The organism is Leifsonia sp. Root1293, from assembly GCF_001425325.1.
Lineage (GTDB): Bacteria > Actinomycetota > Actinomycetes > Actinomycetales > Microbacteriaceae > Orlajensenia.
Genome location: NZ_LMEH01000001.1, coordinates 2,156,758 through 2,268,571 on the forward strand (window position 1 = coordinate 2,156,758; position 111,814 = coordinate 2,268,571).

Consider the following 111,814-nt stretch of genomic DNA (forward strand, 5'->3'; position numbering starts at 1 on the left):
ACCGGGCCGGCGTTCCTCCGGGTGATGGGTTGACAGCGACCCGTTCCGACGGTGGGACCGTGCGAGTGTCGACCCACGACGGCACGGGCACCGTGAACACTCCCCGCACCCCGCCGAGCCAGTGGTGCAGGAGAAGCGAGATCAGGATGGCGACGACGGTGAGGGCGATCGGCATCACGGCGGCGAGCGGAGTCGGTACCTGCAGATCGGTGGCGACGATGAGAGACGCGAGCGCGACCATCGGGAACGTGTGCACGAGATAGATCGGAAGGGTCTTGGTTCCGAGGTGGCGAACGAAGTCGAGGGCGCGGATCCGGGAGATCAGCACCGCCACGGTGATGCCGACTCCGACGGCGATGATGCTCAGCGCGAAGAGGACGAACGGCGCCCGGATGAGGCCAGCCTTCACCACGACGGCGAGGACGCCGCCGTAGACCACGATCACGGCCACGGCGTGCCACCACCGCGTTCTCGGAGCGACCGCGCGCACCCACGAACCGATCTGCAGGGCGAACAGGAAGAAGAACAGGTAGCGCCCCATCTTGTCCCAGGCACTGCCCGTGTGGAGGAATCCGGAGCCGAACAGGACCGACACGATCGCCGCCAGCACGAGCGGCAGCCAGCGCGGCCACGAGCGCGTCAACCAGGCGATGGTGAAGAACAGCGGCAGCGCGTAGATGAACCAGAGATTGGCGTTCGGAACGATGAAGAGGTTCACGATCCCCCACCAGTGATTCTCGTCGGAGACATCCGTGATGGGCGGGAGGACGATGGCGAACAGATGCTGGGCGGCACTCCACACCACGTAGAGGTAGAGGAGGAGCACCAGGCGTCGACGGAAGAGACCGCGGTACGTGAGGGTGAGCGCTCGCGCCCCGACGATGCCGGACATGAAGAAGAAGAGCGGCATCCGGAAGGTGTCCAGAAGCGGGTTGAGAGTGGTCAAGGGTCCGACGACACCAGCGAGCCCGAGGTACATCGTGCTGTGGAAGAGGACGACGAGGGTGATCGCGATTCCCTTGGCGACATCGATCCACGGCTCACGATTCACTGCAGCGAGCGCGGTCGGCTCTGACGCTGGAGTCGGGATGTGGTCGGTCACTCGGGTGTGCCTCTCGCCGGAAAGCCCGGGAGACGTCACCGGTCAGCCGAGTGGTCTCAGGATAGGGCCGGCCTGCTCAGTCGGCAAGGGTGCTCGGACCCGCCTCCTTCGGGTCAGCTGTGCTTCGGATAGGCGTCAGGAAGCGGGGCAGGGTGAAGACGCCCGGAACCTCGCGCAGCAGCCTGTGCACGCCGAGGGCGAACGCTGTCGACAGTGCTGTGAGCACCACCGGCATGGCGACGGCGACAGGGGTCGGGACGTCGACGCCTGTCGCGACCAGCAGCGCTCCGACGGCGAGCAGCGGGAAGGCGTGCACGACGTAGATCGGCAGAGTGCGGGTGCCGAGGAAGCGCACGACGTCGAAGACCGGGATCCGGCTCATGACGACGGCCACGGCGATGCCGACGGCGACCGCGAGCAGGCTCAGGCCGAACAGAACGAGCGGAATGCCGCGGATGCCGCTGGCGAAGGTGAGCCCGGTGAGTGCGAGGTAGACCGCGCCGAGCACCGCGGCATGCCACCAGCGGACGCTCGGGGCCACGCGGCGAACCCTGCCCCCGATGCGCAGCGCGAGGAGGAAGAAGAAGAGGTATCGGCCCATCTTGTCCCAGGCGGTGTCGGACTCCAGGATGCCCGAGCTGAAGAGCACGGACACGACTCCGGCCAGTGCCAGCGGCACGACGGCCGGCCACGAGCGGGTGAGCCAGGCGATGGTGAAGAACACCGGCAGGGCGTAGAGGAACCAGAGGTTCTCGTTCGGAACGACGGCGAGGGTCAGGAAGCTCCAGAGCGGGCTCGGCTCCGGTTCGAGCGACGTGGGCGGAAGCACTGCCAGGAAGATCTGCTGCAACGCGACCCAGAGCACGTAGAGGTAGATGAGCAGCGCCAGGCGGCGGTGGAACAGCGCCCTGTACCCGAGGGCGAGCGCCCGGGCACCGAGCACGCCCGACATGAAGAAGAAGAGAGGCATCCGGAACGTCTCGAGCATCGGGTTCGCGCGAGCGCCCGGCACGTCGACGCCGGCGAGACCCAGGTACATCGTCGCGTGGTAGAGCACCACGAGGACGATGGCGATGCCCTTGGCCGTGTCGATCCACCGCTCACGTACGACGGGCGCGAGGACGACCGCTCCAGCACTGCCCGTCCCCGTTCGGGTGTCCTCATTCGCGCTCATCCCTGCAGGCTAGGCCGCTCCGAGGATCTGGCGGGGAAACGTCACCTGACGTTTACACGCACGAAGCGCGGGGTCACCCGGCGAAGCGGTCCGTCGCCTCGATGAGGGCATCGCGGATGCCGGGCTCGTCGAACGCGTGACCGGCATCCGGGATCATCCGGAACTCGGCCTGCGGCCAGGCCCTGTGCAGGTCCCATGCCGTCATCGGCGGAGTGCACACGTCGTAGCGGCCCTGCACGATGACGGCGGGGATGTCGTGCAGCTTCACGGCGTCGCGGATGAGCTGCCCCTCGTCCCACCAGCCGCCGTTCATGAAGTAGTGGTTCTCGATGCGCGCGAAGGCCACCGCGTAGTCGGGTTCGGTGAATCGGGCGATGGTCTCCTCCTGCGGGAGGAGCGTGATGGTTGAAGACTCCCAGCGGGACCAGGCGATCGCCGCCGGACGGTGCACCGCGGGATCCGGGTCGGCCAGAAGCCGGCTGTACGCGGCGATCAGGTGGCTGCGCTCGGCCTCGGGCACAGGGGCGATGAAGCCCTCCCACAGGTCGGGGAACAGCGCCGCCGCCCCGCCCTCGTAGAACCAGTCGAGCTCGATGCGGCGCAGAGTGAAGATGCCGCGCAGGATGATCTCGGTGACCCGTTCCGGGTGGGTCTCGGCGTAGGCCAGTGCGAGCGAGCTGCCCCAGGACCCGCCGAGCACCTGCCAGCGCTCGATGCCGAGGTGCTCACGCAGCTTCTCGATATCGGCGACGAGGTGCCAGGTGGTGTTGGTGCTGAGGTCGGCATCCGGCGCACTCACGTGCGGGGTGCTCCTTCCGCAACCGCGCTGGTCGAGCAGAACGATGCGGTACTTCGCGGGGTCGAAGAGACGGCGTTGCGTCGGGCTCGTGCCACCGCCCGGGCCGCCGTGCAGGAACACCACGGGCTTGCCGTCCGGGTTGCCGGACGTCTCCCAGTACATCTGCTGTCCGTCACCGACGTCGAGCATGCCGGAGTCGTACGGTTCGATCTCGGGGTAGAAGTCGCGCATCAGATCACCATATCCGCGTGGGCACTCCACCGGCACCCGGCGTAGGGTCGAGGAATGGCGAACTCCCTGGCGACAGTCACCATCACCGGCGCAGGCGGACAGATCGGCTACGCCCTGCTGTTCCGCATAGCCTCCGGCCAACTGCTCGGACCGGACACCGCCGTTCGGCTGCGTCTGCTCGAGATCCCCCAGGGGCTGCGCTCGGCCGAGGGCGCAGCGCTCGAACTGCAGGACTCCGCGTTCCCCCTGCTGCAGTCCGTCGACGTCACGGATGATGCCGCCAGCGCCTTCGACGGAGCCAATGTCGCGCTCCTCGTGGGGTCTCGGCCCCGCGGACCCGGGATGGAACGCGGCGACCTGCTGGCGGCCAACGGCGCCATCTTCGCCCCGCAGGGTGCGGCCATCAATTCCGGCGCCGCCGACGACATCCGCGTCGTCGTGGTCGGCAACCCGGCGAACACCAACGCCTTCATCGCCAGCGCCCACGCGCCCGATGTGCCGCGTGAGCGCTTCACTGCCCTGACGAGGCTCGACCACAACCGAGCGTTGGGTCAGCTCTCCGAGGCGCTGCACGCCCCTGTGTCGCAACTGCGGGACGTCAGCATCTGGGGCAACCACTCGGCCACGCAGTTCCCCGACATCGCCCATGCGACGGCCGGTGGTCGACCGGTCGTGGAACTGCTCGAGGAGCAGTTGGGCGCGGATGCCGCTCGCGAGTGGATCCGCGACGTGTTCATCCCCCGGGTCGCGAAACGCGGCGCCGAGATCATCGAGGTGCGTGGTTCGTCATCCGTCGCCTCGGCTGCCAACGCCGCCATCGATCACGTGCACGACTGGGTGACCGGGACGACGCACGGGTGGACGTCGGCAGCCCTGCCCTCCGACGGCTCCTACGGCGTGCCAGAGGGCATCGTCTCGTCCTTCCCGGTCGAGTCCGTCGACGGGCAGTGGCGGATCGTTCAGGGACTGGAGCTGGATTCCTTCGCCCGCGAGCGCATCGACGCCTCGGTGGCCGAACTCGTCGAGGAGCGCGAGGCCGTGAGGACGCTCGGGCTCCTGGGCTGAGGCGGCGCGGAGTCTCAGCGCGTCGTTTCGATCGTTACGCTGGAGCCATGGCCCAGAGACCAGCACAGCGCCCAGCCCCGGAACCCGAGCGCGCCTCGCGACGCTCCCAGGTGATCATCGGCGTGATCGTCGGGCTCATCGTTGGCCTCGTGATCAGCCTGATCAGCGGGTTCTGGCTCTGGCTCGCCGCCGGCGCCGCCGTCGGCCTGGCGTTCGGTTCCTTCATCAAGCCGCCGGTGAAATAGGGCGGGCAGCGGTCGCTGAGGCCCGGCCGCAGGCTGCGGCCGAAGCGTGGTACGGCCGGGCACTTCGAACGCGGACTCCGTCCGGTTCTCAGCGAGCGGTCTATGAGGCGTGATGCCCTAGCGCTTCTTGGCCTTCAGCGTCTTCTCGTCGACCGGCGCATTGCCGGAGGCCCGGAGATCCGCGTAATACGCGCGAGCCTCGTCCTGGCGCTCCTGCTCGGCACCGCTCGCGATCGATGCGCGCAGGTGCTCCGGCTTGTAGCCGAAGGCGTCGACGAGGTCGAGGGCATGCGGACGCAATCGCGAGATGAGGCGGTCGACGTACGCCGTCACGGCCTGCGCCCGCTTCGCCGAGAGGCGGCCGTTGATGAGGTACCAGGCCAGGTGCTTCTCGATCAGGCCCAGGCCGAAGAGATCGCGCAGCCAGGTCAGCACCTCATGGGTACCGGCATCCGTGGTCTTCTCGAGAGCACGGGTGAACGCCTCCCACTGGAGGAGTTCGGCGTGGGCTCGCGCGGCCTCGATCAGCTCGTTCTGCTGTGAGTTGAACAGGTCGGCTGCGGCCTTCTTGCCGAGCTTGCGGCTGTCGCGGAGACGTCCGCCCACTTCGGCGATCATCGTCTCGACGCGGTCCGTGAGGAGCTCACGCTGGGTCACGGGGTTCCGGAGGCCGGACACCGAGCGTGCGGTCGATCCGAAGTCTGCGACGGTCTGCGCCAGTCGGCGGAGTCCGGTGCCGTGGTAGGCCCTGTCGACGCCCTGTTCGACCACGTAGCGCGCCATGGCTCCGGCATCCGCCGATGCGAACTTCTTCGAGTAGTCGGTGAGCAGGCGCTTCGCGACGAGCTGCAGCAGCACGTTGTTGTCGCCCTCGAATGTGACGTAGACGTCGAGGTCGGCTCGAAGGCCCACGAATCGGTTCTCCGCGAGGAATCCGGAACCGCCGCACGCCTCCCGCGCCTCCTGGATGGTGTCGAGAGCCGCCCACGTCGACAGCGGCTTCAGCGCCGCAGCGAGGGTCTCGAGGTCCTGCCGGTCGTCGTCGGTGTCGGCCTTGCCGCTGAAGACGGAGTCGAACTTCACCAGGAACTCGTCGTGGGCGAACGTCTGGGCGTACGTCGTCGCGATGCGCGGGATGAGACGGCGCTGGTGGCGCTGGTAGTCGAGCAGCACTTCCTCGTCGGTGTCGCTCGCGGCGTTGAACTGGCGGCGCTGGGTGGCGTAGGTCACCGCGATCTTCAGGGCCATGGCCGAGGCCTGCGTTGCGGCACCGTCGAGGGAGACGCGCCCCTGCACCAGGGTTCCGAGCATGGTGAAGAAGCGACGGCCGGGGCTGGCGATCGGGCTCGTGTAGGTGCCGTCCTCCGCGACGTCGCCGTAGCGGTTGAGCAGGTTGGTGCGGGGTACGCGCACGTTGGTGAAGTGCAGGCGCCCGTTGTCGATGCCGTTCAGGCCGCCCTTGAGACCGTCGTCCTCGCCGCCGATCCCCTTGAGGAAGCCGCCCTTCGCGTTGCGGATCGGCACGTAGAACGCGTGCACGCCGTGGTTGACGCCCTTCGTGATGAGCTGGGCGAAGACGACGGCGGCCGTTCCGTGCTTGGCGGCGTTGCCCAGGTAGTCCTTCCACGCACCGCGGAACGGGGTGTTGATGACGAACTGCTGCTTCTTCTCGTCGTAGGTGGCTGTCGTGCCGATGGACGCGACATCCGATCCGTGTCCGGTCTCGGTCATGGCGAAGGCGCCGGGCACCTTCAGGGTCATCGTGTCGGGGAGGAAGGTGAGGTGGTGGTACTCGGTGCCGAGGTGCAGGATCGCGGCCGAGAACAGTCCCCACTGCACTCCCGACTTGATCTGCAGACTCGGATCGGCGGTGACCAGCTCCTCGAAGCCGGCGATGTTGCCGCCGTGGTCGTCCATGCCACCGACGGCCGCCGGGAAGGCGCGGTGCACGCCCCCGTGCTCGACGAGGAGCTTGAGCTGGCCCATGACCCGCTCGCGGTGCTCGTCCATCGACTGGCCGTCGATGCGCTGCATCTCGGGACGGGCGGTGAGCTCGCGGGACGCGAGGCGCACGTCGGCCCACGTGCCGAGCAGCTGTCGGCCGAGCTTCTCGAGATCGATGCGCGGAGCGCCGGGCTGCCCGGGCACCGTGATCGGGCCGGTGTCGACCGTCGGGCGGATCACCTCGTCGACGTTCTCGGTGTCGGTCGGGCGAACGGCAGTGTCAACCATCGGGGTCCTCACATCTCGCAGTAGGGGTGTGTCCCCACGGTACGAGCGCGATTCGACCAGGCGAAACTCTGCGTGGCTGCGCCACAATCGGGAACCGGATGCTGGCGTGCGATGTTGGCGGCATCCGACAAAGACGGCCGTCGCCACGGGAGAAAGACCACAAGGGCCGACCCCCGAGCTTGAGGTGCGCTGGAGTCAGCGTCGGAAGAACGCCCCGGCGCGTCCTGTCCAGAGCAGCAGGATGATGACGAGGGCGATGAAGGCCGTGACCAGGGCTCCGAGGAACTGCGACGGCGCAGCGATCATGACGAAGAGGGCCGCGGCGAGCGTGATGACCTCGAAGGCCGTCACCACCACTCTGGCGCCGTTGCTTCCGCGCAGCAGCCCACGGGCGATCACGATGATGATGATTCCGACGAGGATGTAGACGATGGCCGACGTGATGAGCGGTCCGCTGCCGCCGAAGTCGAGGACGAGCGCCGCGTCGTTCTGGTTGAACAGCAGGATGACGCCGAGGATGATGTCGAGGACACCCTGGATCCACGCCAGGACTGCGATGAAGGTGACTCCTCCGGGGCGACTGACGGTCAGGCTCATGGGGCTCCTCAGGTGGGTGGTGACCTTCAGGTTAGTGGCGTCAGCTGTCGTCGCGGAAGTATGCGTTGGCCGGCCTCGTGTACAGCAGGACGATGACGACGACGGACGCCAGGATGCCGAGCCAGGAGCCGAAGAACGCCGCTGGGAGCAGAAGCGCCGGAACAAGCGAGGCCAGGATCGAGACGCCGTGGGCGCCCGTCGCGACGATGCGCGCCGTGTTCTTGGCGCTGAGCACCCCGCCGCCGGCGAAGAACAGGATGGCTCCGAAGAGCAGGGCGACGATGGCGGCCGTGAACAGCTGGACCGCTCCCCCGAACTCGAGCACCACGACGTTCACGCCGGACTGTGCGAGCAGGACCACGCCGATCACGATGTCGATGACGCCGGCGAGCCAGGTGAGGGCACCGGCGATGCTCACCACGACGGGTCTGCGGTAGGCCATGCTCGAAGCATAGCCACGGCCCACCGCAGCCCGTCGGCTAGGCGCTGCGCTGGTAGGCGCGGAACGCCCGGGTGGCGATCCAGGTGAGCACGACGGTGAAGACCGCCAGCATGCCGAGGTTCGTCCACGCGCTCGACCAGTCCGGGTTCGCCTGGAGCGCCTCTCGGCCGGCGACGACCGCCCATTCGAACGGATTCCAGGCCGCGGCATCCGCGACCCAGTCCGCCGACAGACTGGTGTCCATCAGGGCGGAACTCAGGAACATCAGCGGGATGGTGATGAGCTGCGACAGTCCGATGAGCACGGTCTGGTTGCGAGCGAGCAGCGCTGCCGCGTTCGACAGCGCCGAGAACGACGCCGTGAGCAGCATCGCCGCCACCACCATGATCAGGATGCCGCCGATGCCCCCGGCGAAGCGTGCACCGCAGAGCCAGGCGACGCCCAGCACGATGAGCGTCTGCACCACCGTGAGGATGGCCTGGTAGACGAGCGTGGCCGTCATCAGTGCTCCGCGGTTCGTCGGAGAGGTGAGCAGGCGATCCATGACGCCGCGGTCCATGTCCTCGATGTAGCTCGTGCCAGCCCACGCGCTGCCGAACAGCGCCATCATCATGACGATGCCCGGCGTGAGGAACTCGAGATAGCTCGAGCCGCCGGAGAAGCCCGGGATGTCGACGACGCTCATGAAGAGCTGCCCGAAGAGCAGGAGCCAGATGAGCGGCTGCACGACGTTCATGACGAGGAAGGCCGGGATGCGCACTGCCGCGCGCAGGTGCCGCAGCGTGAGGTATCCGGTGTGGGAGAAGAAGCCGGCGCCGGCGGGCCGGGCGTAGCTCGCCGGCCGGGTCGGCTGCGCGGGGGCGGTCAGGGTGCTCATGATGCACTCCTCTCGAGGTTCGTTGCGGCATCCGTCGCCCGCCGAGCGAAGCTGTCCTGCGCAGCGGCGAAGGAGTGACCGGTGTTGGCGAGGTAGACGTCGTCGAGGCTGGGCCTGGCGACTGTGGCCGAGGCGACCCCGAGGCCCTCGGCATCGAGCACAGCGAGGGCGAGCGGGAGCGCCGCCCCGCCGTCGTCGGCGCGGGCGCGCACGATGCGACCGGCCTCGACGCTCACCTCGCGCAACTCGGGGACGCGGGCGATGGCGGCGAGCGCGTCGGTCAGCGCATCGCTGTCGCGCAACTCCAGCACGACGGCGTCGCCGCGGAGACCGCTCTTCAACTGCTCGGGCGTGCCTTCGGTGACGATGCGGCCGTGATCGACGATGGCGAGTCGGTCGGCCAGGCGGTCGGCCTCCTCGAGGTAGTGCGTCGTGAGCAGGACGGTCATGCGATCGCTGCGCGACATCCGTTCGATCTCGGCCCACATCTCCGCACGCGCCTCGGGGTCGAGCCCGGTCGTCGGCTCGTCGAGGAAGAGCACCTCCGGCGAGTGCATGAGACCGATGGCCACATCGAGCTTGCGGGCCATTCCGCCGGAGTAGGTCTTGACCTGGCGCCCAGCCGCAGCAGTGAGGTTGAAGCGGTCGAGCAGCTCGTCGGCACGCACGCGAGCCGCCGATGTGCCCATGCCCTGCAGTTGACCGGCGAGCACGAGGTTCTCGAGGCCGGTGTCCATGGGATCCGACACCTGCTTCTGGGCGACGAAACCGATGGCCCGTCGCACCTGCTCCGGATGCCGCCGCACGTCGATCCCCGCGACGAAGGCGTCACCGGAGTCGGGGTGCGAGAGCGTCGAGAGGATCTTGACGGTGGTCGACTTGCCAGCGCCGTTCGGTCCGAGCAGTCCGAAGACGGTGCCGGCCTCCGCTCGGAACGTGAGCCCGTCGAGGGCTCGGAGTGCGGACTTTCCGCGCCCCTGCGAATAGGTCTTGACGAGGTCGACGGCTTCCAGTGCCGACCCCGGTGTTGCTGCAGTCATGCTGCGCTCCTCAGGTTCTCGATGGTGGTCGAGTCGTCTCAGGGCGCGCCGGTATTCTGGCAGCGCGCACTGAGCTGGTTCATGTCGGCTTCACGCCGTTCGACTCTGTTGCGAGGCGGTTCGGATGTTCCAGCATCCGGACCGCCGTTCCTTCTGATCAGGCCATGGGCCGCTCCAGCGCTGACACGGCTCAGCCCTTCCTGGACCCGAACAGCATCTGGGCCAGCACGAGCATCATGACGACGAAGCCGGCGAGCAGGGCCAGCCACGACCACAGCCAGCCGATCGTGAAGCCGAGCACGATGAATGCCGCGAAGGCGACGATCCAGATGACGGCGGTGTAGATGCCGAAGCGGGCGGCTGACTCCGGCTCCTCCTCGAAGCGGTTGCCCACACTCATCTCGCGCTGCGCCTGGCGCAGCCAGGCCTTGTGGCGATTGGTCTGCGTGGCGCCGAGGAACGAGAACAGCACGATGCCGGCCACGAGGATGACAGCCGCGATCGCGATGCCCCAGAGCTCGATCGCACCGAGGGCTATGAGGGCACCGAGGCCGAGGCCGGCGACGGTCAGGATGGTGGCGAGCGCGTAGCCGGCTCCCCGCCGCCCCGGCATCGGATGATTAGTGGTCGTCTCCTGCACCAGCGAGTCGCCCACGATCCAGCCCGCGGCGACGGCCCCGACGCCGATCATCAGGATCGTGACGCCGAGCGGCAGGGCGAGAACACCCGCCGCGGCCAGACCGGCCACGACCAGGGCCGCCAGGGCGACGAGCGAGGCGATGACGACGCGTACGACGAAGGCCGGCTTCGGGCGAACCCGAGCCGAGAGGTAGGCGGCGTTCTGGTTCCACGGGTTCGTCTGACGAGGCGGAGTCACGCTCGCGACCGGTGCACTGGTCGTCGCCCCAGCGGAATCGACGGTATCGGCCGCGCTCGGGTCTGCGATGAGGGCCCGCACGTCGCCGAGTTCGTCGATGGCCTGGCGAGCCGCATCCGTCGTGCTGCGTCCGGATGCCTCGAGGTCGGCGACGCGCGCGATGAGGTTCGCGCGCACCTCCTCCTTCAGGTCCTGGGCGTCGGGAGTCATGTCGACGCCGGCGAAGGCCTCGTCGAGCAGTCTGTGGATGTCCCCACCTGAGCGGCGGAACGTGTTGTCAGTCATTCTTCGTGTCCTTCACGTCGAGAAGCGAGTCGATGACGCGGCGGGTGGCGACCCAGGCCGCGACGTTGCCGTGGAAGATCGCCCGGCCGGCGTCGGTGATGCGGTAGTACTTGCGACGACCGCCCTGGGTCTCGTCGCCCCAGTACGACTCGACCAGGCCGTCCTTCTCGAGTCGGCGGTACGTGGCGTACAGGGTCGCCTCCTTGATCTCGTGCTCACCGCCGGTCGCGTCGCGGATGGCCTTGAAGATCTCGAATCCGTAGCTGTCGCCACGGCGAAGGAGACCGAGCACGATCGTGTCGGTGTGGCCGCGCAACAGGTCGGCGGCGAAGGCGTTGTTCTCGCCCGCTTGGCCCTGTGCGGCATCAATTGCTTTCATCACGTTGAGTACTGTATCACACACAGTACTTGATCGGAGAGTGCGATTGTCGGCATCGGGCACGAGGTGGCGCGGTAGCGTACGGGGATGGACCAGCCAGTCATCTCAGTGCGGCCGGCGACGATCGCCGATGCCGATGCCGTGTGGCCGATGGCGCGAGACTTCGCAACCACGTTCCGGCCCGACGAGGACGCCTACCGCGCGACCTTCCCGCTGTTGCTTCAGGATCCGGATGCGCTGCTCATCGTCGCCGAGGCCGAGGGACGGGTCGTCGGGTACCTGCTCGCGGATGCCCACCGCACGTTCCTGGCGAACGGGCCCGTCGCGTGGGTCGAGGAGGTGAAGGTGACGATGCGGCGATCGGGTGTCGGGTCGGCGTTGATGGCCGCGGCGGAGGACTGGGCTCGCGACGTCGTGGGCGCTCCGTACCTGGCGCTGGCGAGCCGACGGGCCAGCGACTTCTATGCGGCCCTCGGCTATGAGGAGTCGGCCGTGTTCTGGCGGAAGATGCTGCCTGGTCCGCCGGTCGAGTAGCCCGCGACGAAGGAGCCGGCATATCGAGACCACGCCCGTCGCTGCGAGCGATCTCGATACGCGTCCTGCTGCGCTCGGGCGCTACTCGATCATCGAGCGCTCGTGACGACGGCGATGAGGCCGTCGCCATAGGCCTCGAGTTTCTTCTCCCCGATGCCCGAGATGCCGTCGAGGTCGCCTATCGATTGTGGTCGAGCCTGTGCGACGGCGCGCAGGGTGGCATCGCCGAAGACGATGTAGGCGGGAACGCCCTGCTCCTTCGCCTGAGCGGCACGCCAGGCGCGCAGTGCCTCGAACAGTTCGATGTCGGCCGGGCTGAGGTCGGCCAGGGCCGCCGACGACTTCGCCGAGCGACCGGATGACCGGCTGGCGGAGCGCTCGGGCTCGGTGCGGAGGGCGACGGTGCGGGCACCCGAGAGCACATCGGCCGAGGCATCCGTCAGCGCGAGGGTTCCGTACTCGCCGACAGCGGCCAGCAGGCCCTGCGCGAGGAGCTGTCTGGCGACTCCGCGCCACTGCTGGTCGCTCAGGTCGGCGCCGATGCCCCAGGTGGCGAGGCGTTCGTGGCCCCACTGCTCCGTACGCGGCGTGGACTTGCCGCGGAGGATGTCGACGATCTGACCGGCGCCGAAGGACTGGTTGCGCTCCCGCTTCAGCCGGACGATGGTCGACAGCAGCTTCTGCGCCGGAACAGTGCCGTCCCACGAGACCGGAGGGTTGAGGCAGGTGTCGCAGTTGCCGCAGGGGGTGCTCGGCTGGCCGAAGTAGCTCAGCAGGTTCACCCGACGGCACTCGACGGTCTCGCACAGGGCGAGCATGGCGTCGAGGTGAGCGGACTGGCGCCGCCGATGTGCCATGTCGCCGGGCGACTGGTCGATCATGCGGCGCTGCTGCACGACGTCCTGCAGGCCGTAGGCGAGCCAGGCCGTCGACGGCTCGCCGTCACGCCCGGCGCGACCCGTCTCCTGGTAGTAGCCCTCCACAGACTTGGGCAGGTCGATGTGGGCGACGAAGCGCACGTCGGGCTTGTCGATGCCCATGCCGAACGCGATGGTGGCGACGACGATCACGCCCTCCTCGCGCAGGAAGCGCGACTGGGTGCGCATGCGCAGGCCGGCGTCGAGACCGGCGTGGTAGGCCAGGGCGTTCAGGCCGTTGGCGCGGAGGAACTCGGCCGTCTTCTCCGTGGTCGCTCGTGAGAGCGCGTAGACGATGCCGGCGTCGTTCGGGTGCTCGGTCCGGATGAAGTCGAGCAGCTGCTTGCGGGGCTCGTTCTTCGACACGATGCGGTACTGGATGTTGGGCCGGTCGAAGCTCGAGACGAAGTGCCTGGCGCTCTCGAGATGCAGCCTGTCGGCGATCTCGCGGTGCGTGGCCTCGGTGGCCGTAGCCGTGAGCGCGATGCGGGGAACGTCGGGCCAGCGCTCGGCGAGATCGCCGAGCGAGAGGTAGTCGGGTCGGAAGTCGTGACCCCACTGCGAGACGCAGTGAGCCTCGTCGATGGCGAAGAGGGCGATGCTGCCCCGCTCGAGGAAGCGCTTGGACGCCTCGTTGTTCAGCCGCTCGGGAGCGATGTAGAGGAGGTCGAGCTCGCCCTCGACGTAGGCCCGCTCGACGCGGGCGCGCTCCCCTGAATCCTGCGTGGAATTGAGGTAGGCGGCTCGCACGCCGACGGCGAGGAGGGCGTCGACCTGATCGTGCATCAGGGCGATGAGCGGCGAGACGACGATGCCCGTGCCCTCGCGCAGCAGGGCGGGGATCTGGTAGCAGAGGCTCTTGCCTCCACCCGTGGGCATGAGGACGATGGCGTCGCCGCCTGCAGCGACCTGGTCGATGATCTCGCCCTGTTCGCCCCGGAACGACTCGTAGCCGAACACCGTGTGCAGGGCCTCGGCGGCCGTCGAGAAGCGGGGCGGGGCAGCGCGGGCGACCAGGGTCGCGGTAGGTGCGGATGCCGCCGGTCGGCCGAACGACGCGGCCCGGGTGAGCTCGGCATCCGTCGGCGGAAGCCAGCCGTCCTCAGGTGGCGCCCAGTCGTCGATGGGCGGCGGAGCGTCGTCGAACGGGAACCCGTCGAAGCCCTCGTCGGGGTCGGGGATCTGGTTCCGTTCGGCGTTCCAACTCATCCCGGAGATTCTATGCGCCGGGGCTGACGGTGACGGCTGGGAGCGGGTGGGCTGGGGATGGTGCGCCGGTCGCCCCAGCGCCGGTCGAGTAGCCCGCGAGTGAAGCGAGCAGGCGTATCGAGACCACTCTCACGGCACTCGGGAAGCGCCGGGGTGGGAGTGATCTCGATACGTGTCCGACTTCGTCGGGCACTACTCGATCAGCGGTAGGGAGCCGTCGGGCATTACTCGATCAGCGGTGGGGAGCCGTCGGGCACTACTCGATCAGCGGTGGGGAGCCGTCGGGCACTACTCGATCAGCGGTGGGAGCCGTCGGGCACTACTCGATCAGCGGTGGGGAGCCGTCGGGCACCACTCGATCAGCGGTGGGATCAGCGGGCGCCCGGGTCCTCCTTCGGGGCCGTCGCCTCGTAGGCCTCGGCGTCCGACGGGGCATCGGGGTTGCGGCGGCGGAGCACCAGGAGCGTGACGACGACGGCGAGTACCACGACCGCGAGGGCGCCGGCGATCCAGAGCAGGTCGCCGAGCGATGAGGCTGGCGTGGCAGAGGCATCCGTCGACGGATCGTCCGATCCGTCGTCGCTCCCGGCAGCCGGCGCCTCGGCCGACGCGGTCGGACAGGTCGGCGCGCTCGAGCTGCCGTCGGCCAGCTCCGTGCCGGCGGCGGGCGCCCATTCGAACTCGTACTCGCCCGACACCGGATGCCCGTCGGTCGAAACGACCTGCCAGGTCACGGTGTAGGTGCCCGGTTGACCGAGCTGCGCGTCGGTCTCGATGGTGGCGTCGACGATCCTGGAGCATCCGTCGCCGTAGAACCTCGGATCCGATGCCGGACCCGAGACCTGGATCGCGGAGCCGTTGCCGAAGGAGAGCAGATTGTCGTTCGTCGTGAGCGAGACCGTGCCCGGCTGCTCGGTGACGGTGCTGTTCTCGGGTGGGGTGGAGCTGACGGGGTAGTTGTGCGCCGAGGCCGGCCCGGCCACGCCGAGCACGGAGGCCGCGAGAACCGCGACCCCCGCACCGACGAGGCCGAGCCGGCGACGAAGTCGTGTGCGCATGTCCGCTACTTCCCTGCCGGTGTGCGGCGACGCGACACCACGGCGATCACCACGGCGACGGCTCCCACGGCGAGGCCCAGCAGGCCGAGCACACGGGCGAGCACGTCGACCTCGGCCGCATCCGTCGTCGCATCGTCGTGGTGGTCGTCGGCCTCTGCGGCGGCACCGCTGTGGCCGTGTTCGTCGCCGGTCGCCGCGGTCACGGCGATGGCGGGCGCCGGATGCTCGGGCTCGGCCTCACCGTCGACGGTCTTCTCGTTCCACAGCGTCGAGCCGACCTCGCAGGTCTGTATGACGGGGAACTCGAGCGTGTCTCCGGCTGCATCCTCGGGGAGCTGCAGCGAGAGGGCGAACGTGTCGCGGTAGCCGTCGGCGAGCGGCGTTTTGGCCGTGTAGACGACCTGGCCGACCCGTTCGGTGATCTCGTTGCCGTGGGCGTCCGTCACCGGCGGGTCGAGCGTGATGGTGCTCTTCTCGACGGTCCAGCCCGGGTTGACCGTCGGGGTGACCGACGGGATCGACTCGGGGATGTCGATGGCGATGGCCGTCGTCGGCGATCCGTCGCAGCCGTGGGGCACCGCGAAGGTGAGCACCGTGTAGGACCCGGCGGCCGTGGTGTCGGGGGTGACGCCCACGTGCGCGCTGGCGGCGAGCGGCGAGGCGAGGGCGAGGAGGATGCCGGCGCCGAGAGCCGAGGCTGCGATGGCGGTCGTGCGGGTGGTGGTCTTCATGATCGTTGGTCGTCCTTGGGTCGATGGCACCGTGGACGCGCGTCGGCGTCTGGAGAGGTGTTCGGTGCCGAGAGGGGATTGGTTCGAAAGAGCAGCGCTACGCGAGGCGGAGCGCGGTCGAACGGGGCGGCCCTCGATGCCGCATCGACGAGAGAACGACCAGCAGGTCGCGCGGGAGGAGGACGAGAGCTCGGGCGGACAGCCGGATCTCGACGACCGGAACCAGCCGAGGAGCGCCCGCGACGAGCACGGCGATGAGGCGCCCGGCGGCACGCAGGATCGCCAGCATCGCCCGCTCTCCGCTGTGCAGGGCGGCGATGGTGATCACGGCCGCGAACACGTGTGCGACGATCATCCCCGTGCCGCCGTGGGAGAGGTGACCTGCCTGGCCCATCGCCTCGATCGAACCGCCCGACTCGATCTGGTTCAGCAGGTGAACAGAGGCATCGTGGTGCGCCGCCGGGTTCGTCGTGACCTGGAGCGAGCTGCCACTCACGGCGAACAGGCCGTGGAACGCGAGCTGGCTGAGCACCACGGATGCCGCCAGCCGAGCGAGTGAGACCGTGCGCCCGGCGAGCGCGACGCACACCATGGCAGCGAAGGCGAAGGCTATGACAGTGCCGACACCGAACGGCACCTGGGCGCCTGCGCCGCCGCCGATCGAGTGCGAGAGGCCGGCGAGCAGGGTGGCCGCAGCAGCCGCGGTCAGCCCGCGCGCAGTCCGGGCACCCCGCTGGCTCATACCCTCGAGTCTACGAGGGCCGACGGATGTCGGCAGTACGGCGAACCCCCGGGCACCGCGGCATCGTCGCGCTGCCGAATCTGCGGCGCGCCAGTGAGATCTCAAGCGCGCCGCTGGGAAACGGCCGCGCGGCGTGGCGATGCGACGGCGCAACGGATGCGGCCCCCCGCCGTGATGGCGAGGGGCCGCATCCGTTCAGCAGATCGAGATCCGCCGCCGGGCGTCGACTACCAGAGCAGCACCGGGAAGGTGTTGCTCGTGGAACCCGTCACCGTGTCGGAGCCGGCGTAGACCGACTTCAGCAGGTGCAGACCGGCCTTCAGCTTCGGCAGGGTGATCGTCTTCCTGCCCTTGTCGCCCTCGGTGAGCGTGATGGTCGTGAGCAGCTTCTTGCCGTCGTAGACCTTCACGTCGCCGGTGATGACGGTGCCCTTCGGCGCCGACACCACCACCGTGTACTTCAGCGCCGAGTTGTGGCTGCCGAGGATGGTGTTGGCGTAGGCGAACGTCGAGCTCTTCACCGCGGGCACGGGTGCCGTGATGGTGATCGGCACGGCGATCGACGTTCCCGTCGACGGCACCGCGATCGTGAGCTGCTGGGCGCCCGACAGGCCGGCCGGAATGGTGAAGGTCACCGATGCGCGACCCACCTCATCCGTCGTGTCGACGATCGTCGGGTCGATGGCCGAGGAGCCGACGACCGTTCCACCGATCGAGAGCTCGACCGTCGAGGCCGCAGGCTCACCGGCGCTGAACGCGAGCGACGAAAGGTCGGCGGTGACCGACTCCCCCGGGGCGTAGGCAGCACCACTGGCCGGAGCCGTGAGCTTCAGACCGACAGCGCGCTGGGCGAGGTCGGGCGACACGGGCGAGTTGGCCGCCATGTAGTCGACCATCGACTCGAGGTCGACCTTGCCGGAGTCCGCCTTCTGCGTTCCCTGCGCCAGAGTGAAGAAGTTGTCTCCACCGGAGGCCAGGAACGAGTTGACGACGACACGGATGCTGTCGCCGGCGGCGACGGGCTCACCGTTCAGCAGGATGTTGGTGATGTGCGAACCGACAGGCGCCGTCGGGTCCTCGGTGTAGGCGAGGGACTTCGACACGCCGAGCTTGAGGAAGGGTCGGCTGGCCGTGGCCGGCTGCCACTGCTGCTCGAGCACCTCCTTGAGCTGCGCCCCGCTGAGGGTGAGCGTCACCAGGGTGTTGGCGAACGGCTGGACGACGGCCGCCTCCTTGTAGGTGAGGTTGCCTGCGGGATCCGCCGGCCCGCTGGACGCGTACTTCATGTCCGTGCGGAGCCCGCCTGGGTTCATCAGGGCGACCTGGATGTCAGCGGCGTCGCGCTGAGCGCTCCAGAGCTGCACGTCGGCGACGAAGTTGCCGAGCGTCGACTCTCCCCCGCGGTTCTCAGCACCGGTGCTCTGCTTGGCACGGTTGAAGTCGGCCGTGATGTCGCCGAGCTTGACTGCACCCAGCTCGTTGGCCTTGGCCACGGCGTCGGCGACGATCGGCGTGACCGTCGGGTCATCCGCGTAGTTCGGCGTGTACGTCGTGACGTTGCCGGTCACGACCTTGGTCTTGACGTCGTAGGTGTTGTTCACCATCGACAGCAGTTCCTTGGTCTGCGGGTTCACCTCGATGTCCATGACGCTGAACTTCTCGCCGTACTGACCAGACGAGATGACGGGACGACCGTCGATCACGTGGTTGTACGCGAGGTGGGTGTGACCGGAGACGATCGCATCGACGTCGGAGTCGACGCCCGTCACGATCTTGCCGAACGCGGAGGCCGGGTCGGTGGCAGACGCCACATCGGGCGTCGCCGCACCTTCGTGGACGAGGAGGACCACGACATCCGCCTCACCGTTCGCCGGGTCGCCGTCGCGCAGTTCGTCGGCGACGGTGTTGACCGACTCCGTCACGTCGCGCACGTCGAGCTGGGCGATGCCGGCCGGGCTCACGAGCGATGGCAGCTCGTTCGTCACGGCTCCGACGAAGCCGATGGTCACACCGTCGAACTCCTCCGTGTAGTAGGCGGGAAGGGCGCGCTCGTCCGTGCCCTTCTTGTAGATGTTCGCTCCGAGGTACTCCCACTTCGCCCGCGGGATGATGCGGTCGGTGAGGTCTGCGAAGCCCTTGTCGAACTCGTGGTTGCCCACGGCGCTGACCTCGAGACCGGCCGCGTTCAGGGCGTCGATCGTCGGGTTGTCCTGCTGGATGAAGGACGTGAACGTCGAGGCACCGACCATGTCTCCCGCCGCAGCGAAAACGGTGTTCGGGTTCTCGGCCCGCACCTGCTTCACGGCCGTCGACAGTGCGGCGATGCCGCCGGCAGCCGAACCCGACTCGTTCTCGATGCGACCGTGGAAGTCGTTGACCGTCACGAGGTCGATCGCGACAGGGGCCACCTCGTTCGAGACACCGACGACGATGGGGTCGTGGTCGCTCGAGCGCCAGGGTGTTCCGGACTCGGTGGCGGCGAACGCGTAGCCGCGGTCGCTCCACTCGGGCGAGTTGATGTTCCAGACTCCGACGCCGGTGACGGTCGACGAGACCGACGGGCTGGCGAGCACGTGGTCGAGGCTGCCGAGCTCGCCGTTGAAGGAATAGGTGTACTGGCCGGCGGCATCCGTCGGCACCAGGTCGGTCCAGCCGGCGTCGGTGAAGACGTCGATCGGGTCCTCCTGGGCGTAGGAGTTGAAGTCGCCGATGAGGAAGACGTCTCCGCTGCCCGAAGTCTGCTTCAGGGTGTCGGTGAAGGCGAGGGTGGCCTGGGCCTGCTTGACGCGGTCCTCGTTGAACCAGCCCTGTCCGTCGGCCGGCTCGCCGGTCGAACCCGACGGGGCGGACTTCGACTTCAGGTGGTTGGCGACGACGGTGACCGTCTTGCCGTCGAAGCTGAACGTCTGGGCGATCGGCTCACGGGCGTTGCCCCAGATGCTCTCATCGATCGGCACGGTCTGGCTGGCACCTTCGGGGGTGACCGCAGCGGCCTTGTAGATGATCGCGGTGGTGATGAAGTCGGTGACATCCGCCGTGAGCGTGTCGGGAGTGGGCACGAAGCTCCACACCTCGCTGCCGGCGGCCTCATTGAGGGCGTCGACCAGGTTGCCGAGTGCCTCGTCCTTCGGGTCGCCGAGCTTCACCGAGTTCTCGATCTCCTCGAGCGAGACGATGTCGGCGTCGAGGCCGTTGATGGCCGCGACGATCTTCGACTGCTGAATGGCGAACTGCTCGGCCGTGGCCGCACCACGGGCGCTCGAGTTCTCGCTCGTGAGGGTCGTGAAGTAGTTGAAGACGTTGAACGACGCGAGGCGCACGTCGCCGCCGACGGCGGGCGGAGCCTCGGGGCGCGGGTTGGTCGCCTGGAACGTCGGCTTGGCCTCGGCCGGGCTCGCGTCCGTGATCGGGACAGCGGGCTGCAGGCGCCAGTCGTCGAAGCCGAAGCTCAGCACGTAGGGCTGCGCCGGGAAGTCGACGACATCGCCGTTCCGCACCACAGTGTCGGTCGTGTAGTACGGCTGACCGCCGATGTGCGCGACGTTGGACACCTGGATGCTGTAGCCGTCGTCGAGCAGCAGACGGTTGGCCTTGTTCGCCGCGGCGATGGCTGCGGCATCCGGGCCCGACTGCTTCTGCTCGGTTGCCGCCACCAGCGGCGCCTCTCCTGCGGACAGCCACAGGGTGCCGAAGTTGTAGAGCTGGTGGCTGGAGGCGACCTTGTAGGTGCCCGTCGGCTCGACGAGCATGCCCTCGAGGCTCTCCCGGTCGGCACCGCGCAGGGTGTCGGGCAGCGGGGTGGCCGTTGGGACGCCGACGCCGGGCGTCACGACCGTGACGGCTCCGGCAGCGGATGCGGTGAGCTGGGTGAGTCCGTTGAACTCGCGCACGGTTCCGGTGGCCTGCACCAGGTCGCCGATGGCGAGGGTGGGCTTCTGGCTGCCGAGGAAGACGAACAGCCCCTCCGAGGCTCCGGGGATGGAACCGCCGCTGCCGGCCGTCTGGATGTAGATGCCGTTGTAGCCGCCGGTGCGCTCGTCTGCTGTGACGACGCCCTGCACGACATAGCTGTTGCCGTCGTCGGCGAACGGGCTCGCCGTGCCCGTGCCCTGGATGGCGGCGATCGTGGTGTCGACGGTGGCCGCGAAGGCCGGGGTAGCGCCGAAGGAGGCGAACCCGAGGGTGGCGACCGTGACGGCGGCGAGCGCCGACAGCCGGCGGCGATGGGATCGGACTGGCTGGACTTCAGGCGGCGTGTTCGCTGCCGCCTCTGCGCTGGAGCGCTCGATCGTGGACACGGGCTTCCCTTCGGATGAAACGGATGTGGTGCACAGGGTTGCTCTCGAGCGCGGATTCGGCCGCGGCGCCGAGAAACTGGTGACCCCTCCCGCATGTACCCCGACTCGGGGCGCACTCGTTCAGGGGTCATCCGCAGACTATGGGCTGCCTGTGACAGTGCCAAGAGTCGTGAGGGAAATGTCATCTGCTCTTAAGTTGGTCGCCACAGCGCCGCGCGCGAATGCTGGCCCGTGTGCTGAACGCGCGGCGCCGACAGCCGCACCCTAGGCTGGTCGCCTATGGTCACGGTGATCCTCGGGGTGTCAGGCGCCCTCATCTTCGGCTCGGCCGACTTCCTCGGGGGCCTCGCGGCCAAACGCATGAGCGCCCTGCTGACGACGGCCATCGCTGCGCTCACCGGACTGGTGCTGCTCGTGATCCTGCTTCCCGTGCTCGGGGGCGAGTGGTCGGCCGACGCTGTGTTCTGGGGCGCCCTCTCCGGCGTCTCGGGGGCCATCGCCATCTCCCTGCTCTACGCCTGCCTCGCGATCGGCCCGATGAGCATCCTGTCGCCGCTGACCGCTGTCGTCTCCGCGATCGTTCCGCTCACGGTCGCCCTCGCCGGCGGCGAGACCCTCGCCCCGCTCGGGTACTGGGCGATCGGGCTCGCCCTCATCGCCGTGGTGATGGTGGGCTTCGTGCCGGAGAAGGGGGCCGTGCGTCCGTCGCTCAAGGGCATCCTCATGGCCGTCGGTTCCGGCGCCGCCATCGGAGCGTTCCTGGTGCTCATCGATCTGAGCCCCGACGACAGCGGCCTCGTGCCTCTCGTGCTGAATCGCGCCGTCAACGCGGCCATCATGTTCAGCGTCGTCGGCCTCCTGTTCGTGATCGGAGTGCGCCGCCGCCGCCACTCACGCCACGAGGCGGCGAGCCTGACCGGCATGGGAACCGAAGGCGACGATCGCACCCGCGCGGAGGCGGCGGCATCCGCTGGCCGGAGCATGCTGCGCACGGGCATCATGCTGGCGGTGGCGTGCGGCGTGATCGACGCCATCGCGAACACCCTGCTGCTGCTCGGTATCCGCCTGGGCGATCTCAGCGTGATGAGCGTGCTGACGGCGCTCTACCCTGCCGGAACGATCCTGCTGGCAGCGATCGTGCTGCGCGAGCGCATCGCCCCGGTGCAGTGGATCGGGCTGGCGCTGGCACTCACGGCCGCCGGGATGCTCGCATTGGCCTGAACCCGCGAGCGGCTCGCGCCGCCGTCATTCGGTGGACTTGGGCGCCTTGCGGGGACGCTTGCCCTCGGTCGACGACGGCGAGAACAGCACGCCGAACGCGATGCCGATGCCGATGCCGATGAGCGCGCCGGCCACGACGCTGTCGAGCGAGTAGCCGATCGCCACGCCGAGCACGCCACCGACGACGAGGCCCAGAGGCCAGGCGACCAGCGCACTCATGTGCTTGCGGCCCGCGCGGCCGGGCAGGCGCGGCTCCGGGGTGTTCTCAGCCATGCAGACAATCTACCCGCGGCTTCCGGATGCCGTGGACCACGGCGAGCGGTCAGTCGAACCGCAGCGGCTCTCACCCCGCCGGGCGGTCGGTGGGGCGGTCGGCCGGGCGCAGCGTCGGTCGGAACACCTGTGTCGGCTGTCCCCCGCTGAGGAGTTCGACGAGGAACTCGAGCAGGCGGAACGGAAGCAGCGCGACGAGCTGCACGATGAGGAGCGGGGCGATGACGGCGCTCCCGTAGGAGAGCACGGCTGTCATCGGCCAGTTCCGACCCCAGAGGAACGACGCCGCGAAGGGAAGCAGGAGTACCGGAAGCCACGCGGGGTGCACGGTGATCGCCAGCACGATGCCCGCGGCGATGACGGCGAGCGACAGCAGGATCTGCAGGAGGAGGAGGAGACCGAACGGCCGGGCGTGCCGCAGGTAGCGCTCCGCCGACACCCACCCCCACATGAGCCAGGCGCGCAGCAGCGGCACGCGTTGCTCGCGCAGGCCCACGAGGAAGATGCGGTCGTCCTCCCGGCGCTGCTCGAGCGCCGCTCGCGGATCGCCGCCGTCACCGATGACCGCCGCGACCTCTGAGCGATGGTCGTGCACGATGGCCGGAGCCGACTGGCGACCGTAGGAGGCGATGAAGCTCCAGAGCAGCGGCGGCACCGAGGCGAGGTCGGTGCTGTTCTGCCGGGTGGGATGCGGTTCGGGCGCGTGGGCAGGCGCCCACACGACGCCGTCTGTGCCCGGCTCCCTGTAGCCGATGCCCCGACGCAGCTGGAACAGGTATCCGGCTGGCGGCACCTGGCCGATTTCGATGGAGGCCAGCGGCTCGCCGTCCTCGGTGATGAACGGCATCCGTTCCCCCTTCGCGGTGTGAGTCCATCCTGCCGCGTGGGACTGTCACCGCCGAAGAACCGGTGCGGGCAAGTGGAAGGGCCCCGCGCGCTCGCGGGGCCCCTCATGCCATCCGCACAAGAGGTCGTCGGGTCGACCACAGATGACATCGCATGCCGAGCGTCTCCCCGGCATGAGGAGTGGTTCGAAGCCGACGGACGATCGGTTTGGATGGATCCTGGACGCAGGTCAATCGGGGATCGGGACCGCGGTGCCGCTCACGGTGATGCCGCCCGTCATCGGGATGTCGACGGCGAGCACACTGGGTCGGCCGACATGGCGCCCCTGGTGAACCGTCACCCGTGACGGCGGCTCGACCAGGCCGAGCTCACGGAGGTAGCCGCCCAGCGACGCCGCGGCCGAGCCCGTGGCCGGGTCCTCTGTGATGCGTCCGACCGGGAAGATGTTACGGGCCTCGAACTCCGTCGGGCCGATCGCTCGCAGCATGGTGATGGTTCCCGCCCAGCCCTCGACGTCCATGAGCGAGCGCGCGACGACAGGCGAGAAGGTGAAGGAGTCGAAGACATCCGCGTCGGCGACGACGACGATCGGATGCCGGTTGCCGGCGAAGGAGACGCGCGGCGGGTATCGCTCGTCGAGCTGCGACTCGCTGAGCGACGTCATGGCGAGGATCTGGCTGAGCGCGGAGGCGCCGAGGGGCTCGACGGTGGGATCGACGCTGGTGAAGGCGGCGGTGATGCCGGCGGCGACTCCGGCATCCGTCGACGGCGTGCCCGCGGCATCCGTCACGATCGGGATCTCGCCGACCGGAGTGCGGAAGTGGATCTCCCCGGCTCCGTCGCGCTCGGCGATCGCGACCGCCGTTGCGATGGTCGCGTGACCGCAGAAGGGCACCTCGGCGATCGGGCTGAAGTAGCGGATCACGTGGACGCCGCCGTCGACCCCTGTCACGAAGGCGGTCTCGGCGTAGTCGACCTCGGCCGCGATGCGCTGCATCTCGGCGTCGGTCATCCCGCCGGCGTCGAGCACGACGCCGGCGGGATTGCCGCCCCGTGGGTCGGCGGTGAAGGCGGCGTAGCGGAGGATCTGCGGGGACTCGGTCACACCGCCATTCTCGCGCCTCGCGGAGTGGCTACTCGGCGGAGTCCTCAGCGAACCGCCCTCGGTACTCGACCGGGATGAGCGGCCTCTCGGCGCGCACCCGCAGCTCCTGCACGGCCCAGCTGTTGCCATCGGGATCGCTGAAGCCGAAGAAGGTTCCACCGTCGCGCTCGTCGAACACGGTGAGCTCGCTGGCGTCCACCCCGCGTTCGATGAGCTCCTCCCGTGCTGTGGCGGCATCCGGCACCACCAACTGCAGACCCTTGAGGGTGCCCGGTTCCATCTGGTTCTGTGAGGGCAGGGTGCCGATCACGATCGAGCAGCCCGAGCCGCGCGGCGTGAACTGCACGATGCGCGCCTCGCCCATGTCGGTGTCGTGGTCGAGGTCGAATCCGACCTTGTCGCGGTAGAACTCGATCGATCGTGCGATGTCGGAGACGGGCACGATCACAACTTCCAGGGTCCAGTCCATGATCTTCTTTCTTCCTTCCGTTGGCTGGAAAGCGAGGAGTTTCTCGCCCGGGCGGCCCCGGGAGCACCGGAATCGCCGCAAGGACGAGGAAACTCCTCGCTTTCCAGAGGTTGTCAGCCGAGCAGCTCTTCCAGGCGCTCGTAGCCCTCGCGCATACCGGTCTCCATGCCCGAGGCCACCATGCCGTCGCGAGCCTCCTGGGTGGGGTAGACGGAGTGGCCCTCGAGACGGGTTCGGCCGTTGCCGAGGTCGATGAAGCGCATCGCGTCGAGCGCGACCACGTCGGGGAACCCCTCGAACTCGAAGGTCTGCACGGCGAACTCGTTCTCGCGCACGACGTGGAAGACGCCGTTGAAGCCGTACTTCTCGTCGCCGCGGCCGTGGATGTAGCGGTAGCGGCCTCCGGTGCGGAAGTCGTACTCCTCGATCTCCATCTCGAGATCGCGCGGTCCGAGCCACTGCGCCACGAGCGCCGGGTCGCGGTGGGCGTTGAAGACCGCCTCGACGGGGTAGTCGAACTCGCGGACGAAGTCCACGTACTGAACGCCTTCCGGGGCGGTGACGGTGAGTGCATTGGTGGTGGTGCTCATTGTTCCTTCTCCTTGATGGTGTCGACGGATGCGGGTCTCGATGCATCCGATGCGCCCATCGCTCCGAGCACAGCGTCGAGACTGCGGAACTGCTGCTCGTGGATGAGCCTGTATCGGTCGATCCAGCTGGTCATGCGTTCGAGCTCGACGGCGTTCAGGTGAACGGGCCGGCGCTGCGCATCACGCGTTCGCGTGACCAGCCCCGCCTGCTCCAGCACCTGGATGTGCTTCGAGACCGCCTGCTTGGAGATCTCGAACGGCTCCGCGAGTTCATTGACCGTGGCCGAGCCCCGACTGAGGCGGGCGATGATCCGCCGACGGATGGGATCGGCCAGGGCCATGAATGCCCGGTCGAGCCGTTCGTCCGACTTCGGATCCACGATCATTATCAACCTTCTGCTTGATCAACCATTTGATTGATTAAAGATAACGCCGACGCGGCCCGGTGTCAACACCCATCCCTCGAGTCGCCCGGATTCGTCGCTCTGGCCCCACGCGGAGGGCTCGGAGCCGACGAAGATGGGCGACTCGATGGGATGGGGGCGGGCGGGCGGCGGGGTGGGGGCGGAGCGCCGAGGGCGGGCGGGGCGCGCGCGGGACCGGAGCACGGCAGGATGGAGTCATGCGCATCGTGGTGACTGGTGGATCGGGAAAGCTCGGACGAACGGTGGTGCGCGAGCTCGCGGCATCCGGTCACGAGGTGGTCAATCTCGACCAGAACGGCGAGCGTGGGCCCGGGTTCCTGCGGGTCGACCTGAGCGACTTCGGCGCCGTGATCGACGCGATCGCCGGCCTGGCCGAGCAGCCCGACGGGCACGAGGATCGCGGCAACGTCGATGCCCTCGTTCACCTCGCCGCGGTGCCGGCCCCGGGCCTGGTCAGCGACGTGAGCACGTTCCACAACAACATGCTCGGCACCTTCAACGTCTTCTGGGCGGCGAAGCGTCTCGGCATCCGTCGCATCGTGTACGCATCGAGTGAGACCGTGCTCGGCCTCCCGTTCGACGTACCCCCGCCCTACATCCCTGTCGACGAGGAGTACCCGGCCCGCCCCGAAAGTGTCTACTCACTGGTGAAGCACCTGGAGGAGCAGCTGGCGATCGAGCTGGTGCGCTGGGACCCGGAGCTGTCGATCACGGCCCTGCGCTTCTCGAACGTGATGGACCCCGAGGACTACGCGGCCTTCCCGTCGTTCGACTCGGATGCGAGCGCACGCAAGTGGAACCTGTGGGGCTACATCGACGCCCGAGACGGCGCACAGGCGATCGAGCGCGCGCTGACGGCGGCCGGACCAGGATTCGACCGCTTCATCATCGCCGCCGCCGACACCGTGATGAGCCGGCCGAACGCTGAACTCGTGGCCGAGGTGTTCCCCGACGTGCCGGTGCACGGGGGTCTCGGGGAGAACGACACCCTGCTCTCGATCGCGAAGGCGCGGCGAGTGCTCGGCTTCGAGCCGCAGCACTCGTGGCGGGACCGCGTCTGACGCTTCGACCGCGGGCTTCGCCCGGGCCTCAGCGAGCGTGCGCAGGCGCGACAGCGTGCAGCGCGTCGACCGCAGGCTCCCCCGAGCCTCAGCGAGCGTGCGCGGGCGCGACAGCGTGCAGCGCGTCGACCATCGGGGCGAGCTCGGGCTGCTCGGCAGCGGTCGAGAGCACACGCTCCAGGGCCTCGTCGTGGATGGGCCGCGCCCGCTCGTAGAGCGCCTGCCCCGCAGCGGTCAGCTCGGTGTAGATGCCCCGCCTGTCATCGGCGCACAGGATGCGGGTCAGCAGCGCACGCTCCTCGAGGCGCGTCACGAGCCGGGTGGTCGCGCTGGCGCTGAGTGCCGCGGCACGAGCGAGCTGCTGCATCCGCATGTGCCAGCCGTCCTGGCGACTCAGCGCATCCAGCACCGTGTACTCGACGACGGAGACGCCGACGGATGCGGCCAGCGCGCGTTCCAACTCCGCTTCGATGAGCCCGTGCAGCGCCGCCAGCGTGCGCCAGCCCTGCGCGCGCACCTCGACTGCGTCGTCGGCGATGCCCATGGCAGTCCTCGATCCTCTCGTCGCAGTCGCCCGGCCGAACAGCCGGACGAAAGTAGTTGCTTGCGCGTTGTACTTGCATGTGCAACTATTTATACAACGCGTCTGCAACTACCAGCGTACGCGCATCACCGCAGAACACCTACCCCAGCACAGGAGTATTCGACAATGCCTGCAGGCTTGATCGCCCTCGCCATCGGCGGATTCGGCATCGGACTCACCGAGTTCGTCATCATGGGACTGCTCCCCGAGGTCGCGTCGACCTTCGGTGCGAGCGAGGCTGCCGCCGGATGGCTCATCTCCGGCTACGCGCTGGCGGTGGTTGTCGGCGCTCTCGGCATCACCGCCGCGACCATCCGGCTGCCCCGCAAGCCCGTTCTCATGGCGCTGCTCGTACTGTTCATCGCCGGTAACGCCCTGTCCGCCCTGGCCCCGAGCTACGGCGTCATGATGAGCGGGCGAGTCATCGCCGCCCTCTGCCACGGCGCCTTCTTCGGCATCGGCGCCGTCGTCGCCGCGAGCCTGGTGCCCGCCAACCGCCAGGCGGGCGCCGTCGCCATCATGTTCACGGGCCTCACAGCAGCGAACGTGCTCGGCGTCCCGTTCGGCACCTTCCTCGGTCAGCAGTTCGGCTGGCGCTCCACCTTCTGGGTGATCGCCGCCATCGGCGTCGTGGCGCTCATCGGGATCTGGCGGCTCGTGCCGGCCGCTGCTGCGGTTCCGGATGCCGCCGGTGGAGCATCCGTCCCCCAGAGGCCGAGCCTCCGCACCGAGCTCGGCGCGTTCCGCTCTGGCCAGGTGTGGCTGTCGCTGGCCGTCACCATCCTCGGATTCGGCGGCATGTTCGGTGCCTTCACCTACATCGCCTACACGCTCACCGAGGTGAGCGGCTTCGCTTCGACAACGGTGCCCTGGTTGCTCGTGCTCTTCGGCGCCGGCCTCGTCGTGGGCAACTGGCTCGGCGGACGGCTCGCCGACAGGTCGATCGACGGCACCCTGCTCGGCTTCCTCGCCGCGCTCACCATCGTGCTCGTGCTGTTCGCCGTGCTGGCCGCGAACCCCATCGCGACGATCGTGCTGCTCTTCCTCATGGGCGGCTTCGGCTTCGGAACCGTGCCCGGTCTGCAGACGCGCATCATGGGCTACGCCGCCGGCGCGCCGACACTCGCCTCGAGCGCCAACATCGCGGCGTTCAACCTCGGCAACGCCCTGGGCGCCTTCGCCGGCGGCCTCGCCATCACCGCCGGCCTCGGCTACACCTCTCCGCTCTGGGTCGGCGCCATCATCACAGCGGCAGCCGTGCTCGTGATGACCTTCGCAGCCATCGATGCCCGTCGAAAGACGCGCAGACTGGGTGACGCGGGCAACTCAGCGCAGGCGCCGACCCGGCCCACCGCAGCCCTCGTCTGAACGTCGGCGCACGGACCTCCCCACAGACCATTCCGCCGAATCCGGCACAACGAAAGGACCCCCTATGAGCGACATCCTCATGATCGTCACCGGCGCCACCAGCCTCACCCTGAGCGACGGCACCGAGCACCCCACGGGCTTCTGGGCCGAGGAGCTCGTCGTCGCGCACCGCGAGCTGAGCGCCGCGGGCCACACCATCACGATCGCGACGCCGGGCGGGGTCACCCCCACCGTCGACGCCGGAAGCCTCTCGGATGCCGGTGCCGGCGGAGCCGAGAAGGCCGCCGAGCTGCGCGACTACCTCGACGCGATCGCGCCGGAGCTGGCGGCATCCGTCGCTCTCGACGGCATCGACGTGTCGGCATACGACGCGGTCGTGCTTCCTGGCGGCCACGGCCCGATGACCGACCTCGCCTTCGATGCGACGACGGGACGCCTGCTCGACGAGGCGAACGCCGCCGGAACCATCATCGCTCCGTTCTGCCACGGCCCAGCCGCCCTGCTGTCCGCCGTCGGAGCCGACGGCGCGTTCGCCTTCGACGGACGCCGGCTCACGGTGTTCACCGACCACGAGGAGCTCACCGGCGGAACCGGCGAGAAGACGCCGTGGTTCGTCGAGACGCGCTTGCGCGAGGCCGGGGCGGTCGTCGAGACCGCCGCCGACTGGTCGAGCCACGTCGTGGTCGACGGCAACCTCATCAGCGGTCAGAACCCGCAGTCGAGCGCAGCGGTGGCGGCAGCCGTGGTGGAGGCGCTGGCGAAGGGCTGATCGGAGCCGTAGGGCGGGGGCGCGCGGTGAGGTGATCTCGATACGTGGCCTCGCTGCGCTCGGGCACTACTCGATCAGCGGGAGGGGCCACGCTCGGGCACTACTCGATCAGCGGGAGGAGCCGCGCTTGGGCACTACTCGATCAGCGGCGTGGGCAGCGGGCGGAGCGGAGCCCGGAGCTCAGTCGAAGAGCTCGCTGAGCCAGCTCTCCCGCTTCTTCTTGCGGTAGTAGCCCTGGTCGTCACGGCGGCGGTCGTCGTTCCCCCGCTGGTCGTACCCCCGCTGCTCATAGCCCTGCTGGCCGTGGGCCTGCACCGGCTGCTGCGCACCCCAGCTCGGCTGAGACTGCTGGCGTGCAGGCGGGGCCACTGCCGACGACCTGTAGTCCTGAGCCGCTCTGAGTTCGGCGCCAGCACGCTCGAGGATCTTGTCGAGCTCCCCGCGGTCGAGCCACACTCCGCGACAGGTGGGGCAGTAGTCGATCTCGACGCCACTGCGCTCGCTCATCACGAGCACGGACTGGTCATTCGGGCACTGCATCGAACGTCTCTCCTTCGTCGGGGTCTCCTCGACCCTAGGAACGATTTCTGAGCAGATCCCGGATGCCGCCCACGGACCGAACCGACCGGGCGATGAGGCGCGCAGGTGAAATGTGGGTCATTCCCCAGCGGTCGACGGGCTGCGTGTGCCATGATTCCGCCACGGTCCTGTGCGATGCCGTGGGCCCGAGGGGAGTGATCGATGGCGACATTCGGGGTGGAAGAGGAATTCATGTTCCTCGATCCGGAGACCCTCCGGCCCGTGGACGTCGGCACTCACGTGCACGAGTCGATGGCGGCGCAGGCCGAGTGGTCGCCGATCGTCAATCACGAGTACCTCGCGTCCCAGGTCGAGCACACCTCGGCGGTGTTCACGACGCTGGCCGAGGCATCCGCCGCCCTCGATCGCTTCCGCCGCGAGGTGGCCGAGAGGGCCGGCAACCTCGACGTGATCGCGGCGAGCGTCGGAATGCCGTTCCAGGCTCCCCTGTACCCGACCATCACGGAAGACGACCGCTACGAGCGCGTGGTGGCCGACTACCGCCAGATCATCGCCGACCACCAGATCAACGGCCTGCACATGCACGTGGGCATCGCCGACCGCGACGCCGGCGTCCGCGCCCTCAACCGGGTGCGACTGTGGATGCCGCTGCTGCAGGGCATGTGCGGCAATTCGCCGTTCTGGCGCGGAGTCGACACGGGCTTCGAGAGCTGGCGCGCCATCGTCATGCGTCGTTGGGCCGTGTCCGGATGCCCGCCCGCATTCACCGACGCCGCAGACTACGAGCGGCGGCTGCGCGACATCGTGGGGGTCGGCGGCACCTTCGACACCGGAATGGTCATGTGGAATGCGCGGCTCTCGGAGCACGTGCCCACCCTCGAGGTGCGGGTGTGCGACGCCCAGCTGACCACCGACGACACGCTTCTGCTCGTCGCCGTGGTGCGTGGGCTGGTCGCGACCGCCCTCGCCGAGGCCGATGAGACCAGCCCGTACGACGTGCATCCGGAGCTGCTCGACAACGCACTCTGGCAGTCCGCGCGCGACGGCCTGCGCGGCCGCCAGCTCGAGCCGATCTCGGGCACCATGATGGAGGCGCGGGCCGCGCTCGACGCCCTGCAGGCGTACATCGCCGACCAGCTCGAGGTCGAGGGCGACCGCGAGTTCGTCGCGACGGGCATCGCGAGGCTCCTGCGCGAGGGCACCGGCGCGCACCGGCAGCGCGCAGCACTGCATGCCGGGGGACCGGCCGGACTGGCCAGGTTGCTGCGCGAGAGCGTCACCGCTCCGGTGTGACCACTCGCACCACAACGAGAGAGTGCGCCGCGAGGGCGGTCGGAGACGCGTCAGCGGCATCCGTCGTCGGAAAACGCAGAAGCTCGGTACTCGTCACCGCCGCCTCGATCGGAGCCGGGACGTCGCCGAAGTTCACGGTGACGGCCACATCACCGCGTCTCATGGTGAGAACGGATGCCCCATGGACCTCCACCTGCGGAAGGTCGGCGCTCCGCAACGCCAGCACCGAGCGTCGTAGCCCGGCCAGTTCCCGATAGAGCGCGAGGAGCCGCGCATGTCGGCCATTCTCGGCCTCGCTCCAGTCGAGCACGGACCGCTTCAGCGTGTCGGGGTCCTGCGGGTCGGGCACCAGGTCGCGGTCCCAGCCCATGCGGGCGAACTCGGAGATGCGGCCGTTCACGACAGCAGCGCCGAGCTCCGGCTCGGGGTGCGAGGTGAAGTACTGCCAGGGCGTCGATGCCGCCCACTCCTCCCCCATGAACAGCATCGGCGTGAACGGGCCGAGCAGGGTGAGCGCCGCGGCGATTCCGAGCTGGCCGTCGTCGAGGGTCTCAGCGAGCCTGTCGCCCCGCGCCCTGTTTCCGATCTGGTCGTGATTCTGGTCGCTCACGACCAGCCGCCAGGGCGGCGTGACATCGAAGTCGATCGGTCGCCCGTGCTCACGCTCGCGGAACGACGACCAGGTGCCATCGTGGAAGAAACCCCTGGTAAGCACCTTCTTCAGCACGGCCAGTCCATCGAAGTCGGCGTAATAGCCGGTGACCTCACCGGTGAGCGCGACGTGCAGGGCGTGATGGAAGTCGTCGCTCCACTGCGCCGTGAGGCCGTAGCCGTCGGGGCGCGGCTCGATCATGACGGGGTCGTTGAGGTCGGACTCTGCGATGAGGTGCAGCGGGCGCGCGAGCGTTGCGGCGAGGGCATCCGTCGCGTCGGCGATCTCGGCGAGGATGTGCGTCTGGCTGGTGTCGTGGAGCGCGTGCACGGCGTCGAGTCGCAGTCCGTCGACACCGTAGTCGCGCAGCCAGAGCATGGCGTTGTCGATGATGTAGCGACGCACCTCCCCGGCGCCGGGTCCATCGAGGTTGAGCGCGCTCCCCCACGGGCCGTCCTGCTCGTGAAGGTACGGACCGTAGCGCGGCAGCACGTTCCCGCTCGGACCGAGGTGGTTGTAGACCACGTCCTGGATGACGCCGAGGCCGGCCGCGTGAGCAGCGTCGACGAAACGGCGATAGGCAGCAGGCCCGCCGTACGGCTCGTGCACCGCGAACCAGAGCACGCCGTCGTAGCCCCACCCGTGTTCGCCGTTGAAGGCGTTGACCGGCAGCAGCTCGATGAAGTCGACCCCGATGGAGCGCAGGTGGTCGAAGTGCCGGGCGGCCGCGTCGAGGGTGCCCTCCGGGGTGAAGGTCCCGAGGTGGAGTTCGTAGATGACGGCACCCTCGAGAGGGCGGCCGCGCCACCCATCGCTCGATCCCTCCGGGTCTCCATCGGCGCCGAGTCGATCCGTGCCGTGCAGGTCGAGGGTGCGCGACGGTCCGTGAACCCCCTGCGGCTGCCACAGCGACCGCGGATCCGCCAGCGGCCCCTCCCCATCGACGATGAAGCCGTAGTCGACGCCTTCGGCGACCTCGAACGGATGCCGCCACCAGCCGTCTTCGTCACGGGTCAGCGGCAGGTCCTCGCTGTCGAGGCGCAGAACCACGTCGCGGGCATCGGGCGCCCAGACCCCCAGCATCATCGGACGGCCCGATCGCCGGAGGACTGCACGGACCGCGGAGCCAGCAGGGCGACCGGGTAGTCGGCCAGGAGTTCTGCGAGGAGCACCTCGCCGCTCCATTCCCTGCCGCTGATCACATCGACGAGGACATCTTCCGGCAGCCTGAGGACGGTGCCGTTCCACCCGCCTGCGGCCGCCAGCCCCACCGGCAGCCTGGTCGCGACGGCGATGGCACCGCCGCGGTCGAACGCGACGACGTGGTCGGCGGCGGGTCCGTAGGCCGGCAGGCCGAGGTACCGGGTGAAGAGTTCGGGGTGATCGCGACGGAGGCGCAGGGCGCGCGAGGTGACGAGCAGTTTGGCGGCGCCCGAGTCGTCGACCGACGGCAGCCAGCCGTCGTCGAGGCGCGCGAGCAGGTCGCGGCGCATCCCGGCATCGACCGGACGGCGGTTGTCGGGGTCGACGAGGGAGAGCTCCCAGAGCTCGCTGCCCTGGTAGACGTCGGGGACTCCGGGTGCCGTCAACTGGACGAGCTTGGCTCCGAGCCCGTTCGTGAAGCCCGCTGCCGTGACCGCGTCGACGACGCCCTGCACGACGGCTGCGACGTCGTCGTCATCGAAGACCGCGTCGACGGCAGCGTGCACGCGGGCTTCGAATGCTGCATCCGGCGCCGTCCAGGTGGTCGAGGTTCCCGCCTCGCGCGCCGCCTTCTCCGCGTAGGCCTGCAGGCGCTCCCGTGACGCCGGCCAGGAACCGACGACGGCCTGCCACAGCAGGTTCTCGAACGCCACGTCTCCGAGCGGCAGCCTCTCGTGCAACTCGGCGAGCGCCTGCGTCCACCCGTCCGCCCACTCCGAGAGCACCGAGATGCGGGCGCGCACGTCCTCGCCACGCTTCGTGTCGTGAGTCGACAGGGTGGTGAGCGTGAGCGGATACGCCGCCTGCCGAACGACCTGGCGGGAGTGGAACTCGACGGGGTCGATCGAGAACTCGCTCGGGTCGGCGCCCACCTCGGTCAGCGAGGTCAGGCGGGTGTACCTGTAGAAGGCCGTGTCCTCGACGCCCTTCGCCATCACCATGCCGGAGGTCTGCTGGAAGCGCACCGCTGCCGGATGCCGCGGGTCGGCGAGTACGGCCGCCACGGCATCGAGGGCGGCACCGATGTCCGGCCGGCGCCGGCTCGCCTCGGCCCTGGCCTCGTCGAGGTGGCCGGCCCCGAACGGCAGGTAGGAGCGGTACACCGGGAAGCAGGCGAGGAGTTCGCCGAGCGCGTCGGCGCGGGCGTCGAGGTCGAAGCCGGCAGCCTCGAGCTCCGGCAGCAGCCGCGCGAGCCTCAGTACCTCCGCGTGCAGGATGCCGTCGGCGATGGCGCGCTTGGTGCCGTGGATGAGGTCGGGCCATGATGGCGACGCCGATGCCGCGGTCGGATCGAGCGCCGCCGTAGCCCGCTCGAGCTGGTGGCGCCCTGCCGGGTCGACGAACAGCCTGTCGACCTGGGCGAGGGCGTCGTAGCCGGTGGTGCCGACCGTCGCCCACTCCGGTGGCATGGACTCGTCGCCCTCGAGGATCTTCTCGACCCAGACCGGAGCGCCGTCGGTGAGGCGCGCGAGGTCGGCGAGATACCGCCCGGGGTCTGCGAGGCCGTCGGGGTGGTCGACGCGCAGGCCATCGGCCAGACCCTCGCGCACCCAGCGCCCGATCTCCCGGTGGGACTGCTCGAACACCCACGGAATCTCGACGCGGATGCCCGCGAGCGAGTTGACCGCGAAGAAGCGCCGGTAGTTCAGCTCGGCGTCTGCCCGACGCCAGTCGACGAGGGCGTAGTGCTGGCGGTCGAGGATCGCGCGGATGGCTGCGACGCCGGCGTCTCCACCGGTGTCTGGAAGCCCATCCAGGGAGCCCGGTGCGAGCGGGAACCTGTGGTCGTAGTAGACCAGCTCGGCGGCATCGACGTCGATGCTCATCGCGGCGAGCTCGTCGTCGCCGTCGCTGCGGAGCACGGGCAGCACCAGTCGACCGTCGGCGGCGTCCCAGTCGACGTCGAACGCCTCGGCGTAGCGGGACTCGCGACCATGCGCCAGGACGTCCCACCACCACACGTTCGCCGAGGGGGTCGCGACCCCGACGTGGTTCGGCACGATGTCGATGAGCACGCCGAGTCCCCGGGCCCTGGCCGCAGCAGCGAGACGGTCGAGCGCCGCGCCGCCACCGCGAGCCGGGTCCACCAGCGCGTGGTCGGTGACGTCGTAGCCGTGGTCTGAGCCGTCCTCGGCGGCGAGCAACGGCGAGAGGTAGATCCAGTCCGCTCCGAGATCCCGCACGTAGTCGACGACGGATGCGGCATCGTCGAGCGTGAACCCCGGCGTGATCTGCAGCCGGTAGGTGGATCGCGGCAGGCGCCTCGCCTGCGGCATCCGTTCACCCGATGTCGGATCCGATTCGTGCATGCGCTCCCCCTGCAGGCGTGACGGCGCCGGTGGCGTCACCGGCGTCACCTCAGGGTGCCACGAGTTCACCCGTGGGCGGCCCCCCTTGCGTGGACGGCCTCGATGATCTCCAGAACGCGCACGGAGTCCGCAGGGTCGACGGGAACCGGGGCATTCCGCAGCAGGGTGTCGGCCAGTGCCCGATAGAAGCCGGCGTAGTCGCCGCGATCGGTGGGCTCCCGACGCGTGGCTCCCTCGAGACCGAGTTCGCCCCACGCACTCCGGGGCTTCTCCCCGAAACCGGGGTCCGTGGGCGAACCGCCGGCCTTGAGCGCGGCCTCCTGCGGGTCGAGGCCCCACGTGGTGTAGCCGGCCTCGGATCCGAGCACACGGAAGCGCGGGCCGAACTGGGCTGCGAGCGAGCTCATCCAGAGGTGCGAGATCGTTCCCGAGGCGTGGGTGAGAGCCACGAACGCGTCGTCGTCGGCACCGGCCCCCGCGCGGAGCGTGCGCACCTCGGCGTACACGTCGACAACGGGGCCGAAGAGCGTGAGCGCCTGGTCGATGAGGTGGGTGCCCAGGTCGAAGAGGATTCCGCCCCCGGATGCGGCAGCCGTCGTCGACTTCCAGGTGGCCGGCGGAGTCGGCTTCCACCATTCGAACCGCGACTCGAACCGGCGTACCTCGCCGAGTTCTCCAGCATCGATGAGGCGGCGAAGCGTCAGGAAGTCGCCGTCCCAGCGGCGGTTCTGGAATACCGTCAGGGTGCCGGCGGATGCTGCGGCAGCGTCGATGAGCGCGCGCCCTTCGGCCGCGGTGACGGCGAAGGGCTTGTCGACGACGACCGAGAGCCCAGCGGCGAGCGCGGCCTCGGCAAGGGGAGCGTGCGTCTCGGGCGGGGAACCGATGACCACGAGATCGAGGTCGGCGGCCCGGGCGAGAACGTCGTCGGGGCTGTCGACGACGGTGGCATTCGGGTGCAGGCGCTCCGCCTCGGCGCGCCGCTCCGGGTTCGCGGTGACGACGACGTCGAGCGAGAACTCGTCGTTCGCGGCCAGGAACGGGGCGTGGAACACCCGCCCCGACGTGCCGAAGCCGATGACGGCGGTGCGGATGGGCTCAGTGGTGGTCATGACGCTCCTGTTCACTGCCGCGAGCGCGCGGCCTCTTCATGGATACCACGACGATTCAGCGCAGCTGCACCAGCTGCCGCACGTCGTCGTAGGGCAGCTCGTCGACGACGGCACTCACCCAGATCTCCTCGAGCGTGACGGCCCCGCGATAGGTGCTGAGGAACGCCGTGTCGGCGGCGTCGCGCCCCGTGGCGATGCGCACGAGGGACTGGCGGGGCGCCAGCGCCGTCGCGTCGACGACATGCCATGCCCCATCCACGTAGGCCTCGGCCACGGCGTGGAAGTCCATCGGATCGAGGCCCGGCGCGTAGACGGCCACCAGCCGCGCCGGAATGTCGAGGGCGCGCAGGAAGGCGATCACGAGGTGCGCATAATCGCGGCAGACGCCCCTGCGAGCGAGCAGGGTGCGCTCGGCGCCGTCTGTCGGCAGGCTCGAACCGGGAACGTAGGCGAGGTGGCTGCCCACCCACGAGCTGACGGCGTCGAGAGCCTCCACCCCCGTCAGTCCGCCGAACTCAGCAACAGCGGTCGGTCCGAGAGAGTCCGACTCGCAGTACCGGCTCGGCCGCAGGTAGGTGAGCAGTGAGCGCTCGGTGACGGCGAGGGGCTCGGCCTGCCCCGTCACTGTCACCGCGTAGTCGAGGGTGAGCTCGCCCGGCCCGGCCTCGAGGGCGTGGATGCGCGTTCCGTGACCGCTGATCACCTCGCGGGGTTCGACGCTCACCCCGTCGAGCCTCAGATCGAGCGTCTCGGTGCGCTCGTTACCCTCCGCGACCGCCACGATGAACGCGAGGTGCGCCGGGTCAAGGATCTGGAGGCGGAGGTGGGCGTTGGCTGTGCGCTGCATCTGAGGTCTCCTGCTCCGACGGGGACGGTGCCGACCGGCACGGTGGTCCTATCATCACAGCACCGAGCGTCAGCGCGAGACCGCGCGTCGGTTCAGGACCGTGCGTCAGCGCAGCGGAGAGCCCACCACGGTGAAGCCCGTCCCGCCCATGACACCCGAGAGCAACGGCCGGGCCTCGTCGATGGCCGCTCTGACCGAGGGCAGCTCGAGCGATGCCCGGTGAGCCTCCTCGGATTCCCAGAGCTCGGCCACGAACACCGTGTCCGGTTCGTCGTCGCTGACACCGACCTCGTAGAGGAGGCATCCGACCTCCCGCAGCGGGGCGCTGGGCCTGGTGAGCAGGGCCACGAGCTCGTCGCGACGGCCGGGGCGGGCACCGAGGGTGCCGATGTTCGCGTAGGTCATAGTCCATCTTCGCGCTGATCAGCGACCCGCCGCCGACCGACTTCGCGCAGCCGAGGGTCGGTGCGGGTCTTCGCAACCCCTCGACACCGACCGGTCGGCGGCCCTAGCGTCGCAGTATGGACAGCACGATGGCGTGCCTCACGGACTGGATGATGCGGCAACGCTGGTACGGCGGCAAGGGCCGCGTACCGCAGCTGCGCCGTCTGGGCGCGTGGGACCTGCCGAGCGATACCGAGGGCGTGCGCGTGCGCACGCTGCTCCTCATGGACGAAGCCGCACGTCCGGCGACCCTCTACCAGGTGCCGATCACGCTGCGGCACTCGCTGCTGCCCGGCGGCGGGCACAGGCTCATCGGACGCGTCGACTCGGGAGAGTACGCCTACGACGGCCCTTACGACCCGGTGTATGCGCGCGCCCTGCTCCGCATGATCGTCGGCGAGCAGACGGCGATCCCGGATGCCGTCGACGCTATCGGTCACAGTTCGCTTCCGGCCGCCCGCGCCGACAACCCTCGCCTGGACGACGCGTCGATGACGGCGACAGTGCTGAGCGGCGAACAGTCGAACACGTCGATCATCTACGAGGGACCCGGCGATCGTGTCAGCGTGATCTGCAAGGTGTTCCGGCAACTCCACCACGGCGACAACCCCGACGTCACCCTGCAGACCGCGCTCGCCGAGTCCGGCTCGCCGCATGTTCCGCGCAGTGTCGGCAACATCACCGGCGAGTGGGACGACGTGGGGCGAGCCTCCGGACGGGCCAGCGGCCACCTCGCCTTCGCGCAGGAGTTCCTGCCCGGCGTGCAGGACGCGTGGCGCTTCGCACTCGACGCCGCGGCATCCGGCGACGACTTCAGCGCCCCCGCGCACGACCTCGGCGTTGCGACAGCGGTCGTGCACAGCTCCCTCTCGCACCTGTTCCCGACCCGGCCGGCGAGCCCGGGCGACATGGTCGCCGTCACCATGAGCTGGTACCAGCGCCTCGCGATCGCACTGGCGGAGGTGCCGGAGATCGCGGCTCACCGGGCCGAGACCGAAGCGGTCTTCGAGGCCGCACAGGCCGTCCCCTGGCCTTCGATGCAGCGCATCCACGGCGACTTCCACCTGGGTCAGGTGTTGCAGGTTCCGGACCGCGGCTGGGTTCTCGTCGACTTCGAGGGCGAGCCGATGCGCCCCATGAACGAACGCGACCAGCCCGATCTCGTTCTGCGCGACATCGCCGGCATGCTCCGCTCCTTCGACTACGTGGCCGGCTCGACGAAGGCCGACCATCCCGAGCGCCGGGTATCGGAGCTGAAGGCGTGGTCGCACGACGCCCGCCGCGCGTTCGTCGATGGCTACATAGCGGCATCCGGCAACGATCTCCGTGAGCACCGTCAACTGCTCGACGCCTTCGAGCTCGACAAGGCCGTGTACGAGGCGGTCTACGAGACCCGCAACAGGCCGACGTGGGCGCCGATCCCGTTGATCGCCATCGAGAGACTGCTCTCACGCGGACGGATGCCGGAACCGGCCGACGTCGGCGGACGCCTGTAGCGTCGAGCCATGCGATTCACCTTCTCCGCGCCGCTCTGGGAGTGGCAGGCGCAGGCGAACTGGTATTTCGTCAGCCTGCCCGAGGAGATGGGCACGGACATCGCCGAGGTGCCGCGGATGGTGCGGGGCTTCGGGGCGGTGAAGGTACGGGTGCGCATCGGCGGATCCGACTGGTCGACCTCGATCTTCCCCTCGGACGGCACCTACGTGCTGCCGATCAAGAAGGCCGTGCGCACGGCAGAGGGCATCGAACCCGACGACGAGGTGAGCGTCGATCTCGAGGTGATCGACCTCTAGGAGTCGGGCCCGGCGTTCGTCCACCGAGCCCGACTGGGCCTACGCCGCTGAGGGCGTGGCGCGCTCGGCCTTGGCCAGGTTCGCGATGAGCTCATCGCGGGTCTGCCGGACCACGTACGCGGGCTGGTCGCGCTCGACGCGCCAGCTCTCCGAGAGCGGGCCGACGTTCACTGTGTCGAAGCCGACCTGGTCGTAGAGACGCTCGACGGCCTGTGCGGCGTCGTCGAAGTCGCTCGACGTGGCGAGAGCGCGGCGACCAGGGGTGCCGGCCGGAGTTCCGTCGGTGGTGATGTCGGCGGCCATGATGTGGTTGAAGCCCTTGGCGACGCGGCTCTGGGGAAGGTGGGCCTGCAGCATTCCGGAGACTGTGTCGATGCCGTCGTCGAGCGAGGCGATGTGGCCATCGCGCTCGAAGTAGTAGTTGTTGGTGTCGATCACGATCTTGCCGGCGAGCGGCTCGACCGGAACTGCGTCGAGGGCCTTGAGGGGCACCGTCACGACAGCGATGTCCGCTGCTGCGGCGGCATCCGTCGCCGTTGCCGCCTTGGCGTGGGGGCCGAGATCGGCGATGAGATCGCCGAGGGTCTCCGGCCCGCGTGAATTGCTGATGACCACGTCGTAGCCCGCCGCGATGGCCGCGCGAGCGACCTGGCTGCCGATGTGTCCTGCTCCGATGATTCCGATTGTCGTCATGTGGGTAGGCAAGACGTCCGGGCTGCCGTTTGTTCCCGTTCCCAGCCGATCCTGATGTGAGACGGCCGATCGGCGACGCTCGGTGTTCGGTTCCTGTGAAGTCAAGGGCATGCATCGGATGCCGGCCGTGCCACATGCTGGAAGCATCACGAGAAGCGAGGGGCGACATGAGCGACGACGCGAAGAACGATCCCGATGGCCAGGAGAAGCCCGACGGACTGGGTGGAGACGGCACAATCCCCAACCACCCGGGCGGCATCGGTGTGGGCGTGGGCGAGGAGTCCCACTTCAATCCGGAGGAGGATGCGCCGGAGACCGACCCGGATGAGCTCGGAGACGAGAAGCCGGATCACGCCTAGCCCGCTGGACGTGGGCTCGGAGCGCGCCTCGGCTGCGTAGCCCTCGCCGACGGATACGGCGACATCGAGCGCGACGGCCCGAGTTCAGCCGCGCCAGAAAAGAATTCGTCCGAGTCGGGAATAACATGCAGATGCATGGACTTATACCCCCGCATGGACACCACGACCACTCACCCCCAGTACATCGCCGGCACCTGGAAGCTCGACCCGGCCCACTCCGAGCTCTCGTTCTCGGTGCGCCACCTCGCCATCAGCAAGGTGCGCGGCTCGTTCGAGAACTTCGACGCCACCATCGTGACCGGGGAGAACCCCGCTGACACGACCATCGACGCCACCATCGAGGTGGCCTCGGTCAACACGAACCAGGCTCAGCGCGACGAGCACCTCCGCACGAGCGACTTCTTCAAGGTCGACGAGTTCCCCACCGCCACCTATGCGGCCAAGGACATCGCGATCGACGGCGACGACTTCACCGTCACCGGCGACCTGACCCTCCGCGGCGTCACCAAGCCCGTCACCCTGAAGGGCGAGTTCGGCGGCATCACCACCGATGGCTACGGCCAGACCAAGGCCGGAGCGTCAGCGACCGCCAAGTTCAACCGCAACGACTTCGGTGTCTCGTGGAACGCAGCCGTCGAGGCCGGCGGCCTGACGCTCGGTGACGAGATCACCCTGAACGCCGAGATCCAGGTCGTTCTGCAGAAGTAGGTCCACCCTCACTTCCCAGCTCGAAAGCGGGCGGCACCGGTCACCGGTGCCGCCCGCTTCTCTGTGATCGGCCACCGGCACAGGCCGGGCAGAATGGACGCATGTCAACGGAGCCCATCACGATCGACATCGACGGCACGACGGTGTCCGGCGCCTACGCCCGCCCCGAGAGCGCCTGGGCCACCGTGGTGGTGGCCCATGGAGCCGGGTCGGGGTACGAGCATCCGTTCCTCGTCGGCTTCGCCGAAGCCCTCGCCGCCGAGGGCGTCGCCACCCTGCGGTTCAACTTCGCCTATCGCGAGGCCGGCCGCAGTTTCCCCGACAGGCCGCCGGCGGCCATCGCCGCCTGGCGCGCCGCGCTGACCTTCGCTCAGCAACGGGCGCGCGACGCCGCCTCCCCTGACGAGCCGGTCTGGGCGGCGGGCAAGTCCTTCGGCGGCCGGATGGCGTCGATGGCCGTGGCGGAAGGAATGGAGCCGGCCGGGCTCGTCTTCCTCGGGTACCCGCTGCACCCGCCCGGTCGTCCTGAGAAGATCCGCGACGCTCACCTCTACGGCCTCACCCTGCCGATGCTCTTCGTGGAAGGGACCCGTGATCCCTTCATCGGTGTCGATCTGCTCGAGTCCGTCGTCGAGCGCATCGGTCGGAACGCCTCGATCTCGTGGATCGACGGCGGAACCCACGACTTCGCCGTGGCAGGCACCAAGCGCCCGGCCGACGTGATCGGCGCCTCGCTGGCGACGATCGTCGCCGACTACATGCGCGCACAGGCATGAATCGATGTCTGGGAGCGATGGAGGCCCCGGTACGGACGCCCGAGCCGGCCCGAGCCCCGTGCCTGTCAAGGGGTTCGGGGTTTCCGGTCGCCGCCCAGCGGGAAGCCCTACGCTGGGTGCCATGACGAAGAGCGCCAGAGAGCCCATCTACAGCGCGGCCATCACGGCCGGTCGGGGGCTCTTCGGCTTCTGGAGACTGAAACGCCACGTGACCGGCATCGAGAACCTGCCGCGAGACGGAGGCGCTGTGCTCGCGATCACGCACTTCGGTTACCTCGACTTCGCGCTCACCGAGTGGGTCGCCTGGTTGAGCACGCACCGCCGCGTCCGCTTCATGGCGAAGAAGAGCGTCTTCCAGAAGCCCGTCGTCGGATGGCTCATGCGCGGCATGCGCCACATCAGCGTCGACATGCAGGCCGGCGCAGCCGCCTACGCCGACGCCGTCACGGCTCTCCGCACCGGCGAGCTCATCGGCGTGTTCCCCGAGGCCGGCGTGAGCGCGTCGTTCCTGGTGCGCGAGTTCAAGACCGGGGCCGTACGTCTGGCCGCCGAGGCCGGTGTTCCGATCATTCCGGTGGCCGTCTGGGGCGGACACCGCCTCATGACGAAGCGCCACAAGGTGAAGTTCTCCGAGCGGTTCGGCGTTCCCGTCTCCTTCGCCTTCGGCGCACCGATCACGGCTCACGCCGACGACGACCCGCGCGTGGCGACCGAGCAGCTGCGCACCACCATGCAGGGCATGGTCGACCGGCTGCAGAGCAGCTACCCCGTCAGCGGAGCCGGCCAGTGGTGGCAGCCCCAGCACCTGGGCGGCACGGCGCCGACGGTGGCCGAGGCCCAGGCCGCCGATGAGGCTCGCGACGCTGCCAGGGCCGCCCGTGCGGCGACGACGGCGCCGGACTGACCGACAGCTACGCCTCGAGGAGTCCGCGGATGTCGTCGGCCGTGAGCGACTCGCTGAACAGCGCCTCGTCGTCCATGACCGAGTTCACCAGCTCGGCCTTCTTGGCCTTCAGCGCCATCACCTTCTCCTCGATGGTGCCGGATGCGACCATCCTGTAGACCATCACCGTCTTGTCCTGGCCGATGCGGTGCGCACGGTCGACGGCCTGCGCCTCGCTCGCCGGGTTCCACCACGGATCGAGCAGGAACACGTAGTCGGCCTCGGTGAGGTTGAGCCCGAATCCACCGGCCTTGAGGCTGATGAGGAACACCTTGGCCTCGCCGCCGCGGAAGCGCTCGATCACCTGCCCGCGAGAGCGCGTGCTGCCGTCGAGGTAGGCGTAGGGGACGCCGAGCGCGTCGAGCCGCGCAGCAGCGCGCTGCAGGAACGAGGTGAACTGGCTGAAGACCAGAGCCTGGTGTCCCTCCGCCACGACGTCGTCGAGCTGCTCGAACAGCGCGTCGAGCTTGGCCGATGGCACTCCCGCGTACTTCTCCTCGTCGATGAGGGCGGCATCGAGGCTGAGCATGCGCAGCAGTGTGAGCGACCGGAACACGATGAAGCGGTTGCGGTCGAGATCCTCGATGAGGCCGAGCAGCTTCTGCCGCTCGCGCTGCAGGTGCGTGTCGTAGATGCGCCGGTGCCGTGGATCGAGCTCGATCGAGAGCACCTGCTCCTGCTTCGGCGGCAGCTCGGGAGCCACGAGTTCCTTGCTGCGACGCAGCATCAGGGGTCGAATGCGGCGCCGGAGCTTCGCGAGTCGCTCGGTGTTGTGGTCGCCCTCGATCGGGCGTCGATACTGCTCGGTGAACAGCCGTGCCGATGGGAACAGCCCGGGAGCCACGATCTGGAACAGGGCCCAGAGCTCCATCAGGTTGTTCTCCATCGGCGTTCCCGTCACGGCCAGGCGGAAGGGGGCGCTGATGCCGCGAGCCGCCTGGTGCACCTTGGACGTGTGGTTCTTGGCGAACTGCGCCTCATCGAGGACGAGCCCGCCCCAGCTGAGATCCGCGAAGACCTCAGCGTCTATGCGCAGGATGGCATACGTCGTGAGGACGATGTCGGCACCGGCCGCGGCATCCGCCAGCCGCCTGCCGGTCTTGCCCTGCGTCGCATCGATGGTGACGACCTTGAGGCCGGGAGTGAACCGGGCGGCCTCGGTCGCCCAGTTCGAGAGCACCGAGGTGGGAGCGACCACGAGGAACGGCGGCGCCTCGTTCGCCGCCGACTCGACGGCGTGGGCGATCAGAGCGAGCGTCTGGGCGGTCTTGCCGAGGCCCATGTCGTCGGCGAGGATGCCGCCGAGCCTGTGCTGGTGCAGGAAGGCCAGCCATCGGAAACCCTCGAGCTGGTAGTGCCGCAGCTCGATGGCCAGCCCGGCCGGGGCGTCGATGGGCTCGATGGCACCCAAGTCGCGGAGGCCGTCGACGGTGGCCCTCCACGCCGCCGTCGCCTCGGCGACGTCTGCAAGCTCCTCGAACTCGTCCCAGAGGTCGGTCTGGTAGCGGCTGATGCGAATGCCGGCCTCCCATTCGGGCAGCGTGCCCGCCTCCTCGATCAGTTCGCGCAGGGGCTCGAACACGGGCTGGTCGAGGGAGAGATAGCTGTTGTCGACGAGGAGGAGCTTCCTGCGCCCGTTCGAGAGCGCCGTGAACAGCGGACCGAACGGCACGGTGCGGCCCTCGACGGTGACCACGACGCCGAGGTCGAACCAGTCGTTCTCCTCGGTCTCAACGGCGCTGACCGTGAGCACCGGCGCTTCGATGACCTCGCGATAGTCCGGCTGCTGACCGACGATGTCGACGTGCAGGTTCTCGACCCGCTCAAGCTCGGGGAGGATGCGCGCGCTGAACTCGGCCGCATCCAGTGCGCGCAGCACCACCGAGGCGCGCAGGCGCAGGCCGCCTGACGACGGGATGGCACTCGGGGTGGTCGCCGCCGCCGAGACCGGGTTGCCGAGGGCGAGGGATCCGGCTGCGTCATCGTGCAGGATCTGCTCGACGACTCCGACGACGGCACGCTCGGCGGCGGCGTCGTGGAACTCGGAGTCCGGAGCCGACAGCGGAGCCCGACGTCCGTCGGAGAGCGACCACTCCCAGAGCAGCCGGAGCACGTGGCCCGACTCGAAGCGCGCCGTGAGCACGAGCGTGGCTGGCTTCTGCGGCGGTGGCGTGAAGGTGGCGTCGCTGCTCACGACCCGCAGCGTGCGTGCGAGCGCGCTGTAGTGCGACTCGAGGAACTCGGCCACCTCGGGCTGCGGAACCCGAACCGGCCGCTGGCGCTCGACGACCGCGCGCTGCTCGGGGGTGACGGGTGATCCGAGCCTGGCGAGGGTGATCACGCCCTGCTCGAAGTCATAGTGGTAGACGCCGTGCGTGCCGATCAGCCGCACCTGGTCTGCCGGATGCGGAACACCGTCGATGAGCACGGAGGGAGTGAGCGTGAGGGCACCGTCGCCCGGTTCGGCGGTCCCGAAGCGGGCATCGAGCCCGATGGACGCAGAGCCGGCGACACGGATGGTGGGGGTCGGGCCGGATCCGACGAGCGGAATGCCCAGCCTGTCGGCATCCGTCAGCAGCGCCCAGAGCAGGCTGCTCTCGAAGTCGTCGAGCGAGATCCAGTCCGAACCGAAGTTGAGATAGCCGCCGTGCACCGGCCCCTTGAGCACGGAGAACTGGGCGAACCAGCGCGCCTTGACCGAGTCGAAGCCGCCGGCTCCCCCCTGGAAACCGACGTTCTGCCACGTGAGCGCACCCTTGATCCACCCGCCGCGGGCACCGAGCGTCACCGGGCGCACGGCGAGGCGCTCGACCGTCGTCGCATCTCCGGCGGTGGCGTCGCGCGGCGACTGCCAGCTGTCGCGTCGCCTGACCACCCGCTGGCGCAGTTCGAACTGCAGGGCCAGCGGGTTCTCGCTCGGCGCGCGGCGGGCGGCATCCGCGAATCCGGGCATCGAGCCGGGACCAGACGGTGCGCGGGTCTTCGCCGTGATGGCAGCGATGTCGCCGCGCCAGCCGTCGTCGGCCGGACCGGCTGCGCTTCGCTGCGACTCGACGACGGCCTTCGCTGCAGCGGCTGCCGCCTCGTTCGCGGCGAAGAGAGCGGCTGCGGCGTGCTTGCACGTGAAGCCGACCGGGCAGCTGCAGGTGCTGCCGAGGATCGTGGTGCGACCGGCGGACCCGATGTCGAGCGACACGGAGCACCGATAGGGCGTCGGATCGCTTCCCTGCACGGACGCCGTCAGCCGGTGCTGCGGCGCATCCCAGCTGAGCTCGCCGACGTTGCCGGCACGAGCGTAGTTGCGCCCCCGGCTGAGGGCGAGCGGGCCGACGAAACGCGCGATCGTGAGCTCTTCCACGCGGGGAAAGCTGTCGATGGCCATCAGACAATGCTCGCACGAACCACACGCCGGATGCACTCGGATCGGTTGGGGCGAATGGCCGGATGCCTCTCGCGCCGCCGGGCCGAGGGCGGGATGATGGTGGGCATCGATGAGGATGAACCAGGGAGGTTCCGCCATGACGACCCTCAACCCGTATCTGAGCTTTCGAGACACCGCCCGGGAGGCTCTGGAGTTCTACCAGTCCGTCTTCGGCGGGGAGCTCACGCTGAGCACCTACGAGGAGTTCCACGCCAGTGAGGACCCGGCCGAGTTGCACAAGATCATGCACGGTCAGCTCGAGTCCGGAGGCATGACGCTGATGGCCGCCGACACGCCGAACTCGATCGACCTGACCATCGGCGACAACGTGACCGTCTCGCTGAGCGGCCAGGACGAGGCGGAACTGCGCGGCTACTGGGCGGCGCTCTCCGAGGGGGCGACCATCACGATGCCGCTCGAGGTCGCGCCGTGGGGCGACGCCTTCGGCCAGCTCACCGATCGTTTCGGCACGCACTGGATGTTCAACATCGGTCTCGCCGCGGCGTAGGCGGGCCTCGCCGGCAGCACCGAGGGGCGCGGCACAGCGTCCTCCCAGCCCCGTGCAAGGCTGATGCCGCAGAGTAGAGCGGATGGCCACCCGGCCTCGGTGACCGCATCCAGGAGCAACTGTGCCAGCATCCGTCGTTCTCGACATCGTCGTGATCGTCCTGCTGATCGCGGCGGCCGTCTCCGGATGGCGCAACGGATTCCTCCGCAGCGTGTTCGCCGCCGTCGGCCTGGTGGTCGGCGGCATCGCCGCCTACCTTTTGCTGCCGGTGTTCACCACCTGGACCACATCACCCGGCTGGCGCATCGTGATCGTGCTCGGCGGCGGCATCCTGCTGCTCGTGCTCGGCCAGACCCTCGGCAGCATGATCGGTCGCCTGCTCAGCCGCGGCGTGCGCGTCATCAAACTCGGGCCGATCGATCGCGGAGCCGGCCTCGTCACCAGCACGGTCATCGTGGCACTCGTGCTCACGACTGTCGCCGGAGGCATCAGCGGCTTCGGCATCCCTCCAGTCACGCAGGCGATCGCGGGAAGTGCCACCCTCAGCTCCATCGACAGGCTCACGCCCGCCCCGGCGAAGTCGTTCCTCGCCGGTGTGCGCGCATCGACCGTGAACGACGCTCTGCCCTGGGTGCTCGAGACGATCGCGCCGCCGGCATCCGTGCCGCCGATCGCCGACCTCGACACGGCCTCCCCCGAACTCTCGGCCGCAGCCGCCTCGGTGGTGCGCGTGTCCGGGAACGCCTACCAGTGCGGCCAGAGCCTGACCGGCAGCGGCTTCGTCGTGAGCGACGACCGCGTCGTCACGAACGCCCACGTCGTCGCCGGCGTCGACGAGCCCGTGGTGGAGGCCCCCGGCGAACAGCCGCGCGCTGCAACCGTCGTGTACTTCGACCCGGCCGTCGACCTCGCCGTGCTGGAGGTCGACAACCTCGACGCCCCGCCCCTCCCGCTCGGAGACGTGCCGAGTGTCGGCTCTGCCGCGGCGGTGCAGGGCTACCCCTTCGGTGGTCCCTTCGTCTCGCTGCCCGCCACCGTCGCCGAGCTCTCGGCGATTCCGCGGGCGGATGCCGCCGGCCAACGCGAGGTCTACGCACTGTCGGCCGACATCAACCAGGGCAACTCGGGTGGGCCGCTCCTCAGCCCTGACGGCTCCGTGATCGGTGTGGTGTTCGCGAAGTCGGCCGCCATCGACGACGTGGGCTACGCGCTCGCGCTCAGCGAACTCCAGCCCGTGGCCGAGGCGGCTGCCGGCCTCAGCGACACGGTCTCGTCGGGGAGCTGCGCGGCCTGAGCCGGCCGCACGAGGTCACCCCAGGGCGCCGTAGACGGCGGCGGCGTAGGCGTCGGAACGCGGCGAGCCGATGATGCCGGGCGACATGCGGTTCATCACGTAGGCGAAGGTCAGGCGCCGCTCCGTGTCGGCGATCACGAGTGAGCCGCCCCATCCGCCCCAGAACGCGACCCGCCCCTCGGGGATGTTCGGAGTGCTCGCAGGGTTCGATACGGCGTAGCCCAGACCGAACCGGAGCGGCAGTCCGAGCACGAGGTCGATGTTGTCGGTGTGCTCGGCGAAGATGCGCTCGATGGTCTCGGCCGAGAGCAGCCGGATGCCGTCGACCTCCCCGCCCTGCGCCACGACGCTCTGGATGCGGGCGACGGAGCGTGCGTTCCCATGGCCGCCCGCCCCTCCGAGGCCGGCCGCGCGCCACTCCCGCGTCCACGTGAACGAGGCGTCGAGAGGCGGGCCGGTCAGAGTGCGGAACGCGATCGACTCGGGCGGGAGCCTGGTGACGTCGACGGTTCCGGGCGGTGGCACGACATTGCTCACCCTGTGGTCCTCGCTCGCGGGGAGGCCGAGGTGGAAGTCAGCGCCGAGTGGACCCGCGATCTCGCTCGCGACGAAGTCACCCAGGGTCGCGCCCGTGACCCGGCGCACCAGTTCGCCGAGCAGGTGGCCGTAGTTCAGGAGGTGGTAGCCCGACGCCGTTCCCGCCGGCCACCACGGAGCCTGCGCGGCGAGCCTGGCGGCAGACGCCTCGGAGTCGAGGATGTCGGCTCCGGTGATCGGCTGCTCCCAGGCCGGCACTCCCGAGGTGTGGGTGAGCACGTGGCGCACCAGCACCCCCTCCTTGCCGGCCGCGGCGAACTCCGGCCAGTAGGTGGCGACAGGTTCGTCGGGGTCGATGACGCCGCGATCGATGAGCATCAGCACGGCGAGGGCGGTGACGGTCTTCGAGATCGACCACACGTTGGTGATGGTGTCGGACGCCCACGGCACGGTGCGCTCCTGGTCGGCCCAGCCACCCCAGAGGTCGACGACGAGTCGTCCGTCCAAGACGACGGCCAGCGAGGCGCCGAGCTCGTCGCCGGTGGCCAGCCTGCTCTCGAACTCCTCCCGCAGTGCGGAGAAGCGTGGATCGACCACGCCGTCGATCGGCGCCTCGGGTGCGATCGGCGCGGGGACTGCGTCTGTGGCCGGCGCGGTGCTGGGGGAGCTGCTCGTCATCGAGATTCCTCACGTCTTGGTCATCCGTTTCGGAGCATACCGCGCAGTCGGTATGCTTGTCACGCGGCATCATGGAACGCGGCGCCGCGTCGAACGATCCCAGCAGCGCCACCACGACGAGGAGGTCGGATGCGCATCATCGGAGCAGTACTCGAGCGATCGGGGGCCGAGCCGCCGTTCGCGACCTCGCATCCGTTCACCGTCGGCCCGCTCGAGCTCGATCCGCCCGGCCCGGGCGAGGTGCTGGTGCGCATCGAGGCAGCCGGAGTCTGCCACTCCGATCTCAGTGTCGTCGACGGCAACCGCGTGCGCCCCACCCCCATGCTGCTCGGCCACGAGGCCGCCGGCGTCGTCGAGCAGCTCGGCGACGGCGTCGACGACCTGCCCATCGGCACCCGCGTGGTCATGACGTTCCTCCCGCGCTGCGGCGACTGCCCCGAGTGCGCGACCGACGGACGCCTGCCCTGCAGGATCGGGAGCGCCGCGAACAACGACGGCACTCTCGTCGGAGGAGGCATCCGGCTGCATCGAGGGGGAACGGATGCGGCCGACGAGGCGGAATCCGTGAACCACCACCTGGGCGTCTCGGGATTCGCCAGCCACGCCGTCGTCAACCGCACCTCGGTGGTGCCCGTCGACGCCGACGTTCCCGCCGAGATCGCCGCGCTGCTGGGCTGCGCCGTGCTCACCGGCGGCGGCGCCGTGCTCAACGCCGGCGACCCTGGGCCTGGCTCGCGCGTGATCGTCGTCGGCCTCGGCGGCGTCGGCATGGCGGCCCTGCTCGTGGCCGTCGCACTGGGGCACGAGGTGATCGGCGTCGACGCCGTGCCGGCCAAGCTCGACCTCGCACTCGAACTCGGAGCCTCTGCAGCGCACGGCCCGGCCGAGGCTGCGGAGTCGGGTATCACCGCTTCATTGGTGATCGAGGCCGCGGGCTCTGCTCGCGCCTTCGAGACGGCATTCGCGCTCACGGCGCCGGGAGGCACGACGGTGACCGTCGGGCTTCCGGCTCCGGATGCCCGCGCCAGCGTCTCCCCTCTGCTGCTGACTGCCCAGGCGCGGACCGTCGTCGGGAGCTACCTCGGCTCGGCCGTTCCGAGCCGGGACATCCCGCGCTACGTCGAGCTCTGGCGCAGCGGCCGACTCCCGCTCGAACGCCTCGTGTCATCGCACGTGCGCCTCGAGGACCTCGACGTCGCCATGGACCGCCTCGCCGCAGGAGGCGAGCTGCGCCAGCTCATCACCTTCCCCGCTCCGTCGCCGGTCGGATAGCGAGCGAGACCACCGAACACGCACTGCGACCACGACCCGTCAGCCCACGAAAGGACAACGCATGACCCGCACCGCCATCGTCACCGGAGCCGCCCGCGGCATCGGAGCTGCGACAGCAGTCCAGCTCGCCGCCGACGGATTCGCCGTCGCCGTACTCGACCTCGACGCCGCCTGCTGCGCAGACACCGTCGCCACCATCGAGGCTGCCGGCGGTCGCGCCGTCGCCGTGGGAGCCGACGTCGCCGACTCCCAGGCGGTCGCGTCCGCGGTGGCATCCGTCACCGAGGAGCTCGGGGCGCCGACGGTCCTGGTGAACAACGCGGGCATCCTGCGCGACAACCTGCTCTTCAAGATGACCGATGACGACTGGGACGCCGTGCTCGGCGTGCACCTGCGCGGTGCGTTCCTGATGAGCCGGGCCGTGCAGGCGCACCAGGTGAAGGAGGGCTGGGGCCGCATCGTGAACCTGTCGAGCACCTCGGCACTCGGCAACCGCGGCCAGGCGAACTACGCCGCGGCGAAGGCCGGGATGCAGGGGTTCACGAAAACCCTGGCGATCGAGCTCGGCCGCTACGGGGTGACCGCGAACGCCGTGGCGCCGGGCTTCATCCAGACCGACATGACCAGGGCGACCGCCGAGCGGATGGGCGTCTCGTTCGAGGACTTCCTCGCCGGCGCCGCGAAGGAGATTCCCGTGGGGCGCCCAGGGCAACCCGAGGACGTGGCCGCCGCCGTCGCGTTCTTCTGCTCGGATGCTGCGAGCTTCATCTCGGGCCAGGTGCTCTACGTGGCAGGAGGGCCGAAGGCATGAGCATCCGTGTCGACACCCCCGCCGAGCTGACGGATGCCATCGGCACGGCCATCGGGCCGAGCGACTGGTTCACCATCGATCAGGACCGCATCGTGGCGTTCGCTGATGCGACGGATGATCACCAGTGGATCCACGTGGATGTCGAACGCGCCACCGCCGGCCCGTTCGGCGCTCCGATCGCCCACGGCTTTCTCACGCTCTCGCTGCTCACCGCCCTCGCGACGCCCCTGCTCGACGTCGGCGGCGTGGCGATGGGAGTGAACTACGGCTTCGAGAAGGTGCGCTTCCTCCAGCCGGTGACGGCCGGATCGCGCGTGCGCGCCGTCGGCACGCTCTCGGCGGTCGAGCCAACGGGTTCTGGCATCCGCGTCGTGCAGGATCTGACGATCGAGATCGAAGGGTCGGAGCGGCCGGCGCTCGTCGCCCAGTGGGTGACGCTGCTCGTGCCGGCCTGACTGCCCTCACCCCGCGGAGCACGCCGTCGATCGAGTAGTGCCCGACGACGCCCACCGCTGATCGAGTCGTGCCCGACGACGCCCACCGCTGATCGAGTAGTGCCCGACGCTCCCTCCCGCTGATCGAGTAGTGCCCGACGGAGTCGGACACGTATCGAGATCACGCCGTCGCTTCGGGTGTGATCTCGATACGCGTCCTCGCTGCGCTCGGTCGCCACTCGATCAGCGGGAGGGAGGGAGCGGCGGTCGCTACTCGATCAGCGGTACTGGGTCAGCGGAGGTTCTCCAGCACCATCGCCATGCCCTGACCTCCGCCGACGCACATCGTCTCGAGGCCGTAGCGGCCTCCCGTGGCCGCGAGGCCGTTGATGAGTGTCGACGTGATGCGGGCTCCGGTCATGCCGAACGGATGCCCGACGGCGATCGCGCCGCCGTGGACATTGAGCCTCTCGGGATCGATGCCGAGCTCGCGGGCCGACGGGATGACCTGGGCGGCGAAGGCCTCGTTGATCTCCACCAGGTCGATGTCGTCGATGCTCAAGCCCGCCCGCTGGAGCGCACGGCGCGATGACTCGACGGGTCCGAGCCCCATGATCTCGGGCGAGAGTCCACTGACGCCCGTCGAGACGATGCGCGCCAGCGGGGTCAGTCCGAGTTCGTCGACGACGCGATCGCTCACGATGACGACGGCGGCGGCCCCGTCGTTGAGCGGGCAGCAGTTACCAGCGGTGACGGTGCCGTCGGGGCGGAAGACCGGATCGAGACCGGCGAGGGTCTCGACGGTGACGCCGGGTCGCGGGCCGTCATCCGTCGACACGACGGAGCCGTCGGCGAGGGTGACGGGCGTGATGTCGCGCGCCCAGAATCCCGAGGCCAGTGCGGCCTCCGCCCGCTGCTGGCTGCGCGCGGCGAAGGCATCCTGTTCATCGCGGGTGATGCCGCGCAGTTCGGCGACGTTCTCGGCCGTCTGGCCCATGGCGATGTACGCGTCGGGCAGCAGCCCGTCGGCACGAGGGTCGTGCCAGGGGCGCAGGCCGCGTGCGCCATCGGCATCCGTCGCCGAAGAGGTGGCTCTGGCCTCCGTGCGCGCCATCGCGTCCTCGAACAGCTCGTTGGTGAGCTTCTCCCCGGGGATGTAGTCGCTCGATCCGCGCAGGGAGTGGCTGACGGATTCGACGCCGGCGGAGACGAAGATGTCGCCCTCACCGGCCTTGATGGCGTGGAAGGCCATGCGCGTCGTCTGCAGGCTCGACGAGCAGTAGCGATTCACCGTGGTGCCGGGCACCTCGTCGAGACCGAGCAGCACGGCGACGATTCGTGCCATGTTCATGCCCTGCTCTCCGCCGGGCATGCCGCATCCGAGCATCAGGTCGTCAATGCGCCCGGGGTCGAGGGCGGGAACCGATGCGAGCGCCGCCCGCACCATCTGCACGGTGAGATCGTCCGGCCTGATGCCGGCCAGCGATCCCTTGCGTGCGCGACCGATCGGCGAGCGCGCCGTGGCGACGATGTAGGCCTCGCTCATACGAACGCCGCGATTCCGGTGATCGAGCGGCCGACGATGAGGGTGTTCATGTCGTAGGTGCCCTCGAAGGTGTAGACCGCCTCGGCATCGGCGAAGTAGCGGGCGACGCCGTGGTCGAGCTGGATGCCGTTTCCGCCCATGATCTCGCGGCACCAGCCGACCACCTCCCGCATCCGGGCTGTCGCGAAGGCCTTGGCCATGGCCGAGTGGTGGTCCTTCTGGATGCCGAGGTCCTGCATCTCCGAGACCCTCATGCAGAGCGCGATGCTCGCCGTGATGTTCGAGAGCGAGTTGGCGAGCTTCTCCTGCACGAGCTGGAAGGAGGCGATGGGCTTGCCGAACTGCTGGCGTTCCTTCGCATAGGCGAGCGCGGCCTCGTAGGCGCCGACGGCGACACCGATGGCCTGCCAGGCGACCTCGGCGCGAGTGAGGCGCAGGATGATCGCCACGTCGCGGAACGAGTTGATGTTCTGGAGCCGGTCGGATTCGGGTACGACGACGTCTTCGAGCACGATGTCGGCGTTCTCCACGCCGCGCAGCGACTGCTTGCGTTCGATCTTCGTGGCCGTGAAGCCCACTGCCGGCTGCCGCACGATGAACCCCTTGACCTGGTCGTCCGCGGTGTCGCGCGCCCAGATGACGACAATGTCGGCGAAGACGGCGTTGCCGATCCAGCGCTTCGAGCCGTTCAACACCCATTCGTCCCTGCTGCCACCGGCGCCGTCGTCGACGGATCGCCTCGTCGCGGTGGTCTCCAGGCCCTTCGCCGTGTCGGAGCCGTGGCCGGGTTCGGTGAGCCCGAATGCGCCGATGACCTCGCCTCTGGCCATGGGCCCCATCCATTCCTCGCGCTGCTCGGCCGAGCCGCCGACGCCGATGGCGTTCATGGCCAGGCCGCTGTGCACTCCGATGAAGGTGGCCGTCGACGGATCGGCCCGGGAGATCTCGAGGGCCACCCACGCGCGGTAGACGGCGCTGTTCTCGAACTGGCGGGTCTCCGGCCACGAGGCTCCGAACAGCCCGAGCTCGGCGAATCCGGGGATGAGGTGGCGCGGGCTCTGCGCCTTCTCCCACAGGTCGTCGGCATGGGGGCGCACCTCGCGATCGAGGAACGCACGGATCGCCGCGACGGAACGCTGCTCCTCGGAGGTCAGCTGCTGCTGGAACGAGTAGAAGTCGGCGCCCAGCACGTCCGCTTCCTCGAACTGCGCCAGATCCGTCCGCGCCGATCCGGTCTGCGTGGTCCCGGTCTGCGTGGTCCTGGTCTGCCCCGTGGTGAGCGTCATCGCTTCTCCATTCATCGTGCCGTCTGGCGGCATCCGTTCATCGGTGAACATCCGTAGTATGCATCATTTTTCAGAATGTTGCATGAGAGTTCCGGATGCGGCCACCGCAGCAGCGCCTGCGGGGTAGAGTTCCGCACATGCCGACGACGACAGCACCCCCGACGACCGAGGCGACCATCGCCTCGGTCGGCCTCGCCGTGGCGCCGTCCTGGCTGTCGGACCGACTCGACGCGGCCGACGGGGCCGGCCACGCCGACGCCCAGCGCGCCTTCGCACTCGCCCGTGAGACCTTCATCAGCGGCAAGCGCATCGACATGACGGCCCTCGCCACGGCGCTCGGCGTTGACCGCACCTCGCTGTTCCGCTGGGTCGGCAATCGCGACGCACTGCTGTCGGAGGTGCTCTGGTCCCTCGCCATCCCGACCCTCGTGCTGGCCGAGCAGGCGGCAGAGGGGCAGCAGGGCGCCGAGCGCGTCGCGACGCTGCTCACGCACTTCGTCGACGACCTCATCAAGGCGCCGTACTTCCGGCAGTTCCTGCAACGCGAACCCGCGCGGGCCCTGCGACTGCTCACCACCAAGGAGAGCGAGATCCAGCGCCGCTACGTGGCGACGGCGGAATGGATCGTGCGCCACGAGCTCGGCGAACACCCCCTCGGCGGCGCCATCGACCCGGCGTCGCTCGCCTACCTCCTGGTGCGCACCTCGGAGTCGTTCACCTACGCCGACCTCATCGCCGGCGACAGCCCGAGCACGGCCAGAGCACGCGTGGCCTTCAGGTTCCTCCTCAGGGTGGGCTGAGCGATGCCGGCCCGCGAGTATCGCGTACGCCTTCCGTTCGGCACCCGGTGGAACGACAACGACCAGTACGGCCACCTCAACAACACGGTCTACTACGAAGCCATGGACACGGCCGTGAACACCTGGATGATGGCCGACGGCGGCCTCGACCCGCAGGGCTCGGCGATCGCGCTGTGCGCGTCGTCGTCGTGCGAGTTCGCGGCGTCGGCGTCATTCCCCGAGCCGCTCGAGGTGGGCATCGGGATCGAGCGCCTCGGCACGTCGAGCATCACCTGGGCGCTCGGAATCCTGCGGGCCGGCATGGATGAACCGATCGCGACGGGCCGCTTCGTGCACGTGTTCGTGGATGCGGCCACGCGTCGTCCGACGCCGATCCCGGCGGCGATCCGCGCCGCCGTGGAGGACCGGCTGATCGCTCGCTGAGGGCCGAGCGCAGCGACCGCCCGAAGCGCACCCAGGGCGAGCCGGGCAGAGAAGGCGCTTCGGCCGCGGACTCCGTCGGGGCCCCAGCGAACGGGACGTAAACATACCGACTGCGCGGTATGCTACCGTTCGAGGACGCACGGATGCGCACGAAAGGCTGGTCGAGGATGACCCACTCCCCCGCGACACCGGATGGCGCCGTTCCGGGCCTGGACGTCGGCGGGCTCGAGGTGTGGCTCCGCGAAGCGCATCCGCAGCTCGCAGCGGGACCCCTCAGCGCCCGCCTCATCACCGGCGGGAAGAGCAACCTCACCTATCGCATTGATGGCGCGCGCATCCCCCTCGTCGTCCGCCGCCCGCCGCTCGGCCACGTGCTCGCCACGGCTCACGACATGGCACGCGAGCACAGGGTCATCACCGCGCTGGGCGCAAGCGCCGTGCCTGTGCCTCCGACCGTCGCCATCGTCGACGACACGGCCGATGGCAGGGTCACCGGCACCCCGTTCTTCGTCATGGAGTTCGTCGATGGCGCGGTCCTCGCCCGACCGGCGCAGAACGCCGCCTTCACCCGCGGCGGATTGCACAGCATCGGCATCCAGCTGGCCGAGGTGCTGGCCGAGCTGCACTCGGTCGATCCGGCATCCGTCGGCCTCGATGACTTCGGCCGCGGCGACGGATACCTGGAGCGCCAGCTGCGCACCTGGCGACGCCAACTCGACGCCTCGAGGTCGCGCGAGACACCGGCCCTCGACCAGCTGCAGGACGCCCTGAGCGAGCGGATGCCGGAGAACCCACGTTCCGGCCTCGTGCACGGCGACTACAGGCTCGACAACGCGATCGTCGCCGGCTCGGGGGACGACCCCAGCATCGCCGCCATCCTCGACTGGGAGATGTCGACTCTCGGCGACCCGCTCGTCGACCTCGGAGTCTTCGGCATGTACTGGAACATCGACGAGCTCACCGGCGGACGCCTCTTCGACAGCGCCGTCGATCTCACCGCCGGCTACCCCGGCTTCGACGAGCTCGTCGACGCCTACGCGGCCCGGATCGGCCGCGCCGTGCCCGACCTGGGCTGGTATCGCGGCTTCGCGGCCTACAAGCTCGCCGTGATCGCCGAGGGCATCCACTACCGCTACCAGCAGCACGAGACCGTCGGGGATGGCTTCGCCCACATCGGCGCCATGGTCGCGCCTCTCGCAACCGACGGGCTCGCCCGCCTCGCCCTCAGGAGGAACTGATGGACTTCAGCCACGACGCCGGCACGCTCGATCTCATCGACAGGGTGCGCTCGTTCATCGACGAGCACGTGGTGCCGGCCGAAGCGGTGCTCACCGAGCAGCTCGCGGCCGAACCCGATGCCTGGAGTCCGCGCCCGATCGTGCGCGAGCTGCAGCAGCGTGCGCGGGACGCTGGCCTCTGGAACCTCTTCCTCCCCGGAGAACGCGGCGCCGGACTCACCAACCTGCAGTACGCCCCGCTCGCCGAGCTCACCGGGTGGAGCCTGCGTCTCGCGCCGATCGCGTTCAACTGCGCCGCCCCCGACACGGGCAACATGGAGGTACTGAACGACTTCGGCACGCCGGAGCAGAAGCAGACCTGGCTCGACCCGTTGCTCGAGGCGCGCATCCGGTCGTCCTTCTGCATGACCGAGCCCGATGTCGCCTCGAGCGACGCCACCAACATCACCACCAGCATCCGGCGCGATGGCGACGACTACGTGATCGACGGCCGCAAGTGGTGGTCGACCGGCGCCATGAACCCCGAGGCCGCCATCTTCATCGTGATGGGCAAGACGGATGCCGAGGCACCGCGTCACCGCCAGCAGTCGATGATCCTCGTGCCGCGCGACACCCCCGGCGTCGAGATCGTGCGCCCGCTGACGGTGTTCGGCTACGACGACCGCGACCACGGCGGGCACGCCGAGATCGCCTTCACCGACGTGCGCGTGCCCGCGACGAACCTCATCGGCGGCGAGGGCGACGGATTCGCCATCGCCCAGGCGCGGCTCGGCCCCGGCCGCATCCACCACTGCATGCGAGCGATCGGCATGGCGGAACACGCGTTGGCGCTCGTCCGGGAGCGTGCCGCGTCCCGGGCGGCCTTCGGGCGGCCGTTGTCCGAGCAGGGCGTCGTGCGCGAATGGGTGGCCGAGTCCCGCATCCAGATCGAGTCGTTGCGCCTGCTCGTGCTGAAGACGGCGTGGCTCATGGACACCGTGGGCAACCGCGAGGCCATGACCGAGATCCAGGCCATCAAGATCGCCGTGCCCCGCGCCGTGCAGCAGATCCTCGATCGCGCCATCCAGGTGTTCGGCGGCGCCGGAGTCTCGGACGACACCCCGTTGGCCGAGATGTTCGCGGGCTCGCGTGTGCTGCGGCTCGCCGACGGACCGGACGAGGTGCACCTGTCGGCACTCGGCAAGGCCGAGTTCCGACGGACCTAGCCGGTCGACTGGAGCGACCCAGTCGCCCGCGTATCGAGACCACCCCAGCAGTCGAAGGAGACAGCGTCCATGACCCACATCCCTGATCCCGCGATCGACGGCGACGGATTCGGCACCCTGTCGGTGGCGAGCATCCTGGCCGAGTCCGCCCACCGCACTCCCGATAGTCCAGCGGTGCACTTCGCGGGCCACACGATCGGCTACGGCCAGCTGTGGGACCAGACCCGTGCCTACGCCGGCGCCCTGCAGGCTCGCGGCATCGGACGCGGCGACAGGGTGGCCATGCTGGTGCCGAACGTTCCGGACTTCGCGCGCGTCTACTACGCGGTGCTCTCCCTGGGAGCCGTCGTGGTGCCCGTGCACCTGCTGTTCAAGGCCGAGGAGATCGGCTACGTGCTGCGGGACAGCGGCGCCGATCTGCTCGTAGCGGCAGCGCCCATGCTCGCCGAGGCCGTTCCGGCTGCACGCGACGCCGGCGTGCCGCTGATCACGGTGCTGGCGCCGGCCCCGGAGGACGGCGGTCCCGATCTGCCGAGGCTGGAGGCGGAGGCATCCGTCGCCGCTCCGATCGAACGGCATGTGTCGGTTCGGCCGACGGATGCCGCCACCATCCTCTACACCAGCGGCACGACCGGAACCCCCAAGGGCGCCGTCGGCTCGCACCTCGCCATCGTCGAGCAGGTGCACTGCGCCCTCATCGACGCCTTCGACATGACGCGGGACGACGTGATCTTCGGCGGCCTGCCGCTGTTCCACACCTTCGGGCAGACCGCCGTGATGAACGTGGCGTTCCGTCGCGGGGCATCCGTCATCCTGCTGCCGAAGTTCGACGCCGACCAGGCGCTCGAGCTCCTCGTCGCCCACCGGGCGACGGTGTTCACGGCCGTTCCCACGATGTTCGTCGGCATGATCGAGGCCGCTCGCCGCGTCGAGGTGCGGCCCCCGCTGCGCTACGCGGTCTCGGGCGGTGCCGCCCTTCCCGTGGCCGTGCTCGAGGCCTTCGCCGCGGAGTTCGGAGCACAGGTGCACGAGGGCTACGGGCTCACCGAGACCTCGCCGACGGTGTCGTTCAACACGGTGTTCGAACCGATCCGGCCGGGAACCGTCGGACGACCGTACTGGGGCATCGACGTGGCGATCGCGGAGGCCGACGTCGAGGGCAGCATCGAGTTCTGCCCGGCCGGCCGGCTCGGCGAGATCGTGGTGCGCGGCCACAACCTGTTCAAGGGCTACCTCGGGCGGGCGGATGCCTCGGCCGAGGCCGTGATCGACGGCTGGTTCCGCACCGGAGACCTCGGGACGTACTCAGAGGGCATCGTGACGATCGTCGACCGCAAGAAGGACATGATCGTGCGCAACGGCTACAACGTGTACCCGACCGAGGTGGAGGCCGTCATCGTGCGGCATCCGGCGGTGGCGCAGGCGGCGGTGTTCGGACTCCCGGATGCCACCCACGGCCAGGAGGTGCACGTGGCCGTCGTCGCCCTCGACGGCCACGACGTCGACGCCGAGGAGCTCGTCGCGTTCACGAAGGAGCGCATCGCGGCCTACAAGTATCCGCGCGTGGTTCACGTCGTCGACGCGTTGCCGCTGGGCGGCAGCGGCAAGGTTCTGAAGCGGGAGCTCGCGGCGCGGTTCGCGGCCGTCGAGGAGCCCGTGCGCTGACGCGCTTCGACCGCCGGTCGAGTAGGCCGCGAGCGCAGCGAGCAGCCGTATCGAGACCACCCTCCCGACGAACCGCCGGGGTGGGAGTGATCTCGATACGTGACCTCGCTGCGCTCGGGCACTACTCGATCAGCGGGTGTGCGTGTGACGACGCCTGCGCTCACGCCCTGTCCGCCGGTCGAGTAGGCCGCGAGCGCAGCGAGCAGCAGTATCGAGACCACCCTCCCGACGAACCGCCGGGGTGGAGTGATCTCGATACGTGACCTCGCTGCGCTCGGGCACTACTCGATCAACGCCGGATACGTGACCTCGCTGCGCTCGGGCACTACTCGATCAGCGGGTGCTACTCCGAGGCCGGCACTCCCTCGTTCTCCAGCGCCACGGGCTCGGCATCGGAGACCGAGACCGCCCCCTTCCCGTCGCTCACGTAGTTCGTGCCGATGTAGTCCTGCACGCCCTGGTCGACGGTCGTGATGCCGACGCCGAGGTAGGCGGCGTGGCTGTCATCGCCGAAGGAGAGCGGCAGGATGCCGTTGCCGACGAGGTCGCCGGAGTTCACAGCCTCGAGGAGGCTCTCCCGCGTCGGGTTCTCGCCTGCGGCGGCCAACGCCTCGGCGAACAGGTAGCCGACCGACATGCCGTAGACGGTGTTCCCGTCGAAGGGGGCGCCGTCGTTGAAGTCGGCGTTGACCTTCTCGAACAGTTCGCTCCAGTCGTTGCCCTGGCGCGCCGGTAGGTAGTTCGTGCTCACGAAGCCCTGCAGCAGCTTCGGCCCGGTGTCCTCGCCGAGGAACCCGACGAGCGTCGGATAGTCGCCGCCCGATGACGAGGAGAACCACTGGGTGAACCAGCCGAGCTTGGCGGCGGTTCCGATGGCGAGGGCGGTGAACCCGTTCACCGTCGCGAGCATGTTGATCTCGCATCCGGCAGCCTTCATGGCACTGATCTGCGCCACGACGTCCTGGTTCGACACCGAGTAGCGCTGCACACTGGTGAGCCCGTCGGCTCCCAGCACGTTCTCCGCTCCGGTGATGAACTCGTCGCCGAAGTCGTCGTCCTGTCCGAGCAGGCACACCTTCTTGCCCGGATACTCGTCGGAGGCGTACTGCGCCAGCGCCTCGCCCTCGGTCACGTAGTCGGCGTTGAAGGCGAACGTGTACGGGTACTTCTCGGGCTGGTTCCAGCTCGTGGATCCCGAGGCCACGAACAGGTCGGGCACCTTCTTCTGGTTGAGGTAGTCGAGAACCGAGGTGTGCGTCGGTGTTCCCAGGCCGTTGAGGATCGCGAAGACGTCGTCGTCCTGTACGAGCTCACGAACGACGGTCTGCGTTGTGGCCGGGTTGTAGCCGTCGTCCTTCACCAGGTACTCGATGGTGCGGCCGTTGATGCCGCCCTTCTCGTTCACGTAGTCGAAGTAGGCCTGCGTCGCGGCCGAGATCGACGAGTATCCGGCGGCGGCTGGTCCCGTGAGCGGCTGGTGGGTGCCGACGGTCACGGCGTCGTCGGTGACGCCGGGAGCCGGGGCATCAGCGCTCTGGGCGGCTGGCGTGCTGCACGCCGCGAGCGTGACGAGCATGGCGGATGCCGCGGCGACGGCGATCGCGCGGCGGGGTGGTGCGCTTCGATGTGACATGGGTGACCTCTCTATTCCTGTGGTGGATGGTGCGGTGCTGCGGTCGGTGGCGTCGGGGAGGGCGCCGAGGGGCGGATGCGGCGCCGCAGCGTCAGCTGCTCGGGCAGCGCCCCGCGGATGCCGGCGGGCCAGAGCAGGGTCACGACGATGAGCAGCGCTCCGAAGACGAGCACGGGCAGGTTGCCCGAGAGCCGCTGGGTGAGATCGGCCGGCAGGTCCAGTGCTCCGGTCAGGGTTCCGATGAGCCAGGGCAGCAGCACGATGACCATGGATCCGAGCAGGGCGCCGAGCATGCTGCCGAGACCGCCGATGACCACGGCCACCACCAGCAGCAGCGAGAAGGCGAGGGTGTAGGCGCCGGGGCTCACCGACTGCGTCACGAAGCAGAGCACGGCTCCGCCCGCTCCGGCAGCCACGGAACTGGCGGTGAAGGCGAACACCTTTCCGCGCCCGGCGCGCACGCCGTTCAGGCGCGCCGCGACCTCGTCGTCGCGCGCCGCTCGCATCCGGAGTCCGAGCACGCCCGATCTGATGCCGCTCAGCACTGTCACGACCACGGCGGCGACGCCGATGGCCACCCAGGCCTGCCACTGCTCGACCGCGATGATCGTGGAGAGCGCCGGCGGCACTGCGTCGTAGGCGATCTGCAGTCCCTGGTCGCCGCGGAGCACTCCGCTGAAGACGGCCGTGACCGCGGGCAGCGCGATCACGAGGGCGAGCATGACACCGGCGAGGTAGGGTCCGCGCAGGCGGGCGGCGGCGAGGCCGAGGAGCAGTCCGACCCCTCCGGATGCGGCCAGCGCGGCACTGAGCGCCAACGCGAAACGGGCGACGCCGTCGACGCCGGCATCCGTCAGGGCATTCGCCGCGATGGCGTAGCCGTAGCCGCCCACGGCCATGAGCGCCGCGTGCCCCAGGGAGAGCTGGCCGGTGAGGCCGATGAGCAGGGTGAGCCCGGCCGTGGCGCAGAAGTAGGCGGCGACGAGCGCGAGCTGGTAGTTGCGATACGGGTCGAGCAGGAAGGTTCCGCCGATGGCGATGGCGGTCAGCACGAGGGCCGTTCCGACCAGGCGCGTGCGACGACGACCCGTGGTGCGGGCACGGGCGACGGATGCCGCGGTCATTCCGTTCGCTGAGGCCCGGACGGAGTCCGCGGTCGAAGCGCCACGACCGGACAGCTCGGTTTCGGCGCTCATGCGACACGCGCCTCTCGAGCCGAGAAGATGCCTCCGGGCCGCACCAGCAGCACGACCACGAGCAGCACGAGCACGGCGATGGGGGCGACTGTCGAGCCCACATAGCCGGTGACCAGGCTGATGGCGACCCCCACGATCAACCCGCCGACCAGCGCGCCGACGGGCGAATCGAGACCGCCGACCACGGCGACAGTGAAGGCGTAGACGAAGAGCATGTCGGCCGAGTGCGGACTCAGCCCGAGCTCCGTCGGCACGAGCAGGAGTGCTGCGAGAGCACCGACGGCGGCGGCGAGCATCCAGCCGATGGTGAGCATGCGCGACACCCGCACGCCGAGCAGCCGCGACACCTCGGGGGCGAACGCCGACGCCCGCAACTGGAGACCCAGCGACGTCCGCGTGAACAGGAGGGCGAGCCCGATCATGACCACGACGGCCACGATGAGGATGAAGACGTCGTAGGGCGAGAACACGGGGACCCCGCCGATCACGATGGGGCTCTGGTCGAACGGCGCCGCCATCGGGCGGTACTGCTGGCCGAAGGCGATGCCCAGCGCGGACTGGAGCACCATGACCACGCCGATGGCGATGATCACGCCGGCCAGCGGCGAGTTCTGCGGGGCGAAGCGCATCACGCCCCGCTCGACGACGTAGCCGAGGATCGCCCCGGCGGCGAGAGCACTGGCGAGCCCCGCCCAGTAGGAGCCCGTGAACGCTGTCACCGCGAAGGCGACATAGGTGGCCACCACGGCCATCGCCCCTTGCGAGAAGTTGACGATGCGTGCCGCGCGCCAGATGAGCACGAGGGCGAGAGCGAAGAGCGCGAAGATGGCGCCGCGGGCGATGCCGGTGGCGAGGAGGAAGAGCAGTCTGTCCATTCTCAGAACCCCAAGTAGGCGTGGCGGAGGGCGTCGTCGGTGAGCAGTTCCGGCGCCGGTCGATCGGCGACGACCCTGCCGAGGGAGAGCACGACGCCGTGATCGGCGATGGAGAGTGCGCTCGTCACGTTCTGCTCGGCGAGCAGAACTGTCAGCCCGGTCTCGTCGCGCAGCGCGCGAAGCACCCCCAGGATCTGCGCGACCACGCGCGGAGCCAGTCCGAGCGACGGCTCGTCGAGGATCAGCATCCGGGGCCGCGCGATGAGAGCCCGTCCGAGGGCGAGCATCTGCCGTTCGCCACCCGAGAGCTGGTGGCCGGATGCCGTTCGCCGGCGCGACAACGGCTCGAAGAGGTCGTAGATCTCGTCGACGGCAGCGGTGAGGCTCCGCCGATCGAAACGCCACAGGCCGCCGAGCCGCAGGTTCTCGTCGACCGTGAGCTCGGCGACGACGCTGCGCCCCTCGGGAACCTGGGCGAGCCCGCTCCGCGACCGGTCCTCCACGCTGACACCGGTGAGGTCGCGACCGTCGAGCACGACGCGTCCCGACCGTGGAGTGACGAGGCCCGAGATGGTGCGGAGCAGGGTGGTCTTGCCTGCCCCGTTCGCTCCGAGGAGGGCGACGATGGCGCCTGGGGGAATGGCCAAGCGCACCTCGTGGAGCACCGGCGAGCCGCCGTACCCGGCCGAGATGGCGTCGATCTCGAGGAGCGCCGTCATGCGGCCGGCTCCACGCCCAGATAGGCCTCCTCGACCCGCGGATCGGCCTGCACCTCGGCCGGAGTGCCGCTCGCGATCACGCGACCGAAGTCGAGCACCACGACGCGATCGGCAAGGCTCATCACGAAGTCCATGTGGTGCTCGACGACCAGGACGGAGCACCCCGTCGCGGCGATGCCGCGCACCGTGGCGGCCAGGTCGGCGATGTCGTCCGAGCCGAGGCCGCCGGCAGGTTCGTCGAGCAGAAGGAGTTGGGGGCGCGTCACGAGGGCGCGGGCCAGGGCGACGCGCTTGCGCTCCGGATAGGGCAGTGACGCCACCGGGCGAGCGGCCTGTTCAGCGAGGCCGAGCGCGGCGAGCTGGTCGGTCGCGGCGAGCACGGCATCCGTCTCGCTCGCGCCTCTCCCGTCGCGGCCGACGAGCCCGAGCGGGACGAGGACGTTCTCGAGCACGGTCATCGAGTCGAAGAGGCCCAGGCCCTGCAGAGTCCGGGAGACACCGCGGCCGATCAACCCCGTCGGAGCCGAGGGCGCCGGCCGACCGTCGATGTCGATCCGTCCTCTCGCGCGCCGCACGAGCCCGCACACGGCGTTGAAGACGGTGGTCTTGCCCGCGCCGTTCGGCCCGATGAGCGCCGCAGTCTCGCCGGAGGCGACCTCGAGCGAGACGTCGTCCAGGGCGGTCAGGCCGCCGAAGGCGACAGTGAGCCCGGTGATCCGCAGCCGTGGCGTTGGTGTGTGCATCGGCACCTCTTCGTGTCGTGGTGGCAACACTGTACAACAGAAACCGACCAGACGGTATGCTGATGTTGCACGGGCGCGCGCGGTCGTTCCGCACACCGCTGGTCGAGTAGCCCGCGAGCGCAGCGAACAGGCGTATCGAGACCCGAGATACCGGCGCTACTCGGGCGGCGCATGGGAAGGGTGGTCTCGATACGCGTCCTCGCTGCGCTCGGTCGCTACTCGACCAGCGGACACTGCGCTTCGGGCGGTCGCTGCGCTCGGCCCTCAGCGAGCGGGGGAGGGCCTCGACCAGCGGACACGGCGCCGCGCTGGGGCCCTACCCGCCCAGCGTCACCTTCAGGATCTTCTCGTTGCTGTTGTTCGCGACGCTGTCCTTGTCGCCCTGGTTCGTCGTGGTGAGCCACAGCCCGCCATCGGACGACGGCTCGACGGTGCGCAGCCGGCCGTAGGTGCCGACGAAGAACTGCTGCACGGAGGCGAGGGCGTCGCCGCTGATCACCTCGCGAAACAGCCGCGCGCCCCTCCCGCAGGCGATGTAGACGACGTCGCGCACGATGGTCAGGCCGCTGCAGGACCCGTCGGCCGTCGGATAGGTCTTCTTCGGTGCGATGAGGCCGGCGGTGCCGCATCCGTTCCCCGAGGTGCCCTCGCACAGCGGCCACCCGTAGTTGCCGCCCTTCACCACGAGATTCGTCTCGTCCATCACACTGTTGCCGAACTCCTGCTGCCAGAGCCTTCCCCGGCTGTCGAAGGCGATGCCCTGCGGGTTGCGGTGGCCGTAGCTCCAGACGTAGCTGCCGAACGGGTTGTCGCTCGGAATGCCACCGGTGCGCGTGAGCCGCAGGATCTTGCCGTTCAGCGCTCCGGTACCGGTGAGACGCTGGGCGTAGTCGCCGTTCTGCGCATCGCCCGTCGAGGCGTAGAGCATGCCGTCCGGCCCGAAGCGCAGGCGGCCGCCGTTGTGGTACTTGTTGCGCAGGATGCCGCTCACGAGCACCTGCACAGACGTGGTGTCGAGCTTTCCGGCCGAGTACTTCAGCCGCACGATCCGGTTGTCCGTCGCAGTGGAGTGCATGACATAGAGCCACGGATCCGCCGCGAAGTCGGATGCGATCGCTATGCCCATCACCCCACCCTCGCCATCGGTGCCCTTCGCTCCGGGGATCGTGCCGACGCTCGTCTTCGCCCCCGTCGCCGGCACCAGGCGCACGATGTCGAGGGCGTCACGGCGCGCATAGAGCACCGAGCCGTCGGGCAGGGTGGTGAGGCCCCACGGGATGTCGGTGTCCGTCGTCACCTGGGCGACCCCGCAGATGGGACTTCCACAGGCGGCACCGGTCGTCGTGGTGGCGGGCGCACTGGCGGCGGACGCGTTGCCCTGGGCGTCGCGTGCGACGACGGTGTAGGAGTAGGCGCGGCTGACGGCCAGCCCGCTGTCGGTGAAGGTGAGCACTGCGCCACCGACCGACCCGACGACGGTGCCGTCGCGACGCACGTCGTACCGGGTGACGGCGACGTTGTCGGTCGATGCCGCCCAGGTCACCTTCACGCTGGTTCCGGATGCCACGGCCGCGACCGACTTCGGCACCGTCGGCGCAACGGTGTCCGCTGTGCACTGCGGCGGCGTCACCGTCACGGTGGAGCTGGCCTGCGAGACGTTGCCCGCAGCATCGCGGGCGTTGACGTACCAGCCCCAGGCGACTCCCGCCACGACCTTGACGGATGCCGAGCGCACGGTTCCGGCGACCGAGGTGACGAGCTGGCCGTCGTGGTACAGGTCGTAGGCGGAGACCCCGACGCCATCCTTCGACGCCGTCCAGCTCAGGGTGACGGCGGTGCAGGTGAGCGCCGAACTCGTCAGGCCGCTCGGCGCGGTCGGCGGGGTGGTGTCCGGCAGCTTCGCGGGAACGGTCCACTTCTGGTGGGTCGCCGTCGTGCAGGCGTGCAGGTTCACCTCGGTTCCGCCGGTCGTCCGCGCGCCGCGCACATGGAGACACAGACCTGTCGCCGTGTGCTTCAGCGTCTTGGCGCTCGTGTAGCTCCACTTCTGGGAGGCTGAGCCCGAGCACTGGGCGATCACGGCCTTCCGCGGTCGGGTCGTGGTGACCGGGCCGGCGGTCAGGCAGCGGGCGCCGTCGAAGACGCGCAGTTCGCCCTCGGCCGTGCGCGTCCAGCGCTGGTCCGCTCCGCCGTTGCAGGTCCCGATCACGGTCTGCGCCCCGACGGTCATCGACCCGTACTGGACGTCGAGGCACTTCTTCGAGGCGACTCCGATGATGGGTTTGCCCGTGGCGGCGTACGCGGCGTCGGCTGGCGGCAGCGTCAGCAGAGCCGCAACGCAGATGACGGACAGGATGGCTGCCAGCAGCATCCGGAGCTGACTTCTCATCGTCGCCTCCCTCGGCGCGCTCCAGTGCGCGTCGTCCTCAGGATATGACCCGCACGTCAGACGCCGCGGGTACCTGCACTGTGAGCGCCACCGTCTGTGCCGCGCACGTCGTCCGAGCCCTGGCGCCCGGACCGATCCACGTCGGGGTCGACCTCATCGGCCTTCCTGGCGCGTTCCTCCGCCTCCACACGCAGGCCCTCCGCGTCGTCGCGGTGCTCGGCGGACTCCCGCTGCAGCCGCTCCGCATCGAGCTGCGCCTGACGCGCGGCGGCTTCGGCCTTCGCGGCATCGGCCTGCGCCTGCTGCGCATCGGCGGATGCCTGGGCAGACGTCGCCTGCCGCTCCCGTGCCGCCAGTTCTCGCTCTGCGGCCTCGTTGCGCAGCTCGGATGCCTTCTCGCGCCCGGCCCGCTGCCTCGCCTCACGACGTTTCGGCGCCGTGATCAGCAAGATGGCCACAACCACGATGATGACGACGACGACAGCGACGATGATCCAGATCCATGCACTGGTGTCCACTTCGATTCACCTTCCTCAGATCGCCCCGCCATCAGACAAGCCCTCCGAGGCCGCCCATCCCAAGGGCTTGATTTCTTGCTGGCGGTCTGATTCGCCCGCGACCGGAGGCCGGGAGTCGTCAGTGGTGCGGGATGCCCGCGATCATGCCGCCATCGACCACGAACTCGGCGCCACTCGTGAAGCGGGAGGCGTCGCTGGCTAGAAAGACGATCGTGCCGGCGACGTCGTCGGGAACCCCTGGCCGCCCGAGCGGGATGTCGATCCTCGCGGGGTCGATCCTGGTGGTCATGTCGGTGAGGATCAGCCCGGGGTGCACGGAGTTCACCCTGATCCCGGATGCCCCGAGCTCGACGGCGAGCGACTGGCTGAGTCCGCGCACGCCGAACTTCGAAGCCGTGTAGCCGTGCAGGCCCGGCGAGCCGCGCATGCCCTCGACCGAGGAGATGTTGATGATCGAGCCACTGCCCTGCGCCTTCATCTGCGGAACCACCGCTCGGCAGCCGAGGAACACCCCGGTGAGGTTGACCGCGATCACGGCGTTCCACTTCGCCAGCGTCAGGTGCTCGATCGGCGCTGCATTGGCGATGCCGGCGTTGTTCACGAGGACGTCCAGCGATCCGAACGCGCCCACAGCTGCGGCCACGACGCGGTCCCATGCGGCCTCATCGGTGACGTCCAGCGCCTCGAACAGCGCGCGCTCGCCCAGCTCGGCGGCGAGCGCACCACCCTCGTCGGCGAGCAGGTCGGCGATGACCACTCGCGCGCCGGCCGCGTGCAGCGACCGCACGTAGGCAGCACCGAGGCCGCGCGCACCGCCGGTGACGAGCGCGACGCGTCCATCGAGATCCGTCATGGCGTCACCCGACCCGCACGACGAGCCGCCCGACGGTCTGTCCGCCGGCCAGTTCCTGGATGGCGGCGGGAGCCTGCTCGAACTCCACCACTCCCCCCACCAGCGGCGAGATGGCGCCGGCATCCGCCAATCGCACCAGCTCGGCATGGGCCTCGGCCACGAGAGCGGGGTTCTTCGTCGGGTAGAGACCCCAGTGCAGGCCGAGCACGCTGTAGTTCTTCACGAGGGCATGGTTCGCCCGTACCGTGGGCACGGTCCCGCCGGCGAAGCCGATCACGACGATGCGCCCCTCGAAGGCGATGCACTTGGTCGACCGCTCGAAGCTCTCCCCGCCCACGGGGTCGAAGACCACGTCTGCGCCGCGGCCGTCCGTCGCCTCGTTGACGATTGCGGCGAGGTCCTGCTCGCCCCGCACGATCACCAGTTCGGCACCGGCCTCACGCACGACGTCGGCCTTGCCCGCGCTGCCGACCACGCCGATGACCCTGGCTCCGGCGGCGACGGCGAGTTGCACGGCGGCACTTCCGACCCCGCCCGCCGCTGCATGGACGAGCACGGTCTCGACGGCCTGCAGCCGCGCCCGACGATGCAGGGCGAACCACGCGGTCTGGTAGGCGATCATCAGCCCGGCGGCCTGCACGTCGTCGAGCCCGTCCGGCGTCGGATGCACCTCGGATGCCGCGAGCACGGCGTACTCGGCGAGCACGCCGATCTTCGTCGCCACCACCCTGTCGCCGATGCCCAGGGCGGGCTTCCCGCCGGTGCGCACGCCGTCGGCATCCGGCCCGAGAGCCACGATCTCGCCGCTCAGCTCGATGCCCGGCGTGAACGGAGGTTCGGGGCGTACCTGGTACTCGCCCCGGGCGAGCAGCACGTCGGGGAAGTTGACGGCGACGGCGTGCACTTTCACGAGCACTTCACCGGCGCCGGGCACGGGCACGGGCAGGTCGTGGAGCTCGAGCACCTCCGACGGCTCTCCGGTGCGGACGACCCTCCACGCGCGCATGGTGGTCGGCTCAGGCATCCGTCGCCCCCTCCGGTGCGCCCGGCTCGGCGGGCTCGGCGGCGATGCTCCTCAGGAACAGCGCGGTGATCTGCTCGGCCAGCAGGGTCTTGCCCTCCGGGCCCTCCGGGGAGTACCACTGCGACAGGTAGTGCAAGTCGCTGAAGAAGTGCGCGATGAGCACCGGCCGCGGGATGTCGGTGCGGTAGAGGCCCTGCTGCTGGCCGGCCTCGATGAGAGCGCTGAACTCGTCGTTGTAATCGCGTCGCCGGCGGGTGACCTCCTGCTGACGCGGCTGCGAGAGCATGTGCTGGCTGCGGAAGAACACCGTGCCCTCTGGCAGGAAGTCGATCGAGGTCTCGATCACGTCGATGCACACGGCGCGCAGCACGTCGTCGACGGCCCCTCCCCGCGCGACGATCTCGTCGAGGTGCGACTTCTGCAGTGACAGCATCCGCTCGTAGATGGCGAAGAGCAGGTCGTCCTTCGACTGGAAGTAGTGGTACATCGCGCCCTTGGTGACTCCGGCGGCCTCCACGATCTGCTGAACGCTGGTGTTGGCGAAGCCCTGAGCTGCGAAGAGCTCGACGGCGGCCCTGGTCACGTCGTCTACGACACTGGTCTGTCTCATGCACTCATCCTCGCTGGGTTCTCGCGGTGCGTCATCCGACAGGGCGGATGCTGCCGCCGCCGTCGATCACGATGGTCTGGCCGGTGATCCACGCGGCGTCTTCCGACAGGAGGAAAGCGACGGGCCCGGCCACGTCGTCGGGCAGTCCGAGGCGCTTCAACGGATACTCCCCTGCCACCTGCTGCTCGCGCCCCTCGTAGAGCGCCCGGGCGAAGGCGGTCTTGATCACGGCGGGGGCGACGGCGTTGACACGGATGCCCGGTGCGAGCTCGTGCGCCAACTGCAGGGTGAGGTTCACCAGCGCCGCCTTCGAGACCCCGTAGAACGCGATGCCGGGAGCCGCGGACAGCGCTGAGATCGACGACAGGTTCACGATCGACCTCGAGAGGCCGGCACCCACAGCGTCCCGCGTCCACTCCAGGGCGGCGACGACGTTCACGTCGAGGATCTTGCGCACGATCGAGGCCTCGATCTCGAGCGCCGGACCGTAGGCGGGGTTGATGCCCGCGTTGTTCACCAGGTGGTCGAGACGGCCGTGCCGTTCGGCGATGTGAGCGAAGACCGCCGCGCGATGCTCCGGGTCGTCGGCCTTGCCTGCGACAGCGGTGGCGACGGCGGTCGCGGGCGACGTGGTCCCGCCCCCGTTCAGCTCGGCGAGCGCCGCGTCGAGCGACTCCTGCTTGCGCCCGGTGATGACCACCTGCGCGCCCTCGCTCACCAGCCGCTTCGCTATGGCGAGGCCGATGCCCCTGCTGCCGCCGGTGATCAGCGCCACCCGGCCGTCGAACCTCTGCATGTGCTCTCCTTCGAGTACGCGAGTACGCTGCTGCCTGGATCCGTTCGGGATCATGCTACAGACCGACCGGACGGTTTGTCTCGATGGAGAGTACCATCCGCAACTCACAGCGCGCTCCCAGCCCCGGCGGAACAGCAGACCCCCGCCATCCGTTCTCCTAGGTGGCACCGAAATACGGGTGTCACCCGGCGCCGCAGCCAGCGTCGCCAGCAGAAGGAGGAGCACGTGTCACAGGACTACCGCAAGACTCCCGAGGCGCTCGCCCGCCTCACCCCGAACCAGTACAAGGTCACGCAGAACGAGGGCACGGAGCCCGCCTTCCGCAACGAGTACTGGAACAACCACGAGGTCGGCCTGTACGTCGACGTCGTCTCCGGGCAGCCGCTGTTCACCTCGGTCGACAAGTACGACTCGCGATCGGGATGGCCGAGCTTCACCAAGCCGATCAGCCCCGACGCCGTCACCGAGCACACCGACCGCACGCTCTTCATGAAGCGCGTCGAGGTGCGCTCCTCGGGGGCCGATAGCCACCTGGGCCACGTCTTCGATGACGGGCCCGCGGATGCCGGCGGCCTGCGCTACTGCATGAACTCGGCGTCGCTGCGGTTCATCCCGCTCGCCGAGCTCGAGGAGCAGGGCTACGGTGAACTCCGGGCGCTGTTTCCGACCGACGCCGCATCCACCACGAAGGAGAACTCATGACCACGACACCCGCCACCACCGAGACCGCCGTCCTCGCGGGCGGATGCTTCTGGGGCATGGAGGATCTCATCCGCCGCCGCCCCGGAGTGATCAGCACCCGCGTGGGCTACACGGGCGGCGATGTTCCGAACGCCACGTACCGCAACCACGGCACCCACGCCGAGGCCATCGAGATCGTCTTCGACCCGACGGTGACCTCGTACCGTGACCAGCTGGAGTTCTTCTTCCAGATCCACGACCCCACCACGCGCAACCGCCAGGGCAACGACATCGGCACCAGCTACCGCTCGGCGATCTTCCCGCTGAACGAGGAGCAGGCCGCCGTTGCGCAGGACACCATCGCCGACGTCGACGCGTCGGGCCTGTGGCCGGCCAAGGTCGTCACCGAGGTGACCCCGGCCGGAGCCTTCTGGGAGGCCGAGCCCGAGCACCAGGACTACCTGGAGCGCTACCCCAACGGCTACACCTGCCACTTCGTGCGTCCGGGCTGGGTGCTGCCGAAGCGCAACGCGGAGCAGAGCGCCTAGCTGAACACCGTCTTGCCTCCCGAGGCCGGATGACACCGAACGCCCCGCTCGATCTTCGGATCGGGCGGGGCGTTTCGTCGTTCACCCGCGAGATCCGCCGTCACACGCCGCGCCGCCCCCTACGCTGAGAGCATGACGACCCGCATCGCCACCCGTGCCACGCTCGCCGCCATCGCCGGATTCGCCCTGCTCGCGCTCAGCGCGTGCAGCAGCGCCGGCTCGGGGTCGGACATCTCCCCGGCTCCGGAGTCGAGCGCGTCCAGCTCGACGGCCGCAGCCGAACCGATCGGCGACTGCACCGGCGTCGCCGTGATCGTCGATGCCGGCAACCTCGAGAGCGCCGACGACCCGTCGACCACGGCCTGCATCGACGCGGACGCGCCCATCGCGGCATCCGAGGCACTGAAGCAGGCGGACGTCGCGACAGTGGGCACCGACGAGTACGCCGACCAGGTCGTCTGCCGCGTGAACGGCGTGCCGGCGGAGGACGAGGCGATCACGGCACCCGACGGCACCGACTACTTCGAGAAGTGCGCCAGCATGCCTGCTGCCTTCGCCTACTGGTCGCTCTGGGTGAAGCCGGCCGACGGCGAGTGGGCGTACGCGCAGGAGGGCCTCGGCACCCTGCAGCTGGCTCCGGGCGACTCCGTGGAGCTGCTCTTCACGCTGAACGACGAGCCGGCAGCCCCCGCCGCCTGACACCAGCTCGCCGGCGTGCGAGAGTGAGGCCCTGATGCTCCGCTTCCGGTCGGCCCCACTGAAGGCCGCGGCGCTCCTCGCCGTCGGCTTCATCGCGCTGCGCCTGGCGTATCGAGCACTCTTCAACGGACTCAGCGGCTCGGGCCTCGTGCTCCTCGACCTGCCGGCCGTGCGTCTTCCGCCGCCGTTCGCCCATGTCGCCCTCTTCGGTCCCATCACGACAGGGGGCATCCAGGTCGCCATCGAGAGCGCCCTCCCGATAGCGCTCGTCATCCTGGCGTTCGGCGTGCTCAACGCGCTCGTCGACGCCTCGCGCCTCTTCGCCCGGGGCGCACGGGGCGGGCCGTTCCGCGGCATCGCCCGGTCCCTCGTGATCGCGTGGGCCACCTTCCCCGGGCTGACGGATGCCGTCGGCTCCGTGCGGCGCGCCCGCCGCCTGCGTGCCGAGCGCGGGCCGGCCTCACTGCTGGTGCCCGTCTTCGAGCGCACCATCGAACGCGCCGTCGCCGTGGCGGCCACCATGGAGGTGCGCGGTTTCGCGTCGAGCCGACCCGTGGACGGCGGGTGCGATCGCCCCGTCGTGCTGCGCGGCCTCACCCTCGGGTTCGACGGGCGACGGATGCTCCACGTCGAGGACCTGTCGCTGTCGACCGGGTCCCTCACCGTCCTCTCCGGGTCCACCGGCTCCGGCAAGTCGTCGCTGCTGAACGCCTGCAGCGGCCTGTTCAGCCACGTCGACGGCGGCGAGGCGAGCGGCACCATCGAGATCGGGGGTGTCGACAGGCTGACCGTGCCGCCGCGCGACACGGCGCGTTTCGTCGGCGTGGTGCTGCAGCAGCCGCGGCTCGGTTTCGCCAGCGAGAGCGTGGCCGACGAGATCGGCTTCTCGCTCGACGTGCGCGGCGTCGCGCCGGTCATCGTGGCCGCGCGGGTGCGCGAGGTGGCGCAGCGCCTCGGCATCGTCGATCTCGTCGGGCGCGACATCCGCTCGCTCTCGGCCGGAGAGGCCACCCTCGTGGCCATCGCTGCAGCGGTGATCCAGCAGCCGACGCTGCTGCTCGTCGACGAGCCGCTCGCCGATCTCGATCGAGACGCCAGGGAGCGCATCGCGAACCTCCTCGGCGCGCTCGCGCACGACGCCGGCGTGTGCGTGCTTGTGGCTGAGCATCGCGTGGGCGAGCTGGCGCACGTGGCCGACGAGGTGCTGTCGATCGAGCAGGGCGAGCTGCGGCGCGGCAGTTCCTCCGTCGCGCTGCCGATGTTTCATGAGCGCGACGCAGAAACTGCAGCGTCGGCGGAGGCTGCTGCGGCGTCGGCGTCGGCGTCGGCGGCTGCGGCGCCCGCTGCCACGCCGATCGCCCGCGTCACCGGGCTGTCCGTCAGCCACGGCGACCGCCCCGCTGTGCTCGACGCCTCGTTCACCCTCGCCCCCGGCGAGATCGTCGCGATCACCGGGCCGAACGGCGCCGGCAAGTCATCCCTCCTCGCGGCGATGGCCCTGCCTGCCGCATCCGCAACCGTGCTCGTCGATGGAGCCGACGTGGCTGCGCTTCCCGCCCGACTCCGCCGCATGTCCGTCGCCCTCGTTCCGGACGCCTCCGACGACCTGCTGTTCTCGACCACCGTCGCCCAGGAGTGCCGACGGGCCGACCGCTCGGCCGAGCGCGGCACGACCCAGCGCTCGTTCGAGTCGCTGCTGGGCTCCGAGCCCGGCGGTCATGCACTCAGGCACCCGCGGGACCTCTCCACCGGGGAGCGCCGGCTGCTGGCCATCGCCATCCAGTTGGCGGCAGCACCACGAGTGCTGCTCGTCGACGAGCCGACCCGCGGACTCGACGGGGTCGCGCGCACGCAGGTGGCCGGGGCACTCCGCCAGGCTGCGGCGAGCGGATGCGCGGTGGTGATCGCCAGTCACGACAGAACGTTCGCCGCCGAGGTCGCCGATCGTGGGCTCGAGATGAGCGAGGGGCGGTTGCGTGAGGCCGTCCGGCTCGCTGACCTGCCGCTCCCTGACCTCCCGCTCGCTGAGGTCCGGCGAAGCCGCGACCGAAGCGCCGCCCGCGACCACGCGTCGACCGCGGACTCCGCCCGGGCCTCAGCGAGCGAAGGTGAGGTCCGGGCCTCTGCGAGCGCGGGCACGCGCGCCACCCTCTGGCAACCGCTCATCCTTCTCGCGGGCTCCCTCCTGGCCGCCGCAGCCTTCGGGTGGCCGCTGCTCGTCCCGGCCCTGCCTGCCCAGGCGCAGGCTGCAGCTCCGATCGCCGCCATCGCCCTGCTCCCGTTCCTCGTGGTGGCCGTCGCGCTCTCCCTCGACGGTGCCGTGCGATCCGCCAAGACGCTCGCGCTGCTCGGCACCCTCACCGCCATCGGAGCGGCCGTGCGCATCGCCAGCACCGGCGTCGGCGGCGTCGAGGCCCTGTTCGTGCTGCTCATCCTCGCCGGCCGGGTGTTCGGCGCCCGCTTCGGCTTCCTCCTCGGCATCCTCACCATCGCGCTGTCCTCCACCCTGTGGGGCGGATTCGGCCCGTGGACGCCGTTCCAAATGTTCGCCTGCGGCTGGGTGGGAGCGGGAGCCGGCCTCCTTCCGAGGCCCAGGATGCAGGAGGCAAGGCGGCCCGGCAGCCCTGCGGTCGAGATCGCGATGCTCGCCGTCTACGGCGTGCTCTCGTCCTACGCCTTCGGCCTGATCATGAACCTGTGGTTCTGGCCGTTCGCCGTGGGCACGGCCTCCGACATCGCCTACGTGCCCGGAGCATCCGTCGCCACGAACGCGAGTTCGTTCCTGCTGTACTCACTGGTCACGTCGACTCTCACCTGGGACACCCTGCGGGCCGTCACGAGTGTCGTCGGCATCGTCGTGGCCGGCCCCGCGATCCTCGCGGCGCTGCGCCGGGCGAAGGTCGGACCGGCTAGACCGAGAAGTACTTCGCCTCGGGGTGATGGAACACGAACGCGTCGGTTGACTGCTCCGGATGCAGCTGCAGCTCCTCCGACAGCTCGACGCCCATCCGCTCGGGCTTGAGCAACTCGACCACCTTGCGGCGGTCCTCCATGTCGGGGCAGGCCGGGTAGCCGAGCGAGAAGCGCGCGCCGCGGTACTCGAGCTTGAACAGACCGGCGACGTCGGTGGGGTCCTCAGCCGCGAAGCCCAGCTCCGAGCGGATGCGACCGTGCCAGAACTCGGCGAGCGACTCCGTGAGCTGCATGACGAGGCCGTTCAGCTCCATGTAGTCGCGGTACCTGTTCTCGGCGAAGAGCTTGGCCGTGACCTGATCGATGTGCGCCCCGGCGGTGACGAGCTGAACGGGCATCACGTCGACGAGCCCCGATGACCGGGGCTTCACGAAGTCGGCCAGGCACAGGTGCCTGTCGCGGCGCTGCCTGGGGAAGTGGAACCGCAGGCGGTCGGAGCCGAGCGCGGAACCTTCCGTCACCGAACCGCCGTCGGGGGCCAGCAGCCCAGGGACTCCGAGCACGCCCGTCGGGTCGTCGCCGTGGTTCAGCACCACGATGTCGTCCCCCTCGCTCACCACGGGGAAGTAGCCGTAGGCGACCGAGGCGTCGAGCATGCCCTCGGCCAGGATGCGGTCGAGCCAGTAGCGCAACCGGGGGCGACCCTCGGTCTGCACCAGCTCCTCGTAGCCGGCGGCGCCGTCGCCGCGTCCGGGTTTCAGGCCCCACTGGCCCATGAAGGTGGCACGTTCGTCGAGGAACGCCGCGTAGTCGGCGAGCGCGATGCCGCGCACGATGCGGGTGCCCCAGAACGGCGGAACGGGCACGGCGGCATCCGTCGCCACGTCCGACCGGGTCGGCATGTTCTCGGGCTCCGTGAGGGTGAGCAGGCTGCCCTCGCGGTGGATGCGCTTCTTGAGCGCCGGAAGGCCGACGGATGCCGGATCCGCGCCGCGCGCGATCGCCACGAGCGGTTCCATGAGCGCCAGCCCTTCGAAGGCGTCGCGGGCGTAGCGCACGGTGCCGTCGAACAGGCCGGCGAGGTCGTCCTCGACGTACGCGCGGGTGAGAGCGGCACCGCCGAGCAGCACGGGCCAGCGCCCGGCGAGTCCCCGCGTGTTGAGCTCGAGCAGGTTCTCCTTCATGACCACCGTCGACTTGACGAGCAGTCCGCTCATGCCGATGACGTCGGCGTCGTGCTCCTCGGCCGCCTTGATGATGTCGGCGATCGGCTGCTTGATGCCGAGGTTGATCACCTCGTAGCCGTTGTTCGTGAGGATGATGTCGACCAGGTTCTTGCCGATGTCGTGAACGTCGCCGCGCACGGTGCCGAGCACGATGCGGCCCTTGCCCGCATCCGTCGTCTTCTCCATGTGCGGTTCGAGCAGGGCGACGGCCGCCTTCATCACCTCGGCGGACTGCAGCACGAACGGCAGCTGCATCTCGCCGGAACCGAACCTCTCGCCCACCACCTTCATGCCCTCGAGCAGGTGGTCGTTCACGATGCCGAGCGCGCTCATGCCGTCGGCGCGGGCGAGGTCGAGGTCGGCCTCGAGCCCCTTCGCGTCGCCGTCGATGATGCGCCGCTCGAGCCGCTCGCCGACGGGCAGCGCCGCGAGCTCGTGGGCGCGCTGGTCGCGGAGCGCTGCGGTGTCGACACCGGCGAAGAGGTCGAGCATCTTCTCGAGCGGGTCGTAGACGAGCGTGCCGTCGGCGTCGTACTCGCGCCGGTCCCACACCAGGTCGAGGGCGACCTTGCGACGGTCGTCGGGCACCGAGGCGAGCGGCACGATCTTGGCTGCGTCGATGATGCCGGAGCTGAGCCCAGCCTCGACCGCCTCGTGCAGGAACACCGAGTTGAGCACCGAGCGGGCGGCGGGGTTCAGGCCGAACGACACGTTCGAGACGCCGAGGGTGGTGTGGATACCCGGGTACTTGGCGGTGATGCGCCGGATGGCCTCGATGGTCTCGATGCCGTCGCGGCGGGTCTCCTCCTGGCCCGTGGCGATGGGGAAGGTGAGGGCGTCGACGATGATGTCCTCCACGCGCATCCCCCACTCGCCCGTGAGGGTGTCGACGAGACGGGAGGCGATCCGCACCTTGTCGTCTGCGGTGCGGGCCTGCCCCTCCTCGTCGATGGTGAGCGCGACGACAGCGGCGCCGTGCTCGGCGACCAGCGGCATGATGCGACCGAAGCGGGAGGTGGGGCCGTCGCCGTCCTCGAAGTTCACCGAGTTGACGGTCGGGCGCCCGCCAATGAGCTCCATGCCGGCCTGCAGCACGGGTGGCTCGGTGGAGTCGACGACGAGCGGCAGCGTCGAGGCGCTCGCAAGTCGCGACACCACCTCGCGGATATCGGCGACGCCGTCGCGTCCCACGTAGTCGACGCACACGTCGAGCAGGTGGGCTCCCACCCGGATCTGGTTGCGCGCGATCTCCACGCAGTCGTCCCAGCGCTCGTCGAGCATCGCCTCCCGGAACGCCTTGGAGCCGTTGGCGTTGGTGCGCTCGCCGATCGCAAGGTACGAGGCATCCTGGTCGAAGGAGACGTGCTGGTAGAGGCTGGCGACGCCGGCCTCCTCCTCGATGACCCGCACGGCGGGGACCACCGGCGTCCCTGCGGCGTTGGCGCCACCCGCGCCGGTGCCGGTGCCGGTTCCGTGCAGTCGCTCGACCACGGCACGCATGTGCGCGGGCGTCGTGCCGCAGCATCCGCCGATCAGCGACAGCCCGAACTCACGCACGAACTGCTCGTGCGCCGTCGCCAGTTCGACGGGAGTCAGCGGATAGCTGGCGCCGTGGGTGCCGAGCACGGGCAGGCCGGCGTTCGGCATGCAGACGACGGGCACGGTGGAGTGCTTCGACAGGTGCCGCAGATGCTCGCTCATCTCGGCCGGCCCTGTGGCGCAGTTCAGCCCGATCGCGTCGACGCCGAGGGGCTCGAGCGCCGTGAGCGCCGCGCCGATCTCGCTGCCCATGAGCATGGTCCCCGTCGTCTCGACGGTGACCTCGACGAAGATGGGCAGACGGATGCTGCTCTCGACGATGGCCTGCTTGCATCCGTTCACGGCTGCCTTCGTCTGCAGGAGGTCCTGCGAGGTCTCGATGAGGAAGGCGTCGGCGCCCCCGTCGATGAGTCCGTGGGCCTGCAGCGCGAAGGTCTGCTTGAGGTGGTCGTAGGTGGTGTGGCCGAGGCTGGGCAGCTTGGTGCCCGGGCCCATCGATCCGAGAACCCAGCGGATGCGGCCCGGCTCGCCGTTCGCGGCATCCGTCGCCTCTGCGGCCTCGACCCGCTCGCGGGCGATGCGCGCCCCCTCGCGGGCCAGCTCCCGGATGCGATCGTCGATACCGTAGTCGGAGAGGTTCGACCAGTTGGCTCCGAAGGTGTTCGTCTCGACGGCGTCGATGCCCGTGGCCAGGTAGGCGTCGTGGATGGCGGCGATCATGTCGGGCCGGCTCACATTGAGGATCTCGTTGCAGCCCTCGAGCTGCTGGTAGTCGTCGAGGGTCGGCTCGAACTCCTGCAGCTGCGTGCCCATGGCGCCGTCGGCGATGACGACCCTGGTGCGCAGGGCCTCCAGCAGCGCCTCGGACCTGGCTGGACGCGCGACGGCCTCGATGTCCAGGGCGAAGCGGGGTGCTGCTGCTGCAGCTGGTGCTGACTCTGCGGTCGTTCCGGGCGCGTTCACGCGCCGAGTCTATCCGCGGGCACGTCGCGCATCGGGGTCCTTCTCGCCGGGTGAAGTCCGGACGCCGCCCGCGACCTGCAGCCGACGTGCTCGACGCTGTCCACGCGCTGAGCGCCCTAGGCTCGAATCATGACTGCCGACGCCCGCCTGCTTCCCGTCGACTCAGCATCCACCGCGGCTCTCGCCGCCACCGGGCTGCGCTACGGCCTGGTCGACACCACGGATCGCGCGGCCTTCGCGGCGTGGGACCAGGCCGACTCGCGGGGCTTCCACGAGGGCCGCCTGAGCGATGAGATCATCGACGCGAACTTCGCCAACCTCGCCTACCGCCGCACGACCGGCGTCTGGGACGACACGATCCCGGATGCCGCCGTCCCCGTCGCGACCGTCAGCACCTGGGTCGCCGAACTCACGGTTCCCGGCCCCGCCATCGTTCCGGCCTGGGCCGTGAGCTCGGTCACCGTCGCGGCGACGCACCGCCGTCGCGGCATCGCTCGAGCGCTCATGGAGGGCGAGCTGCGCACGGCGGCGGCCGCCGGCGTTCCACTCGCCATCCTCACCGCGAGCGAGGCCACCATCTACGGCCGGTACGGCTATGCGCCGGCCACCTCGGTCGCGACGCTGGAGGTCGACCGCCGTCGCGTCGCGTGGGCGGGGCCGACGCCGACGGGTCGGGTGCACTTCGTCGAGCCTGCAGCGGCACGCTCGGTCGTCGAGGGGATCTCGGCTCGCGCTGTGCGCAGGACCCCCGGCGAGATCGACCGATGGGGCGGCCGCTTCGACCAGCACTTCGGCCTCATCTCGCCGGACAGCGATCGCGGGCGGTCGATCCGCACGGTGCGCTACGACGATGCCGACGGCACGGCGCAGGGCGTGGCCGCATTCCGGCTGGTCGAGCAGGAGCCCGACATCGTGCGGCTCGAGGTCGAGCATTTCACGGCGGCGACTGATGATGCCTACGCCGGCCTGTGGAAGTTCCTGCTCGAACACGACCTCGTGACCAGCATCCGTGCCCGCCACAGGTCGATCGACGAGCCGCTGACTCACCTCATCACCGACAGGCGCGCCGTGCGCTGGAGCGAGATCGAGGACTTCCTCTGGGTGCGCGTGCTCGACCCGATCGCGGCGCTCGAGAGCCGCCGGTACGGCGCTTCCGGCCGTCTCGACCTAGAGGTCTCCGATGCCCTGGGCTTCGCCGGCGGGCGCTTCAGGCTCGAGGCTGCACCCGACGGCTCGGCCTCGGTGACGCGGGTGTCTGCGGACGCGGATGCCGGTGCGGATGCCGACGCCGGTGCCGACGCCGGCGACGGTGCCGGTGATGGCGCCGGCGCTCCGGCGACGCTCGCCCTGACCGTCAACCAGCTCGGGGCGATCTTCCTGGGCGGCGTGCGGGCCACAGTGCTCGCATCCGCAGGCCTGATCACGGCCGACGAGCCCGAGACGCTGGCGCTGGCGGACCGCCTGTTCGCCGCCGAGCGCACCCCGCACCTCAGCATCGTCTTCTAGGCCCCTCTGGAAAGCGAGGACTTTCGGGCCGATTCGGCCCGAATCGCTCCTCCCCGTTCTCGTCGCGTCGGAAAGTCCTCGCTTTCCAGAGAAGCGAAGCGGAATCGGCCCGCGCCGGGGACGAGGCCGGGGACGAGGGCGCCGACGACGGCGCGCCCGCCCGCCAGCCCGCGAACGGGGACTTCTCGCGAGCCCGCGCGCATCCGTAACGTCGAGTGCCTGACCCACGAAAGGCTCCGATGACGGCTCTCTCCCCCGAGGTCGACCCTGCGCGCACTGCAGCGACCACCCTCCGCAGCCGTGCTGCGGGCGCATCCGTCATCACCCGATGCCTGGCCGAGCAGTCGCAGGTGCCCGACCGGGGGCGCCTCGCCCGCGTGCTCGGCCGCAGTCCGCTCTCGGAGGACTCGCGCAGCTGGTACCTCGGAGCGCTCGGAGAGCTGGCCGTGGCGACCCGGCTCAGGCAGCTCGGACCCGACTGGACCGTGCTGCACTCCGTTCCGGTCGGCCGCGGCGAGAGCGACATCGATCATGTCGTCATCGGGCCGTCGGGCGTCTACACGATCAACACCAAGCACCACGACGATGCCCGGGTCTGGGTGGGTGCCCGCAAGCTGCTCGTCAACGGCCAGCCGACCGACTACCTCCGCAACGCGCGGCACGAGGCCGAGCGCGCCACCCGCCTGCTGAGCGCCGCCAGTGGGAGCGACATCGTGGTGCGCCCCGTCATCGCCCTCGTCGGCGCGAAGACGATCACCGTCAAGCAGCAGCCGAGCGACGTCATGGTGCTCGCCGACACCCAGCTGGTGCGCTGGCTTCGACGGCGGCGGCGGACGCCGGCCCTCGAGACGACGCCTGTCGTGGCCGCCGCGGAGCATCCGTCGACCTGGCACTCGAACCCGACCGAGGCCCTCGCCGACGCGAATCTCGAGCAGTTCGCCACACTTCAGCACGAGGTGCGCACGGCCCGGGACGTGCGCGCCATCTGGCTGGGCGCCGTGGCCGTCTCCGTCGGCGCCGTCGCCGTGACGCAGCTGATGCCGGCGATCGCGCTCATGCTCGGCTGAGCCCGGCTCAGGCGGCCGCGTCGCCCCGCCGGCCCGCTCTCGCTCGCCTCGCGCCACGTTTACAGGACCACAGCGACGATGGGCGCCCCACAGCCCCTATCGTGCGGCTCGTCCTGCAAACTCAGACCGCCCCCTCGACCCGCGAGCCGACGGATGTCAGGCTGGCTGCATGGCGACGGGGCGAGTGAAGCGCGGGTACTTCTGGGTGCTGAAGAACACCCTCAACCGGCTCACGCTCGGTCTCGCACGCTGGGGCCACGGCCCGTTCTCGCTCGTGCGCCACGTCGGCCGTACGAGCGGACGCACCTTCGAGACCCCGCTCATCCTGGCGCGGGTTCCCGAGGGCTTCGTCGCCGAGCTCACCTACGGCGACGACGTCAACTGGTACCGCAACATCGTGGCCGCGGGTACCTGCGTCATCGTCTCCGGTGGTCGTGAGTACAGCATCGCTGCAATCGAGCCCTATACGACGGATGCCGGCCTGCAGGCGTTCGGCGGCCCCCGCGCCGCGATCCTCCGGCTGCTCGGGCGCGAGGAGTTCCGGCTGCTGCGCGTGCGTGCCGCGGGGGCCGCCTGACCGCCAGCGACAGCGACAGCGCCACCGCCACCGCCAGCGCCGCCGTCGGCGTCACTCCATCGTGTCGAGGATGCCCACCAGCAGGTCGAACGTGGTCAGCGGGTTGATGATCGCGAAGCGCGCGTTCGGCCGACCGGCGTGCGACGACGGCGTCACGAAGGCGTGCTGCGACTCCAACAGGCGCGCGGACCAGGCGTCGTAGTCGGCCTTGGCCCATCCGTCGCGCTCGAAGACCACGACGGAGAGCTGCGGGTCCCGCACCAGCGACAGGCCGGGGCGCTTCTCGATCTCGGCGGCGATGTCCAACGCCAGCTGGATGGAGTGCGACACGGCGTCGCGGTAGGCCTGGCCGCCGTAGGTCGCGAGCGAGAACCACAGCGGCAGCCCGCGCGCGCGGCGGGTGAGGTGCGCCGCGTAGTCCGATGGGCTCCAGTCGCTGGTCTCGGTGAGGGTGTCGAGGTACTCGGCGTGCTGCGTGTGCGCGCGCCGGCCCGACTCGGGGTCGCTGTAGATGAGGGCGCAGGCGTCGAACGGGGCGAACAGCCACTTGTGCGGATCGACGATCACCGAGTCGGCGCGCTCGACGCCGGCGAAGCGGTGCCTCGCGAGCGGCGACAGCATGGCCGCGAGGCCGTAGGCGCCGTCGACGTGCAGCCAGAACTCGAACTCGTCCTTCAGGGCCGCGATCGAGGCGATGTCGTCGACGATGCCGAAGTTCGTCGATCCCCCGGTGGCCACCACCGCGAGAACGGATGCCCCGTGCTCGACGAGCGCCGCCCGCACGCCATCGCCCGTGAGCATGCCGTCGGCGCCCGGGGCGACCGGCACGACCTCGACGTCCATCACGCGCGCGGCAGAGGCGATCGACGAGTGCGCCTCGGCGCTGCACACGATCACCCAGCGGCGCGGCTGTTCGTCGCCGCGCTCGGTCACGCGGAGGCGCGCACGCTCGCGGGCTGCGACGAGAGCCGACAGGTTGCCCAGGGTGCCGCCCTGCACGAACACGCCGCCGGAGGTCGGGGGCAGGCCGAACTCCCGGGCGAGCCATCCGAGGGCCTCGTTCTCGGCGAAGACGGCGCCGGCGCCCTCGAGCCAGGATCCGCCGTACAGCGCACTGGCCGACACGACGAGGTCGAAGGAGATCGCCGCCTTCGTCGGGGCGGATGGGATGAAGGAGAGGTACTGCGGGTGGTCCGTCGTGATGCAGGCCGGTGCGAGCACGTGCTCGAACAGGGCGAGAGCGCGGGTGGCGCCGATGCCCTTCTCGTCGATCGAGCGGCCGGCGAGGCGCTCGAGCTCCGCCGCGCTCAACGGCTTGTCGAGCGGGGTGTCAGCGCTGAGGATGCGTCGCCGCGAGTATTCGAGCACCACGTCGACGATGTCGCTGGTCTCCTTCGAGACCTCGTGCATGCGGGTGGTCTGGGTTCCGGCTGCGGGAGTGGTTCCGCGTGCTGCGTTCATGGGTACATCTTTCCGTTCAGCCGCCGACTCCGGGAGAACAGCTGGGCTCCACCCAGTGAAACGGATGCGACGCGCAGTGTTGCGCACTGGAGCAGGGGCTTCGAGCGCGTTCGGGTGCCGTCGTGCAGGAAATCGCCGCGACGCTCGCAGCACCGGCCCCACGCGCCGCCCGTTCCGCCCGCCCGTGCCTGCGCTGCCGTTTCTCCGGCGCGCGCCCGAAATCCGAGGCGCGGCGCTGAGGAACGGGCGCGCAACAGCCCTCGTGGGTGTCGGATGCTCCCGCTACCGTGAGGTCATGACCGACTCAGCACTGATCAGCGGCACGACAGCAGCCGGAGTCCCGTTCGTCGCCCGGCAGGCGGTGTCGGCATCCGCCCCCGTGATCGTCGCCTGGCACCTGCTCGATCCTCCGCGCACCCCGGCGGCGTTCGCGGCCGCCCTCCCGCTCGCCGGGCTCGATGCCACGGTGTTCTACCTCGGCCTTCCCCTCAGCGGCGACCGCATGCCCGATGGCGGCTTCGAGGAGATCATGCGTCGCGCCGGGGAGGACGTCGTGATGCAGTTGTTCGCACCGATCCTCGAGGGCGCCATCGCCGAGTTCCCTGCCGCGTTCGCCGAGCTGAGCGAGAGATTCGGTGTCGCCGACGGTGCCGCCCTCGGCCTGCTGGGCGGCTCCGCCGGGTCCGCCGTCGCCGCCGGCGTACTCGCGAGCGGCACCTCCGGCGCCTCGGCGGCCGTGCTCGTGAGCCCCATGCTGCAGCTCGCACCGAACATCGATGCGATGGCCGACTTCCTGGGTGGCGACGCCTACTCGTGGCACCCGGAGTCCCGCAGGGTCGCCGCCGAGATGGACTTCGTCGCCCGCGCCGACGAGATCACGGCGACGGATGCCGCCGTCCGCGTCATCGCCGGCCTCGACGACGAGCCGGCCTTCGTCGGGCCTGCGCGCCTGTTCGCCGTCGCCGCCGGAGCAGACCTGCAGCTCATGGAGGGCGTCGCCCACGCGTTGGCGGAGGAGCCGGGCATGGAGCCCGCACCCCAGACCGAAGCCGCGGCCGACTACGACGTGCTCGCGGTGGAGTGGTTCAGCGAGCACCTGCTATGACCCCCGCCGCCCCCGAACCCCGAGCCCCGCTCCCCGCTGATCGAGTAGCGCCCGACGCAGCCCCGCCGATCCAGTAGCGCCCGACCCAGCCCCGCTGGTCCAGTAGCGCCCGACGCAGTCGGACGCGTATCGAGATCACCCGTCAGCGGAGCCCCCTACTTGTAGGAGTAGAACCCCTCACCCGTGGAGGTGCCGAGCTTGCCCTGATCGATGTAATTCTCCTTGAGGTACGCGGCGAACGCCTGCTGCTTCTCTCCGCCGTGCGAGGAGATGTTGTAGGCGGTCGTGAGTCCCACGATGTCGTAGATCTGGAACGGGCCGAGGGGAGCGCCGGTTCCGATACGCCAGGTCTTGTCGATGGTCTCCGGATCGGCGTAGCCACCCACCACCAGTTCACCGGCGGCGTCGAGGAACGGGACGAGCAGCGAGTTCAGCAGGTAGCCGGCCTTCTCCTTCCTGATCTCGATCGGCACCATGCCGATCGACGATGCGAAGTCGACGACGCTCTGGAAGACGGCGGCATCCGTCACCGGCGTTCCCATGATCTCGGCGGTGTTCTGCGCCCAGACATGGTTGGCGAAGTGCAGAGCCAGGAAGCGCTCTGGGCGGCCGGTGAAGCCGGACAGGTCGCTCGGCAGGAGCGTCGACGAGTTCGTCGCGAAGATCGTGTGCGCCGGAGCGAGGGCGGCCAGCTTCGTGTAGGTGTCTCGCTTGAGTGCGAGGTTCTCGGGGATCGCCTCGATGACGAGGTCGGCATCCGCGACCGCGTCGGCGAGGTCGGCCGAGAGCCGGATGCGGTCGAGCGCGTCAGCGGCCCGGCCGTCGGCGGCGCCGGCGACCTCCCGGGTGTACGTCTCGGCGAGGGCGGCGAAGCGCGCCTTCGCCTGCTCGAGCACCTCGGCGCTGATGTCGTAGGCGACCACCTCGAGTCCTGAGAACGCGGTCTGGTACGCGATCTGCGACCCGAGCACGCCGGTTCCGAGCACTGTGATCTTCGTCAGTTCTGACATGACTTCCTTCTTGCTTTCTTACTTGTGTGGGTTCTCTTGTGGAGTCGTGGGGGCGGATGCCGCATCCGCCGTCGCCGTCGGGACATGCGCGGCGTTGAAGCGGGCCAGTGCGGCGGCGAATGCTGCGACCTCGGCGTCGCTCCAGTCGCCCATCTGCGCATCGACGACGTTCTGCAGGATGCCGAGGCTCTCGCGGTAGGCGTCCCATCCCGCTGGGGTCAGCTCGAGCGGCCGGCCCCGGCCGGCCGCATCCGTCGCCTCGCGCACGACGCCGAGCCTCGTGAGGTTGGCGAGCTGCCGCGAGACGGTCGACCGGTTCAGCAGGAACTCCCGCGCGATGTCGGTGGAGCGGCTGCCGGGATTGTCGACGATGAACGCGACGATCGACTGGTCGGCCAGGGAGAGTCGGATCCCCGCCGTACGGGCGTCGGCGACTCCACGCCGGGAGATCCGGATGAGGGCGCGCAGCACGCTCGCCGCGTGTTCGTCTCGCTGTTCGGACACGGTGACCTTCCCCTCTGTTGTCTTATGCAACAGTACGCCTGAGTGTTGCCTTCTGCAACATAGCCAGCGTCAGAGGATCCGGTAGAACCGCCGGGCCGTGCCGGCGAACATCTGCTCCCGCTCAGCGCGATCGAATCGCGCGGTGATCTGGTCGAACGCCTCGTACAGGGCGCCGAACCCCGAGTAGAGGCCGTCGACCGGGAAGTTGCTGCCGAACATGCACCGCGATGGCCCGAACACGTCGATGGTGTCGAGCACGATGCGACGGATGCTCTCCGGCGACCAGCGATGATCGTTCGTGCCGAGCGCCGAGATCTTCACCATCGTGCCGGGCTCAGCAGCCACCCGGGTCAACCCGCGCTTCCAGGCTCGGAGGGAGTCGGCGTCCCGCTTGATGGGCATCCCGGCGTGGTCCAGCACGATCGGCACCTCCGGGTGGGCCGCGGCGAGCGCCGCCGCCGCCTGCAACTGCGCCGGGAAGACCTGCAGGTCGAAGGACAGGCCGTGGGAGCCCAGGCTGGCGAAGCCCCTCAGCCAGGCCGGGTCCTGCATGAGGTCTGCTCGATCGCGATGCGCATAGAAGGGGTTCTCGTGCCAGTTCAGGATGTCGCGGACACCTCGCACCGATGACAGCGCGGCGTGCGCGGCGATCCGATCCGCGGCATCCGGTGCCTGAAGGTCGACCTTCGCCACCTGCACGCTCGGAACGGAGTTCGCGGCGATGATGCCGTCGACCCAGGCGCTCTCCCAGAGGGGGTCCCCAGCGCCGTTCTCCACATGCACCGAGCCCACCAGCGTGGCTCCGATCGCCTCGATCTCAAGGGCGTCGGCCCTGTAGTCGGACAGCAGGTAGTCCCGCCTCAGCGGGAAGTCATCGCCGTGGTAGCGCTCGACCCTCGGCCCCTCGAGCCACGGATAGGAGGCCGTGCTGAGCGCGCAGAGGTGGTGATGGGCATCGATGACGTCGAGGTCGAGCATGGATTCCTTCAGTCCGATCCGGATGGCGCGACGGATGGCGCGACCGCTGCCGCGGCGCCGTGGCGGGCGATCGACAGTTCGACGGCCGAGTGATCGAGGACCCCATCCCCATCCTGCACCGCGCGCTCGAACACCTGCTCGAGGGCGGTCGCCACCGGCAGTGTCAGCCCGGTGGAGCGCGCAGCCTCAGCCACGAAACGCAGGTCCTTGAGCTGATTGGCCGAGCTGCCGCCGCCGTCGAAGTCGCCGCTCAGCCACCGGTCGCGTTTCTGGGCGAGGACCTCGGATGCCGCGAGCCCTCCGCCTAGCAGCTGCAGCAGCTGGCCGCGATCGATGCCTGTGGCGTCGGCCAGCACGAGGGCCTCCGAGAGGGCCGCGACCGTCGCCGCGACGACGACCTGGTTGCAGGCCTTGGCCACTTCCCCGCTGCCGAGCGGGCCGAGATGGAGCACCGTCGAGCCGACCGCATCGAGCACGGGCCAGGCCCGTTCCACGGCATCGGGCGCTCCCCCGACCATCACGCTGAGGGCGCCGGATTCGGCCCCGGCGACGCCACCGCTCAAGGGCGCGTCGACGACCGCGACGCCGTGCAGCGCCAGCTGCTCACCGAGCTCTGCGACCGCCACCGGAGAGACGGTCCCGTGCACCACGAGCACAGGCGCGGGCACCCCGTTCCGGCGCCAGCCCGCCAGGAGCCCGCCGTCGCCCTCGAGGAGCTGCTCGACGTCGACGAGGTCCGTCAGAACGGTGAGGGTGACGGATGCCGCTGCGTCGGCCGGTGTCGCAGCGAGCGACGCCCCGGCCTCGACGAGCGCAGCGGCCTTGTCGGGCGACCGGTTCCAGACCGTGAGCGCGCCCCGCGACGCGAGAAGCCGGCGGGCGATGGGCTCGCCCATGCGACCGAGCCCGAGCAGCGCGACATCGGGCGCGCTCATGCCGTGCCCTCGTCTCTGCCCGAGAGGTCGGCGAGCAGCGTCGGGTCGACGTCCTCGAGCAGCACCGCGGCGGTGAACCCCAGGAGGTTCACGGCACGGTCCAGCCTCACGGGAACCTCGCGGCGCTCGAACCGTTCTCTCGGGACCGCCGGCGCGATCTGCTCCAGTGCGTCCTCGGTGTCCTGGCGGAGGTAGGTGTTGGGCGCGGCCACCAGGATGCCGGGGCCCGGTGGAGTCTCGTGGGTGAGGGCAGCGAGCGTCGCTTCCGCTGCATCCGTCACGTCGAGGTAGGTCCAGCCCTCGCACGCCTGACGACGCGGGTCACCGCGCAGCGCCGCCCGGATGTGACGAGCGAACGCCCGCCCTCCCTCGGCCCTGATGTCGCGCACCAACGGATAGCGGAGGCCGGTGACGGCCAGGCCCGACCATCGGGCGATCGCCACAGCCGCCGCCTCGTTCGCCTGCTTCGACAGCGAATACGGATCGCCGATGTCCGCCGGTTCGTCCTCGTCCCACGGATACCGCGACGGCAGGACCGGCTGGGCGTTCAACGGCAGGCCGAACGCATTGATGCTGGAGGCGAAGACGGCCTTGGCGAGACCGGCCTCCGCCGCGGCATTCAGCACGAGGAAGGTGCCGAGCGCGTTCGCCGCATAGATCTCGCCCGGCCCCGTGAAGCCGAGGCCCGGGATGCCGGCCAGGTGGACGACGGCATCCTGACCCGCGATGGCGTCCAGCACCGCGGCTTCGTCGGTCACGGATGCCTGCCGATACGAGACGGCACCGGCTTCGTCGGCTCGCCTCGCAGCATCATCCGCGCTGCGGTCGAGCGCCGTGACCAGGGCGCCGGCCGCAGCGAGTCGCCGTACGACGGCGCGGCCGATCAGTCCGTCTCCACCCGTGACGAGCACCCGTCGGCCGGTGACCGACCCGAGGGCACTCATCACGGGTGCCGACCTCACTTCGATGCCCCGGTGCCGACGGTCGCCTCCGCGCCGCCCACGGCAGCGACCGAGGAGGTCAGCGGTGCCGGGATGGGCTTGTCACGGTCACCGCGACCGCCGCGCTTCATCATGGGCCAGCCCTTGCTGCCCTGGTCGACGGCGACGGCGATGATCACGACGAGACCGGTGACGATCTGCTCGTAGAAGCTCGGGACGTTCAGCAGCACGAGGCCGTTGGTCAGCGCACCGAGGATGAGGGCTCCGACGAGGGTGCCGGCGATCCGGCCCTCTCCACCCATCAGGTTGGCACCGCCGATGACGGCTGCGGCGATGGCCGTGAGCAGGTAGGGGCTTCCAGCCTCTGACTGCGCAGCACTGATCCTCGCGACGACCACGAGTCCGGCCAGGGCGGCGAGCGCACCGGAGATGCCGTAGACGAGGATCTTCACGCGGTTCACCCGGATGCCCGACAGCCAGGCCGTCTCCTCGCTGCCGCCGATCGCGATCACGTTCTGGCCGAAGACGGTGCGCCGCAGCAGCAGCCAGGCGAGGATCGCCACGACGATCACGATGATCACGATGACCGGAATCCCGCCGATGTAGCTGTTCAGCATGAGCACGAACTCCTGGGGAACGTTGTACACGGGTGTTCCGTTCGTGACCACGTAGGCGAGCCCCTGATACACGCTCATGGTTCCGAGCGTCGCGATGAAGGGCGGCAGTTTCAGCATCGTGATGAGCAACCCGTTGACGGCGCCGGCACTGAAGCCGAGCAGGATGCCGGCCAGCAGGGCGGGGAAGGGCGCCACGCCCTCGTTCACCATGATGTTGGCCGACACCATGCCGACGAGGCTCGCGATCGAGCCGACGGAGAGGTCGATGCCTCCCGTGATGATCACGAAGGTGAGGCCGATGCCGATCAGGGCGTTCACGCACGCCGACACCGCGACGTCGCGCAGGTTGTCGAGCGTGAGGAAGTTGGGGCTCAGGATGCCGAAGATGATGAAGATGACGGCGGCGGCGATGAAGATGCCGATCGCCTGGAAATTGATGGTCAGCTTCCTGCCCGGTCGGGTGGTCGCAGCGTCGTTGCTCATGATGTTCCCTTCGCAATGCCCATGGCGCTGGCCACCAGGCTGTGTTCGTTGATGTCGTCGCCGATGTGCTCGGAGACGAAGCGTCCGCCGCTCATGACGAGCACCCGGTCGCTGAGCGAGATGATCTCGGGGAGGTCGCTGGAGACGACGATGATGGCGTTGCCGGCCGCGGCGAGTTTGTCGATGAGTCCGTAGATCTCTGCGCGGCCGCCCACGTCGACCCCTTTGGTCGGTTCGTCGAACAGGAAGACCTTCGAGCCGCGCCGCAGCCACTTGGCGATCACGAGCTTCTGCTGGTTGCCACCTGAGAACTGGCGTGCGCGCAGCTTCACGTTCGCGGGCTTGAGAGCGAGTGACTGCGCGATCTGCGTCGAGACGTCCACCTGCCGGCGCACGCTGAGGAACGGACCAGTGCCGACCAGATCGGGAGCAGCTGTCAGCGAGATGTTGGCGTAGGCCGGCATCTGCAGGGCGAGCCCCTGCTGCTTGCGGTCTTCGGGGATGAACGCGATCCCGGCATCCCGGCTGTCGTTCGGAGTGTGGATGCGCTCGGTGACACCGTCGATGGTGATGACGCCACTGCATCCGGGGTCCGCCCGAACGATGGCACGCAGGAACTCGGTGCGCCCGGAACCGACCAGTCCGGCGATGCCCACGATCTCGCCCCTGCGAACCGCGATCTCGTTCGTGTACTGCGTGCCGGGTCTGGTGACGGATGTCGCCGAGAACAGCACCGGGGCATCCGCCGCCACCGGATGCTCGCGTGTGAAGCCGAGCAGTTCCCGCCCGACCATGTTGCGCACGATGTCCTCTGTCGTGGTGTCGGCGATGGCAGCCTGATAGCCCACCCGTCCGTCCCGCAGGACCACCACCCTGTCGGAGACCGTCATGACCTCGGGCATCTTGTGGGACACGAAGATCACCGCGACGCCGCGCTCCGCCGCGAGTTCGCGCACCCGCAGCAGCACCGCCTCGACGTTCTGCTCCACCATCGACGTGGTCGGTTCGTCGAGCGCGACGATCTTGGCGCCGAACGCGAACGACTTGGCGATGGTGAGCGCATGCCGCTGGGCCGGGCTCAGCCGCGAGAGCGGCGTGCGGCGGTCCAGGGGGAACCCCATCCTGGCGACGTCGGCCAGAGCCTCCGCGACCTGGCTGGCCGCGGCCCGACGTTCGCCCCGCGTCTTGCCCAGGAGCAGGTTCTGCTCCACGGTCAATTGCGGAACGACGGCCGGCTCCTGATGGGCGATGACGACGCCTTCGGCGAGCGCGCGGCGCGGGGAGTACTCACCGCGCCGCACGCCGTCCACGTACACCGAGCCACGATCGGGGGCCAGTGAGCCGCCGATGATGCCGAGGAGAGTGCTCTTCCCGGCGCCGTTCTCGCCGGCGAGGGTGAGCACCTCTCCTCGATCGAGCGAGAAGCTCACGTCGTCCAGGGCGCGCACGCCCGGGAACGACTTGGCGATGTTCCGGATCTCGAGCAGGGTGTCGGTCATGAGAGGGACTCCTTCATGCAGTTCGTCGTCGAACGGTCGGCTGGCCGGGTCGGCCGATCAGGGCATGCCGGTCGGGTAGTCGGCCACGTTTGCCTCGTCGATGATGAACGCGGGAACGTCGACCCAGTCCGGCACCTCCTTGCCCGCGAGCAGCCAGAGCGCGATCTTCACTCCGGACGCGCCCTCGGTGGTCGGGCGCTCGCTGACCGTCGCCGTGTAGGTGCCGTCCGCGATCTGCTTTTTGGCCTGGGGGATGCCGTCGGTTCCGACCAGGATGACGTCGCCGGTCAGGCCCTTGGCGTCGATGGCAGCCTGGACACCGAGCGCCATGCCGTCGTTCTGGGAGTAGAACGCCTTGATGTCGGGGTTGGCCGTGAGCATCGCCGTTGCGATGGTCTGGGCCTGGTTCGTGTCCCACTTCGCGCTCTGCGAGGCGACGAGTTCGAGGTTCGGGTGCTTCTCGAGACCCGCCTTGAAGCCCTTGCCGCGGTTGAGGGCGTTGGAGGACCCGGGGTCGCCCTCGATCATCGCGACCTTGCCGCTATCGGGCAGCTGCTCGGCGATGTAGTCCGCTGCGGTCTGACCGATGGTTGTGGCATCCGGTCCCACGTAGACGACGCCGGGGATGGTGCCCTGGGCGTCGTTCAGCACGATGGCGGGTACGCCCTGGTCGAGCGCCGCGGTGAAGACGCTGTCGAGCGCCGTCGCGGAGATCGGGGACGCGAGGATGGCCGAGCAGCCCTGGTTCAGGGCGCTCTGCGCCTTATCGAGCTGCTCGGTGATGGAGGACTCGTCGTTCACGGCGAAGGTCTGGTATTCGACGCCGAGCTTCTTGGCCTCGTTCTCGAAGCCGTCGCGTTCGAAGCCCCAGAACTCGTTCGCCAGCGTGCGGGTCACGTAGCAGAGCTTGACGCCGTCGCCGGGCTCGGGGTCCCCGAGCGCCTTCTCGACGTCGGCGATGTCGGTCTTCGTGTCGGCCTGCACCAGGGAGGCGATGTCCGCGCCCCCGCTGGTCGAACCGGCTCCGGCGCTGCCGCCGTCGGGAGTGGCCGTGCAGGCGCTGAGCGCCAGCACTGCGGTGGCCGTGGTCGCGAGGAGTGCGAGCGCACCCATTCGTCGCTGCATTGTGCTGCCTTTCGTCTTTGGAAGGTTCCAGAGGTGGTGCGGATGGTGCTCGCGGTGGGACCGGTTCCATTCTCCGCCGCGAGCGCGGGGACCGGTGATGGTGACGTCAGCGCTGGTGCGCGAGCGCCTCCACGTCGATGAGCGCCTCGGTCTCGCGGCGCAGCTCCAGGGCGGTCGCGAGCGACTCGTCGATGATCACGTCGCCCCAGCTCACGCTCTGTCCCTTGACCACGTCGTGAATGAGCTCGACGTGGTGTGCCAGGGCGACGGGCAGCAGGCGGTTCCGCACGCTGGTCTCGGCCGAGACGAGCTTGCCCCAGACCGTGAATCCCCCCTCGCCGTCGAGGAACTCACCGGCGGTCAGGTCCTTCTTGGCGGTGGCGACGACGTCGCCGTGGAAGCCCGTCGGTGACCCCGTCGCGATGCCGCGGAGTGCGGCGTTCGCGATCGAGACGTTCAGTTCGAGTCCGACGTAGTGGTACGGCCGGTAGAGCGCCGCGTACTGTCCGGTGGGGTCGGGATGCCACGGATACTCGGTGAAGCACCCGGACACGTAGGCGTTCGTGGCCTTCACGACGACGAACACCCCTTCCTGGGTGTTGAACGGGATCCACTCGCCGTCGCGGGTGACGCTCGACATGACGTCGACCGATCCGCCGTTGGCGAGCACGCCTCCCACCTCGGATGGACGGCAGATCGTCGCGATCTCCTCGACGTTGCCCGGCGTGAAGGTGAGGCCATCGTCCGACGGAACCAGACCGGCGGCGTTGGCCACGGCGGCCATCTCGATCGCGGCCTTCGTGCCGTCGCGGAACGAGGTGTGCATGTAGGGGTTGAGCTGGCCGGAGTCGGTGAGCTCCTTCGAGAACTCCCAGTTGTCCCAGACGTTGTCGGGATTCATCTCGTGGTAGTGCGAGAGGTACTTGGCGCCCTTGCCTGCGCAGACCACATCGAAGCCCGACGTGCGTGCCCAGTCGACGAGCTCCATGATGAGGGCGGGCTGGTCGCCGTAGGCCATGGAGTAGACCACGCCTGCTGCCTCCGCCCGGCGGGCGAGGGCCGGGCCGGCCAGGGCATCCGCCTCGACCGTGACCATGATGATGTGCTTCTTGGTCTCGATGGCCCGAAGTGCATGGTTCACGCCGACGATCGGGTTTCCGGTGGCCTCGACGATGACGTCGATGTCGGAATCGAAGAGGGCAGCCGCATCCGCGACGATCGTCGTCGTCCGGTTCGCGATGGCCTCGTCGATCGAGTCGGCCATGGCCTCGGCCGGCCAGTCGACCAGGGCGAAGGCGCCCTGTGCGCGGGCGACGTTGATGTCGGCGATTGCGACCACGTGGATGCCGGGGATGTTGCGGGCCTGGGCGAGGTACATGGTGCCGTAGCGGCCGGCGCCGATGAGTCCGACGCGGATCGGGCGGCCCTCGCGCTCACGCTGCTGGAGGAGGGGGTGAAGGTTCACGATCGCCTTTCTGATGGTGCACGGCGATGGCGGATCCCTCGTGCCGGTCAGTCCGGCGCGACGCCTTCGTCGATGTTGTGCGGTTGAAGTGGTAACGGTTACACTTTTGTACCACCAGCGCTCGGCCGGCGTCAACACCTCGGTCGGAAATCGGTAGGCTGGCCATCGACTCGCAGGGAGGACAGCGTGCGCAAACCAGCCACGATCCGCGATGTGGCGCGTGACGCGGGCGTCTCGGTCGCCGTCGTCTCGCGTGTCATCAATGAGGGATCCGGGCCGGTCGCCGCCGCGACCAGGGCCAGGGTCGTCGAGGTGATCGAGCAACTCGGCTATCAGCCGCGGGCAGCCGCCCGCGAGTTGCAGCAGCGGGGCAGTACCACCATCGGCCTCGTTCTGGCCGACCTCACCAATCCGTTCTTCGCCCGCCTGGCCGACCGGGTCGTCTGGGAGGCCAGGGCGCGCGGAATCCACGTCGTGCTGCTCACCACCCAGGAGGACGAGCACCTCGAGGCCGAGTCGATCGAGACGCTCATCGGCCGTTCGGTCGGCTCCGTGATCGCCACCCCCACCGGGGGCAACGCAGCCAAGTGGCGGCGGCTCATCGAACTCGGCGTCAATGTCGTGTTCGTCGACCGCGAGATCGAGGAGCTTCCGGAAGCCGACGTCGTCACCATCCGCAACGACCAGTCGGCAGAGGTGACGACTCGCCATCTCCTCGAACTCGGGCATGAGCGCATCGCCTTCATCTCGGGTCCGTTGACGACGTCGACCGGTCGCTCGCGTGTGGCCGGCTTCCGTCAGGCGATGACGGATGCCGGCCTCCCCGTCGACGACAGGCTCATCAGGGCGATTCCCTTCCGCGGCGACTCCGGCGGTGACGCCGTGAGCGCGCTGCTCGCCCTCCCCGATCCGCCGACGGGCATCATCGTGGGCAACACGGCACAGGTGCGCTCCTCGCTTCGCCGCATCAAGCAGATCGGCGTCAGCGTTCCCGAAGACCTCAGCGTCGTCGTGTTCGACGACAACCCGTGGACCGAGCTGGTCTCACCGCCGCTCTCCGTGATCAGGCAGCCCATCGACATGCTCGCGTCGCACTCCGTCGATGTCGCCGTCGGTCGACTCCGCGGCGCCTTCACCGAACCGCCACGACGAATCGAGATCGACGCCGAATTCGTTCAGCGCTCGAGCGCTGCACCTCGCATCAGCCCTCCGGCGTCGGCCGCAGCCGGCTGAGTCATCCACCCCTCGCCGGAGTCGTTCGCCGGCCATTCCCCCACTGTCAGGAGCATCCATGTCCGTCGTCGTCACCGCCGTCTTCCACCCGCGGGTGGGCCAGCACGACACTCTGGTCGCCGCGTTGCGCGAGAGAATCCCCGCCGTGCACGCGGAGAAGGGATGCCGCCTCTACGCGATCCACGACGCTGAAGACGGCACCGTCACGATGCTCGAGAAGTGGGACTCCCGCGCCGACCTCGACGCCCACGCCACCGGGTCGGCGGTCGCCGCCCTCGACGCAGCCGTCGGTGGATTCCTCGCACGGCCCACGCCCGTCACGCTGATGACGCCGATTGCAGCCGGTACCGCCGACCAGGGCGAGCTGTGACCACGGGCAGTGCTCAGCCGAACCTGCCAGCCGTGCCCACAGTCATCGTGATGGGCGTGTCGGGATCCGGGAAGTCAGCCGTCGGATCGGCGCTGGCCGCGCAGCTCGGACGGCCGTTCATCGACGCCGACGACCTGCATCCAGCATCGAACATCGCCAAGATGGCGCAGGGGCATCCCCTCGACGACGACGACAGGGGCCCCTGGCTGGATGCTGTCGGCGCCGCCGCCATCGCGGCGCCGGGCACCGTCATCGCGTGCTCCGCCCTGCGCCGGCGCTACCGGGAGAAGTTGCTGCTCGCCGCTCCCGACGCCGTCTTCGTCGAACTCGACGTGCCGAGAGGTGAGCTCGAGCGGCGGGTGCGGGAGCGTTCCCACGAGTTCATGCCGTCGTCGCTGCTGGACTCGCAACTGGCGACGCTCGAGTCGCTCGAGGTCGATGAGCCCGGTTTCGCGGTTGCGGTCGACCCGGCGGAGAGCCTCCATGAGCTGATCGAGCGCATCGAGGCCCGTCTCGGCGAGCTCGCGAGCGGCTAGGCCCCGGCCCCACGCCCGGGCCCGGTCGGAGGCGCACGCCAGAACGCGGCGACCTCCGCGGCGACCCTCTGCGCCTGCAGGTGACCGGCGACGGCCGATGCCTCCCGGGCCGCCGGGTCGAGGGAGTTTCGGCCCAGAGCGCGCTTCGCCTCCCGGTCGGGAGAGACGACGAGGCCGCGGACCCCGGGTCCGAGGGCCGTGAGCTGGGCGCGTACCGAGGTACCGACGCCGATGCCCCTGGGGAGCGGAGCGATCACGATGACGGTGTCGCATCCCGCAGCCAACTGCACATTGGCCGAGTAGGGCAGGCCGCCGTCGATGTAGTACCTGCCGTCGATATCCACGGGCGGCCACACCAGGGGCACGGCGCAGCTCGCACCCACGGCGTCGATGAGAGGCACGCCGTCGGCGGAGGTGAAGACGTGGAGCTTCCCGGTCAGCACGTCGTTCGCAGCGATGCGCAGGTCGCGATCCGGCCACTCCGACACCGGAACCCGTTCCGCGATGACAGCGCGGCGCGCAGCGGCCTCGGCGGCGTCAGTGCGTTCCAGGCTCGCCTGGCCCAGGCTTCGGATGGCCTTCGTCCGGTCCTTGGCGAACGCGAGGCCGCTCACGAGCCGGAGGATGTCCACGCCGGAGAGCTTCGCCGCACGTTCGCCCACCGAGCTACGCCGCTGCGCCTCGAAGAGGCGCTCCAGCGGGGTCCCGCTGGCCAGTTGCGCCGCCACCGTCGATCCGGCCGACGTGCCGACCAGCCGATCGGCCGTGCGCACGTGCACACCGGCCTGCTCCAGGCCGAACAGCAGTCCGGTCTCCCAGGCGATACCGGTGACCCCTCCACCACCGAGAACGAGTGCAGACCCCATGTGAACCTCCGTGCCGACGAGCGGATCGCGCACCGCCGCTCGCGTCATCCTCGCCCACCCCGGTCGGCGCCGGGCCGCGACACGCTCCCGATCCCGACACCGGGTGCACCTACGCTGAACGAATGACGGATGCAGCCGCTACAGCCCCGATGATCGGCCCCGTCATCGCTCCCGACCTGCACGTGATGACCTACAACATCCGTCGCCGCATCGGACACGTCATGCCCACCCACCCCGACCGCTGGGCGACCCGCAGACCGCTGCTGCGGCGCATCCTCCAGGCCGAACAGCCGACCATCCTCGGAGTGCAGGAGGCGCTGGCCGACCAGGCCGCGTACGTGGCCGAGAGCCTCGGGCCCGACTTCGGAGGCGTCGGCCGTGGCCGAAACCCCAACGGGCGCGGCGAACGCAGCATCATCTTCTTCGATCGCCGCCGGCTGCGCCTGACGGCCACGAACCAGCTCGCCCTGTCGGACACGCCGGACAAACCGGGCTCCCGCACCTGGGGGAACAGCGTGCCGCGCGTCGTGGTCTCGGCCGAGTTCGACGACCTCGCCACCGGCGGGCGCGTCATCGCCTTCACCACCCACTTCGACCACAAGTCCCCCAGGGCGCGCTGGCGGTCGGCGCAGATGATCGTGAAGTTGGTGGCCGATGCTCAGACCGCGAACCCGGCCGCTGTCGTCGTCGTGACGGGCGACGTGAACGCCGATGTCGACTCGGCGGTCTACAGGCACCTCACCGAGGGCGGCGTGCTGCGCGACAGCTGGCACGCGGCCGAGCATCGGCTCACGCCGCAGTGGGGAACGTTCTCGAACTACCTGCCGCTCCGACCAGGCGGCAAGCGCATCGACCTGATCCTCGTCGGCACGAACGTGGAGGTCGAGCGCACGGGCATCAACGTGGTGCGCTTCGATGGCGCGGCGGCATCCGATCACGATCCGGTGCAGGCCGTCGTTCGGGCCATCGGCGCCCACGGAGTCCCGAACGAACCCCCGGCAGAAGCCGTCAAGGTCACTGCCGGGTAACGATCGCAGACTCCGGGCACGCCCCTATTGCGGCCCGTCGCCGAACCCCGCTAGGTTCATCTCTTGGTGCTGCTCGATCCCGGCAGACCCAGCCCACGACGGGAAGGAGAAGACCCCATGTTCTACACCCAGCACACGAACCTCGCGATGACGCCGTTCGTCACCTCTGCGGCCTCCTTCCCTCGGATCGCCGGCTGACCCCTGGTCGCTGACGCCTCGAGCGTCGTGCCCCGCCACCCCTCGGGTGGTACCGATGGCTGAGCCATCGTCGACGGTCGCCCCGTCCTCCCGCTGATCGACTCCGGTCGTCGGCGGATGCTCCGGGCGACGTCGCCCCGCAGTGCGCCACCGCGCCTGCGTCCTCTCCTCCAGCGACCTCTCGCATGCTTCGCGCTGCCCTCTTCCGGCCGCGACGGATGCCGTCACGACCAGCTTCACCACCATCCGCAACGCACCACCGATCACCCCAGGGAATCACCATGAATACGCAACTCCTCACGGCCCGAGATACGCAATCGCGGGCTCAGCAGTACACGACGACGGGACTCGACCGCCTCGCGCGGCGCGCTGGCCTGGCGTTGGTGCGCTGGAGCTCACGCTCGAGCGCACGGAACGTTCGCGACACGCAACTGTCCAGTCACAGCGTGCAGAACCGACGCGAGGCCGATTCGCTGCGCAGAACCAGCACCCACGACACCCAGTTGCTGGTGCTGCTCTCCCGCGGCCAGTTCTGATGTCCGGCATCATGCCCCGACGGGCATGCACTCCCCCTCCGCTCGACCGGAGGACCGGAGAGCATGCCCTCGGGGCATCGTCGTACCCACGACCTCAGTCGGGCGCGACGACCACCTCGACGCCAGCGGCCCGGATGCGGTCGAGCTCCTCGGGGTCGGCGCTGGCATCGGTGATGAGCATGGCCACCTGGCTGAGCTCGGCCATCTGGGCGAGGGCGACACGACCGATCTTCGAACCGTCGGCGACCACCACCGTGCGCTGCGCCTTCATCACCATGGCGTGATTCGTGCGCGCCTCGGTCTCGTCGTGGGTGGTGACCCCGGATGCCGCCGAGATGCCGTCGGCCCCGAGGATGGCCGTTCCGACGTTGACGGCCGTGAACGTGCCCTCGGCGAGTACACCGACGAGCTCCAGCGACTGGGGCCTCAGGATGCCGCCCGTCATGATCACCTTCAGCTGCGGGTGGTTGGCCACGAGGCCGGCAATGGTGAGGGAGTTCGTGACGATGGTGAGGTCGGCGTGCCGCGCCAGCTCGCGCGCCACGCTCGCCGTCGTCGTTCCGCCCGACAGCGCCACCGCGTGCCTGCCCTGGGGAACGAGGTCGGCCATGGTGCGGGCGATACGCCGCTTCGCGTCCTGGAAGCGGCTGTCGCGCAGGGCGACGGGCAGCTCGGTTCCCCTGTCGAGCACCGTGGCTCCTCCGTGAGTGCGCAGCAGGAGGTTCTGGTCGGCGAGGTCGGCGAGGTCGCGCCGCGCGGTGGCCGGCGAGATGCGCAGCGTCTCCGACAGCTCGAGCAGGCTCACTGTGCCGCGTTCGGCCACCAGGTCGAGGATCGCCACCATGCGCTGGGACCGCTTGCCCGAGCCGATCCGCGCGATCGTCGCATCGGTCGAAGCAGTAGCCATCATCGGAAGTCCCCCTCGGCCGGCCGATCGCCCGTCGGGTCGATCAGTTGGAATGATCACTTTATACCCAAATCGCTCATTCAGTTGCGCGATTCGCGCATTCGCTCGATGATCGATCCATGCCTCAGATCGTCTTCCTCGGCGCCGGTAGCGTCGTCTTCACCCGCCAGCTCCTCGCGGACCTCGCCCGCTTCGATGACCTTCCGGCCTTCACGGTCGTGCTGCACGACATCGATGCCGAGAGGCTGGAGGTCGCGCGGGGCACGGCCGAGCAGGTGGCCGCCCGCTTCGGCCGCGACGTCGAGGTCGTCGCGACGCTGGACCGCCGAGCCGCACTGGCCGGAGCCGACTTCGTCGTCAACATGATCCAGGTGGGCGGCATCGCGGCGACCCGCATCGACCTCGAGCTTCCCGCACGTGCCGGCATCCGGCAGACCATCGGTGACACCACGGGAGTCGGAGGCGTCTTCAGGGCGCTGCGCACCTTCCCGGTGCTCTCAGGCATCGCGAACGACATGCTCGAGCTCTGCCCCGACGCGTGGTTCCTGAACTACACCAACCCGATGGCGATGAACGTGTGGTGGATGTCGCTGGTGGCGCCGTCGATCAAGACCGTCGGCCTCTGCCACAGCGTCTACTGGACGGTGAACGACCTGTGCGAGCTCATCGGAGTTCCGCTGGAGGGCACCCACTTCCGTGCGGCCGGCGTGAACCACCAGGCCTGGCTCACCGAGTGGAGCCGCGACGGCGAGAGCCTCTACCCCTCGCTGCGCGAGAAGATCGCGGCCGACCCCGAGCTCGAGCGCCGGGTACGCGTCGAGATGTTCCGCCGCCTCGGCTACTACCCCACCGAGACGAGCGAGCACTCGGCCGAGTACCTCGACTGGTTCCTGCGCTCCGACGAGCAGATCGAGCGGTTCCGCATCGAGCCCCTGCAGTACATCGGCATCTCCGAGGAGAACGTCGCGGAGTTCGAGGCCGCGAAGCTCGCCCTCGCCGAGGGGCGCCAACTCGAGCTGGAGGAGGGCGCAGCAGAGTACGCACCCCAGATCATCCACTCGATCCTCACCGGCACCGAGCGGGTCATCCACGTCAACGTGGTGAACACCGGCCTCATCGACAACCTGCCGCAGGGCACCGTCGTCGAGGTCCCGGCCACCGTCGACGCGGCCGGCGTGCATCCGATCGCCGTCGGGTCCATCCCGGAGCAGGGCGCCGCCCTCAACCGCACCTACCTCTCGGTCGCCCAGCTCACCATCGACGCCGCTCTCACCGGTGACGCCGAGCTGGTGCGCCGTGCCGTGCTCGTCGACCCGAACGCCAGCTCCAGCATCACGCCAGAGCAGATCTGGGCGCTCTGCGACGAGCTCACCGACGCTCACGCCGACCTGCTGCCCACCAGCCTGGGCGGCCGTGTCGAGCTGGCGCTGCCGTGACCCTGGCCTCGACGCGCTCCCTCGTCGACGACGCCGCCGAGCGCGGCGGCGCCGTGCCGTCGTTCAACGTCATCACCCTCGACAACGCCGAGGCCATCGTCGCGGGAGCCGAACAGGCCGGCTGCGGCGTCCTTCTGCAGCTGAGCGAGAACGCCCTCGCCTGGCACGGCGCGCCCGAGCCGATCCTCGCCGCCTGCCGCGAGCTCGCGCTGGCGGCCGCGGTGCCCATCGGCATCCACCTCGATCACATCCAGGACGACGCCCTCGTCGAACGGATGCTGCCCCGAGCCGTCGAGCTCGGCGTCGGGTCGATCATGTACGACGCGTCGAAGCTCGCATACGCCGACAACGTCACGGCGACGACGACCCTCGCCCGCCGAGCCCAGCAGCTCGGGCTCTGGGTGGAGGCCGAACTCGGTGAGATCGGCGGCAAGGACGGCGCGCACGCCCCCGGCGTTCGCACCCACCCCGACGAGGCGCGCGCGTTCGTCGAGGCCACGGGCGTCGACGGGCTGGCCGTCGCCGTCGGCAGCTCGCACGCCATGCGCGACCGGAGTGCGGAACTCGACATCGCCCTCATCCGCGAACTCGCCCTGAGGGTCTCGGTCCCCCTCGTTCTCCACGGGTCGTCGGGGGTGTCGGATGCCGGCATCGCTGATGCCGTTCGCGCCGGCATCCGCAAGGTGAACGTGGGCACGGCGCTCTCGATCGCGAGCACGGCCGCCCTGCGCTCGTCGCTCGCCGGGCAGCCCGACGCCGTCGATCCGCGGAAGTACTCGAGGGCCGCCCGCTCCGACACCGCTGCGCTGGTGGCGCACCTCTGCGAGGTCATCGCAGACCCCGCTCGCTGACAGGGCGTGCTAGCGTGTGGGCGATCGTGATCCGACGGCAGGAGGTGAGACCCATGAACGCAGTAACCACAGTGGGCGCTCCCGTGCAGTCCACGATCGAGCGACTGGGGTAGTCGCCGCCGGGAGCGCCTGTCAGGCACATCGCGAAAGGCGACTCCCATGAACACCACCTCCTCCTTCCCCTCCGCTTCCTCCTCCCCGTCCGGTCCCGGCACCAGAGCACTGGTCCTCGGCGGCGGCGGCGCCACAGGCAACGCCTGGCTGATCGGCATGATCGCCGGGCTGTTCGAATCCGGGCTCGACGTGACGACGCCCGACCTCACCGTCGGAACCTCGGCCGGCGCGACGGTGGCCGCCCAGCTGGCCGGTGCGACACCGCCCGAGCTGCTGGCAGCCATCCTGTCCGCACCTCAGCAGCACCAGCCCGTCGCTGCCGGATCGGCCAGCGCACGGTCCACCCTCCGTCCCGTGCACGACCACCTGGAGCGGTTCAGAGGCATCATCGCCTCCTCCGCCGACGGAGCCGACATGCGGCGCCGGATGGGTGCGATGGCGCTCGCGGCGGATGCGGCATCCGACGGCTCCCGACGGGAGCGGTGGCGCGCCACAGTCGCCTCCCGCTTCCCTGGCCACGACTGGCCGCCGCGCACGGTGCTCATCACGGCGGTCGATGCCGAGACCGGGGACGGCGTCGTCTTCGACGGCAGCAACGGCGTCAGCCTGATCGACGCCGTCGCCGCCAGCACATCAGGCGGCGGCTCGGCCTATGCCATCGACGGCAGGGCGTACATCGACGGCGGCTACAGGCGCTCCAGCGAGAACGCGGATCTGGCAGCCGGCCACGACACGGTGCTCGTGCTCTCCCCGCTGGGCGGCAGGTCGTTGTATCCGCCGGAGTGGAACATGCACCTCGCGGCCCAGGTGCATGAGCTCCGCGCCGGCGGCAGCAGGGTCGAGACCGTCTTCCCGGAGGGCGACGCCGAGCACCTCCTCGGCGTCAACGCGATGGATCCGTCGCTGCGCCCCGCGGCAGCCAGGGCCGGCTACGACCAGGGGAGGGCCGGCGCCGAGCGGATCGCCGAATTCTGGCGGTGACGCCGGGCGACCTCAGTCGGCGCTGCCGGATTCCGGCAGCCCGAGCACCCGCCGCGCGTTGCCTGCGTACACCGCCGCCAACTGCTCGTCGGCCAACGCCAGCGCCGACACGGCCCAGCGCCCCTGCCCGGGGATCTCGCTCCCGGGGTCGTAGCTGAACGATTCGTCGGAGCTCTCGAGGAACCTGAAGTACAGCTCGAACTGCTCGTCGTTCGCCGGGTAGATGTCGGTGCCGAACAGCACCCTGTCGCCGAAACGCTCGATGAGCGATCGGAACCGACGCGGCTGCCTGCCCAGCTCCGCCATCCGCCCCGCGATGTCGATCGAGTAGTTCGGTGCGGCCGCGAGCAGACGCTCGACCCTGTCGAGATCCTCGGCGGCGCATCCAGCGTGGGCTCCGATGAATTGGGTGCCGGGGCAGGCGAGCACCAGGGCGGCGTGGGCGTCCAGGAGGGTGTCGAAGGTCGGGTAGCGATCGGAGTCGCCGAACCACCAGTCCTGGGCGAACATGAGCTCGTCGAGGCGCTCGTTGTGCGCATCCAGCGGCTCGAAGAAGGCGATGGGATCCGCCGTGTGAATGAGCACCGGCAGGCCGAGCTCGCCTGCATGGCGGAGCACCGCGATGACCCTCTCGTCGTCCGGCAGGATGAGCGACCCGTCGGGGTCGCGGTGGGTGAGGCCGAGGTTCTTCCACACCTTCACCCCCCGAGCCCCGCGGGCAGCACTGTCGTCGAGCGATGCGATGAGGGTCGCGACGCCGTCCGCGGCGCCCTCGGCGCTCTCGCCGCCGGCGCGGGTGAGCACGGCCCAATCGAGCTGGCAGAAGGTCAGGAAGCGGCCCGGATACGCACTGTCGTACCGCTCGACATTGGCGCTCACCTCGTCGCCCCACATCCCGTCGAGGTTCACCATCGCCTGCACGCCGTGGGCGTCCATCATCGCCACGAGTGCCTGCACGTCGGCGACCATCCAGTCGTCGTCCTCCGTGAGCCATCGACCCAGGTGGTTGTGCACATCGATCGCGGGATGCGCGGCACGCTCGACACGGGTGACGGATGCCCGCAGCTGGCTCACCGGCTTCCACTCGGCCAGCCGCAACTCGGCGAGGGCGGCGAAGTCTGGCTGGGTCATCCTGAAACCTCACTGTAACAAATGATCACCCAAAGTGAGCGATATGCACATTCTAGTTGTCAAACGCTCATTTCGAACAGATGATGAATTCCACACCGCGGTGCGCATCGCCGTCCGCTCGAGTCAGCAGGAGTCCCCGTGATCACGTCCCAGGAGATCGCCAGCCAGCCGGCGATCTGGCGCGAAGCCCTCACCCGCATCCCCGAGGCGACAGCGCTTCTCGCCCGACCCGGCGAGCGGGTCCTCGTCATCGGCTGCGGCACCTCGGCCTACGTCGCCGAGTCCTTCGCGGCGCTCCGCGAGGCGGCCGGACTCGGCGAGACCGATGCCGCCTACGCGTCGGAGCCTCGCGCCTGGCGCCCGTATGACGCCGTCATCGCTCTCACCCGGTCGGGTACGACCACGGAGGTCGCCGACGCCCTGCGGTCCGTGCCGGCCGGCGTACGGACCATCGCCGTCACCGGCGTCGCGGACTCGCCCGTCGCCGACCTCTGCGACGACGTTCTGCTGCTCGACTTCGCCGACGAGGAGTCGGTCGTCCAGACCCGCTTCCCGACGACCTTCCTCGTGCTCGCCCGGGCCGCCTTCGGCGAGGACGTCTCGGCGCTTCCCGATGAGGCTGCCGCGGTGCTCACGGCCCCGCTGCCCATTGACGTTCCGGCGCTCGGACACTTCGTCTACCTCGGCACCGGCTGGACCTACGGCCTCGCCCAGGAGGCAGCGCTCAAGATCCGCGAGGCCGCCCAGGCCTGGGCGGAGTCCTACCCGCTGCTCGACTACAGGCACGGGCCGCTCGCCGTTGCGGGCGACGGATCACTCGTGTGGATGCTGGGCCGTAGCGACGACGACCTGGCCGACGACATCCGTCGCACCGGGGCAACCGTGCTCACCTCGACGCACGATCCGCTCATCGAGTTGGCCCAGGCGCAGCGCCTCGCCGTCGCGGTGGCCGAACTGCGCGGACTCAATCCAGACACTCCCCGTCACCTCACCCGTTCCATCGTGCTCGGCTGAGCGCAGACCCACCCCTGCAGAGCAGAAAGAGGATTCAACGATGAATGGCACCTCCCGCAGCACCCCCTTCCTGAAGACATCAGGGGTTCTCAAGGCATCCGGCCTGATACTCGGTCTCTCGGTGCTCGTCGCACTCACCGGCTGCTCATCACAGCAGGGCGCGACCACGCTGGATGAAGACGCCAAGGTGCAGATCGACATGTGGACCGGCCAGACCGACGACGCCGAGAAGCTGATCGAGAAGCTGGCCGACGAGTTCGAGCAGGACCACCCGAACGTCACCATCAACGTCTCGCCGGGCGCATCATCCACCGAAGACCTGCTCCAGAAGATCTCTGCCGGTTTCGCCGGCGACAAGTACCCGGACATCTCCTACGCCTTCGGCTCGTGGGCGGGCCAGCTCGAGTCCTCCGGTCGCACCCTCGACATCACCGACCAGGTGAGCGAGCCCGACGTCAAGTGGGACGAGTTCTCGGCATCCGCCCGCGCGACGGCGCAGCCGACGGGCGCCAAGACCATCGGCTTCCCCGCCATCGCCGACAACCTGTCGCTCATCTACAACAAGACGGTGTTCGATGCCGCCGGCGTCGACTACCCCACGGACAGCTGGACCTGGGACGACTTCCGGGCGGCCGCCAAGAAGCTCACCGACGAGGCGAGCAACACCTACGGCTACGCGTACTCGGTCTCCGGCTCCGAGGAGACGACCTGGCAGTTCTGGCCGCACCTCTGGCAGAACGGCGGCGCCATCCTCAACGAGGACGACACGAAGGCCGAGTTCGCCTCGGATGCCGGCGTCGACGCCCTCACCTACCTCCGCGACATGGCCGTCGACGACAAGAGCATCTACCTCGACCAGACCGATACGAAGTTCGGCGAACTGTTCGCCAGCGACCGCATCGGCATGATCACCTCGGGCCCGTGGCAGCTGTTCGACCTGAAGACGGCGGGCACCCAGTACGGCGTCGTTCCGCTTCCCGGAACCGACGGAGACCAGCAGACGGTGTCCGGCGCCGACATCTGGGCCCTGTTCGACCACAAGGACAAGAACCGCGAGTACTGGAGCTACGAGTTCATCAAGTGGCTGACGGATGCCGCGCAGGACGAGCGCTGGAACGTCGAGATCGGCAACCTCCCGCTGCGCAGCTCCGAGATCGACTCGGCGGCCTTCCAGAAGCAGGTCGAGACCTACCCCGGCCTCGACGTGATGGCGGCCAACATGGTCAACGCCAAGCAGCCGCGGCCGACGATCCCCGGCTACGTCGGGCTCTCCGAGGCCATCGGCGGCGCGATCTCCGATGTGCTCCAGGGCCAGGGAGAACCGAAGCAGGCGCTCGAAGACGCTGCCGCCCAGGCCGACGACGCCCTCAGCGAGTAGGGAGTGAGCGTGCAGGAGGTCGCACGACCGGAGGTGGTGGCATCCGTTCCGGATGCGGCCGCTCCCAGCCGTCGCGCAGCCCGCCGTCGGCAGGGCCGGAGGGCGATGCTCACGGGATGGGGATTCGTGGCACCCGCCACCCTCATCATCCTGGGCCTGTCGATCTTCCCGGCAGCCTGGGCGTTCCTGCTGTCGATGCAGAAGTGGGACGGCTTCAGTGAGGCCACCTTCGTGGGCGGGGCCAACTACGCCAAGCTCGTCTCCGACGACGAGTTCTGGGGAGCCGTCTGGAACACCATCGGCTACACGGTGCTCTTCGTGCCGGCCTCGGTGCTGTTCGGGCTGTTCCTCGCGGTGGCCCTCAACCGCAACATCCGCGGCATCGGCTTCTACCGCACGGCGATCTTCGTGCCCTTCGTCGCCTCGGCCGCCGCCACGGGCATCCTTTCCACCTACCTGTTCAGCCCGCAGTACGGCCTCGTGAACAACGTGCTGCGCACCCTCGGCCTGCCGGAGCAGGGCTGGCTGGAGGACCCGGCCCAGGCCATGGTCGTCATCGCGATCATGTCGCTGTGGGGGCAGGCCGCATTCACCACGGTGATCTACCTCGCCGCCCTGCAGGACATCCCGTCCGAGCTGCTGGAGGCCGCCCGCATCGACGGCGCATCACGGTGGCAGACGTTCTGGCGGGTGGTCTGGCCGCAGCTCGCCCCGGTGACGGTGTTCGTGTCGATCTGGCAGACCATCGGCGCCATCCAGCTGTTCGACCTCGTCTACACGACCACCCGCGGCGGGCCGTTGGATGCGACCAAGACCATCGTCTACTTCCTCTACGAGAAGGCGTTCAAGAGCCTGCAGTTCGGCTACGGATCGGCCGCCGCCTACGTGTTGTTCGCCGTCACCCTGCTCATCACCATCGGCGTCGTGGTGTACTCGCGCCGCCGCAATCTCGAGGCGTTCTGATGACAACCCTGCTGAACGAAGTCGTCACCTCCTCCGAGCAGGTGGCCGACCACCCCGCACCGCCCCGCCGACGCCGGAGGCGCATCAGCGGCTGGCACTTCTTCCTCGCTCCCGTCGCGCTGCTCTTCCTCATCCCGTTCGTGCAGATGCTGCTCGCCTCGCTCTCGCCGGCGAAGGAACTCGTGACGTTCCCGCCGCCGTTCATCCCGTCGCGGCTCACTCTCGACGGCTACGTCGGCCTCTTCCGCGACACCGACGTCGTGCTGTGGTTCGGCAACACGCTGCTCGTCTCGCTGGTGGCGATCGTGTCGAACATGATCCTGTGCTCCCTGGCCGGCTACGGTTTCGCTCGCCTCAAGTTCCGCGGCCGCACCTTCGGGTTCTTCGCCATCGTCGCGACCATCATGATCCCGACCCAGCTGCTCATGATCCCCACGTACATCATGTTCTCGAAGCTCGGTCTGCTCGACGGACTGGGCGCGGCGATCGTTCCGTGGCTCGCGACGGCGTTCGGCATCTTCCTCATGCGGCAGTTCTTCCTGTCGCTGCCGGCCGAACTCGAGGAGGCCGGTCGCATCGACGGCTGCACGCAGTGGCAGGTGTTCTTCCGCATCGTGCTGCCGCTGGCCAAGCCCGCCCTCGCGACACTCGCGATCTTCACCCTGCTCGGGTCGTGGAACGACCTCGTCTGGCCGCTCATCGCGATCAACAACGACCAGGCGTTCACGCTGCAGCTCGGAATCGCGAACTTCCAGTCGACCAGGCGCACCCAGTGGGAGCTGCTCATGGCCGGCAACGTCGTGGCCACACTGCCGCTGATCCTGTTCTTCCTGTTCGCCCAGCGCCAGTTCATCCAGACGATGACCTTCTCGGGACTCAAGGGATGACGGGCGTGCTCGTCGTCGGCGACGCGAACCCCGACCTCATCCTGACCGGCGACACCGTGCCGCGCTTCGGCCAGGCCGAGCAACTGCTCGACGGAGCCGACCTCGTCGTGGGCGGTTCTGCATCGATCGTCGCCTGCGGACTCGCCACGCTCGGGGTCTCCACCGCCCTGATCGCCGCCGTCGGCGATGACGACTTCGGCCGCTTCATGACGGATCACCTGGCCAGGCTCGGCGTCGACACCAGCGCCATCGTCGTCGATCCCAGCACCCCGACGGGACTGAGCGTCATCCTGGCGACATCCGGCGACCGTTCCATCCTCACGCTGCCTGGCACCATTCCGACCCTCACGGCCCAGGCCGTGCTCGCCGCCGTCGACCGCCTGCAACCGCAGCACGTGCACATCGCCTCCTTCTTCCTGCAGCCGATGCTCGCGGCTGGCCTGCCTGCGCTGTTCGCCACGGTGAAAGAGCGCGGCATCACGATCTCGCTCGACACCAACTGGGATCCGGCCGAGCGGTGGGCTGGGCTCGACGAGGTGCTGCCGCTCGTCGACGTCTTCCTGCCGAATCGCGAGGAGGTTCTCGCCATCGCCCGGGTGACGACGGATGCGGCCCCTGATGTCAGCCCTGACACCGCGGCCGCGGCTCTTGCAGCACTCGGCCCCCGCGTCGTCGTGAAGTCGGGCGCCGACGGTGGAGTATCGGTCGCCGCTGACGGCCGGATCGTTCGCGCCCCGGGGCTGGTGATCGACGTCGTCGACACCACCGGAGCGGGCGACAGCTTCGACGCCGGCTATCTCGCGGCGCTCGTCGCGGGCGTCGCGTCCGAGGAGGAGCGCGTGCGCTGGGCCGCCGTCGCCGGTTCCCTGTCCACGCGCGGCGCAGGAGGCACGGGGTTCCAGGCCACCGCCAGCGAGCTCGCCAGCCACCTCGCATCCGCAGCACGATGATCCGCACCCTCGGGTTCAGCCCCTCGCTCGACGTCGTCTACACCGTCGACGCCGTGACCCTGGGCGCCATCCATCGACCGACCCGCGTGCTGCGCACGGCCGGCGGCAAGTCTCTCAACGTCGCCAGGTCCCTCGTCACCCTGGGCCGCCCGGCTGCGGCGATCGTGCCGCTCGGCGGACGCATCGGCGAGCTCATCGTCGACCTGCTCCAGCCGAGCCCCATCGAGCTGACCGTCGTGCAGACGACGAGCGAGACCCGCATGTGCGTGACGGCGGCGGATGCGGCATCCGGAACCCTCACCGAGTTCTACGAACGGGCACCGACGCCCGATCCCGCCGCCGTGACCGAGATCCTCCACCACATCGACGCCGGTGCCGACGGCGACATCCTCGCGATCTCGGGGGCGATCCCCGACGGACTCGACGTCGCAGCCGTCGTCGCCGCCCTCGCTCGCGCCTCGGCGCGCGGGGTGCGGATCGCGGTCGACGTGCACGGCCCCGCTCTCGGGGCGATCGTCGGCGGGGTGCATCCGTGGGTCGTCAAGGTCAATCGCAGCGAAGCTGCTCCCCTCACCGGGCTGGCAGAGAGCGCCGACCTCGCGGCGCACGCCGCCCGGCTGCGGGAGGCCGGTGCCGGCATCGTCGTGCTCACCGACGGAGCCGACGGATCGTTCGCGGCCGATGCCGACGGCTCGGCCTGGAGGGCCACCTCCGCACGCACAGCCGGCGCCTTCCCCGTGGGCAGCGGCGACGCGTTCTTCGCCGGACTGCTGGCCGAGCTCGACGACGGCTGCGAGGTGCCTCGCGCCCTCCTCACCGCGGCGGCCTGCGGGGGCGCCAACGCCGACGTCGCCGGCGCCGGAGTCTTCGACCTCGCCACGGTCGAGGAGTGCCGGGCGATGA

The 111,814-nt window shown here is 69.5% G+C and carries 104 protein-coding genes (2 of these 104 running past the window's edge); 46 read left to right on the forward strand and 58 right to left on the reverse strand.

The features are described 5' to 3' along the window. From ASC59_RS10260 to pip, 3 genes are all read right to left on the reverse strand, one after another. Positions 1-1,102 carry the 5' portion of an acyltransferase family protein gene (locus ASC59_RS10260; protein ID WP_055821728.1) on the reverse strand. 2 nt of this gene lie to the left of the window's left edge, so the window shows 1,102 of its 1,104 coding nt (coding positions 1-1,102); its start codon is at positions 1,100-1,102; its stop codon straddles the left edge of the window (only 1 of its three bases is visible, at position 1). 76 nt (positions 1,103-1,178) lie between these two features. Next, positions 1,179-2,276, reverse strand: a complete 1,098-nt coding sequence (locus ASC59_RS10265) for an acyltransferase family protein (protein ID WP_055821730.1) — start codon at positions 2,274-2,276, stop codon at positions 1,179-1,181. A 73-nt stretch (positions 2,277-2,349) separates the two neighbouring features. Then, the gene (gene pip / locus ASC59_RS10270) at positions 2,350-3,306 is read right to left on the reverse strand and encodes a prolyl aminopeptidase (protein WP_055821733.1); all 957 of its coding nucleotides are present in this window, start codon (positions 3,304-3,306) and stop codon (positions 2,350-2,352) included. Positions 3,307-3,360: 54 nt separating this feature from the next. On the opposite strand from pip, the gene ASC59_RS10275 reads away from it, so the two are divergent. Further along, on the forward strand, positions 3,361-4,371 hold the full coding sequence (locus tag ASC59_RS10275; protein ID WP_055821735.1) for a malate dehydrogenase: 1,011 nt from the start codon (positions 3,361-3,363) through the stop codon (positions 4,369-4,371). Positions 4,372-4,418: 47 nt separating this feature from the next. Then, positions 4,419-4,616 carry a hypothetical protein gene (locus tag ASC59_RS10280; RefSeq protein ID WP_055821738.1) on the forward strand — a complete coding sequence of 66 codons (198 nt, stop codon included), beginning with the start codon at positions 4,419-4,421 and terminating at the stop codon, positions 4,614-4,616. Positions 4,617-4,733: 117 nt separating this feature from the next. Here ASC59_RS10280 and ASC59_RS10285 read toward each other — a convergent pair whose 3' ends face one another. From ASC59_RS10285 to ASC59_RS10315, 7 genes are all read right to left on the reverse strand, one after another. Continuing rightward, positions 4,734-6,848 (reverse strand): acyl-CoA dehydrogenase family protein, encoded by a 2,115-nt coding sequence (locus ASC59_RS10285; protein WP_055821741.1) that lies wholly within the window; start codon positions 6,846-6,848, stop codon positions 4,734-4,736. 195 nt (positions 6,849-7,043) lie between these two features. Then, positions 7,044-7,445, reverse strand: a complete 402-nt coding sequence (locus ASC59_RS10290) for a DUF7144 family membrane protein (RefSeq protein ID WP_055821744.1) — start codon at positions 7,443-7,445, stop codon at positions 7,044-7,046. A 40-nt stretch (positions 7,446-7,485) separates the two neighbouring features. Continuing rightward, positions 7,486-7,887: a DUF7144 family membrane protein gene (locus tag ASC59_RS10295; protein WP_055821747.1), complete on the reverse strand. Its 402-nt coding sequence runs from the start codon at positions 7,885-7,887 to the stop codon at positions 7,486-7,488. A gap of 37 nt (positions 7,888-7,924) precedes the next feature. After that, positions 7,925-8,764, reverse strand: coding sequence for an ABC transporter permease (locus ASC59_RS10300; protein ID WP_055821750.1), 840 nt, complete (start codon positions 8,762-8,764; stop codon positions 7,925-7,927). Beyond that, positions 8,761-9,804 (reverse strand): ATP-binding cassette domain-containing protein, encoded by a 1,044-nt coding sequence (locus ASC59_RS10305; protein ID WP_055821752.1) that lies wholly within the window; start codon positions 9,802-9,804, stop codon positions 8,761-8,763. Before ASC59_RS10305 ends, ASC59_RS10300 begins: the two co-directional genes overlap by 4 nt. Before the next feature lie 190 nt (positions 9,805-9,994). Next, positions 9,995-10,966, reverse strand: coding sequence for a permease prefix domain 1-containing protein (locus tag ASC59_RS10310; protein WP_055821754.1), 972 nt, complete (start codon positions 10,964-10,966; stop codon positions 9,995-9,997). Further along, complete coding sequence (locus ASC59_RS10315; protein WP_055821759.1) at positions 10,959-11,345, reverse strand: PadR family transcriptional regulator; 387 nt, start codon at positions 11,343-11,345, stop codon at positions 10,959-10,961. Before ASC59_RS10315 ends, ASC59_RS10310 begins: the two co-directional genes overlap by 8 nt. 87 nt (positions 11,346-11,432) lie before the next feature. On the opposite strand from ASC59_RS10315, the gene ASC59_RS10320 reads away from it, so the two are divergent. Continuing rightward, complete coding sequence (locus tag ASC59_RS10320) at positions 11,433-11,879, forward strand: GNAT family N-acetyltransferase (RefSeq protein ID WP_055821762.1); 447 nt, start codon at positions 11,433-11,435, stop codon at positions 11,877-11,879. Between the two features lie 89 nt (positions 11,880-11,968). On the opposite strand, the gene recQ is transcribed toward ASC59_RS10320, so the two are convergent. From recQ to ASC59_RS10345, 5 genes are all read right to left on the reverse strand, one after another. Further along, a complete protein-coding gene (gene recQ, locus ASC59_RS10325) occupies positions 11,969-14,005 on the reverse strand; it encodes a DNA helicase RecQ (protein WP_055821765.1) in 2,037 nt (678 codons plus the stop codon). Between the two features lie 371 nt (positions 14,006-14,376). Further along, a complete protein-coding gene (locus ASC59_RS10330; RefSeq protein ID WP_055821767.1) occupies positions 14,377-15,063 on the reverse strand; it encodes a copper resistance CopC family protein in 687 nt (228 codons plus the stop codon). Between the two features lie 5 nt (positions 15,064-15,068). Further along, a complete protein-coding gene (locus ASC59_RS10335) occupies positions 15,069-15,794 on the reverse strand; it encodes a YcnI family copper-binding membrane protein (RefSeq protein ID WP_055821770.1) in 726 nt (241 codons plus the stop codon). A 97-nt stretch (positions 15,795-15,891) separates the two neighbouring features. Further along, positions 15,892-16,536, reverse strand: a complete 645-nt coding sequence (locus ASC59_RS10340) for a hypothetical protein (protein WP_055821774.1) — start codon at positions 16,534-16,536, stop codon at positions 15,892-15,894. A 227-nt stretch (positions 16,537-16,763) separates the two neighbouring features. After that, a complete protein-coding gene (locus ASC59_RS10345; RefSeq protein WP_055821777.1) occupies positions 16,764-20,834 on the reverse strand; it encodes an ExeM/NucH family extracellular endonuclease in 4,071 nt (1,356 codons plus the stop codon). Between the two features lie 279 nt (positions 20,835-21,113). Here ASC59_RS10345 and ASC59_RS10350 point away from each other — a divergent pair, with 279 nt between their 5' ends. Continuing rightward, a complete protein-coding gene (locus ASC59_RS10350) occupies positions 21,114-22,055 on the forward strand; it encodes an EamA family transporter (protein WP_055821780.1) in 942 nt (313 codons plus the stop codon). 24 nt (positions 22,056-22,079) lie between these two features. On the opposite strand, the gene ASC59_RS10355 is transcribed toward ASC59_RS10350, so the two are convergent. The 6 genes from ASC59_RS10355 to ASC59_RS10380 form a co-directional block, all read right to left on the reverse strand. Next, the gene (locus tag ASC59_RS10355) at positions 22,080-22,328 is read right to left on the reverse strand and encodes a hypothetical protein (protein ID WP_055821785.1); all 249 of its coding nucleotides are present in this window, start codon (positions 22,326-22,328) and stop codon (positions 22,080-22,082) included. Positions 22,329-22,398: 70 nt separating this feature from the next. Continuing rightward, entirely contained in the window at positions 22,399-23,175 is a 777-nt protein-coding gene (locus ASC59_RS10360) for a DUF1353 domain-containing protein (protein WP_055821788.1), read from the reverse strand. Positions 23,176-23,403: 228 nt separating this feature from the next. Then, positions 23,404-24,279 carry a PhzF family phenazine biosynthesis protein gene (locus tag ASC59_RS10365; RefSeq protein ID WP_055821791.1) on the reverse strand — a complete coding sequence of 292 codons (876 nt, stop codon included), beginning with the start codon at positions 24,277-24,279 and terminating at the stop codon, positions 23,404-23,406. Between the two features lie 28 nt (positions 24,280-24,307). Further along, positions 24,308-24,748, reverse strand: coding sequence for a VOC family protein (locus ASC59_RS10370; protein WP_055821794.1), 441 nt, complete (start codon positions 24,746-24,748; stop codon positions 24,308-24,310). Between the two features lie 113 nt (positions 24,749-24,861). Then, positions 24,862-25,338 carry an SRPBCC family protein gene (locus tag ASC59_RS10375; RefSeq protein WP_055821797.1) on the reverse strand — a complete coding sequence of 159 codons (477 nt, stop codon included), beginning with the start codon at positions 25,336-25,338 and terminating at the stop codon, positions 24,862-24,864. Continuing rightward, entirely contained in the window at positions 25,335-25,724 is a 390-nt protein-coding gene (locus ASC59_RS10380) for an ArsR/SmtB family transcription factor (protein WP_055821799.1), read from the reverse strand. Before ASC59_RS10380 ends, ASC59_RS10375 begins: the two co-directional genes overlap by 4 nt. 236 nt (positions 25,725-25,960) lie before the next feature. Here ASC59_RS10380 and ASC59_RS10385 point away from each other — a divergent pair, with 236 nt between their 5' ends. Further along, positions 25,961-26,824, forward strand: a complete 864-nt coding sequence (locus ASC59_RS10385) for an NAD-dependent epimerase/dehydratase family protein (RefSeq protein WP_055821802.1) — start codon at positions 25,961-25,963, stop codon at positions 26,822-26,824. An 88-nt stretch (positions 26,825-26,912) separates the two neighbouring features. Here the strand turns inward: ASC59_RS10385 and ASC59_RS10390 are convergent, their stop codons facing one another. After that, on the reverse strand, positions 26,913-27,368 hold the full coding sequence (locus ASC59_RS10390; RefSeq protein ID WP_055821805.1) for a MarR family winged helix-turn-helix transcriptional regulator: 456 nt from the start codon (positions 27,366-27,368) through the stop codon (positions 26,913-26,915). A 165-nt stretch (positions 27,369-27,533) separates the two neighbouring features. Between ASC59_RS10390 and ASC59_RS10395 the strand changes: the two genes are divergently transcribed. Further along, the gene (locus tag ASC59_RS10395) at positions 27,534-28,775 is read left to right on the forward strand and encodes an MFS transporter (protein ID WP_055821808.1); all 1,242 of its coding nucleotides are present in this window, start codon (positions 27,534-27,536) and stop codon (positions 28,773-28,775) included. Between the two features lie 64 nt (positions 28,776-28,839). Next, positions 28,840-29,544: a type 1 glutamine amidotransferase domain-containing protein gene (locus tag ASC59_RS10400; RefSeq protein ID WP_055821811.1), complete on the forward strand. Its 705-nt coding sequence runs from the start codon at positions 28,840-28,842 to the stop codon at positions 29,542-29,544. Positions 29,545-29,724: 180 nt separating this feature from the next. Here the strand turns inward: ASC59_RS10400 and ASC59_RS10405 are convergent, their stop codons facing one another. Further along, the gene (locus ASC59_RS10405; RefSeq protein ID WP_055821814.1) at positions 29,725-30,084 is read right to left on the reverse strand and encodes a TFIIB-type zinc ribbon-containing protein; all 360 of its coding nucleotides are present in this window, start codon (positions 30,082-30,084) and stop codon (positions 29,725-29,727) included. A 201-nt stretch (positions 30,085-30,285) separates the two neighbouring features. Between ASC59_RS10405 and ASC59_RS10410 the strand changes: the two genes are divergently transcribed. Continuing rightward, positions 30,286-31,377, forward strand: coding sequence for a carboxylate-amine ligase (locus ASC59_RS10410; protein ID WP_082513521.1), 1,092 nt, complete (start codon positions 30,286-30,288; stop codon positions 31,375-31,377). On the opposite strand, the gene treZ is transcribed toward ASC59_RS10410, so the two are convergent. The 5 genes from treZ to ASC59_RS10435 all read right to left on the reverse strand — a co-directional run bounded on the left by treZ (position 31,361) and on the right by ASC59_RS10435 (position 37,905). Beyond that, positions 31,361-33,115, reverse strand: coding sequence for a malto-oligosyltrehalose trehalohydrolase (gene treZ / locus ASC59_RS10415; protein WP_055821820.1), 1,755 nt, complete (start codon positions 33,113-33,115; stop codon positions 31,361-31,363). The two genes, ASC59_RS10410 and treZ, sit on opposite strands and share 17 nt — an antisense overlap. Next, entirely contained in the window at positions 33,112-35,541 is a 2,430-nt protein-coding gene (gene treY, locus ASC59_RS10420) for a malto-oligosyltrehalose synthase (protein ID WP_235492654.1), read from the reverse strand. The genes treZ and treY overlap by 4 nt, the downstream gene beginning before the upstream one ends. Before the next feature lie 65 nt (positions 35,542-35,606). Next, a complete protein-coding gene (locus ASC59_RS10425) occupies positions 35,607-36,653 on the reverse strand; it encodes a Gfo/Idh/MocA family protein (RefSeq protein WP_055821823.1) in 1,047 nt (348 codons plus the stop codon). A 55-nt stretch (positions 36,654-36,708) separates the two neighbouring features. Then, complete coding sequence (locus ASC59_RS10430) at positions 36,709-37,500, reverse strand: transglutaminase-like domain-containing protein (protein WP_055821826.1); 792 nt, start codon at positions 37,498-37,500, stop codon at positions 36,709-36,711. A 105-nt stretch (positions 37,501-37,605) separates the two neighbouring features. Next, positions 37,606-37,905 carry a putative quinol monooxygenase gene (locus ASC59_RS10435; protein ID WP_055821828.1) on the reverse strand — a complete coding sequence of 100 codons (300 nt, stop codon included), beginning with the start codon at positions 37,903-37,905 and terminating at the stop codon, positions 37,606-37,608. A gap of 116 nt (positions 37,906-38,021) precedes the next feature. Between ASC59_RS10435 and ASC59_RS10440 the strand changes: the two genes are divergently transcribed. Continuing rightward, positions 38,022-39,440: a maltokinase N-terminal cap-like domain-containing protein gene (locus ASC59_RS10440; RefSeq protein WP_055821832.1), complete on the forward strand. Its 1,419-nt coding sequence runs from the start codon at positions 38,022-38,024 to the stop codon at positions 39,438-39,440. Between the two features lie 9 nt (positions 39,441-39,449). After that, positions 39,450-39,737, forward strand: coding sequence for a DUF1905 domain-containing protein (locus tag ASC59_RS10445; protein ID WP_055821835.1), 288 nt, complete (start codon positions 39,450-39,452; stop codon positions 39,735-39,737). 39 nt (positions 39,738-39,776) lie between these two features. Here ASC59_RS10445 and ASC59_RS10450 read toward each other — a convergent pair whose 3' ends face one another. Then, positions 39,777-40,430 carry an NADPH-dependent F420 reductase gene (locus ASC59_RS10450; protein ID WP_055821837.1) on the reverse strand — a complete coding sequence of 218 codons (654 nt, stop codon included), beginning with the start codon at positions 40,428-40,430 and terminating at the stop codon, positions 39,777-39,779. A 167-nt stretch (positions 40,431-40,597) separates the two neighbouring features. On the opposite strand from ASC59_RS10450, the gene ASC59_RS10455 reads away from it, so the two are divergent. The 4 genes from ASC59_RS10455 to ASC59_RS10470 all read left to right on the forward strand — a co-directional run bounded on the left by ASC59_RS10455 (position 40,598) and on the right by ASC59_RS10470 (position 43,177). Beyond that, on the forward strand, positions 40,598-40,789 hold the full coding sequence (locus ASC59_RS10455) for a hypothetical protein (RefSeq protein WP_082513522.1): 192 nt from the start codon (positions 40,598-40,600) through the stop codon (positions 40,787-40,789). 135 nt (positions 40,790-40,924) lie between these two features. Next, positions 40,925-41,497 (forward strand): YceI family protein, encoded by a 573-nt coding sequence (locus tag ASC59_RS10460; RefSeq protein WP_235492656.1) that lies wholly within the window; start codon positions 40,925-40,927, stop codon positions 41,495-41,497. A 101-nt stretch (positions 41,498-41,598) separates the two neighbouring features. Beyond that, a complete protein-coding gene (locus ASC59_RS10465; protein ID WP_055821847.1) occupies positions 41,599-42,273 on the forward strand; it encodes an alpha/beta hydrolase family protein in 675 nt (224 codons plus the stop codon). A gap of 121 nt (positions 42,274-42,394) precedes the next feature. Then, complete coding sequence (locus ASC59_RS10470) at positions 42,395-43,177, forward strand: lysophospholipid acyltransferase family protein (protein WP_055821849.1); 783 nt, start codon at positions 42,395-42,397, stop codon at positions 43,175-43,177. A 7-nt stretch (positions 43,178-43,184) separates the two neighbouring features. On the opposite strand, the gene ASC59_RS10475 is transcribed toward ASC59_RS10470, so the two are convergent. Beyond that, on the reverse strand, positions 43,185-46,598 hold the full coding sequence (locus ASC59_RS10475; RefSeq protein ID WP_055821851.1) for a DEAD/DEAH box helicase: 3,414 nt from the start codon (positions 46,596-46,598) through the stop codon (positions 43,185-43,187). A 136-nt stretch (positions 46,599-46,734) separates the two neighbouring features. Between ASC59_RS10475 and ASC59_RS10480 the strand changes: the two genes are divergently transcribed. Both ASC59_RS10480 and ASC59_RS10485 read left to right on the forward strand, forming a co-directional pair. Beyond that, positions 46,735-47,145 carry a VOC family protein gene (locus ASC59_RS10480; protein ID WP_055823181.1) on the forward strand — a complete coding sequence of 137 codons (411 nt, stop codon included), beginning with the start codon at positions 46,735-46,737 and terminating at the stop codon, positions 47,143-47,145. A gap of 121 nt (positions 47,146-47,266) precedes the next feature. Beyond that, complete coding sequence (locus tag ASC59_RS10485; protein ID WP_055821855.1) at positions 47,267-48,439, forward strand: MarP family serine protease; 1,173 nt, start codon at positions 47,267-47,269, stop codon at positions 48,437-48,439. 15 nt (positions 48,440-48,454) lie between these two features. On the opposite strand, the gene ASC59_RS10490 is transcribed toward ASC59_RS10485, so the two are convergent. After that, the gene (locus ASC59_RS10490; RefSeq protein WP_082513523.1) at positions 48,455-49,654 is read right to left on the reverse strand and encodes a serine hydrolase domain-containing protein; all 1,200 of its coding nucleotides are present in this window, start codon (positions 49,652-49,654) and stop codon (positions 48,455-48,457) included. A 129-nt stretch (positions 49,655-49,783) separates the two neighbouring features. Between ASC59_RS10490 and ASC59_RS10495 the strand changes: the two genes are divergently transcribed. The 3 genes from ASC59_RS10495 to ASC59_RS10505 all read left to right on the forward strand — a co-directional run bounded on the left by ASC59_RS10495 (position 49,784) and on the right by ASC59_RS10505 (position 52,192). Then, the gene (locus ASC59_RS10495) at positions 49,784-50,926 is read left to right on the forward strand and encodes an alcohol dehydrogenase catalytic domain-containing protein (protein WP_055821858.1); all 1,143 of its coding nucleotides are present in this window, start codon (positions 49,784-49,786) and stop codon (positions 50,924-50,926) included. A gap of 61 nt (positions 50,927-50,987) precedes the next feature. Then, positions 50,988-51,737 (forward strand): 3-oxoacyl-ACP reductase FabG, encoded by a 750-nt coding sequence (gene fabG, locus ASC59_RS10500; RefSeq protein WP_055821861.1) that lies wholly within the window; start codon positions 50,988-50,990, stop codon positions 51,735-51,737. Further along, positions 51,734-52,192 (forward strand): MaoC family dehydratase, encoded by a 459-nt coding sequence (locus tag ASC59_RS10505; RefSeq protein ID WP_082513524.1) that lies wholly within the window; start codon positions 51,734-51,736, stop codon positions 52,190-52,192. The genes fabG and ASC59_RS10505 overlap by 4 nt, the downstream gene beginning before the upstream one ends. Positions 52,193-52,463: 271 nt before the next feature. On the opposite strand, the gene ASC59_RS10510 is transcribed toward ASC59_RS10505, so the two are convergent. Then, complete coding sequence (locus ASC59_RS10510) at positions 52,464-53,717, reverse strand: acetyl-CoA C-acetyltransferase (RefSeq protein WP_055821865.1); 1,254 nt, start codon at positions 53,715-53,717, stop codon at positions 52,464-52,466. After that, positions 53,714-55,003 carry an acyl-CoA dehydrogenase family protein gene (locus ASC59_RS10515; protein WP_082513632.1) on the reverse strand — a complete coding sequence of 430 codons (1,290 nt, stop codon included), beginning with the start codon at positions 55,001-55,003 and terminating at the stop codon, positions 53,714-53,716. The genes ASC59_RS10510 and ASC59_RS10515 overlap by 4 nt, the downstream gene beginning before the upstream one ends. 137 nt (positions 55,004-55,140) lie before the next feature. On the opposite strand from ASC59_RS10515, the gene ASC59_RS10520 reads away from it, so the two are divergent. From ASC59_RS10520 to ASC59_RS10540, 5 genes are all read left to right on the forward strand, one after another. Continuing rightward, a complete protein-coding gene (locus ASC59_RS10520) occupies positions 55,141-55,803 on the forward strand; it encodes a QsdR family transcriptional regulator (protein WP_055821867.1) in 663 nt (220 codons plus the stop codon). A 3-nt stretch (positions 55,804-55,806) separates the two neighbouring features. Continuing rightward, the gene (locus ASC59_RS10525; protein WP_055821869.1) at positions 55,807-56,226 is read left to right on the forward strand and encodes an acyl-CoA thioesterase; all 420 of its coding nucleotides are present in this window, start codon (positions 55,807-55,809) and stop codon (positions 56,224-56,226) included. A 167-nt stretch (positions 56,227-56,393) separates the two neighbouring features. Continuing rightward, positions 56,394-57,464, forward strand: a complete 1,071-nt coding sequence (locus tag ASC59_RS10530) for a phosphotransferase family protein (protein WP_055821872.1) — start codon at positions 56,394-56,396, stop codon at positions 57,462-57,464. After that, the gene (locus ASC59_RS10535; RefSeq protein ID WP_055821875.1) at positions 57,464-58,669 is read left to right on the forward strand and encodes an acyl-CoA dehydrogenase family protein; all 1,206 of its coding nucleotides are present in this window, start codon (positions 57,464-57,466) and stop codon (positions 58,667-58,669) included. Before ASC59_RS10530 ends, ASC59_RS10535 begins: the two co-directional genes overlap by 1 nt. Positions 58,670-58,738: 69 nt before the next feature. After that, complete coding sequence (locus tag ASC59_RS10540) at positions 58,739-60,334, forward strand: AMP-binding protein (protein ID WP_055821878.1); 1,596 nt, start codon at positions 58,739-58,741, stop codon at positions 60,332-60,334. A gap of 343 nt (positions 60,335-60,677) precedes the next feature. On the opposite strand, the gene ASC59_RS10545 is transcribed toward ASC59_RS10540, so the two are convergent. The 11 genes from ASC59_RS10545 to ASC59_RS10595 form a co-directional block, all read right to left on the reverse strand. Next, positions 60,678-61,967, reverse strand: coding sequence for an ABC transporter substrate-binding protein (locus tag ASC59_RS10545; RefSeq protein ID WP_055821881.1), 1,290 nt, complete (start codon positions 61,965-61,967; stop codon positions 60,678-60,680). Between the two features lie 11 nt (positions 61,968-61,978). After that, positions 61,979-63,163, reverse strand: coding sequence for a branched-chain amino acid ABC transporter permease (locus ASC59_RS10550; protein ID WP_235492657.1), 1,185 nt, complete (start codon positions 63,161-63,163; stop codon positions 61,979-61,981). Further along, entirely contained in the window at positions 63,160-64,038 is an 879-nt protein-coding gene (locus tag ASC59_RS10555; protein WP_055821884.1) for a branched-chain amino acid ABC transporter permease, read from the reverse strand. The genes ASC59_RS10550 and ASC59_RS10555 overlap by 4 nt, the downstream gene beginning before the upstream one ends. Positions 64,039-64,040: 2 nt before the next feature. Then, on the reverse strand, positions 64,041-64,757 hold the full coding sequence (locus tag ASC59_RS10560; protein ID WP_055821887.1) for an ABC transporter ATP-binding protein: 717 nt from the start codon (positions 64,755-64,757) through the stop codon (positions 64,041-64,043). After that, complete coding sequence (locus tag ASC59_RS10565; RefSeq protein WP_055821890.1) at positions 64,754-65,500, reverse strand: ABC transporter ATP-binding protein; 747 nt, start codon at positions 65,498-65,500, stop codon at positions 64,754-64,756. The genes ASC59_RS10560 and ASC59_RS10565 overlap by 4 nt, the downstream gene beginning before the upstream one ends. Positions 65,501-65,816: 316 nt before the next feature. After that, positions 65,817-67,889, reverse strand: coding sequence for a PQQ-dependent sugar dehydrogenase (locus ASC59_RS10570; RefSeq protein ID WP_055821894.1), 2,073 nt, complete (start codon positions 67,887-67,889; stop codon positions 65,817-65,819). A 56-nt stretch (positions 67,890-67,945) separates the two neighbouring features. Continuing rightward, positions 67,946-68,407 (reverse strand): hypothetical protein, encoded by a 462-nt coding sequence (locus ASC59_RS10575; protein WP_055821896.1) that lies wholly within the window; start codon positions 68,405-68,407, stop codon positions 67,946-67,948. 118 nt (positions 68,408-68,525) lie between these two features. Then, the gene (locus tag ASC59_RS10580; protein ID WP_055821899.1) at positions 68,526-69,260 is read right to left on the reverse strand and encodes a glucose 1-dehydrogenase; all 735 of its coding nucleotides are present in this window, start codon (positions 69,258-69,260) and stop codon (positions 68,526-68,528) included. Between the two features lie 4 nt (positions 69,261-69,264). Further along, positions 69,265-70,284, reverse strand: coding sequence for an NADPH:quinone oxidoreductase family protein (locus ASC59_RS10585; protein WP_235492659.1), 1,020 nt, complete (start codon positions 70,282-70,284; stop codon positions 69,265-69,267). Further along, a complete protein-coding gene (locus ASC59_RS10590) occupies positions 70,277-70,894 on the reverse strand; it encodes a TetR/AcrR family transcriptional regulator (RefSeq protein WP_055821902.1) in 618 nt (205 codons plus the stop codon). Before ASC59_RS10590 ends, ASC59_RS10585 begins: the two co-directional genes overlap by 8 nt. Before the next feature lie 31 nt (positions 70,895-70,925). Continuing rightward, entirely contained in the window at positions 70,926-71,690 is a 765-nt protein-coding gene (locus ASC59_RS10595) for an SDR family oxidoreductase (RefSeq protein WP_055821905.1), read from the reverse strand. Positions 71,691-71,915: 225 nt separating this feature from the next. On the opposite strand from ASC59_RS10595, the gene msrB reads away from it, so the two are divergent. The 4 genes from msrB to ASC59_RS10615 all read left to right on the forward strand — a co-directional run bounded on the left by msrB (position 71,916) and on the right by ASC59_RS10615 (position 76,640). Continuing rightward, the gene (msrB, locus tag ASC59_RS10600) at positions 71,916-72,392 is read left to right on the forward strand and encodes a peptide-methionine (R)-S-oxide reductase MsrB (RefSeq protein WP_055821909.1); all 477 of its coding nucleotides are present in this window, start codon (positions 71,916-71,918) and stop codon (positions 72,390-72,392) included. Next, on the forward strand, positions 72,389-72,919 hold the full coding sequence (msrA, locus tag ASC59_RS10605; protein ID WP_055821913.1) for a peptide-methionine (S)-S-oxide reductase MsrA: 531 nt from the start codon (positions 72,389-72,391) through the stop codon (positions 72,917-72,919). Before msrB ends, msrA begins: the two co-directional genes overlap by 4 nt. A gap of 132 nt (positions 72,920-73,051) precedes the next feature. Further along, complete coding sequence (locus tag ASC59_RS10610; protein ID WP_055821916.1) at positions 73,052-73,618, forward strand: hypothetical protein; 567 nt, start codon at positions 73,052-73,054, stop codon at positions 73,616-73,618. A 34-nt stretch (positions 73,619-73,652) separates the two neighbouring features. Then, positions 73,653-76,640 carry an ATP-binding cassette domain-containing protein gene (locus ASC59_RS10615; RefSeq protein ID WP_055821919.1) on the forward strand — a complete coding sequence of 996 codons (2,988 nt, stop codon included), beginning with the start codon at positions 73,653-73,655 and terminating at the stop codon, positions 76,638-76,640. Here the strand turns inward: ASC59_RS10615 and metH are convergent. After that, entirely contained in the window at positions 76,528-80,109 is a 3,582-nt protein-coding gene (gene metH, locus ASC59_RS10620) for a methionine synthase (protein WP_442915095.1), read from the reverse strand. The genes ASC59_RS10615 and metH overlap by 113 nt on opposite strands. Before the next feature lie 279 nt (positions 80,110-80,388). Here metH and ASC59_RS10625 point away from each other — a divergent pair, with 279 nt between their 5' ends. The 3 genes from ASC59_RS10625 to ASC59_RS10635 all read left to right on the forward strand — a co-directional run bounded on the left by ASC59_RS10625 (position 80,389) and on the right by ASC59_RS10635 (position 83,409). Beyond that, positions 80,389-81,765 carry a GNAT family N-acetyltransferase gene (locus ASC59_RS10625; protein WP_055821924.1) on the forward strand — a complete coding sequence of 459 codons (1,377 nt, stop codon included), beginning with the start codon at positions 80,389-80,391 and terminating at the stop codon, positions 81,763-81,765. Between the two features lie 239 nt (positions 81,766-82,004). Then, entirely contained in the window at positions 82,005-82,832 is an 828-nt protein-coding gene (locus tag ASC59_RS10630; RefSeq protein ID WP_055821927.1) for a nuclease-related domain-containing protein, read from the forward strand. Positions 82,833-83,001: 169 nt separating this feature from the next. Next, complete coding sequence (locus ASC59_RS10635; protein WP_055821930.1) at positions 83,002-83,409, forward strand: hypothetical protein; 408 nt, start codon at positions 83,002-83,004, stop codon at positions 83,407-83,409. Positions 83,410-83,460: 51 nt separating this feature from the next. Here the strand turns inward: ASC59_RS10635 and ASC59_RS10640 are convergent, their stop codons facing one another. Next, on the reverse strand, positions 83,461-84,870 hold the full coding sequence (locus ASC59_RS10640) for a pyridoxal phosphate-dependent decarboxylase family protein (RefSeq protein ID WP_055821934.1): 1,410 nt from the start codon (positions 84,868-84,870) through the stop codon (positions 83,461-83,463). Positions 84,871-85,165: 295 nt separating this feature from the next. On the opposite strand from ASC59_RS10640, the gene ASC59_RS10645 reads away from it, so the two are divergent. Continuing rightward, on the forward strand, positions 85,166-85,975 hold the full coding sequence (locus tag ASC59_RS10645) for an alpha/beta hydrolase family protein (RefSeq protein ID WP_082513634.1): 810 nt from the start codon (positions 85,166-85,168) through the stop codon (positions 85,973-85,975). Positions 85,976-86,130: 155 nt separating this feature from the next. On the opposite strand, the gene ASC59_RS10650 is transcribed toward ASC59_RS10645, so the two are convergent. The 9 genes from ASC59_RS10650 to ASC59_RS10690 form a co-directional block, all read right to left on the reverse strand. After that, positions 86,131-86,985 (reverse strand): 3-hydroxyacyl-CoA dehydrogenase, encoded by an 855-nt coding sequence (locus ASC59_RS10650; RefSeq protein ID WP_055821947.1) that lies wholly within the window; start codon positions 86,983-86,985, stop codon positions 86,131-86,133. An 18-nt stretch (positions 86,986-87,003) separates the two neighbouring features. Then, positions 87,004-87,489 (reverse strand): MarR family winged helix-turn-helix transcriptional regulator, encoded by a 486-nt coding sequence (locus ASC59_RS10655; RefSeq protein WP_055821950.1) that lies wholly within the window; start codon positions 87,487-87,489, stop codon positions 87,004-87,006. A 69-nt stretch (positions 87,490-87,558) separates the two neighbouring features. Further along, positions 87,559-88,467: an amidohydrolase family protein gene (locus ASC59_RS10660; RefSeq protein WP_055821954.1), complete on the reverse strand. Its 909-nt coding sequence runs from the start codon at positions 88,465-88,467 to the stop codon at positions 87,559-87,561. An 8-nt stretch (positions 88,468-88,475) separates the two neighbouring features. After that, positions 88,476-89,402, reverse strand: coding sequence for an NAD(P)-dependent oxidoreductase (locus ASC59_RS10665; protein ID WP_055821958.1), 927 nt, complete (start codon positions 89,400-89,402; stop codon positions 88,476-88,478). Further along, on the reverse strand, positions 89,399-90,346 hold the full coding sequence (locus tag ASC59_RS10670; protein WP_055821960.1) for an NAD-dependent epimerase/dehydratase family protein: 948 nt from the start codon (positions 90,344-90,346) through the stop codon (positions 89,399-89,401). The genes ASC59_RS10665 and ASC59_RS10670 overlap by 4 nt, the downstream gene beginning before the upstream one ends. 14 nt (positions 90,347-90,360) lie before the next feature. Further along, complete coding sequence (locus ASC59_RS10675; RefSeq protein ID WP_055821963.1) at positions 90,361-91,443, reverse strand: ABC transporter permease; 1,083 nt, start codon at positions 91,441-91,443, stop codon at positions 90,361-90,363. Continuing rightward, positions 91,440-92,942, reverse strand: coding sequence for a sugar ABC transporter ATP-binding protein (locus ASC59_RS10680; RefSeq protein WP_055821966.1), 1,503 nt, complete (start codon positions 92,940-92,942; stop codon positions 91,440-91,442). The genes ASC59_RS10675 and ASC59_RS10680 overlap by 4 nt, the downstream gene beginning before the upstream one ends. A 57-nt stretch (positions 92,943-92,999) precedes the next feature. Continuing rightward, a complete protein-coding gene (locus ASC59_RS10685) occupies positions 93,000-94,055 on the reverse strand; it encodes a sugar ABC transporter substrate-binding protein (protein ID WP_055821970.1) in 1,056 nt (351 codons plus the stop codon). Between the two features lie 118 nt (positions 94,056-94,173). Beyond that, positions 94,174-95,532, reverse strand: a complete 1,359-nt coding sequence (locus ASC59_RS10690; protein ID WP_055821975.1) for an NAD(P)H-dependent oxidoreductase — start codon at positions 95,530-95,532, stop codon at positions 94,174-94,176. 186 nt (positions 95,533-95,718) lie between these two features. On the opposite strand from ASC59_RS10690, the gene ASC59_RS10695 reads away from it, so the two are divergent. The 3 genes from ASC59_RS10695 to ASC59_RS10705 are packed head-to-tail and all read left to right on the forward strand — an operon-like array spanning position 95,719 to position 97,671. Further along, the gene (locus ASC59_RS10695) at positions 95,719-96,765 is read left to right on the forward strand and encodes a LacI family DNA-binding transcriptional regulator (RefSeq protein WP_055821978.1); all 1,047 of its coding nucleotides are present in this window, start codon (positions 95,719-95,721) and stop codon (positions 96,763-96,765) included. 58 nt (positions 96,766-96,823) lie between these two features. Continuing rightward, positions 96,824-97,135, forward strand: a complete 312-nt coding sequence (locus tag ASC59_RS10700; RefSeq protein WP_055821981.1) for a putative quinol monooxygenase — start codon at positions 96,824-96,826, stop codon at positions 97,133-97,135. A gap of 50 nt (positions 97,136-97,185) precedes the next feature. After that, positions 97,186-97,671: a gluconokinase gene (locus tag ASC59_RS10705; RefSeq protein WP_055823197.1), complete on the forward strand. Its 486-nt coding sequence runs from the start codon at positions 97,186-97,188 to the stop codon at positions 97,669-97,671. On the opposite strand, the gene ASC59_RS10710 is transcribed toward ASC59_RS10705, so the two are convergent. Next, on the reverse strand, positions 97,668-98,537 hold the full coding sequence (locus ASC59_RS10710; protein WP_055823200.1) for a patatin-like phospholipase family protein: 870 nt from the start codon (positions 98,535-98,537) through the stop codon (positions 97,668-97,670). The two genes, ASC59_RS10705 and ASC59_RS10710, sit on opposite strands and share 4 nt — an antisense overlap. A 122-nt stretch (positions 98,538-98,659) precedes the next feature. Between ASC59_RS10710 and ASC59_RS10715 the strand changes: the two genes are divergently transcribed. Then, entirely contained in the window at positions 98,660-99,565 is a 906-nt protein-coding gene (locus ASC59_RS10715; RefSeq protein ID WP_055821984.1) for an endonuclease/exonuclease/phosphatase family protein, read from the forward strand. A 479-nt stretch (positions 99,566-100,044) separates the two neighbouring features. Beyond that, the gene (locus tag ASC59_RS10720) at positions 100,045-100,299 is read left to right on the forward strand and encodes a hypothetical protein (RefSeq protein ID WP_055821986.1); all 255 of its coding nucleotides are present in this window, start codon (positions 100,045-100,047) and stop codon (positions 100,297-100,299) included. A gap of 94 nt (positions 100,300-100,393) precedes the next feature. Here the strand turns inward: ASC59_RS10720 and ASC59_RS10725 are convergent, their stop codons facing one another. Beyond that, positions 100,394-101,209: a DeoR/GlpR family DNA-binding transcription regulator gene (locus ASC59_RS10725; protein ID WP_235492660.1), complete on the reverse strand. Its 816-nt coding sequence runs from the start codon at positions 101,207-101,209 to the stop codon at positions 100,394-100,396. 116 nt (positions 101,210-101,325) lie between these two features. On the opposite strand from ASC59_RS10725, the gene ASC59_RS10730 reads away from it, so the two are divergent. The 3 genes from ASC59_RS10730 (at position 101,326) to ASC59_RS10740 (ending at position 104,588) form a co-directional block, all read left to right on the forward strand. Further along, on the forward strand, positions 101,326-102,642 hold the full coding sequence (locus ASC59_RS10730) for an alpha-glucosidase/alpha-galactosidase (RefSeq protein WP_055821989.1): 1,317 nt from the start codon (positions 101,326-101,328) through the stop codon (positions 102,640-102,642). Then, complete coding sequence (locus tag ASC59_RS10735) at positions 102,639-103,493, forward strand: class II fructose-bisphosphate aldolase (protein WP_055821992.1); 855 nt, start codon at positions 102,639-102,641, stop codon at positions 103,491-103,493. Before ASC59_RS10730 ends, ASC59_RS10735 begins: the two co-directional genes overlap by 4 nt. A 159-nt stretch (positions 103,494-103,652) precedes the next feature. Then, positions 103,653-104,588: a patatin-like phospholipase family protein gene (locus ASC59_RS10740; RefSeq protein WP_055821995.1), complete on the forward strand. Its 936-nt coding sequence runs from the start codon at positions 103,653-103,655 to the stop codon at positions 104,586-104,588. Between the two features lie 12 nt (positions 104,589-104,600). Here the strand turns inward: ASC59_RS10740 and ASC59_RS10745 are convergent, their stop codons facing one another. Beyond that, complete coding sequence (locus ASC59_RS10745) at positions 104,601-105,719, reverse strand: amidohydrolase family protein (protein ID WP_055821999.1); 1,119 nt, start codon at positions 105,717-105,719, stop codon at positions 104,601-104,603. Between the two features lie 138 nt (positions 105,720-105,857). Between ASC59_RS10745 and ASC59_RS10750 the strand changes: the two genes are divergently transcribed. The 6 genes in view from ASC59_RS10750 to ASC59_RS10775 are tightly spaced (at most 40 nt apart) and all read left to right on the forward strand, a layout consistent with a single transcriptional unit that may run on beyond the window. After that, the gene (locus ASC59_RS10750; RefSeq protein ID WP_055822002.1) at positions 105,858-106,733 is read left to right on the forward strand and encodes an SIS domain-containing protein; all 876 of its coding nucleotides are present in this window, start codon (positions 105,858-105,860) and stop codon (positions 106,731-106,733) included. Between the two features lie 40 nt (positions 106,734-106,773). Then, positions 106,774-108,111 carry an ABC transporter substrate-binding protein gene (locus tag ASC59_RS10755; protein ID WP_055822006.1) on the forward strand — a complete coding sequence of 446 codons (1,338 nt, stop codon included), beginning with the start codon at positions 106,774-106,776 and terminating at the stop codon, positions 108,109-108,111. 3 nt (positions 108,112-108,114) lie between these two features. Further along, positions 108,115-109,074 (forward strand): carbohydrate ABC transporter permease, encoded by a 960-nt coding sequence (locus ASC59_RS10760; RefSeq protein WP_235492661.1) that lies wholly within the window; start codon positions 108,115-108,117, stop codon positions 109,072-109,074. Then, positions 109,074-109,961, forward strand: coding sequence for a carbohydrate ABC transporter permease (locus tag ASC59_RS10765; RefSeq protein ID WP_082513528.1), 888 nt, complete (start codon positions 109,074-109,076; stop codon positions 109,959-109,961). The genes ASC59_RS10760 and ASC59_RS10765 overlap by 1 nt, the downstream gene beginning before the upstream one ends. After that, positions 109,958-110,911 carry a carbohydrate kinase family protein gene (locus tag ASC59_RS10770; RefSeq protein ID WP_055822009.1) on the forward strand — a complete coding sequence of 318 codons (954 nt, stop codon included), beginning with the start codon at positions 109,958-109,960 and terminating at the stop codon, positions 110,909-110,911. Before ASC59_RS10765 ends, ASC59_RS10770 begins: the two co-directional genes overlap by 4 nt. Continuing rightward, positions 110,908-111,814, forward strand: partial view of a 1-phosphofructokinase family hexose kinase gene (locus ASC59_RS10775; protein ID WP_055822013.1) — the 5' portion only. Its footprint extends 44 nt past the window's final position; only the first 907 of its 951 coding nucleotides appear in the window; its start codon is at positions 110,908-110,910; its stop codon lies beyond the right edge, outside the window. The genes ASC59_RS10770 and ASC59_RS10775 overlap by 4 nt, the downstream gene beginning before the upstream one ends.

What these genes read in the sequence shown, in the direction of transcription:
- ASC59_RS10380 (WP_055821799.1), bottom strand. Translation starts at nt 25,724, where the DNA reads ATGATCGTGGATCCGAAGTCGGACGAACGGCTCGACCGGGCATTCATG.
- ASC59_RS10755 (WP_055822006.1), top strand. Translation starts at nt 106,774, where the DNA reads ATGAATGGCACCTCCCGCAGCACCCCCTTCCTGAAGACATCAGGGGTT.
- ASC59_RS10740 (WP_055821995.1), top strand. Translation starts at nt 103,653, where the DNA reads ATGAACACCACCTCCTCCTTCCCCTCCGCTTCCTCCTCCCCGTCCGGT.
- ASC59_RS10300 (WP_055821750.1), bottom strand. Translation starts at nt 8,764, where the DNA reads ATGAGCACCCTGACCGCCCCCGCGCAGCCGACCCGGCCGGCGAGCTAC.
- ASC59_RS10680 (WP_055821966.1), bottom strand. Translation starts at nt 92,942, where the DNA reads ATGACCGACACCCTGCTCGAGATCCGGAACATCGCCAAGTCGTTCCCG.
- ASC59_RS10465 (WP_055821847.1), top strand. Translation starts at nt 41,599, where the DNA reads ATGTCAACGGAGCCCATCACGATCGACATCGACGGCACGACGGTGTCC.
- ASC59_RS10590 (WP_055821902.1), bottom strand. Translation starts at nt 70,894, where the DNA reads ATGAGACAGACCAGTGTCGTAGACGACGTGACCAGGGCCGCCGTCGAG.
- ASC59_RS10445 (WP_055821835.1), top strand. Translation starts at nt 39,450, where the DNA reads ATGCGATTCACCTTCTCCGCGCCGCTCTGGGAGTGGCAGGCGCAGGCG.
- ASC59_RS10275 (WP_055821735.1), top strand. Translation starts at nt 3,361, where the DNA reads ATGGCGAACTCCCTGGCGACAGTCACCATCACCGGCGCAGGCGGACAG.
- ASC59_RS10295 (WP_055821747.1), bottom strand. Translation starts at nt 7,887, where the DNA reads ATGGCCTACCGCAGACCCGTCGTGGTGAGCATCGCCGGTGCCCTCACC.
- ASC59_RS10425 (WP_055821823.1), bottom strand. Translation starts at nt 36,653, where the DNA reads ATGACCACCACTGAGCCCATCCGCACCGCCGTCATCGGCTTCGGCACG.
- ASC59_RS10645 (WP_082513634.1), top strand. Translation starts at nt 85,166, where the DNA reads ATGACCGACTCAGCACTGATCAGCGGCACGACAGCAGCCGGAGTCCCG.
- ASC59_RS10265 (WP_055821730.1), bottom strand. Translation starts at nt 2,276, where the DNA reads ATGAGCGCGAATGAGGACACCCGAACGGGGACGGGCAGTGCTGGAGCG.
- ASC59_RS10305 (WP_055821752.1), bottom strand. Translation starts at nt 9,804, where the DNA reads ATGACTGCAGCAACACCGGGGTCGGCACTGGAAGCCGTCGACCTCGTC.
- ASC59_RS10435 (WP_055821828.1), bottom strand. Translation starts at nt 37,905, where the DNA reads ATGACCTACGCGAACATCGGCACCCTCGGTGCCCGCCCCGGCCGTCGC.
- treZ (WP_055821820.1), bottom strand. Translation starts at nt 33,115, where the DNA reads ATGATGCTGGGGGTCTGGGCGCCCGATGCCCGCGACGTGGTTCTGCGC.
- ASC59_RS10550 (WP_235492657.1), bottom strand. Translation starts at nt 63,163, where the DNA reads ATGAGCGCCGAAACCGAGCTGTCCGGTCGTGGCGCTTCGACCGCGGAC.
- ASC59_RS10330 (WP_055821767.1), bottom strand. Translation starts at nt 15,063, where the DNA reads ATGCGCACACGACTTCGTCGCCGGCTCGGCCTCGTCGGTGCGGGGGTC.
- ASC59_RS10730 (WP_055821989.1), top strand. Translation starts at nt 101,326, where the DNA reads ATGCCTCAGATCGTCTTCCTCGGCGCCGGTAGCGTCGTCTTCACCCGC.
- ASC59_RS10560 (WP_055821887.1), bottom strand. Translation starts at nt 64,757, where the DNA reads ATGACGGCGCTCCTCGAGATCGACGCCATCTCGGCCGGGTACGGCGGC.
- ASC59_RS10565 (WP_055821890.1), bottom strand. Translation starts at nt 65,500, where the DNA reads ATGCACACACCAACGCCACGGCTGCGGATCACCGGGCTCACTGTCGCC.
- ASC59_RS10700 (WP_055821981.1), top strand. Translation starts at nt 96,824, where the DNA reads ATGTCCGTCGTCGTCACCGCCGTCTTCCACCCGCGGGTGGGCCAGCAC.
- ASC59_RS10585 (WP_235492659.1), bottom strand. Translation starts at nt 70,284, where the DNA reads ATGCCTGAGCCGACCACCATGCGCGCGTGGAGGGTCGTCCGCACCGGA.
- ASC59_RS10390 (WP_055821805.1), bottom strand. Translation starts at nt 27,368, where the DNA reads ATGGGCATCGCCGACGACGCAGTCGAGGTGCGCGCGCAGGGCTGGCGC.
- ASC59_RS10720 (WP_055821986.1), top strand. Translation starts at nt 100,045, where the DNA reads ATGAATACGCAACTCCTCACGGCCCGAGATACGCAATCGCGGGCTCAG.
- ASC59_RS10370 (WP_055821794.1), bottom strand. Translation starts at nt 24,748, where the DNA reads ATGGACTGGACCCTGGAAGTTGTGATCGTGCCCGTCTCCGACATCGCA.
- ASC59_RS10290 (WP_055821744.1), bottom strand. Translation starts at nt 7,445, where the DNA reads ATGAGCCTGACCGTCAGTCGCCCCGGAGGAGTCACCTTCATCGCAGTC.
- ASC59_RS10335 (WP_055821770.1), bottom strand. Translation starts at nt 15,794, where the DNA reads ATGAAGACCACCACCCGCACGACCGCCATCGCAGCCTCGGCTCTCGGC.
- ASC59_RS10400 (WP_055821811.1), top strand. Translation starts at nt 28,840, where the DNA reads ATGAGCGACATCCTCATGATCGTCACCGGCGCCACCAGCCTCACCCTG.
- ASC59_RS10320 (WP_055821762.1), top strand. Translation starts at nt 11,433, where the DNA reads ATGGACCAGCCAGTCATCTCAGTGCGGCCGGCGACGATCGCCGATGCC.
- ASC59_RS10555 (WP_055821884.1), bottom strand. Translation starts at nt 64,038, where the DNA reads ATGGACAGACTGCTCTTCCTCCTCGCCACCGGCATCGCCCGCGGCGCC.
- ASC59_RS10375 (WP_055821797.1), bottom strand. Translation starts at nt 25,338, where the DNA reads ATGAGCACCACCACCAATGCACTCACCGTCACCGCCCCGGAAGGCGTT.
- fabG (WP_055821861.1), top strand. Translation starts at nt 50,988, where the DNA reads ATGACCCGCACCGCCATCGTCACCGGAGCCGCCCGCGGCATCGGAGCT.
- ASC59_RS10360 (WP_055821788.1), bottom strand. Translation starts at nt 23,175, where the DNA reads ATGCCGTTCATCACCGAGGACGGCGAGCCGCTGGCCTCCATCGAAATC.
- ASC59_RS10540 (WP_055821878.1), top strand. Translation starts at nt 58,739, where the DNA reads ATGACCCACATCCCTGATCCCGCGATCGACGGCGACGGATTCGGCACC.
- ASC59_RS10450 (WP_055821837.1), bottom strand. Translation starts at nt 40,430, where the DNA reads ATGACGACAATCGGAATCATCGGAGCAGGACACATCGGCAGCCAGGTC.
- ASC59_RS10650 (WP_055821947.1), bottom strand. Translation starts at nt 86,985, where the DNA reads ATGTCAGAACTGACGAAGATCACAGTGCTCGGAACCGGCGTGCTCGGG.
- msrA (WP_055821913.1), top strand. Translation starts at nt 72,389, where the DNA reads ATGACCACGACACCCGCCACCACCGAGACCGCCGTCCTCGCGGGCGGA.
- treY (WP_235492654.1), bottom strand. Translation starts at nt 35,541, where the DNA reads ATGCACGAATCGGATCCGACATCGGGTGAACGGATGCCGCAGGCGAGG.
- ASC59_RS10405 (WP_055821814.1), bottom strand. Translation starts at nt 30,084, where the DNA reads ATGCAGTGCCCGAATGACCAGTCCGTGCTCGTGATGAGCGAGCGCAGT.
- ASC59_RS10490 (WP_082513523.1), bottom strand. Translation starts at nt 49,654, where the DNA reads ATGACGAGCAGCTCCCCCAGCACCGCGCCGGCCACAGACGCAGTCCCC.
- ASC59_RS10440 (WP_055821832.1), top strand. Translation starts at nt 38,022, where the DNA reads ATGGACAGCACGATGGCGTGCCTCACGGACTGGATGATGCGGCAACGC.
- ASC59_RS10285 (WP_055821741.1), bottom strand. Translation starts at nt 6,848, where the DNA reads ATGGTTGACACTGCCGTTCGCCCGACCGACACCGAGAACGTCGACGAG.
- ASC59_RS10545 (WP_055821881.1), bottom strand. Translation starts at nt 61,967, where the DNA reads ATGTCACATCGAAGCGCACCACCCCGCCGCGCGATCGCCGTCGCCGCG.
- ASC59_RS10595 (WP_055821905.1), bottom strand. Translation starts at nt 71,690, where the DNA reads ATGCAGAGGTTCGACGGCCGGGTGGCGCTGATCACCGGCGGCAGCAGG.
- ASC59_RS10310 (WP_055821754.1), bottom strand. Translation starts at nt 10,966, where the DNA reads ATGACTGACAACACGTTCCGCCGCTCAGGTGGGGACATCCACAGACTG.
- ASC59_RS10710 (WP_055823200.1), bottom strand. Translation starts at nt 98,537, where the DNA reads ATGGGGTCTGCACTCGTTCTCGGTGGTGGAGGGGTCACCGGTATCGCC.
- ASC59_RS10580 (WP_055821899.1), bottom strand. Translation starts at nt 69,260, where the DNA reads ATGACGGATCTCGATGGACGCGTCGCGCTCGTCACCGGCGGTGCGCGC.
- ASC59_RS10340 (WP_055821774.1), bottom strand. Translation starts at nt 16,536, where the DNA reads ATGAGCCAGCGGGGTGCCCGGACTGCGCGCGGGCTGACCGCGGCTGCT.
- ASC59_RS10410 (WP_082513521.1), top strand. Translation starts at nt 30,286, where the DNA reads ATGGCGACATTCGGGGTGGAAGAGGAATTCATGTTCCTCGATCCGGAG.
- ASC59_RS10625 (WP_055821924.1), top strand. Translation starts at nt 80,389, where the DNA reads ATGACTGCCGACGCCCGCCTGCTTCCCGTCGACTCAGCATCCACCGCG.
- ASC59_RS10725 (WP_235492660.1), bottom strand. Translation starts at nt 101,209, where the DNA reads ATGATGGCTACTGCTTCGACCGATGCGACGATCGCGCGGATCGGCTCG.
- ASC59_RS10610 (WP_055821916.1), top strand. Translation starts at nt 73,052, where the DNA reads ATGACGACCCGCATCGCCACCCGTGCCACGCTCGCCGCCATCGCCGGA.
- ASC59_RS10480 (WP_055823181.1), top strand. Translation starts at nt 46,735, where the DNA reads ATGACGACCCTCAACCCGTATCTGAGCTTTCGAGACACCGCCCGGGAG.
- ASC59_RS10510 (WP_055821865.1), bottom strand. Translation starts at nt 53,717, where the DNA reads ATGAGCGAGGCCTACATCGTCGCCACGGCGCGCTCGCCGATCGGTCGC.
- ASC59_RS10765 (WP_082513528.1), top strand. Translation starts at nt 109,074, where the DNA reads ATGACAACCCTGCTGAACGAAGTCGTCACCTCCTCCGAGCAGGTGGCC.
- ASC59_RS10745 (WP_055821999.1), bottom strand. Translation starts at nt 105,719, where the DNA reads ATGACCCAGCCAGACTTCGCCGCCCTCGCCGAGTTGCGGCTGGCCGAG.
- ASC59_RS10530 (WP_055821872.1), top strand. Translation starts at nt 56,394, where the DNA reads ATGACCCACTCCCCCGCGACACCGGATGGCGCCGTTCCGGGCCTGGAC.
- ASC59_RS10460 (WP_235492656.1), top strand. Translation starts at nt 40,925, where the DNA reads ATGGACTTATACCCCCGCATGGACACCACGACCACTCACCCCCAGTAC.
- ASC59_RS10715 (WP_055821984.1), top strand. Translation starts at nt 98,660, where the DNA reads ATGACGGATGCAGCCGCTACAGCCCCGATGATCGGCCCCGTCATCGCT.
- ASC59_RS10635 (WP_055821930.1), top strand. Translation starts at nt 83,002, where the DNA reads ATGGCGACGGGGCGAGTGAAGCGCGGGTACTTCTGGGTGCTGAAGAAC.
- ASC59_RS10705 (WP_055823197.1), top strand. Translation starts at nt 97,186, where the DNA reads ATGGGCGTGTCGGGATCCGGGAAGTCAGCCGTCGGATCGGCGCTGGCC.
- ASC59_RS10385 (WP_055821802.1), top strand. Translation starts at nt 25,961, where the DNA reads ATGCGCATCGTGGTGACTGGTGGATCGGGAAAGCTCGGACGAACGGTG.
- ASC59_RS10670 (WP_055821960.1), bottom strand. Translation starts at nt 90,346, where the DNA reads ATGAGTGCCCTCGGGTCGGTCACCGGCCGACGGGTGCTCGTCACGGGT.
- ASC59_RS10685 (WP_055821970.1), bottom strand. Translation starts at nt 94,055, where the DNA reads ATGGGTGCGCTCGCACTCCTCGCGACCACGGCCACCGCAGTGCTGGCG.
- ASC59_RS10525 (WP_055821869.1), top strand. Translation starts at nt 55,807, where the DNA reads ATGCCGGCCCGCGAGTATCGCGTACGCCTTCCGTTCGGCACCCGGTGG.
- ASC59_RS10395 (WP_055821808.1), top strand. Translation starts at nt 27,534, where the DNA reads ATGCCTGCAGGCTTGATCGCCCTCGCCATCGGCGGATTCGGCATCGGA.
- ASC59_RS10675 (WP_055821963.1), bottom strand. Translation starts at nt 91,443, where the DNA reads ATGAGCAACGACGCTGCGACCACCCGACCGGGCAGGAAGCTGACCATC.
- ASC59_RS10495 (WP_055821858.1), top strand. Translation starts at nt 49,784, where the DNA reads ATGCGCATCATCGGAGCAGTACTCGAGCGATCGGGGGCCGAGCCGCCG.
- ASC59_RS10535 (WP_055821875.1), top strand. Translation starts at nt 57,464, where the DNA reads ATGGACTTCAGCCACGACGCCGGCACGCTCGATCTCATCGACAGGGTG.
- pip (WP_055821733.1), bottom strand. Translation starts at nt 3,306, where the DNA reads ATGCGCGACTTCTACCCCGAGATCGAACCGTACGACTCCGGCATGCTC.
- ASC59_RS10470 (WP_055821849.1), top strand. Translation starts at nt 42,395, where the DNA reads ATGACGAAGAGCGCCAGAGAGCCCATCTACAGCGCGGCCATCACGGCC.
- ASC59_RS10615 (WP_055821919.1), top strand. Translation starts at nt 73,653, where the DNA reads ATGCTCCGCTTCCGGTCGGCCCCACTGAAGGCCGCGGCGCTCCTCGCC.
- ASC59_RS10665 (WP_055821958.1), bottom strand. Translation starts at nt 89,402, where the DNA reads ATGAGCGCGCCCGATGTCGCGCTGCTCGGGCTCGGTCGCATGGGCGAG.
- ASC59_RS10520 (WP_055821867.1), top strand. Translation starts at nt 55,141, where the DNA reads ATGCCGACGACGACAGCACCCCCGACGACCGAGGCGACCATCGCCTCG.
- ASC59_RS10475 (WP_055821851.1), bottom strand. Translation starts at nt 46,598, where the DNA reads ATGGCCATCGACAGCTTTCCCCGCGTGGAAGAGCTCACGATCGCGCGT.
- ASC59_RS10660 (WP_055821954.1), bottom strand. Translation starts at nt 88,467, where the DNA reads ATGCTCGACCTCGACGTCATCGATGCCCATCACCACCTCTGCGCGCTC.
- ASC59_RS10505 (WP_082513524.1), top strand. Translation starts at nt 51,734, where the DNA reads ATGAGCATCCGTGTCGACACCCCCGCCGAGCTGACGGATGCCATCGGC.
- ASC59_RS10430 (WP_055821826.1), bottom strand. Translation starts at nt 37,500, where the DNA reads ATGCAGCGCACAGCCAACGCCCACCTCCGCCTCCAGATCCTTGACCCG.
- recQ (WP_055821765.1), bottom strand. Translation starts at nt 14,005, where the DNA reads ATGAGTTGGAACGCCGAACGGAACCAGATCCCCGACCCCGACGAGGGC.
- ASC59_RS10350 (WP_055821780.1), top strand. Translation starts at nt 21,114, where the DNA reads ATGGTCACGGTGATCCTCGGGGTGTCAGGCGCCCTCATCTTCGGCTCG.
- ASC59_RS10770 (WP_055822009.1), top strand. Translation starts at nt 109,958, where the DNA reads ATGACGGGCGTGCTCGTCGTCGGCGACGCGAACCCCGACCTCATCCTG.
- ASC59_RS10280 (WP_055821738.1), top strand. Translation starts at nt 4,419, where the DNA reads ATGGCCCAGAGACCAGCACAGCGCCCAGCCCCGGAACCCGAGCGCGCC.
- ASC59_RS10515 (WP_082513632.1), bottom strand. Translation starts at nt 55,003, where the DNA reads ATGACGCTCACCACGGGGCAGACCAGGACCACGCAGACCGGGACCACG.
- ASC59_RS10455 (WP_082513522.1), top strand. Translation starts at nt 40,598, where the DNA reads ATGAGCGACGACGCGAAGAACGATCCCGATGGCCAGGAGAAGCCCGAC.
- ASC59_RS10570 (WP_055821894.1), bottom strand. Translation starts at nt 67,889, where the DNA reads ATGAGAAGTCAGCTCCGGATGCTGCTGGCAGCCATCCTGTCCGTCATC.
- metH (WP_442915095.1), bottom strand. Translation starts at nt 80,109, where the DNA reads ATGGGCACGCAGCTGCAGGAGTTCGAGCCGACCCTCGACGACTACCAG.
- ASC59_RS10315 (WP_055821759.1), bottom strand. Translation starts at nt 11,345, where the DNA reads ATGAAAGCAATTGATGCCGCACAGGGCCAAGCGGGCGAGAACAACGCC.
- ASC59_RS10355 (WP_055821785.1), bottom strand. Translation starts at nt 22,328, where the DNA reads ATGGCTGAGAACACCCCGGAGCCGCGCCTGCCCGGCCGCGCGGGCCGC.
- ASC59_RS10640 (WP_055821934.1), bottom strand. Translation starts at nt 84,870, where the DNA reads ATGAACGCAGCACGCGGAACCACTCCCGCAGCCGGAACCCAGACCACC.
- ASC59_RS10630 (WP_055821927.1), top strand. Translation starts at nt 82,005, where the DNA reads ATGACGGCTCTCTCCCCCGAGGTCGACCCTGCGCGCACTGCAGCGACC.